Source organism: Streptomyces noursei, from assembly GCF_001646665.1.
In the GTDB taxonomy this organism is placed as follows: Bacteria; Actinomycetota; Actinomycetes; order Streptomycetales; family Streptomycetaceae; genus Streptomyces; species Streptomyces lavendulocolor.
This window is the reverse complement of sequence record NZ_LWBU01000115.1, coordinates 1-82779: the sequence shown is the minus strand read 5'-3', so window position 1 is coordinate 82779 and position 82779 is coordinate 1. Positions and strand designations below refer to the sequence as shown.

General features: G+C 73.4%; 68 protein-coding genes, 1 tRNA gene and 3 pseudogenes. 32 read left to right on the top strand and 40 right to left on the bottom strand.

Features of this window, described 5'->3' with window-relative positions; genetic code table 11:
* Window positions 1–377: 377 nt before the first annotated feature.
* Both A4V12_RS11640 and A4V12_RS34670 read right to left on the bottom strand, forming a co-directional pair.
* Window positions 378–1598 (bottom strand): zf-HC2 domain-containing protein, encoded by a 1221-nt coding sequence (locus A4V12_RS11640; RefSeq protein ID WP_064069217.1) that lies wholly within the window; start codon window positions 1596–1598, stop codon window positions 378–380.
* Window positions 1595–2172 (bottom strand): annotated as a pseudogene (locus tag A4V12_RS34670) (sigma-70 family RNA polymerase sigma factor). The gene A4V12_RS11640 and the pseudogene A4V12_RS34670 overlap by 4 nt, the downstream one beginning before the upstream one ends.
* A 219-nt stretch (window positions 2173–2391) precedes the next feature.
* Here A4V12_RS34670 and A4V12_RS11630 point away from each other — a divergent pair.
* The 3 genes from A4V12_RS11630 to A4V12_RS11620 all read left to right on the top strand — a co-directional run bounded on the left by A4V12_RS11630 (window position 2392) and on the right by A4V12_RS11620 (window position 4224).
* Window positions 2392–2766 carry an STAS domain-containing protein gene (locus A4V12_RS11630; protein ID WP_064069215.1) on the top strand — a complete coding sequence of 125 codons (375 nt, stop codon included), beginning with the start codon at window positions 2392–2394 and terminating at the stop codon, window positions 2764–2766.
* Between the two features lie 31 nt (window positions 2767–2797).
* Window positions 2798–3328 carry an EF-hand domain-containing protein gene (locus A4V12_RS11625; RefSeq protein ID WP_064069214.1) on the top strand — a complete coding sequence of 177 codons (531 nt, stop codon included), beginning with the start codon at window positions 2798–2800 and terminating at the stop codon, window positions 3326–3328.
* A gap of 416 nt (window positions 3329–3744) precedes the next feature.
* Window positions 3745–4224 carry an ATP-binding protein gene (locus tag A4V12_RS11620; RefSeq protein ID WP_064069213.1) on the top strand — a complete coding sequence of 160 codons (480 nt, stop codon included), beginning with the start codon at window positions 3745–3747 and terminating at the stop codon, window positions 4222–4224.
* A 187-nt stretch (window positions 4225–4411) separates the two neighbouring features.
* On the opposite strand, the gene A4V12_RS11615 is transcribed toward A4V12_RS11620, so the two are convergent.
* Complete coding sequence (locus tag A4V12_RS11615; RefSeq protein WP_064069212.1) at window positions 4412–5443, bottom strand: GlxA family transcriptional regulator; 1032 nt, start codon at window positions 5441–5443, stop codon at window positions 4412–4414.
* 59 nt (window positions 5444–5502) lie between these two features.
* Between A4V12_RS11615 and A4V12_RS11610 the strand changes: the two genes are divergently transcribed.
* Window positions 5503–6831 (top strand): MFS transporter, encoded by a 1329-nt coding sequence (locus tag A4V12_RS11610; protein WP_064069228.1) that lies wholly within the window; start codon window positions 5503–5505, stop codon window positions 6829–6831.
* Window positions 6832–6913: 82 nt separating this feature from the next.
* Here the strand turns inward: A4V12_RS11610 and A4V12_RS11605 are convergent, their stop codons facing one another.
* The 3 genes and pseudogenes from A4V12_RS11605 to A4V12_RS11595 form a co-directional block, all read right to left on the bottom strand.
* Complete coding sequence (locus A4V12_RS11605) at window positions 6914–7699, bottom strand: alpha/beta fold hydrolase (protein ID WP_064069211.1); 786 nt, start codon at window positions 7697–7699, stop codon at window positions 6914–6916.
* Window positions 7700–7774: 75 nt separating this feature from the next.
* A pseudogene (locus A4V12_RS38555) lies at window positions 7775–7927 on the bottom strand (PPOX class F420-dependent oxidoreductase); the annotation flags it as partial.
* Window positions 7928–7972: 45 nt separating this feature from the next.
* Window positions 7973–8380 carry a hypothetical protein gene (locus A4V12_RS11595; RefSeq protein WP_064069227.1) on the bottom strand — a complete coding sequence of 136 codons (408 nt, stop codon included), beginning with the start codon at window positions 8378–8380 and terminating at the stop codon, window positions 7973–7975.
* 84 nt (window positions 8381–8464) lie between these two features.
* Between A4V12_RS11595 and A4V12_RS11590 the strand changes: the two genes are divergently transcribed.
* Window positions 8465–9280 carry a helix-turn-helix domain-containing protein gene (locus A4V12_RS11590; RefSeq protein WP_234372145.1) on the top strand — a complete coding sequence of 272 codons (816 nt, stop codon included), beginning with the start codon at window positions 8465–8467 and terminating at the stop codon, window positions 9278–9280.
* Window positions 9277–9519, top strand: coding sequence for a DUF397 domain-containing protein (locus A4V12_RS11585; protein WP_064069209.1), 243 nt, complete (start codon window positions 9277–9279; stop codon window positions 9517–9519). The genes A4V12_RS11590 and A4V12_RS11585 overlap by 4 nt, the downstream gene beginning before the upstream one ends.
* A gap of 9 nt (window positions 9520–9528) precedes the next feature.
* Here the strand turns inward: A4V12_RS11585 and A4V12_RS11580 are convergent, their stop codons facing one another.
* The 4 genes from A4V12_RS11580 to A4V12_RS11565 form a co-directional block, all read right to left on the bottom strand.
* The gene (locus A4V12_RS11580; RefSeq protein WP_064069208.1) at window positions 9529–10194 is read right to left on the bottom strand and encodes a hypothetical protein; all 666 of its coding nucleotides are present in this window, start codon (window positions 10192–10194) and stop codon (window positions 9529–9531) included.
* Window positions 10195–10239: 45 nt separating this feature from the next.
* Window positions 10240–10560 carry a hypothetical protein gene (locus tag A4V12_RS11575; protein ID WP_064069207.1) on the bottom strand — a complete coding sequence of 107 codons (321 nt, stop codon included), beginning with the start codon at window positions 10558–10560 and terminating at the stop codon, window positions 10240–10242.
* Window positions 10561–10581: 21 nt separating this feature from the next.
* Complete coding sequence (locus A4V12_RS11570) at window positions 10582–11244, bottom strand: GOLPH3/VPS74 family protein (protein WP_064069206.1); 663 nt, start codon at window positions 11242–11244, stop codon at window positions 10582–10584.
* 67 nt (window positions 11245–11311) lie between these two features.
* A complete protein-coding gene (locus tag A4V12_RS11565; protein ID WP_064069205.1) occupies window positions 11312–12163 on the bottom strand; it encodes a helix-turn-helix transcriptional regulator in 852 nt (283 codons plus the stop codon).
* A gap of 145 nt (window positions 12164–12308) precedes the next feature.
* Here A4V12_RS11565 and A4V12_RS11560 point away from each other — a divergent pair, with 145 nt between their 5' ends.
* The gene (locus tag A4V12_RS11560) at window positions 12309–12911 is read left to right on the top strand and encodes an NADPH-dependent FMN reductase (protein ID WP_064069204.1); all 603 of its coding nucleotides are present in this window, start codon (window positions 12309–12311) and stop codon (window positions 12909–12911) included.
* Between the two features lie 33 nt (window positions 12912–12944).
* Here A4V12_RS11560 and A4V12_RS11555 read toward each other — a convergent pair whose 3' ends face one another.
* Window positions 12945–13601, bottom strand: a complete 657-nt coding sequence (locus A4V12_RS11555; protein WP_064069203.1) for a pyridoxine/pyridoxamine 5'-phosphate oxidase — start codon at window positions 13599–13601, stop codon at window positions 12945–12947.
* A gap of 156 nt (window positions 13602–13757) precedes the next feature.
* Window positions 13758–14405, bottom strand: a complete 648-nt coding sequence (locus tag A4V12_RS11550) for a TetR family transcriptional regulator (protein WP_064069202.1) — start codon at window positions 14403–14405, stop codon at window positions 13758–13760.
* Window positions 14406–14807: 402 nt separating this feature from the next.
* Between A4V12_RS11550 and A4V12_RS11545 the strand changes: the two genes are divergently transcribed.
* Together A4V12_RS11545 and A4V12_RS11540 are read left to right on the top strand one after the other, a co-directional pair.
* Window positions 14808–15590, top strand: coding sequence for a VOC family protein (locus A4V12_RS11545; protein ID WP_064069201.1), 783 nt, complete (start codon window positions 14808–14810; stop codon window positions 15588–15590).
* A gap of 136 nt (window positions 15591–15726) precedes the next feature.
* A complete protein-coding gene (locus tag A4V12_RS11540) occupies window positions 15727–18126 on the top strand; it encodes a PQQ-binding-like beta-propeller repeat protein (protein WP_064069200.1) in 2400 nt (799 codons plus the stop codon).
* 12 nt (window positions 18127–18138) lie between these two features.
* Here A4V12_RS11540 and A4V12_RS38550 read toward each other — a convergent pair whose 3' ends face one another.
* Entirely contained in the window at window positions 18139–18867 is a 729-nt protein-coding gene (locus tag A4V12_RS38550; protein WP_064069199.1) for a hypothetical protein, read from the bottom strand.
* A 216-nt stretch (window positions 18868–19083) separates the two neighbouring features.
* Between A4V12_RS38550 and A4V12_RS11530 the strand changes: the two genes are divergently transcribed.
* On the top strand, window positions 19084–19626 hold the full coding sequence (locus A4V12_RS11530) for a hypothetical protein (RefSeq protein ID WP_064069198.1): 543 nt from the start codon (window positions 19084–19086) through the stop codon (window positions 19624–19626).
* Window positions 19627–19794: 168 nt separating this feature from the next.
* Here the strand turns inward: A4V12_RS11530 and A4V12_RS11525 are convergent, their stop codons facing one another.
* Both A4V12_RS11525 and A4V12_RS11520 read right to left on the bottom strand, forming a co-directional pair.
* Complete coding sequence (locus A4V12_RS11525; protein ID WP_064069197.1) at window positions 19795–20022, bottom strand: hypothetical protein; 228 nt, start codon at window positions 20020–20022, stop codon at window positions 19795–19797.
* 173 nt (window positions 20023–20195) lie between these two features.
* Window positions 20196–23236 (bottom strand): annotated as a pseudogene (locus A4V12_RS11520) (AfsR/SARP family transcriptional regulator).
* A 245-nt stretch (window positions 23237–23481) separates the two neighbouring features.
* On the opposite strand from A4V12_RS11520, the gene A4V12_RS11515 reads away from it, so the two are divergent.
* The 5 genes from A4V12_RS11515 to A4V12_RS11495 all read left to right on the top strand — a co-directional run bounded on the left by A4V12_RS11515 (window position 23482) and on the right by A4V12_RS11495 (window position 27271).
* On the top strand, window positions 23482–23778 hold the full coding sequence (locus A4V12_RS11515; RefSeq protein ID WP_064069196.1) for a hypothetical protein: 297 nt from the start codon (window positions 23482–23484) through the stop codon (window positions 23776–23778).
* A 113-nt stretch (window positions 23779–23891) separates the two neighbouring features.
* Window positions 23892–24485: a pentapeptide repeat-containing protein gene (locus A4V12_RS11510; RefSeq protein ID WP_064069225.1), complete on the top strand. Its 594-nt coding sequence runs from the start codon at window positions 23892–23894 to the stop codon at window positions 24483–24485.
* Window positions 24486–24562: 77 nt separating this feature from the next.
* Entirely contained in the window at window positions 24563–24976 is a 414-nt protein-coding gene (locus A4V12_RS11505) for a PaaI family thioesterase (protein ID WP_064069195.1), read from the top strand.
* Between the two features lie 326 nt (window positions 24977–25302).
* Window positions 25303–26856: an APC family permease gene (locus A4V12_RS11500; RefSeq protein WP_064069194.1), complete on the top strand. Its 1554-nt coding sequence runs from the start codon at window positions 25303–25305 to the stop codon at window positions 26854–26856.
* Between the two features lie 97 nt (window positions 26857–26953).
* A complete protein-coding gene (locus A4V12_RS11495; protein WP_064069224.1) occupies window positions 26954–27271 on the top strand; it encodes a hypothetical protein in 318 nt (105 codons plus the stop codon).
* A gap of 70 nt (window positions 27272–27341) precedes the next feature.
* Here A4V12_RS11495 and A4V12_RS11490 read toward each other — a convergent pair whose 3' ends face one another.
* Genes A4V12_RS11490 through A4V12_RS11480 form a run of 3 tightly spaced genes read right to left on the bottom strand, consistent with a single transcriptional unit; the run spans window position 27342 to window position 29951 of the window.
* Window positions 27342–27671, bottom strand: a complete 330-nt coding sequence (locus tag A4V12_RS11490) for a putative quinol monooxygenase (protein WP_064069193.1) — start codon at window positions 27669–27671, stop codon at window positions 27342–27344.
* A 37-nt stretch (window positions 27672–27708) separates the two neighbouring features.
* Window positions 27709–28473: an IclR family transcriptional regulator gene (locus A4V12_RS11485; protein WP_064069192.1), complete on the bottom strand. Its 765-nt coding sequence runs from the start codon at window positions 28471–28473 to the stop codon at window positions 27709–27711.
* Window positions 28474–28493: 20 nt separating this feature from the next.
* Complete coding sequence (locus A4V12_RS11480; protein WP_064069191.1) at window positions 28494–29951, bottom strand: CehA/McbA family metallohydrolase; 1458 nt, start codon at window positions 29949–29951, stop codon at window positions 28494–28496.
* 91 nt (window positions 29952–30042) lie between these two features.
* Between A4V12_RS11480 and A4V12_RS11475 the strand changes: the two genes are divergently transcribed.
* The 4 genes from A4V12_RS11475 (at window position 30043) to A4V12_RS11460 (ending at window position 37150) form a co-directional block, all read left to right on the top strand.
* The gene (locus A4V12_RS11475; RefSeq protein ID WP_064069190.1) at window positions 30043–30870 is read left to right on the top strand and encodes a TIGR03619 family F420-dependent LLM class oxidoreductase; all 828 of its coding nucleotides are present in this window, start codon (window positions 30043–30045) and stop codon (window positions 30868–30870) included.
* A 27-nt stretch (window positions 30871–30897) separates the two neighbouring features.
* The gene (locus A4V12_RS11470; RefSeq protein ID WP_199831264.1) at window positions 30898–33477 is read left to right on the top strand and encodes a bifunctional FO biosynthesis protein CofGH; all 2580 of its coding nucleotides are present in this window, start codon (window positions 30898–30900) and stop codon (window positions 33475–33477) included.
* Window positions 33478–33496: 19 nt separating this feature from the next.
* Window positions 33497–35926 (top strand): tetratricopeptide repeat protein, encoded by a 2430-nt coding sequence (locus A4V12_RS11465; RefSeq protein WP_064069188.1) that lies wholly within the window; start codon window positions 33497–33499, stop codon window positions 35924–35926.
* Window positions 35927–36028: 102 nt separating this feature from the next.
* A complete protein-coding gene (locus tag A4V12_RS11460; protein ID WP_064069223.1) occupies window positions 36029–37150 on the top strand; it encodes an ADP-ribosylglycohydrolase family protein in 1122 nt (373 codons plus the stop codon).
* On the opposite strand, the gene A4V12_RS11455 is transcribed toward A4V12_RS11460, so the two are convergent.
* The 4 genes from A4V12_RS11455 to A4V12_RS11440 form a co-directional block, all read right to left on the bottom strand.
* A complete protein-coding gene (locus A4V12_RS11455; protein ID WP_064069187.1) occupies window positions 37135–38664 on the bottom strand; it encodes a sodium:solute symporter family protein in 1530 nt (509 codons plus the stop codon). The genes A4V12_RS11460 and A4V12_RS11455 overlap by 16 nt on opposite strands.
* Window positions 38665–39248: 584 nt before the next feature.
* Window positions 39249–39449, bottom strand: coding sequence for a DUF397 domain-containing protein (locus tag A4V12_RS11450; protein WP_064069186.1), 201 nt, complete (start codon window positions 39447–39449; stop codon window positions 39249–39251).
* A gap of 271 nt (window positions 39450–39720) precedes the next feature.
* Window positions 39721–40587, bottom strand: a complete 867-nt coding sequence (locus A4V12_RS11445) for a helix-turn-helix domain-containing protein (protein ID WP_064069185.1) — start codon at window positions 40585–40587, stop codon at window positions 39721–39723.
* Between the two features lie 301 nt (window positions 40588–40888).
* On the bottom strand, window positions 40889–41623 hold the full coding sequence (locus tag A4V12_RS11440; protein ID WP_064069184.1) for a GOLPH3/VPS74 family protein: 735 nt from the start codon (window positions 41621–41623) through the stop codon (window positions 40889–40891).
* 179 nt (window positions 41624–41802) lie between these two features.
* On the opposite strand from A4V12_RS11440, the gene A4V12_RS11435 reads away from it, so the two are divergent.
* The 3 genes from A4V12_RS11435 to A4V12_RS11425 all read left to right on the top strand — a co-directional run bounded on the left by A4V12_RS11435 (window position 41803) and on the right by A4V12_RS11425 (window position 47151).
* Window positions 41803–44253 (top strand): D-alanyl-D-alanine carboxypeptidase family protein, encoded by a 2451-nt coding sequence (locus A4V12_RS11435; protein WP_064069183.1) that lies wholly within the window; start codon window positions 41803–41805, stop codon window positions 44251–44253.
* A gap of 289 nt (window positions 44254–44542) precedes the next feature.
* A complete protein-coding gene (locus A4V12_RS11430; RefSeq protein ID WP_079136980.1) occupies window positions 44543–46432 on the top strand; it encodes an MFS transporter in 1890 nt (629 codons plus the stop codon).
* A 41-nt stretch (window positions 46433–46473) separates the two neighbouring features.
* Window positions 46474–47151, top strand: a complete 678-nt coding sequence (locus A4V12_RS11425; RefSeq protein WP_234372143.1) for an adhesin — start codon at window positions 46474–46476, stop codon at window positions 47149–47151.
* A 70-nt stretch (window positions 47152–47221) separates the two neighbouring features.
* Here A4V12_RS11425 and A4V12_RS11420 read toward each other — a convergent pair whose 3' ends face one another.
* From A4V12_RS11420 to A4V12_RS11360, 13 genes are all read right to left on the bottom strand, one after another.
* The gene (locus A4V12_RS11420) at window positions 47222–48598 is read right to left on the bottom strand and encodes a diacylglycerol/lipid kinase family protein (RefSeq protein ID WP_079136979.1); all 1377 of its coding nucleotides are present in this window, start codon (window positions 48596–48598) and stop codon (window positions 47222–47224) included.
* Window positions 48599–48705: 107 nt separating this feature from the next.
* On the bottom strand, window positions 48706–49155 hold the full coding sequence (locus A4V12_RS11415) for a DUF7144 family membrane protein (protein WP_064069182.1): 450 nt from the start codon (window positions 49153–49155) through the stop codon (window positions 48706–48708).
* A 39-nt stretch (window positions 49156–49194) separates the two neighbouring features.
* Window positions 49195–49644, bottom strand: a complete 450-nt coding sequence (locus A4V12_RS11410; protein WP_064069181.1) for an SHOCT domain-containing protein — start codon at window positions 49642–49644, stop codon at window positions 49195–49197.
* A gap of 235 nt (window positions 49645–49879) precedes the next feature.
* On the bottom strand, window positions 49880–50740 hold the full coding sequence (locus A4V12_RS11405) for a YhjD/YihY/BrkB family envelope integrity protein (RefSeq protein WP_064069180.1): 861 nt from the start codon (window positions 50738–50740) through the stop codon (window positions 49880–49882).
* A gap of 31 nt (window positions 50741–50771) precedes the next feature.
* A complete protein-coding gene (locus tag A4V12_RS11400; protein ID WP_234372142.1) occupies window positions 50772–52220 on the bottom strand; it encodes a hypothetical protein in 1449 nt (482 codons plus the stop codon).
* A gap of 19 nt (window positions 52221–52239) precedes the next feature.
* Window positions 52240–52959, bottom strand: coding sequence for an HdeD family acid-resistance protein (locus tag A4V12_RS11395; RefSeq protein ID WP_064069179.1), 720 nt, complete (start codon window positions 52957–52959; stop codon window positions 52240–52242).
* Between the two features lie 184 nt (window positions 52960–53143).
* The gene (locus A4V12_RS11390) at window positions 53144–53671 is read right to left on the bottom strand and encodes a hypothetical protein (protein ID WP_064069178.1); all 528 of its coding nucleotides are present in this window, start codon (window positions 53669–53671) and stop codon (window positions 53144–53146) included.
* 3 nt (window positions 53672–53674) lie between these two features.
* Window positions 53675–55324, bottom strand: a complete 1650-nt coding sequence (locus A4V12_RS11385) for an MFS transporter (protein ID WP_064069177.1) — start codon at window positions 55322–55324, stop codon at window positions 53675–53677.
* On the bottom strand, window positions 55321–55662 hold the full coding sequence (locus A4V12_RS11380) for a hypothetical protein (RefSeq protein ID WP_064069176.1): 342 nt from the start codon (window positions 55660–55662) through the stop codon (window positions 55321–55323). Before A4V12_RS11380 ends, A4V12_RS11385 begins: the two co-directional genes overlap by 4 nt.
* A 62-nt stretch (window positions 55663–55724) precedes the next feature.
* A complete protein-coding gene (locus tag A4V12_RS11375; protein ID WP_159028853.1) occupies window positions 55725–56381 on the bottom strand; it encodes a hypothetical protein in 657 nt (218 codons plus the stop codon).
* A 160-nt stretch (window positions 56382–56541) separates the two neighbouring features.
* The gene (locus A4V12_RS11370) at window positions 56542–57102 is read right to left on the bottom strand and encodes a cysteine hydrolase family protein (RefSeq protein ID WP_064069174.1); all 561 of its coding nucleotides are present in this window, start codon (window positions 57100–57102) and stop codon (window positions 56542–56544) included.
* A 208-nt stretch (window positions 57103–57310) separates the two neighbouring features.
* Complete coding sequence (locus A4V12_RS11365) at window positions 57311–57541, bottom strand: hypothetical protein (RefSeq protein ID WP_159028852.1); 231 nt, start codon at window positions 57539–57541, stop codon at window positions 57311–57313.
* Between the two features lie 50 nt (window positions 57542–57591).
* A tRNA-Arg gene (locus A4V12_RS11360) sits at window positions 57592–57667 on the bottom strand.
* Window positions 57668–57980: 313 nt separating this feature from the next.
* Here A4V12_RS11360 and A4V12_RS11355 point away from each other — a divergent pair.
* Entirely contained in the window at window positions 57981–61400 is a 3420-nt protein-coding gene (locus A4V12_RS11355; RefSeq protein ID WP_064069173.1) for an ATP-binding domain-containing protein, read from the top strand.
* 60 nt (window positions 61401–61460) lie between these two features.
* Here the strand turns inward: A4V12_RS11355 and nhaA are convergent, their stop codons facing one another.
* The 3 genes from nhaA to A4V12_RS11340 all read right to left on the bottom strand — a co-directional run bounded on the left by nhaA (window position 61461) and on the right by A4V12_RS11340 (window position 66404).
* Complete coding sequence (gene nhaA / locus A4V12_RS11350) at window positions 61461–62759, bottom strand: Na+/H+ antiporter NhaA (protein WP_064069172.1); 1299 nt, start codon at window positions 62757–62759, stop codon at window positions 61461–61463.
* Window positions 62760–63018: 259 nt separating this feature from the next.
* Window positions 63019–64557 carry an alanine/glycine:cation symporter family protein gene (locus tag A4V12_RS11345; protein WP_064069171.1) on the bottom strand — a complete coding sequence of 513 codons (1539 nt, stop codon included), beginning with the start codon at window positions 64555–64557 and terminating at the stop codon, window positions 63019–63021.
* Between the two features lie 785 nt (window positions 64558–65342).
* A complete protein-coding gene (locus A4V12_RS11340) occupies window positions 65343–66404 on the bottom strand; it encodes a PucR family transcriptional regulator (protein WP_064069170.1) in 1062 nt (353 codons plus the stop codon).
* Window positions 66405–66652: 248 nt separating this feature from the next.
* Here A4V12_RS11340 and A4V12_RS11335 point away from each other — a divergent pair, with 248 nt between their 5' ends.
* The 3 genes from A4V12_RS11335 to A4V12_RS11325 all read left to right on the top strand — a co-directional run bounded on the left by A4V12_RS11335 (window position 66653) and on the right by A4V12_RS11325 (window position 74287).
* Window positions 66653–67258, top strand: coding sequence for a hypothetical protein (locus A4V12_RS11335; protein ID WP_064069169.1), 606 nt, complete (start codon window positions 66653–66655; stop codon window positions 67256–67258).
* 50 nt (window positions 67259–67308) lie between these two features.
* The gene (locus A4V12_RS11330; protein ID WP_064069168.1) at window positions 67309–69357 is read left to right on the top strand and encodes an SPFH domain-containing protein; all 2049 of its coding nucleotides are present in this window, start codon (window positions 67309–67311) and stop codon (window positions 69355–69357) included.
* Window positions 69358–69448: 91 nt separating this feature from the next.
* Window positions 69449–74287 (top strand): DNA repair ATPase, encoded by a 4839-nt coding sequence (locus A4V12_RS11325; RefSeq protein WP_064069167.1) that lies wholly within the window; start codon window positions 69449–69451, stop codon window positions 74285–74287.
* Window positions 74288–74495: 208 nt separating this feature from the next.
* On the opposite strand, the gene A4V12_RS11320 is transcribed toward A4V12_RS11325, so the two are convergent.
* On the bottom strand, window positions 74496–75380 hold the full coding sequence (locus A4V12_RS11320; RefSeq protein ID WP_064069166.1) for a ScbA/BarX family gamma-butyrolactone biosynthesis protein: 885 nt from the start codon (window positions 75378–75380) through the stop codon (window positions 74496–74498).
* 163 nt (window positions 75381–75543) lie between these two features.
* Between A4V12_RS11320 and A4V12_RS11315 the strand changes: the two genes are divergently transcribed.
* The 3 genes from A4V12_RS11315 (at window position 75544) to A4V12_RS11305 (ending at window position 77938) form a co-directional block, all read left to right on the top strand.
* Complete coding sequence (locus A4V12_RS11315) at window positions 75544–76182, top strand: ScbR family autoregulator-binding transcription factor (RefSeq protein WP_064069165.1); 639 nt, start codon at window positions 75544–75546, stop codon at window positions 76180–76182.
* Window positions 76179–77096 carry an NAD(P)H-binding protein gene (locus A4V12_RS11310; RefSeq protein WP_064069164.1) on the top strand — a complete coding sequence of 306 codons (918 nt, stop codon included), beginning with the start codon at window positions 76179–76181 and terminating at the stop codon, window positions 77094–77096. Before A4V12_RS11315 ends, A4V12_RS11310 begins: the two co-directional genes overlap by 4 nt.
* Before the next feature lie 68 nt (window positions 77097–77164).
* On the top strand, window positions 77165–77938 hold the full coding sequence (locus tag A4V12_RS11305) for an SDR family NAD(P)-dependent oxidoreductase (RefSeq protein WP_234372141.1): 774 nt from the start codon (window positions 77165–77167) through the stop codon (window positions 77936–77938).
* Between the two features lie 127 nt (window positions 77939–78065).
* On the opposite strand, the gene A4V12_RS11300 is transcribed toward A4V12_RS11305, so the two are convergent.
* Window positions 78066–78692, bottom strand: a complete 627-nt coding sequence (locus A4V12_RS11300; protein ID WP_159028851.1) for a TetR family transcriptional regulator — start codon at window positions 78690–78692, stop codon at window positions 78066–78068.
* A gap of 199 nt (window positions 78693–78891) precedes the next feature.
* Here A4V12_RS11300 and A4V12_RS11295 point away from each other — a divergent pair, with 199 nt between their 5' ends.
* From A4V12_RS11295 to A4V12_RS11285, 3 genes are all read left to right on the top strand, one after another.
* Complete coding sequence (locus A4V12_RS11295; RefSeq protein ID WP_159028850.1) at window positions 78892–80061, top strand: IS701 family transposase; 1170 nt, start codon at window positions 78892–78894, stop codon at window positions 80059–80061.
* Window positions 80058–81266 carry a sensor histidine kinase gene (locus A4V12_RS11290; RefSeq protein WP_064069161.1) on the top strand — a complete coding sequence of 403 codons (1209 nt, stop codon included), beginning with the start codon at window positions 80058–80060 and terminating at the stop codon, window positions 81264–81266. Before A4V12_RS11295 ends, A4V12_RS11290 begins: the two co-directional genes overlap by 4 nt.
* On the top strand, window positions 81259–82779 hold a 1521-nt coding region (locus A4V12_RS11285), incomplete at its 3' end, for an acetyl-CoA carboxylase biotin carboxylase subunit (RefSeq protein WP_064069218.1). The genes A4V12_RS11290 and A4V12_RS11285, both read left to right, overlap by 8 nt.

Sequence of the window (82779 nt, the reverse complement as noted above, 5' to 3'; positions counted from 1 at the left end):
CACCCCCGCGCCCGCGCTCCTCCCCCCCCCCCCCCCCCCCCCCCGCCCCCCCCCCGCGGGGGGGGGGGGGGGGGCCGGGGGGCAGCGGGGGGGGGGGGGGGGGGGGGGGGGGGGGGGGGGGGGCGCGGGAAAAAAAGGGGGCGGAGGGGGCCCCCCCCCCCCCCCCCGCCGCAGGACCCGGCACCCGCCCCTGCCCACCGGCAGGAGCCGAACGGCGAAACGTCCCACCCACCGGGCAGAAGCCGACCCGACCCCCGCCCACCCGGCAGGGGCCGGACGCACCCCACCCGCACCACCGGCGCCGGCCGGACCTCACCGCCCCGCGGGCCGGCACCCCGGCCGGCCGGGGGCGCACGGGGGCGGCGCCCCCGGGGAAGCTACAGGCGGCTGAGGGAGGCCGCCGCGAAGAGGACGTCACGGATGGCTTCGCGGTCGCCGTCCTGGCCCGCCGCCGCTTCTTCGGGTGCGATGTGCCCCGCCACCAGCTGGCAGAACTCCACGCCGTCCAGGGCCACCTGCGCGACCTTGCGGTCCGGGGAGCCGATCGCGGCGGGGGAGTCCAGGGCGATGTACCAGTCGCCGCCGCCCGAGCCCTCGACCTCCAGGTGCAGCGAGCGGCCCGGCGCACCGGCCGTCACCAGGTGGCGGGCCGGGGCGGCGAGCCCCGCGCGGCGGCGCTCGGCCAGGGCGGTGGGCAGGAGGCGGGCCGCCAGGTCGATCATGCCGTGCAGGTGGGCGCCGCTGGGCGGCTCGTACGGGTAGTCGACCGCGTTCGCGATGTCGTCGGCGTGCACCCAGCACTCGAAGGCCCGGTCGAGCAGCGCGTCCCGCAGCGGCAGCGAGAAGTCGCCGTACGAGACGGACAGTTCGGCGACGCCGCGGCCGGCGAAGGACACCGTGCGGACGAGGGTGTGCGTCTGCTCGCGCCACGGTCCGCGGACCGCTCTGGTGGGCGGGTGGTGCCCGCCCTGCCAGTACGCCTCGGTGCGCTCGGTGGGGGTCTTCGGCGACAGCGAGTCGTCCAGGCCGATCGCCGTGGCGACGAGGCTGTCGACGGCCTGGAGGTGGCTGATCACCCCCGCGACGGTGGTCCGGCGGTTCATGGTCCGGTCGCGTTCGAACCACTTGAGCCGCACCGGCGCGTGCCATTCGGAGTCGCCGATGTCCCGCAGCAGGGCGTCGAGACGGGCGGTCTCCGCGTCGTACGGACCGGCCCATTCGGGCACGGGGATGCGCGCGGGGCGGCGGCCCAGGCAGTTCTCCAGCACCCGGGAGCGCAGCAGCGGGTCGAGGTCGAGGTCCCGCTCGTTGTGGAGGAGCCCGACGGCGTCCCGCAGCCGGAGGGCTTCCTCGGCGCAGGGGGCGCACTCGGTCAGGTGCTCCTCGACGGCCGAGGTCTCCTCGGGCGAGCACGCGGACAGCGCCCACGCGCCGAGCAGCGACTGGAGCACCTTGTGCGGCAGGGGCGGCGGTGCGTCCTCCGGCGCGGGCAGCGACTCGTAGTTGTCGGCGGCCCGTCTCGGGGACGGTATGCGCGGCACTCCGCCCACCTCCTCGCGGCCCTCGTCGTGGCCATCGCCGTCGAGCGGCCCGGTCACAGTGTCCGCCCGTCCAGCGGCCGGCTGTTCGCGGTGGCCAGCAGCTGGAGCCCGAGCCGCAGCCGGCGCCGCGCCTCAGCCGGCGCCGCGCCTCGTCCTCGGTGACACCCAGGTCCGCGGCGGTCTGACGGTAGTCCCGCCGCTGGAAATAGGCCAGCTCCAGCGCGGCGCGCAGGGGTGCGGGCATGGACTGGACGATGAAGTCGGCGCGGGCGGACACCGCCGCGCGGCGCACCTTCTGTTCCAGTTCCTCGGTGGAGCCGCCGCGCTCCGCGTGCGCCTTGGCCTCGGCCTGGCGCAGCCGGTGCACGGCCTGGCGGCGGGTCAGCTTCGCTATCCACGAGCGCATGGAGCCCTCGCGGCGGGGGTCGTAGGCGTCCGGGTTCTCCCAGACGTACCCGAACACCTCGCGGGTGACCTGGTCGGCGGCCGCCTCGTCGTCGAGGACGCGGTGCGCGGTGTTGTGCACGAGGGACGCGAAGCGGTCGTACAGCTCGCCGAGGGCGGCCGCCTCGCCGCGTGCCAGCCGCTGCTGCATCTTGCGGTCCCAGCGCGGTGGTGTGTCCTTCGCCATGCGGAGCCCTCCCGACCCGACTCCTCACGAATGTAATGCGCCGCACCGACAGCGCACCCGTCTTTGTGCCAAGTGCCCCTGGCCACCGGTGTCGGATGGTAAGGAAACCGTCACTACGAGTGGATCGTGTTTCATGGAGAGGACGGTGGGGCAGCAGCGGCGCAAAGGAAGCGCAGCTTCCGGTTCGGGGGCCCCGGTGGATCGGCGAAGGGTGGACGTGTGACGCTCACGGTGGACGAGGCAGAGCACGGCGCCTGGACGGTGCTGAGCATCAGGGGCGAACTGGACCTGGTCTCCTCGCCCGTCGTCCGCAGACGTGTGCACGACGCGGTCGCCGACGGCAGGCGGGACGTCGTCCTGGACCTGTCCCAGGTGCTGTTCTGCGACTCCAGCGGGGTGGGCGTGCTGATCGCGTCCCGCCGGCTGCTGCACTCCTGCCGGGGCAGGCTGCGGCTGATCCTGCCCGCCCGGGGCGCCGTCGAGGGCTCGCACGTGAACCGGGTGCTGGCGGCGCTCGGCGTACGTCGGCTGTTCGCGGTGTACGCGGACGTCGCCTCGGCCACCGGCGAGGAGGACGAGCAGCTCTCCGCGTGACGGCGCTCTTTTCGCGTCGTACCCTCCCGGCATGGACGCAGAGGAGTTGTACCAGCGCCGGATCGCCTCACGGTTCGCCGCGTTCGACCAGGACGGCAACGGCTATATCTCCCGTGAGGACTTCACGGCCGCGGCCACCCGGCTGCTCGACGAGTTCGGCACGCCGTTCCGCTCCGACAAGGGGCAGGCGCTGGCGGGCGGCGCGGAGGCCTTCTGGCAGGGCCTGGCCGGGATCGCGGACGTGGACGGCGACCAGCGGGTGTCGCGGGGCGAGTTCGTCAACGGTGCCGTGAAGCGGCTGCGCGACAACCCGGACCGGTTCGCGGAGATCGCCCGCCCCTTCGTCAGCGCCCTGCTCGCCGTCGCCGACGGGGACGGTGACGGGAAGGCGGGGACGGCGGAGGTGGAGCGGGCGCTGCGGGTGCTGGGTGTCGAGGCGCACACGGCCGCGCTCGCCGCGGAGTCGCTGGACCCGGACCGCAGCGGGCTGGTCGACGAGGAGGAGGTCGTCACGGCCTTCGCGCGGTACTTCATGACCCAGGACCCGGACGGGACACCGTAGGGCCGGTGCGCGAGCCGGCGTGGCGGTCACGCAGCGTTGATTCCGGGCCGTCGCGCCGGGCGCCCCGTCACGGCCCGGAGCCGGCTTCCGCCTCCGGTACCCTCCGTGGGGTGCGCGTGGTTCAGGGGCCGGGACGTTCCGGTGGTGTCCGTGCGGCGGCCCCGGGCCCGGGAGTGCCTGCCGTTCACGGCGTCCGGCGGCCCGGTGCGTCCCTCTGTTCGACTACTCGCAGGGTGCGTCGCACAGTATGCAGGACGCGTACTCCTTCACGCGGGAATATGCCCGAAGCGCTTGTTGCGGTGACTGTACGTCAACCATGCTGTGCCACAGGGAAATCACGTTCAGTGACGAATGTGAAGGCTGTGGTCGCTGTGAGACGCGAGGCGTTGTGTCCGCCGGTTCGGATGGTGTGAGCGGTGCAGGTGCTTCAGGTGCAGTTGGAGATCGGCCCCGATCCGGCAGAGGTCGGACGCGCCCGGAGATGGGCTCGTTCACGGCTCGCCGGTTCCGGGATAGGGGAGGACGAGCCGCTGGCCGAAACGCTGGTGCTGCTCATTTCGGAGCTCGTCACCAACGCCGTGGTGCACACCGGCTGCCCGGCCGTGCTGCGGATGCTCTTCGGTGCGGGCACCGGCACGGCTCAGCCCGGGACGGTACGGGTGGAGGTCGCCGACACCAGCGCCCGCCCGCCGCGCCCCCGGCACGCCGACGGTGACGACACCAACGGCCGGGGGCTGGAGCTGGTCGACGGGCTCGCCGACCGGTGGGGCTGGCAGCGGGAGGGTGCCGGCAAGAGCATCTGGTGCGAAGTGGACCGGTGTGCCCCGGTGGTGACGGGGGTGGTGCGTGAGCCCGGTGGGTACGCGCCGTCGTGCGCCGTCACTCATCGGGCATGACGACCGTACCCCCGGACGGGTGTTGACGGCTCGTGTCCGCCTGATCACCCCGGGAGCAGCGATTCGTGGCGAGGGGACGCCGAGGGCTTGACGCCCTCGGCGAGTGCGGGTCGCGGCTCGGCGGCGGCTCCATGCCGGAGCCCTCGGGGCCCGTGACGTCCCCGGCGCCCGCCCGGGCCCGGCGCCCCTACGGCCGGGCGGCGGCCCGGCGGGGGCGGGGAGCCGTCACGGCGGCGCCGTTCGCGCGGGCGGCGCGGAACGTGCGGCGGTAGACGGTGGGCGGCACCCCGAGCGCGGCCTGGAGGTGCTGGCGCATCGACTGGGCGGTGCCGAACCCGGCGTCGGAGGCGACCCGGTCGACCGGCAGGTCGGTGGACTCCAGCAGGTGCCGGGCGCGCTCCACCCGCTGCTGGGTGAGCCACTGGCCGGGGCTGATGCCCACCTCCTCGCGGAAGCGGCGGGTGAACGTCCGTACGCTCATGGCCTCCCGCTCCGCCATGTCCCGCAGCTGGATGGGCTCATGGAGCCGCTCCAGGGCCCAGGCGCGCGCCCGCGTCGTGGTGGCGAGCGTCGGCTCGGGCACCGGGCGCCGGACGAACTGCGCCTGGCCGCCGTCCCGGTGCGGCGGCACGACGGTGCGCCGCGCCACGTCGTTGGCCACGGCCGACCCGTGGTCCCGGCGCACGATGTGCAGGCACAGGTCGATCCCGGCGGCCACGCCGGCGGAGGTGAGGACGTCGCCGTCGTCGATGAACAGGACGTCCGCGTCGACGTCGACCGACGGGAACAGCCGCTGGAAGTGCTCGGCGGAGGCCCAGTGGGTCGTCGCCGGCCGGCCGTCGAGGAACCCGGCGGCGGCCAGCACGTACCCGCCGGTGCAGATGGAGACGAGCCGGGTGCCGGGCCGGATGTGCGCGAGCGCGGCGGCCAGCTCGTCGGTGAGCCTGCCCTCCTCGTACACCGGGCCGAGTTCGTAGGAAGCGGGCACGACGACCGTGTCGGCGGTGGCGAGCGCCTCGGGGCCGTGCTCGACCGAGATGAGGAAGTCCGCGTCCGTCCGGACCGGACCCGCGGCCACTCCGCACGTCACCGTCTCGTACAGGGGGCGGCCCCGGGAGTCCTTGGCGCGGCCGAAGATGCGGTGCGGAATGCCCAGCTCGAAGGGGAGGAGCCCGGCGAGGGCGAGGACGACGACACGGTGCGGGACGGGCCGACTCATGGCCCGATCCTAGTGCAAGGTGGCATTCGGGCCACTGGTACGGTGCCTTGCCGCTCGCGATGCTGTCCGACGTGACCCAGACGACGCCCGCCCCCGCTTCGGCCGCCCCGGCGGCACCCGGCCCGCCGCCCGCGCGACCGCCACGCGTCCACCGCGCCTGGTCCGTCGCCGCCGTGACCTTCGTGACGATCATCGGCGCGGCGGCCTTCGTGTCGCTGCCCGGTCTGCTGATCGAGCCGTTGCACGGCGAGTTCGGCTGGTCGCGCGGCACGATCGGGTTCGCCGTCTCGGTCAACCTCGCGCTGTACGGCCTCACGGCGCCGTTCGCCGCCGCCCTCATGGACCGGTTCGGCATCCGCCGGGTGGTGGCGCTCGCCCTGACGGTCGTCGCCACGGGCTCGCTGCTCACCGTGTGGATGACGGCGGCCTGGCAGCTCGTCCTCTACTGGGGCGTCCTCGTCGGGCTGGGCGGCGGCTCCATGGCGCTCGCCTTCGCGGCCACCGTGACCAACCGGTGGTTCACCGCCCGGCGCGGCCTGGTCACCGGCATCCTCACCGCCGCCGGCGCCTCGGGCCAGCTGGTCTTCCTGCCGCTGCTGTCCTGGCTGGTCACCCACCACGGCTGGCGCCCGGCGGCCGTCACGGTCGCCCTGTCCGCCCTCGCCGTCGTCCCGCTCGTGTGGCTGCTGCTGCGCGACCACCCGGCGGACGTCGGGCTCAGGCCGTACGGCGCCGACGACTTCGTACCGAAGCCCGCCCCCGTACCCGGCGCCGCCCGCCGCACGCTCTCCGTGCTGGCCTCGGCCGCCCGCACCGGCCCCTTCTGGCTCCTCGCCGGCACCTTCGCCATCTGCGGCGCCTCGACGAACGGCCTGGTCAAGACCCACTTCGTGCCCGCCGCCCACGACCACGGCATGCCGATGACGGCCGCCGCGTCGCTCCTCGCGGTGATCGGCGTCTTCGACGTCGTCGGCACCATCGCGTCCGGCTGGTTCACCGACCGCTTCGAAGCGCGGCGGCTGCTCGCCGTGTACTACGCGCTGCGCGGGATCTCACTGCTCTTCCTGCCGATACTGCTCGCGCCGTCCGTGCACCCGCCGATGGTCTTCTTCATCGTGTTCTACGGGCTGGACTGGGTCGCCACGGTGCCGCCGACGATGGCCCTGTGCCGGGAGCACTACGGCGAGGACTCCGCGATCGTCTTCGGCTGGGTCCTCGCCTCCCACCAGATCGGCGCGGCGGTCGTCGCCTTCGCGGGCGGCTGGGCGCGGGACGTCTTCGGCTCGTACGACGTGGTGTGGTACGCCTCGGGCGCGCTGTGCGCGGCGGCCGCCCTGATGGCCCTCGTCATCCGCCGCCGCAAGCCGGTGGCCGTGAAGACGGCCTGACGGCCCGGCAGGGGCGGTGGACTGGCGGGGACGGCCGGCATGTGCCGCCGTCCCCGCCCCCGTCCGGGCGCGGTGGCGACCGCTAGCGGGTGAGGAACGGGCCGAGGGCCGCGAGGAGTTCGGCCGGCGCGTCCAGGGCGATGAGGTGGCCGGCGGTGGGGAACTCGACCAGGGTGGCGCCGGGGATCGTGGAGGCGTAGCGCCGGCCGATGTCCTGGAAGTCGGCGACGTCCAGCTTGCCGACCCCGACCAGGGTGGGGACGGCGATGTCCGCGACGTCCCCGGTCGCGACGCCCTGGGAGTGCTCCCCGACGACGTCCTGGTTCACCAGCGAGGTCCGCACCGCGCCGCGCAGCCGGTCGGCGAGTCCGGCACCGACGTCCTCCCAGCCCCGGGCCGGGCCGCGCAGCCACATGTCCAGGTTGATGCGGGTGGCCTCGTCCACGTCGCCCGACGCCAGGGCCGCCGTCTCCGCCTCGTCGTACGTGATCATCTCCGCGGACCAGTCGTACCCCGGCCACGGCGCGGCGAACACCGCCAGGGAGTGCACCCGGTCGGGGTGGGTGAGGGTGAAGTCCACGGCCACCCGGCCGCCCCAGGAGGCGCCGACGAGCCGGACACGGTCGTGTCCGAGGTGGTCCAGGAGACGCCGCAGGTCGTCGGTCTCACGGAACGGGCCGGCCGGCGGCGCGGACTCGCCGAAGCCGCGCAGGTCGTACCGGATCACGGTGTACCGCTCCGCCAGTTCGGGCACGACCGCGTCCCACATGCGGTGGTCGGCGACGCCGGCGTGTACGAGGACGACGGGCGGGCCGTCGCCGGTGACGACGTAGGAAAGGTGGCCGAGTTCGTCGGCGAGTGTGAGCATCCGCAGATGGTCGCAGCCCGCCGGTGATCACGCCACCCCATAAGGCGAGGTCAACGCGGTTGCGGCCGCCCCGCCCCGGTCCGCCGTGGTGGAGATCCGCACCACGCGGGCCCCGGGATCCCAGTGGCCACTGCGCTTCATCGTGGCCGGCGTGCCGAACCGCTGGCTCCCGAGCAGGCCGGAGAGGGCTTCGTCGGACAGGACGCGTGGTGCGGGACCTTGGGTCATGTGTGCCCAACTCACCGGCGCGGCGCGCTGTTCCACGCCCCTCGGTCAGTCGGGCGGCGGGCACAACTGTGCCGTCACGATCTCGTGAAGCAGGTCCGGGTCCACGAACTCGCCCGCGGCGGGCGGGCCGCAGCGCCAGGACAGCGGATACGTGTTGCCGTCGGGTGCCGGTACGCCCACGTACTGGTCCCTCGCGCACGGCCCGAAGAACGCCGCGCCCGGCGGCCACGTGTACTCCTTGCTGCTGCCCGGCGGGATCAGGAAGTACGTCCACCGGCCGCCGGAGATCTCCCGCACCACGGGGCCCGGCCGCCCGTCGGTCGCGTCGGCGAGGTGGTGCACCACGGCCTCGCCCCGGACCCCGCGCACGCGGATGGCGTCGAAGTGAACTCCGGCGAGGCGCAGTTGCAGACCGGAGGCGGGGACCCAATCGGGGAGTCTGTTGCTCGTCATGACCACGAGCATCGCGGCGGTCGCTTAGCGTGACCAGGGGGACACGATCCACTTCGGGGCGGTGTGGGAAGGACGGTGGTGGTTGTGGGGTCGAGTGGGGAGCCCTCACCGGCGCGCAGGCACGTGGGCGAGCTGGTGAAGAAGTTCCGGAGCATGGCGGACCTGACGCAGAAGGACCTCGCGGACCGGCTGCTGATGTCGGAGTCGCTGGTGGGCGCGTACGAGCGGGCGGAACGCATCCCGACGACGGCGTTCCTGGTCGACGCGGACGCGGCGCTGGGGGCGCAGGGGGTGCTGCGGTCGTGCGTGGAGCTGATGGAGGAGGAGAAGTACTCGCCGAAGTTCCTGAACTGGAAGCGCACGGAGGCGGACGCGGCGAGCATCAGCGCGTACGAGTGCATGCTCGTCCCTGGTTTGTTGCAGACGCCCGCCTATGCACGGGCGTTGTATGAGACTCGGGTGCCGATGTATGAGCCGGACGAGATCGACCGGCACGTGCAGGCGAGACTGGAGCGGCAGGAGGTACTGGACCGCAGACCTCGGCCGATCGTCAGTTACGTGGTCGAGGAGTCGGTGTTCCAGCGGCCGATCGGTGGCGAACCGGTGCTCAAGGAGCAGCTCCTGTACCTGCTGGACTCGGTCCGTACGAGAAATCACCTGACCGTACAGGTCATGCCGACCCAGCGGGCCGTCCACGCGGGACTGAACGGATTGCTGCACCTGGTGAGCACCCGAGAAGGACGCAATCTGGGGTACACCGAGGGGCAGGGTGGGGCTACCTTGATCTCAAAACCGGAAGAGGTGAACCGGCTCAACGACCTCTTCGGTGCGCTACGGGGCCAGGCGCTCACGCCTTGGGAATCCGTGGCACTGATCGAGAGGATTGCGGCGAAGCTATGAGCCCCGACCTGGTCTGGTTCAAGAGCAGTTACAGCAACAACGAGGGCGGCGCGTGCGTCGAAGTCGCCTACGACTGGCGCAAGTCGAGCTACAGCGGCAACGAAGGTGACGCGTGCGTCGAGGTCGCCACCTGTCCCCACGCCGTCCACGTACGCGACTCCAAGGTCACCGGCGGGCCCACCTTCGCGGTGGGGGCAGACGCGTGGGCGGCGTTCGTGGCGGGGGCGGCGAGCCGCTGACGGCGGGCGTCAGCCACAGTCGTGTACCGGGCACAGGTCGACGCGGCTGACGCCCGGCAGCTTCTCCATCTCCCGCTTCAGGGCGGCCCGCCGCGCCTCGGGGAGGTCGTCGGGGAAGCGGACGTCCAGGTAGTGCGCATCCCCGTCCGCGGTCCCCGTCACGCTGGTCGCACCGAGCCGCTTCAGGTGCTCGTCGTGGTCGCCGAGTCCGGCGTAGAAGGTGTCGGGGTCGCTGACCGCGCGGTAGGTGTGCGGCTCCGCGAGGGCGGGGGCGACGGTGAAGTGCCAGTAGAAGGAGCCGAAGGCGGCGAGGAACCACGCCGCCGCCAGCCCGCCGGCCGCGCCCATGATCCTGGCGCTCACCGGCCGTACGCGCGGATCGGCGAAGGCGGCCAGGAGCAGCAGCAGCGCGGACGGCCAGAAGAGGAACATGCCGAGCAGGAACCCCGGCAGCCCCAACGCCAGGAGCCCCAGCCCCACGATCACGCCGACGCGGGTGAACGCCGAGGGGCGGCGCGGCAGGAACAGGGGCACCGCCACGGCCATGGCCATCAGGACGTGCAGCGGGAAGAGATAGCTGGTCAGCGTCCACAGGAGCACCGGCAGGGCCGCGATCACCGCCCCCGCGGCGAGCGCCCGCTGCAACCAGTGCACCCGCGTGCCCACGGCTCCCATGCCCCACCCGCCCCTGTTGAACGCGTTCAGTCGAACGCGTTCAAGCTATCCCACGGCGGGTGGGCGTTCGAGGTCCGGGTACCCCCAGTCGAGCGCGACCACGGCTCCCGGCGCGACCTCCTCGACCGCGAACTTCACGTAGCTCTCGAAATTCGGCTGCCAGAGGTGGAAGCGGGTGATGCTCAGCGGGAAGTCGGTCTCGCCCGCGACGACGGCCTTCCCGTCCTCCCAGGCGACGCCCAGGTTCACCTGGTCCTGGATGCGCTCGTCCTCCATGACCTCGTCCAGGGAGCGCACGACCTCCCGCGCCTGGGCCTCGTCCTGGAGAGCCGTGACGGTGAGAGTGAATGTGATGTTGACGGACATGGCTGAAGCGTACGAGGCGGCTCAGAGCACCACGGTGGCGGTGGTGGCGGCGGTGATGGCGACCATCGCCGCCTGCATGTTCCGGATCGCCTCGCGGACGCCGTCGCCCGCCCACTGGCCGTCGGCGATCTTCGCCATGCGGGGTGTGACCAGCTTGCGCGGGACGTCCGGGAAGGCCAGCCGGTCCAGCTTGGCGGCGTGCAGCAGGCTGACGAGCCCGGAGGTGCGGTCGTCCGGGTCCGCGCCGTGCACGACGACCGAGGTGAGCCGGGCGCGCAGTTCCCGCTCCACCGAGCCGTCCGCCTCCGGGTAGCGGCGTACCGGGAAGAGGCCGAGCATCTTGCTGCGCTCCTCCACGACGAGGCCGCGCTCGCACAGGCTCTCCACCGTCGCCGCGACTGCCTTCGACTGGTCCTTGGTCAGCCACTCGGAGACCTTGCGCCTGTTCTTGCGCCGCGTCCACTCCTCCAGCTGGGCCAGCCGCCCGTCGAGCAGCGCGGTCCCGGTGGGCGTGGTGTCGGCGACGGTCAGGCGGCCGTCCGCCACGGTGATCCGCCCGGCCATCGCCAGTTCCAGCAGGATGCCGCCCGCGACGGCCCACCCGGCCGACGAGCGTTCCCTGGCCGCTCCCGACTCGTCGTCCAGTGACAGCAGCGCGATTTCCTCGGCCAGCGTGACGGTCATGCCCTACTCCCTGATCGTGTGCGGTCATACGTCTCGACGCCGCAGCGGTCCCCGGAGTTCCGCGTCCTCACGCCGACACCGCGCGCAGGGCTCCCGGCCGGCGGCCGTCGAGGCGGTCGAGGGCGGCGGCGCAGGCCCCGTCGGCGGGGAGGTGGACGATCAGCCGCTGGTCGTCCTCGGCGGGCAGCTCCAGCGTCTCGTACGCCAGGCGCAGCGTCCCCTCCTCGGGGTGTGCGAGGCGGGTGACGCCGGTGGCCGCCGGGAGCCCCGGCAGGGTGCGCACCCGGTCGGCGAACTCCGCCCCGGCCGTGACGGTCAACTCGTCCGCGAGGGCCGCCACATGGGGGTCCGCCCGGAAGGGACCGTGCTTCAGGGCGGCGACCTGCTCGTCGGCGACCCGGTCCCAGTCGGGGAAGGCGGTACGCGCCCGGGGGTCACCGAAGAGGTACCGGGCGAGGTTCGGCGGGTTGCCGTCCAGGATGCCGAGCGGGCCGGCGAGCCGCTCGTACCCGGCCGTCCAGGCGAGGAGGTCGCCGATCCGGTTGAGCAGGACCGCCGGGGCGGGTTCCAGCCGCTCCAGCAGCGCCCGCACGGTCGGCCTGACCGTCAGCGCCGGTGCCGCCGCGCCCATGCACAGCCCACCGCCCGCGCTCTTGGTCAGGCGGTGCAGGTGGACGCGTTCGCTCGCGGTCAGCCGCAGCGCGTCCGCCAGCGCGGCCACCACCTGCGGCGAGGGGTGCCGGTCGCGGCCCTGCTCCAGGCGCGTCACGTACTCGACGCTCACCCCGGCGAGCGTGGCCAGCTCGGCCCTGCGCAGGCCCGGCGTCCGGCGCCGAGGCCCGGTGGGCAGGCCCACCTCGGCGGGGGTGACCGCCTCGCGGCGCGTGCGCAGGAAGAGCCCCAACTCGTTGTCGCTCACCCGTACGACGCTAGCAGCGGAACCCGCCGTCGATCGTGGCCCTGCCACTACCAGCCTCGGCCCGGCCTCCCGCGCGGCCCTCCGCACCGGCAGGTTGGAGGACGTGACCCGGCGAGGTCACCCCACGGACCCGAAGGAGTTCCCCATGTCCTCCCAACCCCTCCGCCTCGCGGTCGTCGTCGGCAGCGTCCGGGACGGCCGCTTCGGCCCGGTCGTCACCCGCTGGTTCGCCGAACAGGCGGAAATGCACGGCCGGTTCGACGTCGACGTGATCGACCTGGCGGACACCGAGCTGCCGCTCGCGCTGCCCGCCGTGCCCCCCGCCATGGACCCGAACCCGTCGCGCCCCGCGGGCATGGCGGACGCCGGTCGCCGGCTCGCCGAGGCGGACGCCGTGGTGGTCGTCACCCCCGACTACAACCGCAGCTTCCCCGCCTCCCTCAAGGCCTTCATCGACTGGCACCACACCGAATGGCAGGCGAAGCCCATCGCGTTCGTCGGCTACAGCGGCGCGAGCGGGGGCCTCCTCGCCATCGAGCAGCTGCGGCAGGTCTTCGGCGAGCTGGACGCGCACGCCGTCCGCGAGTACGTCAGCTTTCCCCGCTACTACCTGCTCTTCGACGCCGAAGGGAACCTCAAGGACCCCGAGGAGCCGGCGGCCGCCGCGCTGACGATGCTCGACCGGCTCGACTGGTGGGGCTCGGTCCTCCGCGACGCCCGCCACGAGCGGCCGTACGCCTCGCGGTGAGGCGGTGAGGCGGTGAGGGCGGAGGGGCGGGCCCTACGGCCAGAGCAGTTCCCGCTCCCAGCCGCCGCCGGGCACGCGCCGGTACCGCAGGCGGAGGTGGCGCCGCCGGTCGTCGCCCTGGAAGAACTCGACCTCGGACGGTTCGAGCACGTACAGCGTCCAGGTCTCCACGTCCGTGTCCGGTTCCGACCGCGCGCGTTCCCAGGCCGCCGCGCTCGCCCGCTCCAGCTCCTCCACCGAGGCGAGCACCTCGCTCTGCCGGCCCACCAGGGCGGCGGCCAGCGCGCCGGTCGACCGGGCGTGCAGGTCGGCGTACGCCTCCTCGGGCGTGCCCGTGACGACCTGGCCCCTGACCCGCACCTGGCGGCCCTGCACCGGCCAGTAGAAGCCGAGCGCCGCGTGCGGGGCGGCGGCGAGCTGACGGCCCTTGGCGCTGGTCGCGTGCGTCGCGAAGTGCCAGCCCCGGTCGTCGGCGTCGTGGAGCATCAGCGTCCGCACGTCGGGCCGCCCGTCGGCGCCGGCGGTGGCCAGCGACATGGTGTGCGGCTCCTGCTGGCCGGCCCGGGCGGCCGCCACGAACCACTCGTGGAAGAGGGGCAGGGGGTCGGCGGGCGCGGAGTCCGGGTCGAAGGCGGGCAGCTCGGTGTCCCAGACGCGCAGGGAGCGGAGGGTGTCGTGGAAGCCGGTCATCGCACCATCATCGGCGCTGCGGAGGGGCGCCGGCACACGGACGGGCGGTGTTCCGGCCGGGGCGCGGGGGCGGGGCCGGGCGGCGGAACGGGAACGCCGATGGCGGTCGACGAGGTGGACCGCCATCGGCGTGACAGGACGTGAACGGGTGGGGTGCTACTTCGACGGCTTCTTCCCGGTGATGCCGAGGTGGACCAACAGGGCGAGGTTGGGCTTGATTTCGGTCTGCTTGACGCCCCAGGTCTGGAAGCCCTTCTGGTGCGAGGCGACCGCCGCGAGCATGGCGACCAGGGAGCCGGCCATCGCCGCCGGGTTGACGTCCTTGTCGACCTTGTTCTTGGCCTGGAGCTCCTTGACCGCCTCCGTCAGGGAGGTGGTGACGGAGCCGAGGATCTTCATGCGGATCTTGTAGAACCGCTTGTCCCCTTCGGCGGCGCCCAGGTCGATCACGCGGAGGATGGCGTCGTTGCTGCGCCAGAAGTCGAGGAATCCCTCGACCAGTTCCTCCGCGGTCTGCCAGCCGGCCTTGCCGACCCAGCTGCGGCCGGCGACGAGTTCCGTCAACCCGGCGCCCTCTTTGGCCATTTCCTCCGCGATCTCGAGGACGGCGCCCTCGACGTCCGGGAAGTACTGGTAGAACGTCGCCGGGGAAGTGCCCGCCTTCCGGGCCACGTCGATGACTTTGACGTCCCGGTACGGCGAGGAGCGGAGCATCTCGCTGAGGCAGTCGAGCAGCTTCTGCCGCGTCGCCTGTCCGCGTCGACCGGCCACGCGGCCGTCGACGGTGCGTACTTGTCCTGTCATGCCGTCAGCTTACCGAGGGGTGATCTGCGCGCGATTCGGCCGACTGCAAATGGGGTGACGGCCCTCCGTGCGGGCCTCCGTCCGGCCGTCCGTCCCGTGCCCGACCCTTGTCCACGCTGGGCGGAAGCGCATTCCGTGCCACAGGGGCGCGCACCGGGGCGGTCCGGTCGGTACGGCGCTTTTCGGCCACCTCCGACGACCGTCCACCACCCCGATAGGCTTATTAACAGCCTGTGGAAAACTTTGGTGGACAACCCGCGCGGAAGCGGCCCCGCAACGGCCCCCGAGGTCTGCGTTCGATCGTGTGTTCGGTTGTCTTTTCTGCGCGGTGCGCCGCGCGCCATTAGCGTGACCGTGACGGGCACCACACGCCCCGCCCGTACACGGAAAGGGATCAGGCCCATGTCCGCATTCACAGAGGGCACGCCGTGCTGGGCGGATGCGATGCTTCCCGACCTGGAAGCCGGCAAGCGGTTCTACGGTGAACTCTTCGGCTGGACGTTCGACGACGGCGACCCGGCGTACGGCAGCTACACGAACGCCTTCAGCGACGGCAAGCGGGTCGCCGGCCTGACGCCCAAGCGGGACGGCCGCATGCCCACCGTCTGGGGCGTCTACTTCGCCACGCCCGACGTCGTCGCCACGACCCGCCGGATCAGGGAGGCGGGCGGCAAACTCGTGATGGACCCCATGCCGATCGGCCCCTTCGGCACCATGGCCCAGGCCGTCGACCCCGGCGGCGCCGTCTTCGGACTCTGGGAGGCGGGGGAGCACAACGGCTTCGAGAAGCAGGGCGAACCGTGCTCCTTCTGCTGGACCGAGGTCTACACGCGGGAGAAGGACACCGTCGACTCCTTCTACGAGACCGTCTTCGGCTTCCAGGTCCGCGACCTCGACGACGCCTCCATCGACTTCCGGGTCTGGTCGCCCGCCGGCACGCAGGCGAGCGACGAGACGGCCGTCGGCGGCCGCAGCGTGATCACCGACGCCTTCCCCGCCGAGATGCCCGCCCACTTCCTCATCTACTTCGCCGTCGAGGACTGCGACGACACCGCCGCCCTCGCCACCGGCCTCGGCGGCCGGGTCACCGAGGAACCCTTCGACACTCCTTACGGCAGGATCGCGCTGATCGCCGACAACCAGGGCGCCGTCTTCGCCGTACTGGCGGAGCCCAAGGCCGCCTGACGACCCCCGCGGGGGTGTCCGGATCGGGGTGAGACACCCCGATCCGCCCCCGGGTTCGCAACCACCGCCCCGGACAGGAAGAATCAGGGGGCATGGGGCCGTACTCTCATGGCCCTGACGGGGAGGTGGCAGGCAAGTGGAACAGCTGACGCAGCACGACCCGAGACGGATCGGCCCGTTCGAGGTGCTGGGCCGGCTCGGTGCCGGAGGCATGGGCCTGGTCTATCTCGCACGATCGGCGTCGGGGCGGCGCGTGGCGATCAAGACGGTGCGGACCGAGCTCGCCGAGGACCAGCTGTTCCGCGTCCGCTTCACGCGCGAGGTCGAGGCCGCACGGGCGGTGTCCGGCTTCTACACGGCGGCCGTGGTGGACGCCGACCCCCGGGCCGCGGTGCCGTGGCTGGCGACCGCGTACGTCCCGGCCCCCTCGCTCGAGGAAATAGTGAATGAGTGCGGGCCGCTCCCGGCCCAGGCGGTGCGCTGGCTGGCCGCCGGAATCGCCGAGGCGCTCCAGTCCATCCACGGCGCCGGCCTGGTCCACCGCGACCTGAAGCCGTCGAACGTGCTCGTCGTCGAGGACGGACCGCGCGTCATCGACTTCGGCATCGCGTCCGGCGTCTCCAACACCCGGCTGACGATGACCAACGTCGCCGTGGGCACGCCCGCCTACATGTCACCCGAACAGGCGAAGGACTCCCGCAGCGTGACCGGCGCGAGTGACGTCTTCTCGCTCGGCTCCACCCTCGTCTTCGCCGCCACCGGACACGCCCCCTACCACGGGGCCAATCCGGTCGAAACGGTCTTCATGCTGCTGCGCGAGGGCCCCGACCTGGAGGGGCTGCCCGACGAGCTGCGGCCACTGATCGAGTCGTGCATGCAGCCGGAGGCGGCACTGCGGCCCTCGCCCGCCGACCTCCAGGCGCAACTGGCGCCGCACCTGTTCTCCGGCAGCGACGACAGCGGCACGGCCTCCGCGTGGCTGCCGTCCCGGGCGACCGCGATGATCGAGACCCGCAGGGGCGGCCGGCCCAGCACCCCGCCCCCGCCCGCGCCGCCGTCCGCCCCGCCCCCCGCGCCGCCGTCCGCGCCCCCGCCCGGTCCCCGGCAGCACGACCGGGACCGGGAGGCCGCCCACCGGGGCGGCAACGGCGACCCGCGCACCGGACAGGCGGCACCCGCCGCGCCCGTACGGCTGCCCGGCGCTCCCGTACCGATCGGCCCCGGGCCGCGCGTCGCCGACACCCGCGCCGCGTTCGCGGTGGACGCCGGGCCCACGACCGGCTGGATCCGCCGCCCCGCCGGCGGCCCGCACGGCGCGGACCCGGCCCCGTCCGTCCCCGCCCCGCCGACCGGCCCGCCCGTCCCCGCCCCCACCCAGGAGCCCGCGGGCCCCGGGCACTGGCGGCCGTGGCGGTTCCGGATGTCCAACGACGTGTGGGGCACCCCGGTCGTCTCCGGCGACCTGCTGTACGTCACGTCCTTCGAGGTCCACGCGCTGGACGTGGGCACCGGCCGCCGCCAGTTCAAGACCCGTGACGTCGCCTGGTCCATGGCGGTGGCCGACGGGCGCATCCACGCCTCGGACGGGCCCTCGCTCTACGCCCTCGACGCGCTCGACGGCGGCGAGCGGTGGCGGCTGCACACCGACGCCTGGGTCTACTGCCTCCGTGTCGACCGGGGCACCGTCGTCACCGGCACGCGCGGCGGCGGCGTCCAGGCGTGGGAGGCCGCCAACGGCGCCAAGCTGTGGGAGCTGACCGGCGCCCAGACGGACTTCGAGACGCCCGAGGGCGGCCCGGTGATCCACGGCGACACCGTGTACGTGTGGCAGGACGCCCGGCTGCGCGCCCTGGACGCCCGCACGGGCACCGAGCGCTGGTCGTACCCGATCGGCGACGCCGCCTCCTGCGGCGGGGTCCCGGTGCGCGTGACGTCCGCCGAGGACGGATACGCGTACGTGTCGGCCGGCACCCGGGTGCTGTCCGTCGACATCCGGTCCGGGCACGTCCGCTGGCACTTCGAGGCCCCGGCGGTCTTCCTCTCCCCGCCCGCCTTCGCCCCCGGTCCGGCGGTCACCGGCGGCGGGGTCTACCTCGCCGACTACCTGGGCACGGTGTACGCGCTCGACGCCACGACCGGCAAGGACCGCTGGCGCATCGCCACCGAGTCGCGCCAGTCGACCGAGCCGGTGCTCGTCGCGGACGGCAACGTCCACGTCGGCAGCGGCAGCGCGGTGTACACGCTCGACGCGGTGACCGGCACCCCGAAGTGGCGGTTCCCGGCCGGCGGGCCGGTCATCGGCGCCCCGGTCGTCGCGGACGGCCGCCTGCACTTCGGCTCGGCCGACCACGTGCTGTACACGCTCGACGCGAGCGGCGGCCAGCTGCGCTGGAAGCTCACCACCGGCGGCGAGATCACCGGCTCGCTGGTCGCGCAGGCGGGCGTCGTCTACGCGTGCAGCAAGGACCGGTGCGTGTACGCGCTGGACGCGGTCAAGGGCACGGCGACGGGGCGCGGCGGGGCGGGCGGGCGCTAGCCTCGGCCGCCGCTAGCCGCGGCCGCGGTGCGGTCCGGGTGGCCCCTCGGGTCCGCCCGGGCGGTCGTCGTGGCGCCCGTCGCCGTCGTACCGCTCGTCGTAGCGGGGGTACTCGGCGGTCGGCGCGTCGCCCGCGTACGGCCGCTGCCCGTACGTGGACCGGTCGGGCTCGCCGTAGGGTTCGCCCCGGTCGCCGTAGGGCTCCGCGTACGGTTCCGCGTACGGCTCGTCGTGCCGCTCGGGCCCGCCCGCGGCGCGGCCGTGGCGGCCGTGCCGTCCGTGGCGGTGGCCGTCCGTCCCGTCCGGCTCGTAATCGTCGTGCTCCAGGGGCCTGCGCCCGCTCATCACAGCGGCGCCGAGCAGCAGGAGCAGCCCGCCGCCCAGCGCGAGGGCGACGCCCTGACCGAGGCCCGAGCCGTCCGACTCGACGCTGAGGCTGCCGGCGGCCTGTCCCTGGCGGACCATCCACAGGATGGCGAAGGCCAGCACGATCAGCCCGGCGAGGGCGATCAGCACGCGGGAGCGGAGAGCCAGGCCCACCAGCGTCACCAGCGCGGCGAAGGCGAACGGCAGCACGATCGAGGTCCAGAGGTCGGCCTCCGCCCGGCTGATGCCGCCGAACAGGTCGGCGACCCGGTAGTCGCGTCCGTGACGGCCGTCGTACCAGGCGTGGAAGGGGCTCCATACGGCGGCCGCCGCTCCGACGAGAGCGAGGATCGAGCCGATGACATTGCGGACCATCGTCGGCCTCCCTTGGGGGGATCGGGCTCTCGATCCCGACGCTACGCCGACCGGGGGAGGGGCGCCACAGGACGGCCGCGGGCGCCGTCCGGGCCACGGGCCGGGCGGGCGGGGCCACGGGCCGGGCGGGCGGGGGAGGGCCCCGTGCGCTGCTAGGGTGACGTGCGCCCGTCAAGCTTGGGCCCCACTCACTCACACTTTCAACGGGGGTTGAACGTGAAGCTCCGCCATGTCCGCGCTGTCGCCGTGTTCGGTATCGCGATCGTCGCACTCACCGGGGCGCGCGGCTCCGGCGGCGGCTGCAGCAGCAACAGCGGCAGCAGCAGCCACAGCTCCGACTCCGGTTCGGGGTCGGGTTCCGGTTACGACTCCGGCAGCAGCACCACCGGTGGCAGCAACGACAGCGGCAGCAGCAGCAGCTCCGGTGGCGTCTCCGTGCCCGGCGGCTCCAGCAGCGCCAACAAGGCCGCCCGCGACATCAAGATCGACGAGTGCCGGATGGACGACTCGGGCAAGAACCTCGTCGCCCGGATCACCGTCACCAACAGCGGCTCGCTGGACTACACGTACAACATCACCATGAAGTTCCGCGGCGACTCCACGTCCACCGCGACCACCGCGCGCGCCAACGTGACCGGTCTGACCGTCAAGGCGGGCGCCTCCCAGCAGGCCGAGGCCACGACGACGTACACCGGTACGGGCGACGGCAGCGAGTACAAGGAGTGCGTCGTCGACACCGCGTCGAAGACCGCGCTCTGACGCCACCCGCGCGGCCGGCGGCGCGATCCGCCCCCACGCACGAAGGGCACCGGACCACTAGGCCCGGTGCCCTTCGCCCTGTCCGCCCAACCCTGCGGGGCGGCCACGACCGCGGCGGCTCCCCCTCCGTGCCGCCGCGGCCGTTCCCCGATCAGAGGTGCGTTCTCGTCAGCCCGCCGGAGGGGCGGGCGTGTGGTGGTCGCCGAGCGTGGTGATGGTGTCCTGCGCCGGCGGGGCGGGCGTGTGGTGGTCGCCCATCGTGGTGATCGTGTCCTGGGCGGGCGGCGCGGGCGTGTGGTGGTCCTTCATGGTGATGAGGTCCTGGGCCGGCGGAGCCGGCGTGTGGTGGTCGCCCATCGTCGTGATGTCGGCCGGCTTCTTCGCGGACTCGCTCATGATGTTCCCCCGTGAGGTGCTGATGGAGTGTGCGTTCCTTCTGCCCGGCGACTCCCCCGATGGCCGCCGGACAGAAGGCTAGTGGACCCGCGTACCCCCCGATGCGGCGGATCGACTGCGATGCAGCATGCCGGTCCGGCATAAACGTTCGATGAACGCGCTGCTGGGGGATGTCACGCGGCGGTCAGCGGGGACAGCAGCTCACGGGCCTCCTCCGCTTCCGCGGCCGCCCCCGACTGCTCGTGCAGGGCCAGCGCCTCACGCCAGCACGCGCGCGCCCGGCCCGTCTGGCCCAGGCGGTCCAGCGCCTTGCCCAGGGTGATCAGCACACTGCCACGGATGCGGTCGCCCCCGATGCACCCTATGGCCAACGCCTGTTCCGCGTGTTGCGCCGCCCGGGCCGCCCGCTGGGCGGACAGATGGGTCTGCGCGATGCGCCAGTGCGTCGTCCCGGCCCACAGACGCTGACGGTTGGTCTCGAACCGGTGCAGGGCCTCCGCCAGTTGCTCCAGCGCCTCGGCATGACGACGGGCGTGCGTGAGGGCGACGCCCAGGGCGTACCGCGCGTTGGCCAGTCGCAGCGTGTGCCCTATCCGCTCGTAGAGTTCGACACCCTTCTGCGCCAGGGTGATGGCCTGCGAGACGCGCCCCATGGACAGGTGGATGCGCGAGAGGTTGCACATGGCGCTCGCCTCGCCCGGGAGGTTGTCGTCGACGCGGGAGCCCTCCATGGCCTTGTACAGGAACGCCTCCGCCTCCTCGTGCCGGCCCTGGTTGAAGGCGATGATCCCCCGGTCGTTGTCCGCCCAGTAGACGGGAGCCGGGTCGCCGGCGTCGGCCGCCAGCCGTGCGGCCGTCTCGGCCTCCCGGTCCGCTTCCCGGTACCGGCCGGCCACCAGGTGCACGTTCGTCATCGACGTACGGGCCCGGCCTTCCGTACGGGCGTCGCCCGACTCCCCGGCGGCCTCCAGGGCGCTCAGCGCGGCCGTCTCGTACATCTTGGAGTTCGCGCCGGACTCGGCGAGGTCCTGGGCGGCCCAGAGCAGGTCGACGGCGGCGCGCAGGCGCGGCCCGCCGGTGGCCTGGCGGGCGCAGGCGAGGAGGCAGTTGGCTTCGGTGTAGAGCCAGTCCAGCGCCGTGTGGCGGTCGGTGAAGGTCAGACCGGCGTACGTGGTCGGCTCCAGGTGGTCGACCAGGCGGTCGCCCGGGCGCTCGATGGCGTAGACGCGGGCCGCCGTCGACAGGTAGAAGTCCAGCAGGCGGGAGAGCGCCAGGTCCCGCTCCGACGGGGGCTGTTCGTCGCGGTCGGCGCATGCACGCGCGTAGAGGCGGACCAGGTCGTGGTAGCGGTAGCGGCCCGGCGCGGCCGACTCCAGGAGCGAGGTGTCGACCAGGGACTCCAGGAGGTCCTCCGCCTCGTGGAGCGGCAGGTCCAGGACGGCCGCCGCGGCGGCGAGGGACATGTCCGGGCCGTCGGCGAGGCCCAGGAGGCGGAACGCCCGCGCCTGCGCGGGCTCCAGCTGCCCGTAGCCCAGCTCGAACGTGGCCTTGACCGCGAGGTCGCCCGCCTGGAGCTCGTCGAGGCGGCGGCGCTCGTCGGCGAGCTTGGCCGCGAGCACCGTCACCGTCCAGGTGCGGCGCGCCGCCAGGCGGGACGCGGCGATGCGGATGGCCAGCGGCAGGAAGCCGCACGCGGCGACCACGTCCAGCGCCGCCTCCCGCTCCGCCTGGACCCGCTCGGCGCCCACGATCTTGGTGAAGAGCTGGAGGGCCTCCTCCGGCGACATCACGTCCAGGTCCACCAGGTGGGCCCCCGCCAGGTCGACCATCCGGACCCGGCTGGTGACCAGGGCGGCGCACCCCTCCGTACCGGGCAGCAGCGGGCGCACCTGCGCGGCGTCGCGCGCGTTGTCCAGCAGGACCAGCACCCGCCGCCCGGCGAGCGTCGACCGGTACAGCGCGGCCCGCTCGTCGAGGGTGTCGGGGATGGCCGAGTCCTGCGTGCCGAGCGCCCGCAGGAAGGCACCCAGCACGGTCTCGGGTTCCGCGGAGCGCGCGCCCGCGCCCTGGAGGTCCACGTACAGCTGTCCGTCCGGGAAGCGCGGGCGGGCCGCGTGGGCGACGTGCACGGCGAGCGTGGTCTTGCCGACCCCGCCGATGCCCGCCAGCGCGGAGACGGCCATCACCGAGCCCTCGGCCGTCGCGAGCCGGTCGCTCAGCTCCCGCACGAACGCCGCCCGCCCGGTGAAGTCCGGCACCGTGGCCGGCAGCTGGGCGGGCCGCGAGACGGCGGGGGCGGGCGACGGGTCCTCCACCGGGCGGGCCAGTTCCGCGTCGGCCCGCAGGATGCGCTGCTGGAGCCGGGCCAGCTCCGGGCGCGGATCGACGCCCAGCTCGTCCGCGAGGAGCCGGCGCGTGTCGGCGTACACGGCGAGGGCCTCCGCCTGCCGCCCGCTGCGGTAGAGCGCCAGCATCAGCAGCTCCCGCAGCCGTTCGCGCAGCGGGTGCGCGGCGGTCAGGGCCGTCAGCTCGGACACCGCCTCCGCGTGGTGACCGCACTCCAGGTCCAGGTCGAGCCGGGCCTCCAGCAGCTGGAGCCGCCACTCCTCCAGGCGGGCGCGCTGCGTCTCGGCGTACGGGCCGGGCACGGAGGCGAGGGGTTCGCCGTCCCACAGGCCGAGCGACTTGTCGATCAGCCCCGGGCCTGGTCGCGGTCGCCGCCGGCCCGTGCCTTCTCCGCCTCGGCGGCCAGTTCCTGCGCGACGTTCAGGTCGAGGGCGTCGGACCGGCCCCGGATCGCGTACCCGCCCGACTCGCTGACCAGCACGCCCGGCGGGAGGACCTTGCGCAGCCGGGAGGCGTACGTCCGTACCGCGGCGAGGGCCTGCGAGGGCGGCTCGTCGCCCCAGATGGCGTCGATCAGCTCGGCCGCCGTCGCCGTGCGCCCGTCGCGCAGCAGCAGCGCGGCCAGCAGGGCTCGCTGCTGCGGGGATCCGGACGGCAGGGCCTCGCCGTCGCGCCAGGCCCGTACGGGACCGAGCACACCGAACCGCAGGTCGTCGTGGAGGCCGTCGCCGTGCGGACCGCCGCGCGGGCCGCCGTGCTCACCGTGCGGGCCGCCGCGGGGGTCGCCCGCGCGGACGTCGCCGCCCGCCGCGGGACCCGGCTGTGGAGTGCGCTGCTCCGGCACTCGCGGCCCGTCTTCACGGTCCATAGCTCCCCCTGCCCGTACCGCTGGTTTCGCCCCCGACAGTCTGCCTTGTCGATGGCGTTTGCGTCAGCAGTGGGTGACGCTCTGCACAAGGTCGTGACACGATCTCCCGTCCACGGACCTGACGGGCCGTCAGTCCGGTGCGTGCCGGGTGCCCACCCGGACGGTCCCGCCCGGATGCGCGGGGCGCCCCGCCCGCGAACACTGGGCCTGGACGGGGGCGACCGCGATCCGGGAGAGGCGGACACATGCGCACGATGATGATGTGCCAGATGGACACGGAGAAGGCGAACGACGCGATCCGGGGCGACCGGCTCGACGCGATCCTTGGCTCCCTCATGGACCGGGTGCGCCCGGAGGCCGCCTACTTCGGGGCGATCGACGGGATGCGCACCGCGTTCGTCGTCTTCGACCTGGAGGACCCCTCGCACGTACCGGTCATCTGCGAACCGCTCTTCATGGAGCTCAACGCCAAGATCACGATGATTCCCGTGATGAACGGCGACGACGTCCGGACCGGCGTGCAGCGCTTCCTCTCCTCCTGAGGCCGCGCCCGGCCGATCGCGAGAGGCGGCCGATCGTGAGAGGCGGCCGATCGTGAGTGACGCCGGTGTCCAGTGACGGCCGGTTGTCAGTGGCGGCCGGTTCAATGGGCCGCATGGTGAACGCACGCGATCTCGTCGTCCGTGGTGAGGACTGGTACGCCCGGGAGCTCGGCCCCGGGACGACGTACACGGGCTGCACCTTCTACGACACGGACTGGACGGAGGTCGTGAACGAGGGGGCGGTCTTCGACGAGTGCGTCTTCTCCGGCGTGCGCTTCAACGCCTCGCGCCACACGGGTGCGGCGTTCACCAACTGCTCCTTCCGCAAGTGCGGCTTCTTCGACGCGCGCTTCGAGCAGTGCAAGTTCCTCGGCAGCCGCTTCGAGCAGTCGACGTTCGGGCTCCTGGAGGTGACCGGCGGCGACTGGTCGTTCACCGGCTTGCGGGGCGCCGACCTGCGGAAGGCCGGCTTCGACGGCGTCCGCCTGCGCGAGGCCGACCTGACCGCGGCCCGTCTGCAGGGGGCGAGCCTCGTCCGCTGCGACCTGTCCGGCGCGGCGCTCGGCGGCGCCGTGCTGAAGGACGCGGACCTGCGGGGCAGCGACCTGTCCTCGCTGGACCCGCTGGCGGCGGAGGTGGCGGGCGCCCGGATCGACCTGGAGCAGGCGGTGGTCGTCGCGACGGCGCTCGGCTTCCGGCTGGGCTGACCCGGCGGCCCGCGAGACGTCGGGGCGGGGGCGGGGGCGGGGGTTTCGGCGGCGGGGCGCGGCGGCAGCATCCCGGCATGACTCTCACGCTCGTCGAAGCCGACAAGATCCTCGCCGACAACTTCGCCCCCTGGGTGCTGGAGCTCGGCCTGTCCGTCGTGGAGGCGGGTGAGGCGCACGCCGTGCTGCGGCTGCCGTGGGACGGACGGCTGGCACGGGAAGGGGGCGGGCTGTCGGGGCAGGCCCTGATGGCGGCGGCCGACACGGCGACGGTGATCGCGGTGTCCTCGGCGCGGGGCGCGTTCGTGCCCATGACCACCGTGCAGCAGTCCACCAGCTTCATGCGGGCGGTGACCGGGGCCGACGTCCTCGTGGACGCGCGGATCACCAAGCTGGGCAGACGGATGGCGTTCGCCGAGATCACCATGACCGCGGAGGGCGAGACGGAGCCCGCGGCCCGGGCGTCCACGGTGTACGCGCTCCTCGGCTGAGGCCCGGTCCGGCCCCCGGCCGGCCCCCCGCCCGGTCGTGCCCGGCCCCCCCGCACGGCCACGCGCTCCACCTCGTGCGGCGGGGCGGGGGCGCCCGTACGGCCTGGCCGAAAACAGTGCGGGAAATTTTGGAAACGGGCATTTCGGTCACAGCTGCGGTTCCCGCATATCGAACGGTGCGGATTTCACCTACCAATCGGTCGGCGTCGACGCACGGCAATCTTTCTTTCCTTGCCGTAACGCCCGCTCGAACCTCTCAATGCAAGGGAAAGATCGCGGAGTTCCTTCTTCCGGATGTGGAAACCGCAGCACCTAACGTCCCTCACATGACTCAGGTGGAAGCGCGGCCCCAGGCCGGAGACACGGTAATGGGCGGCCCCGAAGGGGGCGTACGCAAGAAGGGGCTCGGCGACAACTCCGTCGGGCTGATGGGTGGCGCCGTCATCGGTGTGTCCACCGTGGCCCCCGTCTACTGCCTCACGGCCACGCTCGGCCCCACGGTCACCGAGGTCGGCCTGCAGATGCCGGCGATCTTCCTGGCCGGATTCATCCCGATGCTCCTGGTGGCCTTCGCCTACCGCGAGCTGAACCGGGCGGTCCCGGACTGCGGCACCTCCTTCACCTGGTCGGTCAAGGCCTTCGGACCCAAGGTCGGCTGGATGTGCGGCTGGGGCCTGCTGGTGGCCACGATCGTGGTCCTCTCCAACCTCGCGGGCGTCGCGACGTCCTACTTCTACCTGCTCCTCGGCGAGGTCACCGGCAGCGAGTCGGTCGCCGCCCTCGACGGCGACAAGGCCGCGCACATCCTCACCACGCTGGCCTTCATCGCCATCGCCACGGCGATCAGCTACCGCGGCATCACCGCCACCAAGTGGGTGCAGTACGCCCTGGTCGGCCTCCAGCTCACCGTGCTGGTGATCTTCGCCGTCATGGCGGTGACCAAGGCCGACGACGTGGCCGGATCGCTCGACTTCTCCTGGTCGTGGATGAACCCCTTCGGCGTCGAGTCCTTCACCGCCTTCACCGCCGGCCTGTCCCTCTCGATCTTCATCTACTGGGGCTGGGACGCCTGCCTGTCCATCAACGAGGAGAGCACCGGAAGCGCCCGGACGCCCGGCCGCGCCGCCATGCTCGCCATGGTCGTGATCGTCGCCTCGTACCTGATGATCGCCATCGCCTCCCAGATGTACGCGGGCATCGGCGACAAGGGCACCGGCCTCGGCAACCCGGACACCGCGGACAACGTCTTCGCCGTGCTCGCCGAACCGGTCATGGGCTCCGGCCTCGGGGTCCTGCTCTTCCTCGCCGTCGTCGCCTCCGCCGCCGCGAGCCTCCAGACCACCTTCATCCCGGTGGCGCGCACCGCCCTGGCCATGAGCACCTACCGGGCGATGCCGGCCTCCTTCGCCAGGATCCACCCGCGGTTCAAGACCCCCGGCCGTGCCACGGTCGTCGCCGGCGTCGCCACCGGCCTCTTCTACGCCGTGATGTCGCTGGTCAGCGAGAACGTCCTCATCGACACCATCTACGCGCTCGGCCTGATGATCTGCTTCTACTACGCGATCACCGCCTTCGCCTGTGTCTGGTTCTTCCGCCGCGAGCTGCGCCGCTCGGCGCGCGACCTCACCGTCAAGGGGATCCTCCCGGGACTCGGCGGCCTGATGCTCACCGCGGTCTTCGGCCAGACGCTGTACGACATCCGGGACCCCGCCTACGGCAGCGGCTCGTCGGTGTTCGGCATCGGCTCGGTCTTCGTGATCGGCGTCGGCCTGCTGCTCCTCGGCGTGGTCATCATGCTGGTGATGCAGCGCCGCAGCCCGGAGTTCTTCCGCGGCGAGGTCCTCACCAAGGAGACCCCGGCACTCGTGGTCGAGGACTGACGCACACCCGGCCCGGAGAGGGCGGACACCGTGGGACGGCACGGTGCCCGCCCTTTTCCGTATGCGTACGTTCCGGCGGCGGGGCAAGGTGGACGGTATGTACGACCTCAACGCCATCGCAGAGGAACACCTCGTCAACGCGCACGCCGACGAGCACGGCCGCAGCGCCAACCTGATCCTGCGCGACCCGCCCCTGCGGCAGAGCGTCATCGCGCTCACCGCCGGCACCTCGCTCGACGAGCACAACACCCCGCCCGCCGCGTCGCTCCAGGTGCTGCGGGGCGTGGTGAGGGTGACGGCCCAGTCCGGCGACGTGGAGCTGACCATGGGCGCGCTCTACCTGCTGCCGCCGGAGCGGCACGGCGTGACGGCGGTGACGGACGCGGCGGTCCTGCTCACCGCCGTCAACGACTGAGGCGCCCCGCCGGCCGGAGGCACCGCGGCCGGGGCGCCCGTGCGGCCGGGGGGCGCCCCGACGGGCGGGGTCAGCCCCGCGGGCTCAGCTCGGCCATGGCGTTCCAGCCGTCCTGGTCCGGCAGCTCGACGTTGACGATCTCCGGCGTGGCGGCGATGGCACCGGACATCGCCTCCAGCCCGGCCGCGAAGTGGTCCGAGGCGACGTGCGCCGCGCCCGCCTCCGCGTCCGCGAAGGCCTCCAGCAGCACGAACCGGTTCGGGTCCTCGACGTCGCGCGACCAGTCGAAGAAGAGGTTCCCGGGCTCGTCGCGGGTGGCACGGGTGAAGCCGTCGACCAGCGTGAGCCACTGGCCGGCGTACTCGGGGCGGACGGTGAACCTGACGGCGATGAAGATCATGCCGTCACGGTGCTCCCCGCCCGGCCCGCCGTCCAGCTCACGCGCCCGCGTTTCCGGCAGCGTCGGAAAAAGCCCGCACCGAGCCGGCCACCGCCGCCCGCACCCGGCCGTGCCGGTGGCGGAACTCCGCCGTCGGCAACGACACCGACAGCGCGTGCCGCACCTCCCCGGCGCCGGGCAGCACCATCGCCAGGCAGGTGTACGCCGGGTCCGCCTCCCCCACCGACACGGCGAACCCCTGCCCCCGCACCCGCGCCAGCTCCGCCTCGAACCGCTCCGCCGCCGTGATCGTCCGGTCGGTGAACCGGGCCATCCCGTGCTCGTCCAGATACCGCCGCCGCACCCCGCGCGGCACCTGCGCCAGCAGCGCCTTGCCGTGCGCGGTGGCATGCGCCCGCACGTCGGGCCCCGGTACGAAGGGGTGCGCCGTGTCCGTGACGGGCGCCGTGCTGTCGACCACGGTGATCCGCCCGTCCCGGTACGCGGAGAAGTACGCCTCCGCCCCGCTCTCCCGCCGCAGCCGCGCCAGCACCTCGCCCACACCCGGGGCGACCCCCACGTGCCGCTGGAACGCCCGGTGCAGCGCGGTGGCCCGGGGCCCCGGCGCGTACCCGCCGCCCTCCGCGCGCACCAGGTGCCCGCGCGCCACCAGCGGCCCCAGCAGGTGGTAGACGGTCGACGGCGAACACCCCAGCCGTCGCGCCAGCGCCCGCGCCCCGACGGGCCCGGCCGCGTCGGCCACCACGTCGAGGATGTCCAGCGCACGGTCGACGGAACGGGGGCCGGGGGTCGTGCTGCTCATGCGGACGAGCCTACGGGCCGCTACGGGGCCCCCAGGAACACCGGGTTCGTGAACGCCGCCAGCGCCCCCGGCAGGCCCGGCACCGCGGCCGGGTGGCGGACCTCGGCACGGACGTGGGCGGCGTACGCGGGCGTCGTCGTCCACGTGACCGTGCCCGTGCCGGAGGCGGGCAGGGCGACCGTGTGCAAGGTGCCCTGGTCGGTGACGAACCGGACCGTGCAGCCGGGGGCGCCCGTCACGTCGAGGCGGACGGTCACCGGCGTGCCGGCCGGGACGGGGAGCCGGTCGCCGATGCCCGCCCGGACGCCCCGGCCGCCCGTCGCGGACAGGGCGAGGCTCACGGAGGCCGACTCGGCGACGTACGACCGCCCCGCGCGCAGCCCCGCCAGGACCGCCTCGCGGGTCAGGTCGTCGGCGAGGACGACCGTCTGCGGCTCGCCCACCCGCTGCGGCTCGCGGTGCGCGTCGCTGCCGCCCACCGCCGGGACGAAGCGGCGCCCTGCGGCCAGGGTGCCGTCCCAGTCGGCCAGGGCCACCTCGTCGTCGGGCGTGTAGGGGCCGTTCCACACCTCCACCGCGTCCGCGTCACCGAAACCGAACTTCCAGGCGCAGCCCACGCACGTGGCGTGCGGGTGGGCCGGGACGACCAGGCCGCCGGCCCGGCGGATCTCGCGGGCGAAGCGCCCGAAGCGGTTGTCGCGCGCCCGGTAGCGCCAGTCGACGAACGTGCCCGGGTCGGTGCCGACCGCGACGACGTGGCCGCTGCGGGTGGTGACCTCCTCACCGGTCAGGATCAGCAGGTCGTCGCCCCACAGCCCCTCCCACGCCCGGTGCCCGGAGTGCGTGTTGTGCTCGGAGGTGTTGATGAAGTCCAGCCCGGCGGCGCGTGCGGCGGCCGCGACCTCGGCGGGGGTGCGCAGCCCGTCGGAGTGCACCGAGTGCAGGTGGCAGTCGCCCCGGTACCAGGCCCGGCCCCGGCCCCGGGCCCGGTCCGGTGGGTACACGGGCGTGCGCACGGGGCCGGACGGCCCGTACGCGAGACGGACCGTCACCGTGTACGGCAGGCCGCCGGGGGCGACGGTGTACGGGCCCAGCACGATGTGCCAGGTGCCCGCCCGGACCGGTCCCGGCAGGTAGCCGGGCGTGGCGTCGTCGGCACGGACGAAGAACTCGGTGCGGGCCCCGCCCGACCAGCCCCGGAAGCCGCGCCCGCCGAGTTCGGTGCCCCGCTCGTCGAAGACGCCGATGTCCAGGGCGTTGCCCTGGGTCCCCGGCGGCACGGCCGGCCGCTCGTACGCGTACGACACCCGGATCTCCCGCACCCCGCGCGGCACCTCGACCGGCAGGTACACGTAGTCGGGGGAACCGGGCGGCAGGGTGCCGCGCAGCACCTGCTCGGTCTCGCCGGGGGCGAAGCTCACGCCCCGCGCGGTGAAGACCCCCGCCGCGCCCGTCACGAATCCTCGTCTGCCCATCATGGGTGCCACCCTCCTCGCGGCCGGTGAATTTCCCGCCAACCCGGGGCGACCGTCTCGGATTTCGCCGCCGCACGCCATACGTTGGGCCGTCATGCGCATCGCGACGACGATTTTCCTCACGGACCAGACCATCAGCCCGGTACGGCTCGCGCGTGAACTCGAACAGCGCGGCTTCGCGGGCCTGTACCTGCCGGAGCACACCCACATCCCCGTCGAACGCACCAGCCCCTACCCGGCGGGCGGCGACCTGCCGCCCGAGTACGGCCGCACCCTCGACCCCTTCGTCGCGCTCGGCCAGGCCGCCGCCGTCACCGAGCGGCTGGAACTCGGCACCGGCATCACGCTGGTCGCCCAGCACGACCCGATCGACCTGGCCAAGCAGGTGGCCACCCTCGACCACCTCTCGGGCGGCCGGTTCACCCTCGGCGTCGGCCACGGCTGGAACCGGGAGGAGGCGGAGGACCACGGCGTCGACTGGCGCACCCGCCGGGAACGGACCCGCGACCGGATGGCGCTGATGCGCGCCCTGTGGGCCGCCGGGCCCACCGCGTACGAGGGGACGACCGCCTCGGTGCGCGCCTCCTTCGCGCACCCCAAGCCGGCCGGTGGCGCCCCCCGCACGCTGATCGGCGGCGCGGCCGGGCCCCGGCTCTTCGCCCACATCGCCGAGTACGCCGACGGCTGGCTGCCCATCGGCGGCCGGGGCCTGACCGAGACGCTGCCGGTGCTGCGGGAGACCTGGGAGAAGGCGGGCCGTGACCCGGACGCCCTCCACGTCGTGCCGTACGCCGTCCACCCCTCGGAGGGCAAGCTCGCGCACTTCGCCGGCCTCGGCATCACGGAGACCGTCGTCCAACTCCCGCCGTCCGGCGAGACGGAGGTGCTGCGGAAGCTGGACGAGTACGCGCGGTACGTGTAGGGACCCCGCACTCGTATGCTCGGGTCCATGACCGACGACCAGCCCGGACGCCCCACCGCCAATGCCATGCGACGTGCCCTGAAGCGGGCCAGGGACGGTGTGGCGCTGGACGTCACCGAGGCCGCCGTCCTGCTCCGGGCGCGGGGTGCCGACCTGGAGGACCTGGCCGCGTCGGCCGGGCGGGTGCGGGACGCGGGGCTGGCGGCGGCCGGGCGGCCCGGGGTCATCACGTACTCCAAGAGCGTGTTCGTCCCGCTCACCCGGCTGTGCCGCGACACCTGCCACTACTGCACGTTCGTGACCGTCCCCGGCAAGCTGCGGCGCGCCGGGCACGGGATGTTCATGTCGCCCGACGAGGTGCTGGACGTCGCCCGCCGGGGCGCCGCACTGGGCTGCAAGGAAGCCCTGATCACCCTGGGCGACAAGCCCGAGGACCGCTGGCCCGAGGCGCGGGAGTGGCTGGACGCGCACGGGTACGACGACACCCTCGCGTACGTGCGCGCCATGGCGATCCGCATCCTGGAGGAGACGGGGCTGCTGCCCCACCTCAACCCGGGCGTGCTGTCGTGGACCGACTTCCAGCGGCTCAAGCCCGTGGCGCCGTCCATGGGCATGATGCTGGAGACGACGGCGACCCGCCTGTGGTCCGAGCCCGGCGGCCCCCACTACGGCTCGCCCGACAAGGAACCGGCCGTGCGGCTGCGGGTGCTGGAGGACGCCGGCCGTTCGTCGGTGCCGTTCACCAGCGGGTTGCTGATCGGGATCGGCGAGACGTACGAGGAGCGGGCGGAGTCGCTGTTCGCGCTGCGCCGGGTGGCGCGGGCGTACCACGGCGTCCAGGAGCTGATCATCCAGAACTTCCGCGCCAAGCCGGACACGGCGATGCGCGGCATGCCGGACGCCGACCTGGACGACCTGGTCGCCACCGTGGCCGTCGCCCGGCACATCATGGGCCCCTCCGCGTGCCTCCAGGCCCCGCCGAACCTGGTGGACGGGGAGTACGGGCGGCTGATCGCCGCCGGGATCGACGACTGGGGCGGGGTGTCGCCCGTCACCATCGACCACGTCAACCCCGAGCGGCCCTGGCCGGCGATCGAGGCGCTGGCGGAGCGGTCGGCCGCCGCCGGGTTCGAGCTGCGGGAACGGCTCTGCGTCTACCCCGAGTTCGTGACGCGCGGCGAGCCGTGGCTCGACCCGCGCCTGCTGCCGCACGTCCGCGCCCTCGCCGACCCGGAGACGGGGCTCGCGAACCCGGACGCGGAGGTGCGCGGCCTGCCGTGGCAGGAGCCCGACGAGGGCTTCACCGCCGCCGGCCGGACCGACCTGCACCGCACCATCGACACCACGGGGCGCACCACCGACCGGCGCGACGACTTCGACGAGGTGTACGGCGACTGGGAGGCGCTGCGGGAGGCCGCCGCACCCGGCATGGTGCCGCAGCGCATCGACACCGACGTACGCGAAGCGCTCGGCGTCGCCGCCGACGACCCGACGCGGCTCACCGACGACCAGGCCCTCGCCCTGCTGCACGCGGACGGCCCGGCGCTGGACGCGCTGTGCGGGGTCGCCGACGACATCCGCCGCGACACGGTCGGCGACGACGTCACGTACGTCGTCACCCGCAACATCAACTTCACCAACGTCTGCTACACCGGCTGCCGGTTCTGCGCCTTCGCCCAGCGCCGCACCGACGCCGACGCGTACACCCTGTCCCTGGACCAGGTCGCCGACCGTGCCCAGCAGGCGTGGGACGTCGGCGCGGTCGAGGTGTGCATGCAGGGCGGCATCCACCCCGACCTGCCCGGCACCGCGTACTTCGACATCGCCCGTGCCGTGAAGGCCCGCGTCCCCGGCATGCACGTCCACGCCTTCTCGCCGATGGAGGTCGTCAACGGCGCCACCCGCACCGGCCTGTCGATCCGCGAGTGGCTGACGGCCGCCAAGGACGCCGGACTGGACTCCATCCCCGGCACCGCCGCCGAGATCCTCGACGACGAGGTCCGCTGGGTCCTCACCAAGGGGAAGCTGCCGGCCGCCACCTGGATCGAGGTGGTGAGCACCGCGCACGAGCTCGGCATCCGCTCCTCCTCGACGATGATGTACGGCCACGTCGACCAGCCCCGCCACTGGCTCGGCCACCTCCGCACCCTCGCCCGCATCCAGCAGGAGACCGGCGGGTTCACCGAGTTCGTCACCCTGCCCTTCATCCACACCAACGCCCCCGTCTACCTCGCCGGCATCGCCCGCCCCGGCCCGACCACCCGCGACAACCGGGCGGTCACGGCCATGGCCCGGGTCCTGCTGCACCCGCACATCCCCAACATCCAGACCAGCTGGGTGAAGCTGGGCGCCGAGGGAGCGGCCGAGATGCTCCGCTCCGGCGCGAACGACCTGGGCGGCACCCTCATGGAGGAGACCATCTCCCGCATGGCGGGCTCCGGTTACGGCTCGTACCGCTCGATCGAGGACCTCGTCGGCATCGCCCGGTCCGCCGGCCGTCCGGCCCGCCCCCGCACCACCCTGTACGGCGAGGTCCCCGAGGAGCGGCGCCGGACGGCGGCACGGTCCGACGGGCACCTCCCGGAACTGCTGCCCGTACTGGAGTGAGGTTTGGGAGACTGACCGCATGGCGAGGACCTCCAGATCCAGACCGTCGATGGCGCAGCTCCTCCAACAGCACCAGCAGGACGGATTCGTCGGCCGGCGGCGCGAACTGTCCGTGTTCGCCGAGAACTTCGCGCTCCCCCCGGAGGATCTCCGCCACCGGTTCGTCTTTCACGTGCGCGGCATGGCGGGCGTCGGCAAGACCACGCTGGTCCGGCGACTGGAGGAGACCGCGCGCGAGCACGGCGCGCTGACCGCGTACGTCGACGAGACCGCGCACGACGTGCCCGCCGCGATGGCCGCGATCAGCGGCTGCCTGGACCGGCAGGGGCACCCCCTCAAGGCGCTGGACCGTCAGCTCGCCGCCTACCACCGCTTCCGCCACGAGGCCGAGGCGGCCGCCCAGGCCGGCCCGGCGGACGGCCCGCCCGGCGCACCCGCCCCGTCGCCCGGCAGCCTGGCGGCCGCGCAGGCCGGGCTGATCGGCGCGGGCATGCTGCCGGTCGTCGGCGCCTTCGCGGGCGGGGTGGACCCGGCGCTCGTCGCCCGGGGCGCCGACCGGCTCCGGGCGACGCTCGGCCCCCGGGGCCGCGCGCGCGGCGACGACGCCCGGCTCGCCCTCGACCCCGTGCCGGTCCTCGGCCCGCTGTTCGTCGCCGAACTGGACCGGGTGGCCAAGGACGTCCCGTGGGTCGCCCTCTTCCTCGACACCTTCGAGCGCACCGGACCGGTCCTCGGCACCTGGCTGTGCGACCTGCTGGCGGGCGAGCGGTACGGGCCCCTGCCCGGGAACGTCGTCCTCACCCTGGCCGGGCGCGACCGGCTGGACCCGGCCTGCTGGTCGGAGTGGTCCCACGCCGTCGCGGACCTGCCGCTGGAGCCGTTCACCGAGCCCGAGACACGGCACCTGCTGACGGCGCGGGGCGTCGTCGACGAGCCGGTCGTCCAGGACGTGCTGCGGCTGTCCGGCGGGCTCCCCGTGCTGGTCTCCACCCTGGCCCGGCACCCCGGCGAGCCGAACACGGCCGGCGCCACCGCCGTGGACCGGTTCCTGAAGTGGGAGGACGACCCCGCCCGCCGGGCCGCCGCGCTCGCCTGCGCGCTGCCGCGCCGCCTGAACCAGGACGTGTTCGCGGCGGCCGTCGGGGACGGGACGGACGCGGCCGAGCTGTACGGGTGGCTGCGCACCCTGCCGTTCGTCGGCGAGCGCGACGACCACGCCCGGTACCACGACGTCGTGCGCGCCCCGATGCTGCGCCTCCAGCGGACCGGCTCCCCGCAGCGCTGGCGCGAGGCCCACACCCGGCTGGCCGACGCCTGCGCGGCGTGGGCGGCCGACGCCGGGCCGGACGTCTCCCCCCACGAGCTGTGGGAGCACGAGAACCTGCGCGCGCTGCGGCTGGAGGAGCTGTACCACCGGCTGTGCGCCGCACCCGCGACGGCGGTCGAGGACGCGCTGCGCGACGGGATCGGGGCGTGCACCGAGGGCGCGGTCCAGGCCCGCCGCTGGGCGCGGGCAGTGACCGAGGCGGGCGAGGACACCGACGACCTGCCCCTGCGCCGGCTCGGCGCCGCCTGCCTGGAGGCGCTGGACGACCCGGCCCGGTCGGTCGTCGGCGTCCTGGACCTGCTGGTGGCGCGGGTCGGCCCCGACGACCGGGCGCACGCCCTGGCCGCACGGGGCCGGGCGCTGTACGACGCGGGACGGTACGAGGACTCGCTCGCCGACTTCGACCGGGCGCTCGCGCTCGGGCCGAGCCCCCGGGCGTACACCGGGCGGGCCCTGGCCCACCGGGCGCGCGGTGACCTCGACGCGGCGCTGGCCGACCACGACCGGGCCGTCGGCCTGGCCACGCGCAAGGCGCGGCCCCTCGCCCACCGGGGCGAGACCCACCGCCGGGCGGGCCGGTACGCCGAGGCCCTCGCGGACCTGGACCGGGTGGTCGGACTGGACCCGGCATGGGTGTGGCCCCGGGCGAGCCGCGCCCAGGTCAAGCACGCCCTGGGCCGGCCGGCCGAGGCGCTGGCCGACCTGGACCTGGCACTGGGCATGGACCCGGACCACCTGTGGAGCCTGGTGCGCAGGGCGCAGGTGCGCAGGGCGCTCGGCGACACGACCGGCGCGCTGGCCGACCTGGACCGCGCGCGGGCGGTCGCCCCGGGCGACCCCTGGGTGCTCGGCGAGCGCGGTGAGGCGCTGCGGGCGGCGGGGCGCCCCGCGGACGCGGTGGCCGCGTACACCGCGGCCCTGGCCCTCGACCCGGGGTACGCCTGGGCGCTCGGCAGCCGTGCGCTCGCCCACGAGGCGCTGGGCGACACGGGCGCGGCGATGGCCGATCTCGACCGGGCGCTGGCCCTCGACCCGGGGTACGCGTGGGCCGCCGCGCAGCGCGACCGCATCGCCGGGAGCAACCAGGAACCGGAGCCGAACAGCGAGCAAAACCACACCTGACGGGCGTCCGCACCCATAACACTCCGGGCCGGGAGCGCCCCTGTTCCTTCGATTACAGTGCTGCGCGCCGGACGTGACGACGGGCGACGGGAGGGACGCGAGGTGGGTGCAGCAGCCGCGGCTGTCTGGGGGCGCGCCGAGCAGCAGGACTTCCGCGCCCGGGTGCGGGGCTGCCTGCTGGGCGCCGCCATCGGGGACGCCCTCGGGGCGGGGGTGTCGGGGCTGTCGGTGGAGGCGATCCGGGCGGCGCACGGGCCCGACGGGCTCGCCGACCTGGCCCCCGCGTACGGGCGGCGCGGTGCCGTGACGTCGGCGACCCAGCTGTCGCTGTTCACCGTCGACGGGCTGATACGCGCCCAGGTGCGCCGCGACACCGGCGCCTGGCACCCGCCCACCGACGTGCACCGGGCCCATCTGCGGTGGGCCGCCACCCAGCGCGACTGGGGACCGGACGAGCGCCGCAAGGACAACGGCTGGCTGGCCTGCGAGGAGTGGCTGTACGCCCGCCGCGACCCCGCGCGCGCCACCCTCACCGGCCTCGGCGACGAGACGCTCGGCACCGTCGACCGGCCGAAGAACCCGACCGCCCGGGACGCCGGCGCCCTGGTGCGGTCCGCCCCGTTCGGGCTGCTCGTCGGCTGGGAGCCGCAGCTGGTGTGCCAACTGGCCGTGGAGTGCGCGGTGCAGACGCACGGCCACCCCACCGCCTATCTGTCGGCCGGTGCCTTCGCCGTGGTGGTCCACGGCCTGGCGCGCGGCGAGTCCGTCGACGGCTCGGTGCAGCGGGCGCTCGCCCAGCTGGCGACCCGCCCCGGGCACGAGCCGGTCAGCGAGGCGCTGAAGCACGCTCTCGGCGCCGTCCGCCAGGGCATCCCGAGCCCCGCGAGGATCGCCTCGCTCGGTGACACCGACGGCGAACACGCCGAGGACGCCCTGGCCATCGCGGTTTACTGCACGCTCGTCGGTGAGGACGTGCGGCACGGGCTGCGCCTGGCCGTGAACCACGACGGCCCGTCGGAGACCACCGGGGCCCTCACCGGTGCGCTGCTCGGCGCCCTGCACGGCGAGACCGCCCTCCCGCCGGCCTGGCTGGCCGAGCTGGAAGGGCGGCCCACGGTCCTGGAGCTGGCGGACGACTTCGCCATGGAGATGACGCAGGGCCCGGCGCTGCACGGCCCGGCCGCCTCGGCGCCGGGCTGGCTGGCGCGCTACCCGAGGGGCTGACGGCCGGGGACGGCGGCCGCGCCCGCCGGGCTCCCGTCGTCGGAGTGGAGCTTGTCCAGCACCGCGTCCCGTTCCGGGGTGTCCTCCGGCTTGACGAAGCCGATGAGCACGTACAGGACGAGTGAGGTCGCCAGCGGCGAGACGATCTGTATCTGAAGCTCCACGCCGTCGAGGCCGTAGTTGGTCAGCCAGAACGCGAACAGCCCCGCGGCCCACGACACCAGTGCCGCCGTCGGGCCCGACCGGCGGAACGCGCGCAGCAGACCGAGCATGAAGGGGATCGCGATCGGACCCATCAGGCCGGCCACCCACTTGATGACGACGGTGATGATGTCCTTGAAGGCGGGGGAGTTGACCTGGGTGGCGATCGCCATCGACAGGGCGAGGAAGGCGACGGTGGACCAGCGGGCGGCCAGCAGCCCCGCCCGGTGCGACCAGCCCCGTGCCGCCCTGCTCATCGCCGGGGCGATGTCCCGGGTGAAGACGGCGGCGATGGCGTTGGCGTCCGAGGAGCACATCGCCATGGTGTGGGAGAAGAACCCGACGATGACCAGACCCAGCAGCCCGTGCGGCAGCAGTTGTTCGGTCATCAGCGCGTACGAGTCGGAGGCGTCCGGCTTCTCAGGCTCCACCAGCAGCGGCGCGCACCACATCGGGAAGAACAGCACCAGCGGCCACACGAACCACAGCACCGCCGACAGCCGCCCGGAACGGGTGGCCTCGCGTGCGCTGGGCGTGGCCATGTACCGCTGCGCCTGGTTCCACATGCCGCCGCTGTACTCGAAGGTCTTGATGAACAGGTAGGCGAGGAGGAAGGTCAGGGTGTACGGGCCGGCGGTCGGGGCGGTGTGGCCCTGGAGCTCGGGCCGGTCCCACACGGTCCACAGCGCGCTGACGCCGCCGAGTTTCGCCATGACGGCGACGAGCATCGCGATGCCGGCGAAGAACTGGATGATGAACTGGCCCAGTTCGGTGAGGGCGTCGGCCCACAGGCCGCCGACCGTGCAGTAGATACCGGTGATGACACCGGTGATGAGGATGCCCTGGTTGAGCGAGATGCCGGTGAACACGGACAACAGGGTGGCGATGGCGGCCCACTTGGCGCCGACGTCGACGATCTTCAGCAGCACGCCCGACCAGGCGAGGGCCTGCTGGGTGGGCAGGTTGTAACGGTTCTTCAGGTACTCCAGCGGTGAGGCCACATGGAGGCGGGAGCGCAGCCGGTTGAGCCGGGGCGCGAAGAGGTGGGCGCCGATGGCGATGCCGATGGCGATGGGGAAGGACCAGGTGACGTAGGAAGTGACGCCGTAGGTGTAGGCGATGCCCGCGTACCCGGTGAACATCACGGCGCTGTAGCCGGACATGTGGTGCGAGATGCCCGACAGCCACCACGGCATCCGGCCGCCCGCGGTGAAGAAGTCGCCGACGTCGTCGACGCGTTTGTGCGACCAGACGCCGATCGCGACCATCACACCGAAGTAGCCGATGAGCACGGCCCAGTCGAGACTGTTCATGTGCCCCCTCCAGGGGTCCGCCTTGTGAACGTCGAAGCGCCTCGTCAGTGCGTCCGGTCAGCGGCGCCCCCGTACGGGAGCGGGGACTTCGGGGATTGAACCGCCAGTTCGGGCGGCCGGTCAAGGGTTTCACGGGTCACGGATGTGAACAGCGATCAGGAAGTCGAACGTTTTTACCTCTTCTTGACCCGCGCTGCCGTTGTCGTGCCCGTGACGGCGGCCACACGATGAGCGGGCGCTTCGTCAGGTCCGTACGCCGCGAGAACACAGCGACCGCACGGGATGCGGGTCCCGTGCGGTCGGCGAAGGGAGGGGGCTCACCCCATCGTGCGTCAGGCTCCGGCCGGAGGCGGACGTCACCACCGCCCCGGCGGGCGGGCGCCTGTCGTCATGTGCCCGCGCGTCCGTGGGCCGGCCGTCCGTGGGCCGCGCGACCGTGGATCGCGCGCCTGGGGCCCGCGCCGCTCGATCGTGGATCGCGCGCCTGCGGCCCGCGCCGCTCGATCGTGGCGGCGCATGACCGAGCCCCCTCGGCCGGGACGGCGGACCAGTCGAGAGGGCTCATCGGTGACGCGTCGGCGGACTCAGAGGGCTCCCGTACCCACTTCGCGCACGAACGCGTTCCACGACTCGGGGACGAACGTGATCGACGGACCGGCGGGGACCTTGGAGTCCCGTACCGCGATCGCCGCGACGACGGGGGACTTGACCTCGACGCACGCGCCGTTCCCGCCGGAATACGAGGACTTCGTCCAAGTGTCCGTGGCGCCCTGAATGATTGCCATCTTCTCCGCTCCGGTTCTCGACAAGTGACAGCAGTGACTCGCACCGGCCCTACCTGCGGGCTGGCGTGATCGACGCTACTCGTCGGGATCTCCGCGCGGGACGGACGTTCACTCGACCGGATGGCATATTCCATGCGGTCTTCCGCTGGAAGCCGACCGGGGTGTACCGTTCCGGCTTCTTCCCCGGCGGACTGGGTAAACCCCCGGCAATCAGGACACAGTGGGCCTAGCGTAAAAAGCGCCAGGAAGGCCGCTTCCGGCCGTCAGGGCGTCATCGCGTCCCGCCCGTGTAGTCCTTGATCACCTCACCGATGAACTGCCGCGTCTGCTCCACGTTCAACGCCTGGGCGCGCAGGTGCTCGTACATCACGCTGTACCGCTGCACGTCGTTCGCCTTCTCCAGGTACAGGTCACTGGTGACGCCCTCGATGTAGACCACCGAGGAGTCGGAGGCGTCCGGGAACTCCAGGATCGCGTAATGGCCGCGGATGCCCGGGTGCGCGCCCATGTCGAACGGCAGCACCTGCACCGTGACGTGCGGCCGCTGGGACTGCTCGACCAGGTGCTCCAACTGCTCGATCATCAACTGCCGGTCGCCGACCACCCGGCGCAGCGCCGCCTCGTCGATCACCGCCCACAGACGCAGCGGCGTCTCCGCGTCACGGATGCGCTCCTGGCGCCGCGCCCGGACGTTGACGCGCTTCTCGATGTCGGCCGCCGACGACTCCGGCAGGGCGCCCGCGATCAGCGCCTCGGCGTACTGCCGGGTCTGCAGCAGCCCGGGCACCACCTGGGGCTCGTACACCCGCAGCGAGGCCGCGTCCGTCTCCAGGCCGATGTAGACGCTGTACGGGATGTCGCCGAACGCGTGCCACCAGCCCTGCTGGCGCGAGTCCTTCGCCATCTGCATCAGCGAATCGACGATACGGTGGTCCTCGACCTCGTACACCCCGCACAGGTCCCGGACGTCGCGCTGGCTGATGGAGCGGCGGCCGTTCTCGAGGCGGCTGATCTTGGACTGCGAGACCAGCAGGCGCTCCGCCACCTCCTCCGCCGTCATGCCCTTGAGCTCTCGCAGCCGGCGCAGCTCCTGGCCCAGTCTGCGTCGCCTGACGGTGGGGTTGACGTTGGACGCCACGGGAAACTGCACCTCCGGTTGCTCGGCTGCGGGAGCCGGTGTAGCTCTGCGTATCTACTGCTCAGCAGACTGCCACCAATAGGCTTTGCGCGCTGGGAAATGGCCACACGCGCCCCACCGCGTACGGACGTTCGGAACGCGCGAGCGCGCGGGGCGGCATGGTGACCGTCCCGCGCGCTGCTGCGGCTCCCGTACCGGGCCGTGGGGTCGTGGCGCCCGGTGCTCGTCTTTCGTCCTCGCCCGGGGCCGGTGGGCCCCGGTGTGTTCCGGTGCGTTCCGTGTGAAGCGTCCCGCGCGCCGCTCAGTGCGCCACGGCGCGGGCCATCGACCCGCTGCGTGACTGCGGCTGCATCGGTACGGCCGTGGCCGGGCGGCCACCACCTCCCGCGCCGGAGTTGCGGCGCGGCTGTGCGCCGACGCCGTTCTGGACGTCCATCACGGCGTGCGCCACGAGGCCGCCCATCGGGTCGTGCCTGATCAGGTCCCGGAGCCGGGAGCGCGAGGAACGCCCCTCGTTGCCGGGGTAGAGGTGCTTGCCGAGTCCGACCGCGTGGGCCAGCGCGGCGAGCGCCGCGGTCCGCGGGTCCGGCGGTACACCGGTGCGGATCGCACTGTCCAGCCGGGCTCTGATCTCCCGGCTGATCGCCGTCTCCGTCGCCTGGTAGCGCGTCGTCGGCAGCACCCCGCACATCTGGCCCTCGACGGCATGCACCATGCCGCACCGTTCCAGATGCGAGAGATACGTCTGGCGCAGCCCCAGCCGGGGCCCGCCGATCCAGTGGACGGCCCGCACCGGACTGCCACGCCTGCGCAGCAGCTCGAGCGCGGAGTCCAGTGTCGGATCTCCGGTCGGCCGTGGCATCACCACGGCGATACGATCCCCGTCAGGGGCTATCCGTCCTGCCAGAGCCAGCTCCACTAGCTGTGCTCCGGCCAGGCCGAGGTCGAGCGACTGCGGCTGCGCTGTGGTACCCGTGGCCGGGTCCAGAGCGAGCAACAGAAGCTCCTCCGGAAGTGTTCTGCGGCTCCTGCCCATCCATGCCTCCCCGCGTGGATGAATGACAGGGTGACCCCTCTCACATTGGTCTGTCGAGAGCGCCTGGGTGCTTCGGGCGGGAACCGGTAGGTATGTCGTTCTCGTCTTGCACGGGAGCCAAGCGCTCACACAGGACACTGGTACATGGTTCGGGCAGTGCGTTGATTGAAGGAGGCACGGTGGCGGGCGAGTCCCCCGACAAGTCGGAGCAGCAGAAGTCGCCGGGGGAGACGGCTTCGGGCGAGCGCGATCCGAGGCTTGCCGTACGCGGTGACACCGGGTCGCCGGCCGGGGACCCGGAGCGCTCGGTCGACCAGCCGACAGCCGTGTTCAAGGCGCCGGTCCGGAACGACCGCGAGGGCGACGCCCGCCTGCGGGACGCCGTGGCGGCGTGGATGACGAACGCGGACGAGCCGGGCAAGAACGACTCCGCGGCGCCGGAGTCCGGGTCCCGGTCCGACAGCGGTTCCGACGCCGGGGCCGAGTCCGGGGCCGGGTCCGGGGCTGCGTCCGGGGCCGGGTCCGCGTCCGGTTCCACTGACGGGCCGGTGTCGGAGTCCGGGTCCGACGGCGCGTCCGAGTCCCGGTCCGAGGCCGGGTCGGGTTCCGACGCCGCGTCCGGGTCCGGTTCCGGCGGTCCGGTGGCGTCCGAGCCTGCCACCTCCGAGCCCGCCGCCTCCGAGCCGGTGGAGCCCGAGCCCACGGAGCCCGAGCCGGTGCAGCCCGAGCCCACGAAGCCCGAGCCGGTGCAGCCCGAGCCCACGGAGCCCGAGCCCGTGGACGAGGAGCCCGTGAAGCCGGTCGCCGCCGAGTCGGCGGCAGCGGACGGCGAGGGCGAGGACGACGCGCCCGCGCGCCCCGCCGGGGCGTCCCGCGAGGCGGCCGGCGCCGCGCCCGCGCCCGCCCTCGAACCCGCCGAGAAGCCGGCCCAGGAGCCCGCCGAGGACCCCGCCGAGGACGCCCGGCCCGCCGCGCCGGAGGAGGAGCCCGCACCGGAGGGTGGCCGTACGCCCGTCGACCAGCCCACCGCCGTGTTCCGGGCCGTCCAGCGCAAGCCCGTGGACCAGCCGACCACCGCGCTGAAGGCCGTCACGCCCAAGGCGCCCCCGGCAGGAGCAGCCGGAGCGGCCGGAGCAGCCGGAGCGGCCGAGCCCGCGGCGGAGTCGCCGGCCGAGCGGACGAGCAAGTTCGTACCCCTGCGTCCCGACGACGTGCGCCCGGCCGCGAAGAAGCCCGAGGCGCCCGCCGCCTCGCCCGCGTCCGCACCCGCCTCGCCGGCCGCGGCCTCGCGGACCGCCGCCCCCGCCTCGCTCACCGAGCCCGAGCGGACCAGGCAGCAGCCCCTGCCGCCCCGCCCGCCGCTGGACATGCTCGCCGAGCTGACCAACACGCCGCCTCCGCCGGAGACCCCGGTCCGCACGGCGGTCCGGCGCGTCAAGATCTGGACCCCGCTGGTCCTCCTCCTGGCGATCGTCTTTGCGATCGTGCAGTTGGTGCGCCCGCTGCCCGCGCCCACGCTGAAGATGACCGCCGAGTCGTCGTTCGCCTTCGACGGGGGCAAGCCGTCCCTGCCGTGGCCGAACGAGGGCCAGGGCTACATGTCGGCGACCGGCCTCGGCACCGTCGACTCCTTCGGTGAGCAGAAGCCCGTACCGATCGGCTCAGTCGCGAAGGCCATGACGGCCTACGTGATTCTCAAGGAGCACCCCCTGAAGAAGGGGTCCAAGGGCGAGATGATCGAGGTCGACGCCCTGGCGGAGAAGGAGGGCGGATACGACGCGCAGAACGAGTCGACCCTCAACACCGTGAAGGCCGGCGACAAGATCAGCGAGTACGACGCGCTCGCCGCCATCATGATCCCCTCCGCCAACAACATCGCCCGGCTCCTGGCCCGCTGGGACGCCGGTTCCGAGGCCGCGTTCGTCAAGAAGATGAACGACACCGCCAAGGAACTGGGGATGAAGAACACCACGTACACCGACCCCTCGGGCCTGAACCACACCACCGTCAGCTCCGCCGAGGACCAGGTGAAGCTCGGCGAGAAGCTGGTGGAGATCCCGGCGCTGGTCGAGATCACCGCCATGCCGTCGTGGGTCGACCCGTCGGGCAAGAAGTGGCGGAACTACAACGACCTCGTGCCGTACAACGGGGCGCTGGGCATCAAGACCGGCAGCACCACCAAGGCGGGCGGCAACCTGCTCTTCGCCGCCCACAAGAAGGTCGGTGACACGGACCAGCTGATCGTCGGCGCGGTCCTCGCCCAGTACAAGACGCCCATCCTGGGCAGCGCCATCGCCGCCAGCAAGGAGGCGATGCTCGCCACGCAGGAGCTGCTGGAGAGCCGGACGGTCGTCAAGAAGGGCGATGTGGTCGGGCACGTCGACGACGGACTCGGCGGTACGACGCCGGTGGTCGCGACCAAGGACGTGAAGGTCGTGGGCTGGTCGGGCCTGACGGTCAGGCTGGAGCTGGGCAACGGCGGCCGCGCGCTGCCCCACTCGGCGCCCGCCGGTACGCAGGTCGGCGTCCTGACCGTGGGCGAGGGCGCCAGCCAGGTCCGGGTACCGGTGGCCCTGCGGAGCGCCATGGCCGAGCCGGGCCTCGGGAACAAGCTCACCCGTCTCGGCTGAAACCCTCCTGGGCGCCCCGGTTCTCCGGGGCGCCCCCGTGTTAGCGTCCGGACGTCCGGGCAACGGATGTCGCCGCGACGACGTCTTCACGGACAGCACGTGGCAAGGGCGTGGGGGACGACGCAGAGAGCAGAGAGCCGCAGTGACCACCACTGAGCCGACCAGCGCCGAGCCGGCCCGCGCGGACGGCGCCTCGACTTCGCGGGCGCGAATAAGGCCACCGGTCGGGGCGCGCGGGCTTCCCGGGGCGTCCGAGGCGGCACCCGAGGCATCCACGGCGGTGCCGGAGATGTCCGCGGCGGCACCGGAGACATCTGCGGTGGTACCCGTGGCGGCACCGGAGGCGTCCCCGGAGGCACCCGCGCCGGCCGCCGCCGTGCCCGAGGAGTACGGGCGCCCCGGCGGCCCCCCGGACGCCGGCGTCCCCGCCGGTACCGGTACCGACCCCGGCCCCGGTGCGACCGCGGCTCCCGCGTCCCGCGCGGGGTGGCTGCGCCACCCGGTCACGCTCGCGACCGGGCTCGCCGCGCTCACCCACGTCGTCTGGTTCTTCCTCTTCGCCAACAGCGGTGGCGACCTCGCCGCGCAGGACGCGTGGGCCGAGTTCGTCGGGCGGCACCCCGACTCCGCGTACAACCTCGCCTGGTACGGCGGGATGCACCCGGTGTCGTACAGCGTCGTGTCCCCGTACCTGATGTCGCTGCTCGGCGTGCGCACCACGATGATGATCGCCGGCACGGCGTCGGCCGCGCTGACCGCGCTGATCCTCGTGCGCGTCCGGGCGGTGCGCAATCCGCTCGCGTGCGCGCTCGCCGGGGTGTTCGCGTTCCTGTGCAACGCGCTGTCCGGCCGCGTCACGTTCGGCCTCGGCATGATGTTCGCGCTGGGCGCGGTGGCCGCCGTGTTCTGCTGGCCGTACCGGTGGCGCAGGAAACGGTGGGCCAAGGCCGCCGTCGCGGCGCCGCTCGCCGGGCTCGCCACCGCCGCGAGCCCGGTCGCCGGACTGTTCCTGGGCGTCGCGGCGGCGGCGCTGTTCCTCAACAAGCGGCGGCCCGGCGCGTACGCGCTCGGACTCGCGCCGGTCGCCGTCGTCGCCCTGTCGTCCTGGCTCTTCCCCTTCTCCGGTACGCAGCCGATGTCGTTCGCCTCGACGATGCTGCCGTTCGCGTTCGGGGTGCTCGTCCTCGTCCTCGTACCGCGCGACTGGCGCACGGTCCGCACCGCCGCCGCCGTGTACGCGCTCGGCACGCTCCTCACCTGGCTGATCGACTCCCAGATCGGGTCGAACGTGTCCCGGCTGCCGATGCTGTTCGCCGGTGTCGTCCTGCTGGCCGCGCTGCCGTACACCGCCCGCCGCACCCGCCGGTGGTACGCGCTGGTGCTCGCCTTCGCGGTGCTCAACGGGTGGATCGGGTTCAAGAGCGTCGACGACATCGTCCGTACCGCCCCGGACGCGTCCTGGGCGCGGGAGGCGGCCCCGCTGATCAACCAGCTCCAGCAACTGGGGGCGGAGACGGCGCGGGTGGAGGTCGTGCCGGCGCGCAGTCACCGGGAGGCGTCGGCGCTGACCCCGTACATCAACCTCGCCCGGGGCTGGAACCGCCAGGCGGACATGGAGCGCAACCCCGTCTTCTACGACGACACGCTCAACTCCGCCACCTACCGCGACTGGCTGCACCGCTGGGCCGTCCACTACGTGGTGCTGCCCAAGGGCGAGCCGGACACCGGCGCCGAGCAGGAGGCCGAGCTGGTCAAGGACGGCCAGCCGTACCTCCGCCCGGTGTGGTCCGACGCCAACTGGCGGCTGTTCGCGGTGGAGGACCCCACGCCGCTGGCCGATCCGCCGGCGACGGTGGTCCGGGCGGGCGCCGGTGAGGTGACGATCCGGGTGCGCACGGCGGGCCGGGTGCTGATCCGCGTCCCCTACTCGCCCTGGCTGGCGCTCCTCGACGAGGAGGGCAGGAAGGTCGAGCCGCCGGAGGAGACGGAGGCGTCGGTGCTCCGTGACGAGGAGCCCAGGTCCTTCGTCAACCTGCACGGTTGCCTGCTCAAGGCGGAGGAGGACCGGGAGGGCGACGAGTGGACGGAGCTGCTGGCGCCGAAGCCCGGGGTGTACCGGCTGGCCGCACCGTACAAGATCTTCCCGCGCGGCACGCCGTGCCCGGAGGAACTGCGCTGACCCTCACGGTTACCGCGAGTCGCGCTGCATAGTGGTCCGGCATGGCGAGCGTACGTACTGTCCTGGCAGCGGGCTCCGTCGTGGCCGCGGGCTGCCTGATCGCTTCGGTGCTGCTGCTGGGCGGTGACGCCCGCCCGGACACCGAACCCGTCGGCCGGCTGCCGGAGCGGAGCCTGCCGTCCCGCATCGCGCCGACGCGCCCGCCCGTGTACACGGTGTGGGCGGGGCCCGGTTGCGCGACCGACACCGGGTACCGCGAGGGCGGGCGGGTCGAGAACGGGACGGCGGGCTGGTACACGGTGCCGTCCGGCGGGTTCCGGGGCGGCGGCTGCGACGGCCGCTTCACCGCGCTGCCCATGTCCGGCAGCCCGGACCGGGACGGGACGGGCACGGCGACGTGGACCTGGCCGATCGGCGAGGACTACACCGAGTGCGCCCTCGCGGTGTACGTCCCCGAGGGCCCGAGGGACATCGATGTCGCCGGCGACCCGACGGTGTACCGGGTCCTCGCCGACCCGGACGACCCGTCGTCCACGTACGCGGCCTTCGGGGTGCTCCAGACCATCCACCGTGGCAGCCTCGTCCAGGTCGGCAAGTACCCGGTGAAGTCGCCCACCTTCGCGGTCCGCCTCACCGACCGGGGCCGCGACTGGGGCACCCGCTCCCTTGTCGGCGCCCACCACGCGGCCTCCCAACTGCGCCTCACCTGCCGGGCCTGACCCGCGGAACGCCCAGCCGCCGCGTCCGCCCCGGCTGCTCCGCGCCCCGGTCGCGGCGGTCGCCGGCTCCTCACGCACCGGCCGGGCCGGGCCCGTGGTCCGTGGGCCGGCGGCCCAGCGCGAGCCGCGTCACGCGCGGCCAGTCGGGCGCCACCCCGCCGCCGCGCGCCCGGCCCCGGCGGTGGCGCGGCACCCGGACCCTCAGGGCGCCCGGCGAGCTCCGGCACACGACGGGCGACGGCAGCACGACGTGCTCCCCGTCGATGCCGACCGGCAGGGTGTCCGCGTCGCCCTCGACGACGACCTCCCCGGCGTCCATCCGGAGCAGCGACCCGGAACGCGGCCCGCGCACCAGGCGAGCCGCCTGGGCGGCGCCGGTCACCCGCAGGCACACCACCCCGAGCAGTCCGGTGTCCAGGCGCGCCCGGCGGCCCGGGCGGGCCGCGTCGACCGCGCGCCCGTAGGGGTTGTTGCTGACGAGCAGGGCCTGGAGCCCGTCCACCCGGGTCCCGTCGGCGCGGGCACGCAGCGTGGGCGCGTCCTCGCCGGTCAGGAGCCCGGGGAGGGTGCGCAGGGTGGTGCGGGCCTTGGCGTCCCGGTAGGAGGGTTCGGTGACGATCGACGCGTACGTCCCGAACGAGGCGTTGTTGACGAAGACCCGGTCGGCGGCGTGACCGAGGTCGACGCGCAGCTCGACGGCGTCGGTGAGGGCCTCCAGGGCGGCCGCCGGGTCGTCGCGGTCCAGTCCGAGGTCCAGCGCGAAGTGGTTGCGGGTGCCCGCCGGGACGACCACGAACGGCAGGTCGTGGCGTGCCGCGACCTCGGCCACCAGTGCCTGGGTGCCGTCACCGCCCGCCACCCCCAGCAGGTCGGCCCCTTCGGCGACGGCGCGGCGGGCCAGTTCGACCACGTCCTGGCCGCCGTCGAGGAGCGTCACCCGGCAGCCCGCCGCCCGGGCCTTCTCCACCAGCCCGAAGCGGTCGACCTTGCCCCCGCCGGAGCGCGGGTTCATCACGATCCAGGGTGCGTGCGGCGCCTCGGTCACCGTCTCCGTCCGCGCGGTGCCGCCGGGGTCCAGGGCCGTACGGGCCGTCGTGACGGCCAGGGCCCACAGGGCCAGGGACACCAGCGCCGGCCACAGCATGCCGTACGCGGCGAACAGTGCGAGGACGGCGACGGGGGCCGCCACCGACAGGACCGCGCCGAGGGCGCGCAGCGGACCGGAGTGCGCCAGCACCCACCACACGCCCACGGCGGCGAGCGCCAGGCCCGCGACGCCGGCCGCCAGCCACAGCACGCTGCGCAGACCGGCGGCGACGAGCGGCACGAGCACGGAGGCCAGCAGGGCGAGCAGCGCGAGCCGCGCCCGTCCGGCACGGGGCGCGTGCCCGCTCGCGGTCCGCGCCCGGCGCCCCGCCGTTCCCCCATCACCTTCACGTCGGCCCACAGGTCGGCCCTCTCTCCCTGCTCACGCACCCGGCCCCCGCGCCCCCGCCCCCGCGCCCCCGCCCCCGAGCCCCGCCCCGGGCCCTCCGCCTTCCGCCTCCCGCCGGATCACTCGCGCGGCGGGCCCTCCTCCTCGTACGGGCCGAAGAGGCTGTCGCCCCGGACCACGCACAGGGCCCAGATGACGAGTCCCGAGAGGGCGATCATCACCATCGACCACACCGGGTAGTACGGCAGCGAGAGGAAGTTGGAGATGATGACCAGACCGGCGACGACCACCCCGGCGACGCGCGCCCAGGTGGAGATCCGGAGCAGTCCGAGGCCCACGACCATGGCGATCGCGCCCAGGACGAGGTGGATCCAGCCCCAGGTGGTCAGGTCGAAGGCGAACACGTAGTCCGGCGTCGTGACGAAGATGTCGTCCTCGGCGAGGGCCATGATGCTCCGGAAGACGGCGAGCACGCCGGCGACGAAGAGCATGACGGCGGCGAAGGCGGTCAGGCCGGTCGCCCAGTCCTGCCTGGCCGCGTGGGCCGGCCGGGTGTGCATGGCGGTCATGTCGTGCCACCTTTCGAGCAGAGAGGGGAGCGAGCGGCCTCAGTGGCCGGTGCGGTCCGGCTGCTGCGGACCGTGGCCCGCCAGGACCAGTTCCTTCGCCCTGCGGAACTCCTCGTCCGTGATGTCGCCCCGCTCGCGGATTTGCGAGAGCTTCGCCAGCTCGTCCGCGCTGCTGGGCCGGGCGCCGGTCGCGGTGTCCCTGATGTAGGACTTGAACTCCTCCTGCTGCGCGCGGGCCTGCGCGGCCTCCCTGCGTCCCATGTTCTTGCCCCGTGCGATCACGTAGACGAACACGCCCAGGAAGGGCAGCACGATGCAGAAGATCAGCCAGCCGGCCTTCGCCCAGCCGCTCATGGCGTCGTCACGGAAGATGTCCGCGATGATCCTGAAGAGCAGGACGAACCACAGGACCCACAGGAAGAACACGAGCATCGTCCAGAAGGCACTCAGCAGGGGGAAGTCGTACGCCAGATAGGTCTCCGCGCTCATGTCGGTCCTCCGTCCGGGAGACGCCCGCGGCCGTCTCCGTGCCGCTGCGGCAGCGTCCTCGTGCCGCCCTGCCAGCGTGCCCCCCCGCCGCCGCGGGCGTCCTCACCCCCTGAGGGTGAGCGGGTGCGGCAGGTGAACCCCGCCGGGGTGCGCCGCCGGCCGTGTCGCCGGCCGCGCTGCCGGCCCGCGTTCCGGCCGTGCTCCAGGGCCGTGCTCCCGGCCTCGTTCCGGCGTCTCAGCCGGGCCCCTCCCGGCGGACGCGTGCGGCGAGGCTCCGGTACCAGGAGGTGGAGGCGACGTACTCGCCGGCGGCGAGGCCCGAGACGGCCACCAGGAAGACGGCGATCAGCCAGGAGAGGAACGTGAACACGGGGCCCAGCGGGCCGAACTCGTCCAGGCTGCGCTCCATGGCCGTGGGCACCAGCAGGCGGGCGGCCCGGCTCAGCAGGACCGTGCCGGCGCCGGCCAGCAGCGCTCCCGGCAGCAGGCTCCGCCAGCCGATCCGGCCGCCCAGCAGCAGGTGCTGCGACCACCACCACAGCAGCGTCGCCGAGAGCAGGGACAGCACCAGCCCGGTCACCGGGCCGCCGCCGAACCCGCTGCGCAGCGGCGCCTGGAGCATGAGGAAGGCCAGCCAGACCACGAGCCAGAGCAGCCAGCGCCAGATCGCGGCCCGCACCGGTGCGCGCGGCACGTGCCAGCACCGCTCGCACACCGCCTGGAGGGCCCTGCTGAACGCCGTGGCCGACAGGAGCGTCACCACCACCCCCACGGCCCCGGCGGTGTTGCGGGGGGTCCCGGTCGCGTCGAAGACCCGGCGCATCTCGTCGAGGGTGTCGCCCCGCATCCCCAGGACCGCGCGGAGGGAGTCGGCCAGCAGGTCCTGCATCCACCCGGGCGCGAACGCCGCGACGGTCATCAGCAGCGGCAGCGCGGTGAGGAACGCCTGCGCGGCCAGCCGCACGGAGCCCTCCACGATGTTGAGCGCCGACAGCCGGGACAGCAGCCGGGCCGCGGTGCCCGACCGCAGCCCCGCGGCGAACCGCCCGGCGGCTCGCTCGCGGGGCCCGCGCCCGGCACGGGGTTTCCCGGCCATGGCTCACGGTGCCGCACTCACGGTGCCGCACTCACGGTGCCGCACTCACGGTGCCGCCGGGTCCGCTACCCGGTCCGGTACTCGGTCCGGTGCCCGGTCCGCCGCCCGGCCGGGAGCCCGGCCCGGTGCCCGGATCGGTCTCCGGTTCGGGGTCCCCGCCGGGTACCCGCGACGCCGCGGCGAGGATCGCCAGGAGGAGGACGACGACCAGGGCGACACCGAGGACGAGGGCCACCGCCGCGACCGTGGGGTGGTTCCACAGCAGCAGGACCAGGGCCGCCGCCGCGATGACGACACCGGTGGTCCACCCGCGGTGGTCCGCCAGCCAGCGACCCGTCCGCCCGGTGTTCGCCCCGGCACGCCCGAGCGCCCGGCCGGCGGCCCCGGTGCCCAGATCCGCCGCCCCGCGTACGGCACGGGCCGGGCGCCCGTGCCCGTACAGGTACGCGACCAGTGCCGTGACCACCGCGACGACCAGCAGCGTCCGCGCACTGTCGCGCAGGAACCGGAGGAACGTGTCGAAGATCGCCGCGGCCGCGTCGGCCGGCAGCGCCTCGGGCGGCACCGAGTCCAGATAGACCCGGCGCACCACGGCCAGCGCGACCAGCAGCACCACCATCATCACGCCCACACCCGCCGCGGTGATCATCAGCATCACCCGGTGCGCGGGAGCCGTCCACACCGCCAGCGCGGCGAGCACGACGGTCAGTACGGGCAGCCAGACGCCGAGGACGTCCAGCAGCCGCATGGCGTCCTGGGCCTTGCCCAGTTCCTCCGACTGGAACAGCGTGACCGTACGGTCGGTGTCCGGGATGGCGGACGCCTTCTCGAAGCCCGCGGCGACGAGCCGCTCCCGGGCCTGGTCGACGACCTCGCCCACGTCCAGCACGACCGCTCCGTCCTCGGCGCGCAGCGCACCCCGGCCGTCCCCGGTCAGCATGGTCACCACGGCGGCGTGCGACCGCCGGTTGGCGCCCTCCCAGGCCTGCTGGAAGCGGTCACTGGTGATCACTCCGCTGATCGTGCGGTCCACGACGGTCCTCACCGCGTTCTGCAGCGGGGCGGTCAGGGCACCGGCGCCCTCCACGACACGGGGTGGTGCCCCGGCGTCCGTGAGCGCCGCGGCGAGGGCGTCCGTCACCGCCTTCACGTCCACCTGCGCCACCACGCGGTCCGTGAGCCGGTTGATCACGGCCTCCTGCACGGGTGGCTCGGACGCCAGCGGCGCGACGGTCTCCACGTACCGGTCGGTGTCGGAGACCGTGTCCTGGACCCAGGCCGCGACGACGGCCAGCGGCGCGAGCAGCAGGGTCAGCAGGAGCAGCACCGACGAGCCCGCCCTGCGCACCCGCCGGTGGCGCGTGGAGGCGTGACGGCGCAACCGTTCGTACTCGGCGCGCTCGCCGGCGGTCAGGGTGTGGGGCGGGTTCCCGGCTCCGCCGGGGCCGGTGGTCGGTCCGGGGTCGGTGGTCGGCTTCATGCGGTCTCCTCGGCCGGTGTCACACGTGTCGGGTCGCCGGGGTGGGCGGGTGCGGCCCGGATGCGCGCGTCCTCGTGAGCGCGGACCGCCACGCCAGGGCGGCCACGGCCTCGGCCAGGCCGAGCAGGACGAGCCACAGGCCGAGCAGCCGGGTCAGGGCACGGGCGGATTCGGTCGGTACGGCCAGGACGACGACGCCGGCCACGATGCCGAGCACCGCGACGCCCAGGACGACACCGCGGTGCGGGAGGTTCTCGGTGGTGAGGGCCGCGTACAGGGTGAGGATGCCGGACACCAGCCAGACGGCCCCGACCACCAGCGAGAGCGCGGCGATCGTCTGCAGCGGGTTGCGCAGGCACAGCACCCCGGCCAGGACGTACAGCACGGCCAGCAGGAGCCCCGGCAGCCGGTCGTGGCCCTTGCGGGAGAAGGCGGCCACGAACCGGAAGGCACCGTTCACCAGTAGGTACAGGCCGATGAGGACGGCCAGCACGTGCAGCGTCGCCTCCGGCCAGACCAGCACGAGCACACCCGGCACCAGCGTCGCCACGGCGGAGCCCAGGAGCCAGGGCCAGGAGCCGCCGAGCCGCGCGAGCGCGTAGACGCCGGCGGTGTCGCCGGAGGGGCCGCCGGGGCCGCCGGGGTCACCGAGGGGCCCGCCTCCGGTCCCGCCGGGCGCCGTCGCGCCGGGCCGGTGTTCCCGCCCGGTACGTGATTCCGGACCATATGGCGCGGTCATGGCTTCTCCTCGGGTGGACGAACACCCGCGGCCCGCACGGGGGAAGGTGCGCGGTGCCGGAGGCGTACGTACGGGATCCGACCGTTCCAGCGTCACGCCCGTCACGGGCGCCGTGGTCACCTCCTGCGGGTGATCCGCGGGCCGCGCGCGGGGCGCCCGCCGCCCGCCGGGCCCTTGGCCGTCGTCAGTGCGTAAGAACGATCTTCAAGGCGACGATCAGCAGGCCGAGCAGGAGATTCACCGAGGCGGTGACGGCCATCAACCGCCGGGTGGCGCCGGCGCGGCGTGCCGCCGCCACCGACCACCCCACCTGGCCGACCACGGCGACAGCGAGCGCCAGCCAGAGGGCACCGAGCACGTCGAGGCCGAAGAGCGGACTGAGGGCCACCGCGGCGGCCGGCGGCACGGCGGCCTTGACGATCGGCCACTCCTCGCGGCACACGCGCAGCACGACCCGGCGGTCCGGCGCCTGCCGCGCGAGCCGCGCCCCGAACAGCTGGGCGTGCACGTGCGCGACCCAGAACACCAGGCCGGTGAGCAACAGCAGCAGCACCAGCTCGACGCGCGGGAAGTCGCCCAGGCTGCCGGCGCCGATCACCACGGAGGCGGCCAGCATCGACCCGTAGACACCGCCCGTGTAGTCCGCGTGGGCACGGCGCTCGGCGCGGCGTTCCCGGCGCCGATCGGTGGCACCCGTCCTCGTCGTGGACACCGCTCACTCCTCCCGGGCTCCGGCCCGACCGCCGGGGTCCGCACCCGCCGTACCGGCGCCGTCCGGACCCCGCGGCCGTCCGCGTCCCGGGGCGGCCGGAAGGTGCGGGGTGACCAGGAAACCGGCGAGCGCGACGCCGCCGGTGGCCAGGATCGCCGCCTTCAGACCGTCCAGCTGCGCGGCGGCGTAGGAGTCCGCGACCGCGTCGACCTCGGCCGGCGGGAGCCCCGCGCGGGTGGCCGCCGCACGCACCTGGTCGGTGGGGACGAAGGTGACCCCGGCCTCCAGGGCGACACCGACCTGCGCCCGGGTCTGTTCGGACAACCGGGCGTCGTCCTCGACCTGCGTGGTGAAGGCGTGGGCGAGCGCGCCGATGAGGATCGACCCGATGAGCGCGGTGCCAAGGGCCGATCCGAGGTTCTGCGCGGTGAACTGGAGCCCCCCGGCCTCGCTGCGCTCCTCCTCGCCGACGCTCGTCTGCACCACGTTGCCCAGCTGCGAGGCGAGCAGGCCGACCCCCACGCCCAGCAGGCCCATCGCTCCGGCGAACTGCGCGTCGTCGATGACCGGGTCCACGGTGGCCAGTAGCCACACCACGGCCGCCGTCACGGTCGCCAGCGCCAGCCGGACCACCCTGCGCGGCCCCCACACCCGCCCCAGCGACGAGGCGCCCAGCGAGGTCAACAGCATGGTGGCGGACACCGGGAGCAGGCGCAGACCCGTCTCGAAGGCGTCGAAGCCCTGCACGACCTGGAGGTAGAGGGGGATGGCGAAGAACAGTCCCAGCAGGATGAGGTTCTGGTTCAGCAGGGTCATCAGGCCGGACCGCAGCGCCGGCCTGCGCAGCAGGGAGAGGTGCACGAGGGGGTCGAGGCCCCGGGCCTCCCGGTGCCGCTCCCAGGACCGGAAGACGGCCAGGACGGCGACCCCGGCGCCCACGACGAAGAGGGTCGGGGCGAAGCCCAGGACGGTGAAGGGCGGGTTGCGGGGCTGTACCCATCCCCAGGTGCTGCTCTGCAGTACACCGAGCACGCCCAGCGCCAGCCCGGTGGCGGAGAGCACCGCGCCGACCACGTCGAGCCGGGGGCGCGAGCCGGCCGGGGCGGGCGTCGGGATCACCCGGCGGCACAGCAGGATGGCGAGGACCACCACGACCTCGCCGGCGAACACCAGCCGCCAGGACAGGTACGTCGTCACCCAGCCGCCCAGCAGCGGCCCGACCGCGATCCCGGCGCCGGCGAGCCCGCCGATGACCGCGTACGCCACGGCCCGGTCCCGCCCGCGGTAGGACTCGGCGACCAGCGCCGCCATCGCCGGCAGCACCATGGCGGCCCCGAGCCCCTCGATGACCGACCAGCCCAGCGCCAGGACCCACAGGGAGGGCGAGGCGGCGGTCAGGGCCGACCCGACGGCGTAGACGACGAGCCCGAGGAGGAACATCCGGCGCCGTCCCAGGATGTCCCCGAACCGGCCACCGATGATCATGAACGCGGCCATGACCAGCGCGTACAGGGTGATGACGGCCTGGATCGCGGTGACTTCCGTGTCGAAGTCCTCGACCAGCTGGCTGATGGACACGTTCATGACGGAGGTGTCGAGAACCATCAGGAACTGTGCCGCGCCCAGGGCGATCAGTGCCCGCCAGTGCTTCACACGCCCACCTCGTCCCGTCGGCCGGAGACGGCGGGCGCGCCACGAGCCGGAAGCCCGGCCGGCACACGCCCCGCCGTACCTCCACTGGAACCGACGCTCGGGGCTCCCGCCTCACCCGTACCGGGGGAAGGGCCGGTACGGAGGGCGTCGCCCCGTACCGGTCCTTCCTCGGCGTCCGCGTCCGCGTCCGCGTCCGGGACCGTGACCTTGGCGCAGGTGCTGGTGACCTTGGCGTTGCGGGTCTGTTCGACCGGGTCCTGGTGCTCGACCGGGCGAGCGGCCCCCCGTCCCGGCGGAAGGGGGGTGCCGGCACAGCGGCGGTTCGTGCCGGCCGCCACGACGCCCCGCCCTGCGGGCGGACGGCGCCCGGCGGGGGCGGTCGCGTCGGCGGTCCAGCGGATCAGGCGTCGGGGTTCACGCCCCCGACGGTCTTCTTCAGCCGGTCGATCTGGAGCTTGGCGAGGTCGTTGTAGTTCGGCTTCTCCACGAACGTGCCGTCGCCGTTCACCACGGCGACGACGCTGCCGACCCGCATCATGACCACGGTGTCGCCGTCGGAGTCCTCGAAGGCCTCGGTCTCCTCGGCGCCCGCGGTGATCTGCACCGCCTTGGCCTTCTGCCCGTCCTTCTCGGCCTTGCCGCGCTCCTCGGCGACCATGGCCTTGTACGTGGCTCTGGCGTCGTCCGGGCTCTGGAAGGCCAGGAGGCCGAAGACGACCTCACCGTCGTACTCGGAGCTGTCGCCCCGGCCGCTGTCGTCCGTGTCGAAGTCGGTGCCGCCCATGCTCAGCAGCCCGCCGCAGTTGGACTCGGTCGATTCGGCGCACGCCTCGACGGCCTCGTCGCCGACCTCGACCTCGATGTCGTCGCCCTCGAAGCCCTTGGGGGCGCTCGCCTTGCTGGGGAGGGCGGTACGGACCATGTCCGGCGTCAGCGTGACCGGGGGCCTGTCGCCGTCCCCGCGGAAGGCGTCCAGACCGTCGTCCGAACCACCACACGCCGTCAGTGCGGCCATCAGCACCACTCCGGCCAGTGTCCCCCGTGCCGTCTTGCTCAACGTCAACCCCTCAAGATCATTGCTATTTGACGTGGACACTTAAGCGCATGAGGGCTGAGCGCACCAAATGCGAGCCGCTCATTGCCTGTTGCCGGCGAGGGGAAGCCGGCCGGGCGGGAGCCTCTCCGGCCGTCGCCTTCGACCGGTACGTCGGTCCCGGCTACGCAGACACCGTCGTCTTGAGCCAGTCGTCGACCGTGAGGACATCCGCCCACAGGGGGAACAGCCGCTCGACGAGGACCCGATGGACCTCGGGGTCGGTGTCCAGGCAGGCGTCGGAGAGGACGGTGAGACCGAAGTCCAGGTCGTTGGCGTGGCACAGGGTGGACAGCACCACGGCGCTGGTGGCGATACCGGTGAGCACGAGGCTGTCGATACCGCGTGCCCTCAGCACCACGTCGAGATCGCTGCCCGAGAACGCGCTCGCCCGCCTCTTGGTGACCACCACGTCGCCCGGCCGGGGCGCGACCTCGGGGTGGATCTCGGTGCCCGGGGCGCCTTCGACATGGAGGCCGGCCCGTGCGACGGCGGCGAGAGCTCTGTTACGGGTGCCGACCTCCGGGAAGCCGGGACGTAACGCGATCACCACGTAGATCACGGGGATGCCGGCCGCCCGGGCCCCGTCGATCGCCCTGCGCAGGCGCGGCAGGTACCCGGAGCCGTCGTCGGTGATGTCCACGATCGCCTGCTGGACGTCCATCACGAGAAGGGCGCTGCTCATGTCGTCTCCGAAGTCGGTACGGCGTCGAACCGATCTGAACTCCCCGCCACCCCGGGCGGCTTGGTGTCTCCGCCGGGCAGGGTAGGACGGAGTCCGGCGCTCAGTCGACGGTTCGAGCGGCAGCGCACCGGTGGCCTGCACATGCCGCCCCGCACCGGGCCGTCCTCACGCATCGCTCAGGCGCTGCCGGGCGCTGAGCAGCGCGTGGTCAGACCTGTCCGAGGTCGATCTCCACCGGGAACGGGGCCGCTACCTTGAGGACGCCGGTGAACACGTCTCCGTCCCGGTAGGTCTGCGTAGCGGGGTCGAGAACGTAGGTGTACACGAGAGGAACGCCCGTCGCGGCCTGCTCGATCCGCCAGTAGAAGCCGATGCCTGCCTTGGCGTACTGGTCGACCTTCACGATCCGGTCGGTGGTCTCCGAGCCTGAAGACACCACCTCCGCCACCAGCAAGGCCCCGGACCATGATCGGTCCGGGGCCTTTTGGCTGGTGCCCCCGGCAGGATTCGAACCTGCGACACCCGCTTTAGGAGAGCGGTGCTCTATCCCCTGAGCTACGGAGGCGGGATCGGCGGGCGCCTGTGCGGGACGTTCACGGCGTGAGCCTTGGTCCCGGACACGTCGGCCCACTGGTCCAGCGGCGTGCCGGTGGTCTGGCGCGCCGCCCGTCAGTGTAGCGGGTGGGCATGTGCGGGCGGGGGGGTTACCCCGCCCGGCGTCGCGGGGGACAGGTGCGTGCCTGGCGGGACCCCTGCCGAGGGGTTTCGCCGAGTTGTCGTACTCACCGTTCGTCACCATGCGCTTTCTGGTAGTTGTTTCCGTGGGGTACGGGCACATGCCCGTGGCGGTGTTCCCCGGCACCGCAGGGAGGACGCACATGAGCACCACCACTCGGGACGAGGTCCTCGCCGGCGAGCAGCGGGCGGTGGATCACGCGTACGACTGCTACACCGCGAAGCTGGCCGAACTGAGCGGCACCTCGGCCGCCACCGCCTCGGCGAGCGGCAAGGACGGGATCGCCAACCGGGCCGAGGCGGAGGCGCGCGCCGAGGCCTACGGAGGGCTCGGCGACGAGGCGCTGGTGTTCGCCCGCGTCGACGCGCCGGAGGACCCGGGCGGGGATCCCCGCCCCTGGTACATCGGGCGTCGCGGCGTTCACGACGCCTCGCACGAGCCGGTGGTCCTGCTGTGGACCAGCCCCCTGGCGAAGAAGTGGATCGAAACCCGCCCCGGGAGTCCGGGCGAGGTGGTCCTGCGACGGCAACTGCGCTGTGTGCAGCGGGTCGTCGAGGGCTACTTCGACGAGATCTCCCCGCCCGCGCCCGAGCCGGCTTCCGTCCCCGAGCCCGCTCCCGTGCCCTCGGCCGCACCGGGGACCGCCGCCGTACCGCCGCCCCGCAAGGCCGCCGACGACCGTGCGGCGGAAGGAGAGGACGCGGCCGCCGGCCCGGACCGCACGCCGGCCCCCACGCCCGGCGATGTCGTACGACACCAGCGGCGGAAGGCGCTCCAGCCCGACGACTTCCTGCTGCGGGAGCTCCAGCGGTCGCGCGGCGGCCGGATGCGGGACATCGTCGAGACCATCCGCCGCGACCAGATGGAGCTGGTCACCGGCTCGCCCGCGGACATCCTCGTCGTGCAGGGCGGCCCCGGCACCGGCAAGTCGGCGGTCGGTCTCCACCGGGTGACCTGGCTCGTCAACAACGAGCACTTCAAGGCCCAGGACATCCTCGTCATCGGCCCCCACCAGCGGTTCCTCGACTACGTCGGCCAGGTCCTCCCCACCCTCGGCACCCGGGACGTCAACGCCGTCCAGCTGGACCGTCTGTGGGAGGGCGAGATCCTCGGTACCGACTCCCCGAAGGCGCGGCTCGTGAAGTCGGACGACCGCATGGCGGCCGTGCTGCGGCGCCGTGTCGGGAGCGACTACCGCCCTGAGGCTCTCGACGCCCTCACCGCCGTCCCCTCGTTCGAGGGCGACGAACCCGGGATCGTCGTCAACGCCGGCAGTACGACCCTCCGCGTGCCGAAGTCCGAGGTCCTCGCCCTCCTGGACCAGGCCCACGCCGGTGACGGGCCCTTCCGCGAGCGGCGCGACCGTTTCCGCGGCCTCTTCGTCGACCGGCTCCTCCAGGAGCTCGCCGACGTCGCGCCGCGCCGCGGGCAGGCCGGCACGATCCGCCGCGACCTGGAGCGCAACCGCCGGGTCGAGCGCCTCGTCGAACGCGTCTGGCCGTCCCCCGGGCCCCGGGAGGCTTTGCGCAGCCTCTACGACTCGGCCGACCTTCTGCGCCGGTGCGCCGACGGCATTCTCGACGAGGACGAGCAGGCGGCTCTGCTGCGGCCCCGCGCCGCCAGCGCCGACGCCGACCCGTGGACCCTCGACGACCACGTCTGCCTCGAGGAGCTCGGCGTGCTGATCAGCGGCGACACCCCGCCGCGATACGGCCACATCGTCGTCGACGAGGCCCAGGACCTCACTCCCATGCAGGCCCGCTCCCTGCGACGGCGCTGTGCCGCGGGCGGCTCCATGACCGTCCTGGGCGACCTCGCTCAGGCGACGGGCGCCCACATCCCGACGAGCTGGGACCTGCTCGGCGCACTCCTCTCCGACCACGGCGACTGGAGCGTGGCCCGGCTCGACACCAGCTACCGCGTCCCCGCCGAGATCATGGACTTCGTCGCCCCTCTCGCACGGACGGTCGCTCCCGCCCTGCCGTACCCGAAGGCCGTCCGGGAAGCGGGAGCGGACGCCGTACGGACCGTGGCGACCGAGCCGTGGAAGCTGCTGGACGACACCGTCGCCCACGTGGCCCGGCTGGTGGACACCAGCGACGGCAGCACCCCCCGGTCCGTGGCCGTCATCGTTCCCGACGACTCGGACTGGCTCGACGCGATCAGCCGCAGGGTCGGCGAGGGGGGCGACATCGGTGAGCGGGGCCGCGAGGCCGTCTCCGTGCTGGCCGCCGCTCAGGTCAAGGGCATGGAGTACGACCACGTCCTGGTCGTCGAGCCCACCACGATCGCCGACCGCGGCCCCGCGGGGCTGCGCCAGTTGTACGTGGCCCTCACCCGCAGCACCCAGAGCCTGACCGTCCTGCACACCGCCCCGCTGCCGGAAGCGCTCACCCGCGCCGCGGACGACCGGCCCCCGGTGGTGCCGGATGCCCGGACGGAGGGCGACGGGGGCGGAAGCGTTCCCCGGATCGGTACCGACGTCCGGGTCGAGGTCGTGGACCGGGCGCCGGGCGGTCGCTACAAGGTCAGGCCGTTGGCGCCGGTGATCGACCGGCCGCTCGTCCTCACCGTCCGCCACGGGTCGGTTCCCCCGCTGCGGGGCGAGAAGCTGGACTGCTGGGTGTTCGCCAACGAGACGACCCAGACGGTGCTCACCGCCGACCAGCGCGGCCGGTCGCCCGTCTCGGAGCGGATGGCGGGGCGCTACCTCGCCGCACTGGACGTTCTCGCGGAGCTGACCGGGAGCGACGGTGACGTTCCCGACGCCCGCGGCCGTCTGTCCGAACTCCAGGGCATGGCCAACCGCGTTCTCCGGCGGGACCAGGCCGACTGGGTCGACGTGCTTCATCTGTTCGGCGACCCGGACAGACAACGGCTCGGAGTCCTTCGGGACCTCGCCGCCACGACCAACCGCGCGCTCAAGGAGGGCACGTTCGACGTGGGCCGGCTCGTGGAGGATCTGGCGGCTTCCGGCTGGTCGGACCTCCTCGCCGAAGCGGGGCGGGAGCTCCGGGCGCGCTTCGGTCCGGCGCTGGACCCGAACCCTCACGGCCCGGTCCCCGGCGCCCCGACGCAACCCGACCAGAAGGAAGACGTACGGATGACCACTGCGGACACGGCCGAGACACCGGCTGCGACCACCAAGGACGGCTTCCTTCGCGAACTGGAGACGGCCGCCGGCGCCGACCGCGCGTGCAAGAAGCACGAAGCGGTCCGGCACGCCCTGAAGGCGTCACTCCTCTGGGCGGACCTCCAGCCGACCGACTCGGCGATCGTCGACGTCAGCTGCGTCACCCGGCATGGTCTCTTCCTCTACGAGGCGCTGGGCGCGGGCCGCTCCACCTATGCGGACCTGCGATCGGGCGCGACCCGCCTGCTGGAGATCAACCACACGCTGCCCACGCCGGCCGACAGCCTGTACCTCGTTCTCTCCGAGCCGCCCGCGGAGGACTGGTCGGCGGACACGATCCGCGACGTCTTCCGGGTCGACGTCATCTGGCGCGGTCCGACCGGCTGGGGCGGCGAGACCGCGGACACCGCGTTCGGCCTCTCCCCGTGAGCGACGAACGGGAACCTTGGGCCGGTTCACCCGCGCAGGAGGTGATGCCACGGCCCGCCGTCAGTGCTCGGCCGCGTCGGCTCGCTGGTAGATGTCGGGGATGCCGTCGTGGTCGTCGTCGCGGGTCTCCTCCTCGTACAGGCGCCGGTAGACGCCGTTGCGGCGCCTGATGAGGAGGGCCGCCAGGGCGGCGGCGATGAGGGAGCCGACGAGGACCGCGGCCTTGACGTGTTCGGTGGTGGCCGGGTCGTGGAAGGCCAGTTCGCCGATCAGCAGGGCCACGGTGAAGCCGATGCCGGCCAGTACGGCGAGGGCGAAGACGTCCGCCCAGGCCAGGTCCGGATTGAGCCGGGCGCGGGTGAAGCGCGCGGCCAGATACGTACCGGCGAAGATGCCCAGCGTCTTGCCCACGACGAGGCCGACGACCACCCCGAGGGGCTCGGGCCGGGTGAACACCTCGCCGAGGGACGCGGCCGAGACGCCGACGCCGGCGGCGAAGAGGGCGAACAGCGGCACCGCGACGCCCGCGGAGAAGGGGTGCAGCAGGTGGGAGGTGCGCTCGGCGGGGGAGGCGGTCTCGCCCTTGTCGCGGGTGGTCCGGAGGATCAGGCCCATGGCGACGCCGGCGACGGTGGCGTGGACGCCGCCGTTGTACATCAGCGCCCAGGTGACGACGCCGAGGGGGACGTACCACCACCAGCCGCGCACCCGGAACCGCTGGAGGGCGTAGAAGACGGCCAGGCAGGCCAGGGCTCCGCCGAGCGCGGCGAAGTTCAGGTCGCTGGTGAAGAACACCGCGATGATGAGGATGGCGCCGAGGTCGTCGACGACGGCGAGGGTGAGCAGGAAGGCGCGGAGCGCGGCGGGCAGGTGGGTGCTGAGGACCGCCAGGACCGCGAGGGCGAAGGCGATGTCGGTGGCCATCGGTACGGCCCAGCCCTCCAGGCCGCCTCCGCCGGCCATGACCGTGGCGGAGTAGAGGGCGGCGGGCACGACCATGCCGCAGAGCGCGGCGACGACCGGCAGGGCCGCCGTGGCGGGCGTGCGGAGCTCTCCGACGACCAGTTCGCGCTTGAGCTCGATGCCGGCGACCAGGAAGAAGACGGCCAGCAGTCCGTCGGCGGTCCAGTGCTCCACGGAGAGGTCGAGTCCGAGCGCCGGTATGCCGAAGTGGAAGTCGCGTATCTGCTCGTAGACGCCGCTCCACGGGGTGTTCGCCCACACGAGCGCGACCACGGCTGCCGAGAGCAGCACCAGCCCGCCGACCGTCTCGGTCCGCAGTGCCTGGGCCACGGCGTTGCGCTCCGGGAGGGGGAGCAGGCCGAGGAAGGGAGAACGCTCGCGGGGGGCGGCAGCCATGGACGGGGCCTCCAGGAGATCGGCTTGAGGGCATACGAGCCCGAGGACGCCGACCAGACTTCCCGGCACACCGCGCGTCGTGAACGAGCCGCCGGAGAGGCGGCGTGACGCGTTGCCTCCACCCTAACCGCCTGCCGGATGACCCGCCATACCCCGTTTCACCTGCTGGAATGCGGTCTGCGGACATGGTGAGCGGGCCCGTCCACACCAAGGCGCGAGGTGTGTACGGGCCCGCTCGGGAGCCGGGCCGCGGGGGCGGTCAGACGGTGGTCTTCACCGACTCCTGGTCTTCGTCGTCCTCGGTGATCTCACCGGCGTCGCGGGCGCGGACGAACTCGAGGAAGGAGTTCAGCTCGCGCTTGACGACCGGGGCGAGGAGGTACAGGCCGATGATGTTGATGACGGCGAGCATGAAGAGCACCGCGTCGGCCATGTCGATGAGGGTCTGGAGCGTCAGCAGGGAGCCCGCGACCGCGAACAGGGTGTAGAAGACCTTGAAGGTCAGCTCACTGGTCCGGCTGCGGCCGAAGAGGTGCGTCCAGGCCTTCATGCAGTAGTAGCCCCAGGTCAGCACCGTGGAGATGGCGAACAGCATCACCGCGAGGGTGAGGATGTACGGGAACCAGGGCAGCACGGTGGCGAAGGCGTCCGAGGTGATGGTGACACCGCCGATGGACTCACCGCCCTGACGGAGCTCGACATAGCTGGCCGGGTTGGCGATGACGATGGTCAGCGCGGTCATCGTGCAGATGACGACGGTGTCGATGAACGGCTCCAGCAGGGCGACCAGGCCCTCGCTGGCGGGGTGCTTGGTCTTGACCGCGGAGTGGGCGATCGGGGCGGAGCCGAGACCGGCCTCGTTGGAGAACGCGGCCCGCTTGAAGCCGATGATCAGCGCGCCGAGGACACCGCCGGCGACGCCCTGGGGGTTGAAGGCGCCTTCGATGATGGTGGTGACGGCGGCCGGGACGGCGCTGACGTGGACCAGGATGACGACCAGGCAGGCGGCGATGTAGATGCCGGCCATGGCGGGGACGAGCTTGCTGGTCACGTTGGCGATCGAGCGGATGCCGCCGAGCAGCACGATGCCGACGAGTGCGGCGATCAGGATGCCGAAGAACAGGGCGCCGGCGGAGGAGCCCATGAGGCCGTCCTCGCCGCCGGTGACGGAGACGAGCTGCGCGTAGGACTGGTTGACCTGGAACAGGTTGCCGCCGAAGAGGCCGAAGAACAGCACGAAGAAGGAGGCCAGGACCGCGAGGACCTTGCCGAAGGTCTTGCCGTTCTTGCCGAAGCGCTCGGCCAGGCCCTTGGGCAGGTAGTGCATCGGTCCGCCGGAGACGGTGCCGTCGGCGTGCACCTCGCGGTACTTCACGCCCAGGGTGACCTCGACGAACTTGGTGGCCATGCCGAGCAGGCCGCAGAGGATCATCCAGAAGGTGGCGCCGGGGCCACCGATGGAGACGGCGACGGCCACACCGGCGATGTTGCCGAGGCCCACGGTGCCGGAGACGGCTGCGGTCAGCGCCTGGAAGTGGTTGACCTCACCGGCCGACCCCTTCTCGTCGTACTTCCCTCTCACCACGTCGACGGCGAGCTTGAACTTGCGGACCTGGACCAGCCCGAACCAACCGGTGAAGACCAGGCCGGCGACGACGAGCCAGGCGACGATGAGGGGCAGTTCCGTACCGCCCACGGGGACGGAGTAGAAGACGATTTCCCCGAGCCAGGTTGCTATGGGCTCGAAGAATCCGCTGACGGCTTCGTCGACGGACGTGGTGATGGAGTCGAGTGACACGGTGGTTACCTCGATGGCGCAGTACCGGCGCAAGGGAGGATGCGCCGGGAAGATGTGCGGTCTTTGAGCGAACGCCGTTGTCCGATCGGCGACCCTGGGCTCGCGCACCGCGGACTCGGTACGTGATCACCCTGGTCGTGCTGCCGGTGCGTGCCGGCCGCTCCGCGGTGTGGCGAGGGGTGGTGCCGTATGCGGAGTTGCGTAGTTCTACCACGGCCTTTACGCACTCTTTAGTGGCGCAGATCACATAACCGTCAGTAATTTTCGAAAGTGCCAGCGAGCGAAACCGGACCGTTATGTGGATGGCCTGATCCGGTCATCGGACGCGGGTCGATCGGGTGCTCGGGTGAGGTCGCGACGTGCGGCCGTCCGGTCGCCGGGTGCGGGTCGACTCCCGGGCGCTTGCCGCGGCCGGACGGCAAGGGTGGGGTGCGTTCACCCCTCCGGGAGCCGGTCGGAGAGGCTTCCTTGCCGGGGGTCGGCAACATATCGGCCTTTTCGCTGCCGGGGAGAGGCAGTGCGGCGGGATACCCGTGACGGTCACCATGAGGCGTCGAAACGGCACGCGCCTAGGTCGTGGCGTGCGGGACGGCGACAGCCCCTGCGTGCGGCGTCCCTGTGGACGTCGGCGGACGGTGTCATGCCGCCTGTCGACGCGGCCGGAAATCGATGGATGCGGACAGCCTTTTTGTCCTGTTCGCGGTCATGACTTTCCGTGATCGGCGAGCGGTCCTCGCACCGTTCCGCACCCGACGTCGAGCTGTGCCGCCGACCGCGGGGCCCGCTCAGAGATCCTGCGCCGGCCAGTCCAGGAGCCGGGCGCCGACGACCGCGGTCTGGAGCGTGTAGCGGTCGACCGGGTTGCCCGGGTCGGCGCCCGTCAGACGGTGGATCCGCTCCAGCCGGTACGTCATCGCCCGCACGCTCAGCGACAGCTGCCGGGCCGCCTCGGCCGCCACGCAGCCGGTGTCGAAGTACGCGGTGAGGGTGTCGATCAGCGGCTGGGCGCCGCCGCGGGCCTGCCTCAGCGGGCCGAGCACCGTGCGCACCAGGTCGGCCATGGCCTGCCGGTCGCGGGTGAGCACCGGGTACACGAGGAGGTCGGCGGCGCGCAGCACCGGGTCCTCCAGGTTCATGCGCTCCGCCAGGTCCAGGGCGTTGAGCGCCTCCTCGTAGGAGTGGACGACCCCACCGACTCCGGGATGGGCCCGGCCGATGGCCACCCGGCCCCCGTCGGTCGCGGCGTGCGCCTGCTTGGCGAAGAAGCTCAGGACGTCGGCCTGATCGCCCGGCGCGATGCAGATGAGCCGGCCGTTCTTCGTGGTCAGCAGGATGCGGCGGTCCCCGAACCGAGCAGCGAGGGACGACTCCACGCTGCGGGTGACGGAGTAGCCGTCGTCGTACGGCTCCGCTCCCTGCGCCACCGCGACCGCGTGGGCGTGCGACAGCAGCAGCCCGAAGCGCTCGGCCCGCTCGGCGAGGCGGCCGACGTCACTGCGCCCGTGGAGCAGGTCGTCGATGAACTCGCGCCGGGCCGCCTCCTGCTGCCGGATCGCGAGGCGCTGCGCCCGCTCGTGACCCTCGGCGAAGGCGTCCACCGCCTGCTCCACCGCGGACAGCAGGTGGTCGGCGGCGGTGCCACGCAGGTCCGCCCGTACGTCCTGGGCGGCGGCGAGGTGGGCGCGCACCAGGAGGCGGAGCCCGATGCCGGCCTCGGCGGCCCGCTCGCCCTGCCCGCGCAGCGCTTCGAGCTCGTCCCGGTTCAGCCGCCGGCCGGTGGCGCAGACCCCGACCAGTATCCGGGCGTACCCCTCCAGATACCGCTCGACTCCGCCCTGCTCGGCCATGGCCCCTCCCTGATTCCTGACGCGTCCCGCACGGTCCCGCACGGCTTCCCGGCGCGTGGGCGTCAAGGGTGACACGGCTCGGCCGGGGGACCGCCACCGGCATCAAGGGTGCGTAAATCTTGCCGGACGACGGCAATGCGCACCGGCGTGCCGCCCTGTCAGCATGACCGGACCGGGGCCGGTGCACCAGACCGATGCCGTAACCCGGAAATCATCGTGCCGCGCCGGCGACGCAAGGGGGACGCATCATGGACGAGTTCTGGCAGGCCGCCACCACGTTCCCCACGGTGCTGTTCACCGCGGCTCTCGTGGTGGTCGCCGGTTTCTGGCTGCTGGTACCGGTGGGCGCGGCCGGCACGGACAGCTTCGACGCGGACGTCGACGCCGGCGCGCTGGGCCTGGGCGGCGTGCCCGTCTCGGTGTCGGCGTCACTGCTGATCGCCCTGTCCTGGTTCGGCTGCCTGACCGGGTCCGTGCTCCTCGCCCGTGCGGGGTGGCCGTCCGCCCTGGTCCATCTGCTCGGCGCCGCTCTGCTGTGCGCCTCGCTCCTCGGCTCGTGGCGTCTGACCCGGGCGCTCGTGCGCCCCCTGGCCAAGCTCTTCCCCGACGAACCCGGGCCGTCCCTGCACGACTTCGTCGGGTCGACCTGCACCATCCGCACCGGGCGGGTGGACGCGGACTTCGGCCAGGCCGAGGTCGCCGCGCGGGACGGCTCCACCGCCGTCGTCCAGGTCCGCCAGAACGACGGCGGTCCGCTGGCACTCGGCAGCACGGGACTGCTGTACGCGTACGACGACGCCGGCGCGTTCTTCTGGGTCACGCCCTTCGACAAGGCGCTGGACCCCCGCGGCTGACCCGCCGCCCCTCCCGCTTCAACTCCCACCCTTCTATCGGGGGATTCCTCATGGATGCCATCTCCTGGGGCATCGGCGTGCTCGTCGCCGTCGTCCTGCTCATCGCCGTCGCCATGCTGTTCGTGATCAGCCGGCTGTTCCGCAAAGTGGAGCAGGGCAAAGCGCTGATCGTGTCGAAGATGCGGAAGGTCGACGTCACGTTCACCGGACAGGTCGTCCTGCCGGTTCTGCACAAAGCCGAGGTCATGGACATCTCGGTGAAGACCATCGACATCTCTCGCACCGGCCGGGACGGTCTCATCTGCCGCGACAACATCCGCGCCGACATCCGCATCTCGTTCTTCGTCCGCGTCAACAAGACCGTCGAGGACGTCATCAAGGTCGCCCAGGCGATCGGCACGGCCCGCGCCAGCGACCAGGCCACGCTGCAGGAACTGTTCAACGCCAAGTTCTCCGAGGCGCTGAAGACGGTCGGCAAGCAGCTGGACTTCACCGATCTCTACACCAAGCGCGACGAGTTCCGGGACCGGATCATCCAGGTCATCGGCACCGATCTGAACGGCTACAGCCTGGAGGACGCGGCGATCGACCATCTGGAGCAGACGCCGCTCGCCCAGCTGGACGCCTCCAACATCCTCGACGCCCAGGGGATCCGGAAGATCACCGAGCTGACGGCCGTCGAGCACGTGCGTACCAACGAGTTCCGGCGCACGGAGGAGAAGGAGATCACCCGGCAGAACGTCGACGCCCGCGAAGCCATTCTGGAGCTGGAGCGCCGGCAGGCCGACGCCGAGATCAAGCAGAAGCGGGAGATCGACACCGTACGGGCCCGTGAGGAGGCCGAGACCGCCCGGGTGGTCGAGGAGGAGCGGCTGCGCGCACAGGGCGCGTTCCTCAGGACCGAGGAGCAGCTGGGCATCCAGCGCGAGAACCAGGCCCGTGAGGTGGCCGTCGCGCAGAAGAACCGTGAGCGGGTCATCGCCGTCGAGAACGAGCGCATCGAGAAGGACCGCCTGCTCGAAGTGATCGCGAGGGAGCGGGAGACCGGACTGACCCGGATCTCCGCCGAGAAGGAGCTCGAGGCAGAGCGCCGCGAGATCGCCGAGGTGATCCGTGAGCGGGTCGCGGTGGACCGCACGGTGGCCGAGCAGGAGGAGTCCATCAAGAAGCTCCGCGCGGTCGAGGAGGCCGAGCGCAAGCGGCAGGCCGTCGTCATCGCCGCCGAAGCCGAGGCGCAGGAGCAGCTGGTCAAGGACATCAAGGCCGCCGAAGCCGCCGAGCAGGCCGCCGTCCACCGGGCGGCCGAGGAGCTGACGCTGGCCGAGGCCCGTCACAAGGCCGCCGACATGGACGCCCGGGCGAAGGTCCGCCTCGCCGAGGGCATCCAGGCCGAGGCCGCCGCCGAGGGCCTGGCCGCCGTCCAGGTGCGGGAGAAGGAGGCCGACGCCATCGAGAAGGCCGGCCGCGCGGAGGCCGGAGCGACCGAGGCCCGGCTGCGTGCCGAGGCGGCCGGTACCCGTGAGATGGCACTGGCCGAGGCCACCGCCGTCGGAGAGAAGCTCAAGGCCGAGGCGGCGGGCCTCACGGAGAAGGCCGCCGCGATGGCCGCCCTGGACGAGGCGTCCCGCACGCACGAGGAGTACCGGCTGCGGCTGGAGGCGGAGAAGGACATCCGCCTGGCCGGGCTGGACGTCCAGCGCCAGGTCGCCGAGGCGCAGGCCGCGGTGCTCGCCACCGGGCTGGAGAACGCCGACATCAACATCGTCGGGGGCGAGTCGGCCTTCTTCGACCGGATCGTCGGGGCCATCTCCCTCGGTAAGAGCGTCGACGGGTTCATGGACGGCTCGCAGACCGCCCGGGCGCTGGCCGGGCCGTGGCTGGACGGCTCCGCCTCCTTCACCGAGGACGTCACGAAGGTGCTCGGGTCGGTGTCCACCGCCGACGTACAGAACCTGACCGTGTCCGCCCTGCTGATGAAGCTGATGCCGGCCGGGTCGGGCCGGCTGGACGAGCTGATCGGCAAGGCGCGGCAGCTGGGCCTGGCCGACATGCCGGTGGCCGAGCTCGCGGGCCTGAACGGCGCCGCCACCAAGAGCTGACCGGTCAAGGTCCCGAAGACCTCCGGAGCTGCCGCGCGGGGGGCGGCAGCTCCGGACCCTTTCCACCACGCACACGAGGGAGCGGGAGAGCATGGACACGACGGGGATGGACGCCGGTACGTACGAGGTACTGCGCGACCGCCTCGACGCGCGGGCCGGCGAACTGGCCCGCCGCGCCGAGGCCCTGAACAACGCCCGCGTCGCCGCGTTCGGCGCCACCGGACTCGCCCTCACCGCCACCGGCCACCTCCGCACGGAACGGGACCTCGTGGCGCGGGACGTCGTCGCGGTCGGCGACGTGCTGCTCGCCGGGTACGAGGCGGCGTCGCCGGAGGACGTCTTCGCCCTCCACGACCGCGACCTGAACCGGCTCCCGGACGACGCGGTGCCCGGCCTGCTCGACGACCCCGCCTTCGTCACCGAGTTCGACGCGCTCCACCGCTACTACCGGGGCGCGCGACTGCTGCGGCTGCGGCAGGTGGACGGCAAGCTGCTCGCCGTGTTCCGCACCGGGGCCCAGGCCGAGGACATCCGTGTCCTGCGTTGGTCCCTCGCCCCCTCCGGCGAGGTGCGGTTCCTCGACGCCCGCGGCGAGCGCGACCACGTCCTCCCCGACCCGTACGACTTCACGTGGACCGAGACCACCCGGGACGACCACGTCCTCGGGCGGCACCCGCACATCGCCGTCGCCGGCGGCACGGTCTGCGTCTCGACGGTCGGCGGCACGCTCACCGTGAAGACCGAGAACGACACCGAGACCGGCGAGGGCGTCCACAGCGAGCCGGTCGAGGAGCCCCTGCAGTCACTGGCGGACGCGGAGGTGGCGTACGCGGTCGTCGGCGTCCTGATCCTGCTGCGCGTCCGCCCCTACAAGGAGGAGACCTGGCGCCACCTGGTCTTCCACACGCTCACCAGGTCCGTGGTCCGGCTGGACGGCATCGGCCAGTCGTGCCGCCGCCTCCCCGACGACCAGGGCATCGTCTTCCCCGGCGGCTACTGCCTGGCCACCGGCACGGTGAAGACCTTCGACACCGACACCTCCGGCCTGGAGTTCGAACGGGCCGTCCGCTCGCCCAACGGCGAGGACGTGCTGTACGTGTTCCACGCCGGCGCCGAGGGGCGCACCCTCCTGCTGCCGTACAACCTCATCCGCAAGGAGATCGCCACCCCGATCGCGTGCCGTGGTCACGCGCTCCTCGACGACGGCACGCTCGCCGCACCGCGCGCCGAGTCCGGTGAGCCCGCACGCGTCCACCCGGTGCGGCTGTGGCGGACGCCGTACGTGTCCGGGGCCGTCCCCGAGGGCGACGGGCCGCTCGCCCGCATCGGCAACGCCGACCTGGTACACGGCATCGCCGACTGCCTGGCCATCGCCCGGCAGGTCGCCGAGACCACCGCCACCGGCGAGATGTACGCCGCGCTCGTCGCCGCCTGCACCCGGACGGCCGACCGCTTTCCCTGGCTGGGCGACGCGGAGACGGGCGACCTGCGCGCACCGCTGGAGGAGGTCCGGGCGACAGCGGAGCAGGTACTGCGCGAGTTCGAGACCGTGACCGTGCTCCGCGCACAGGCCGCCGAGGCCCTCACCCGCGCCGGGGAGGACCTCCGGCGGCTGGTGCGGCGGGTCCGCGGTGAGGCACCGGCCACGGCCGAGGAGTGGATCGAGCGCATCACCGAACTGCGCCGTGCGCAGGGCCGCCTGGCGACGCTCAAGGAGATGCGGTACGCGGACACCGCGGCCGTCGACGCGCTCGCCGAGGAGGCCGGTACGCACATCGGCGCGACCGCTCGGCGGGCGGTCGCCTTCCTCCGGCGCGACGACGCCTTCACCGGCCGGCACGCGGAGGTGGAACGGCTCACCGCCGACGCCGGGGCGATCACCACGGCCGCCGAAGCGGCCACGGTCACCGAGCGGTTGGACGCCCAGGTCCACCGCCTCCGGACCCTCACCGAGGTGGTCGCCGGCCTGGACATCGGGGACGCGACCGTCCGTACGGCCATTCTCGAGCGGATCGCCGAGGTGCTGAGTGGCCTGAACCGCGTACGCGCTCTGCTCGCCGCCCGGCGCCGTGAACTCCTCGACCAGGAGGGACGGGCGGCGTTCGCGACCGAGTTCGCCCTCCTCGCCCAGTCCGTCACCGGTGCCCTGGCCGCGGCCGACACCCCGGAGGCATGTGACGCGCAGCTCGCCCGGCTGCTGCTCCAGCTGGACGACCTGGAGTCACGCTTCGCCGACCACGACGGCTTCCTCACGGAGATCGCCGACAAGCGCGCCGAGGTCCATGACGCCTTCGCAGGCCGCAAGCAGGCACTCCAGGACGCCCGCGCCCGGCGCGCCGAACGCCTCGCCGCCTCGGCCTCCCGCGTCCTGGAGACGATCGCCCGCCGGGCGGCCGGCCTGGACAGCCTCGACGAGATCAACACCTGCTTCGCCTCCGACCCGATGGTGGACAAGGTCCGCCGCACCGCCGCCGAACTGCGCGACCTCGGCGACCAGGCGCGGGCCGACGAGCTGGAGGGCCGGTTGGGGGCCGCCCGCCAGGAGGCGGGGCGTGCCCTGCGGGACCGCGCCGAGCTGTACGCGGACGGCGGCGACACCATCCGGCTGGGCAGCCACCGCTTCGCCGTCAACACCAGGCCGCCGGAGCTCACGCTCGTACCGCACCCGGACGGCGGCCTGGCCTTCGCACTGACCGGCACCGACTACCGCCGTCCGGTCACCGACCCAGGCTTCGCCGACACCCGCCCCTACTGGGAGCAGGTCCTGCCGTCCGAGAACGCCGGCGTCTACCGCGCCGAACACCTCGCCGCGCGGCTGCTGTCCGAGCACGGCGCCGGGTCGTTGGCCGGAGCCGACCTGCCCTGCCTGACCAGGCGGGCGGCCGAGGCCGCCTACGACGAGGGCTACGAGCGGGGCGTCCACGATCACGACGCGGCCGCCATCCTTTCCGTACTGCTCCCGCTGTACGAGCGGGCCGGGCTGCTGCGGTACCCGGCCGCCGACAGGGCCGCCGCCCAACTCTTCTGGGCCCACGGGACGACCGCCGCTGCCCGGGAGGCGTGGACGCGTGCGGCCGTGTCGCTCGTCCGGGCCAGGGAGACCTTCGGCACGGGGCCGGCCCTGGAAGCGCTGTGCGGCGAGCTGGCGGAGGCCGGGGCCCTGACCGGTCGCGCGGCCGAGTACCTCGTCGAGGAGCTGGCGGCCGGCGGCTCCTTCACGACCGGCCCGTCCGCCCGCACCCTGCTGGAGAAGTTCCACCGGGCGGTGGGCTCCTCGCCGTACGCCGAGGACGTCCGCACCCTCCTCGACGACGGGGACGCGACGGCCGCGCGGCGCCTGGTGGAGGGCTGGCTCCTGGCGTACGCGGCCTCCTGCGGCGAGGACGTGGACGCCGGCGACCTCGCCGAAGCGGTGGCGACCGAGGTCTGCCCGGACCTGTCCCGCCACGACGGGGACTGCCCGCTGACCGCCCGTGTGGAGGGACTGCTCGGCACGCACCCGAGGATCGACCGGGGCGTTCTCCACCTCCGCCTCGACGAATACCTGGCCAGGACAGGTGACTTCGCCCACCGGGTGGTTCCGGGGTTCCGCGCCTACCAGCAGCGCAGGAACGCGCTCATGGCCGCCGAGCGACGGCGACTGCGCCTGGACGAGTACCGGCCGCGCGTCATGTCCTCGTTCGTGCGGGGCCGCCTCGTCGACGAGGTGTACCTGCCGCTGATCGGCGACAACCTCGCCAAGCAGATCGGCACCACGGGTGCCGACAGACGCGCCGACACCGGCGGACTGCTGCTGCTCCTCTCGCCGCCGGGGTACGGCAAGACGACCCTCATGGAGTACGTCGCCGACCGCCTCGGGCTGCTGCTGGTCAAGGTCGACGGACCCGCCCTCGGCCACGACGTGACCTCCCTCGACCCGGAGGCGGCACCGAACGCCGAGGCCCGCCGCGAACTGGAGAAGATCCACTTCGCGCTGGCGGCGGGCAACAACGTCCTGCTGTACCTGGACGACATCCAGCACACCTCGCCCGAGCTGCTCCAGAAATTCGTGCCGCTGTGCGACGCCACCCGCACTCTGGACGGCCGCGACCTGCGCGGCAAGCGCTTCGCCGTCTGCATGGCCGGCAACCCCTACACCGAGTCCGGACAGCGCTTCCGCGTACCCGACATGCTCGCCAACCGTGCCGACGTCTGGAACCTCGGCGACGTCCTGACGGGCAAGGAGAACGCCTTCGCCCTAAGCTTCATCGAGAACGCGCTGACCTCCCACCCGGTCCTCGCCCCGCTCGCCGGACGGGAGCGCGCCGACCTGGAGCTGCTGCTGGACATGGCCGCCGGGGACGCCACCGCCCGCCGCGACCGGCTCGCCCACCCCTACGCGCCCGCCGAGCTGGAGCCGGTCCTGGCCGTGCTGCGCCACCTGCTCAAGGCCCGGGAAACGGTCCTCGCGGTCAACGCCGCCCACATCGCCTCCGCCGGCCAGGACGACAGCGGCCGCATGGAGCCGCCGTTCCGGCTCCAGGGCTCGTACCGCAACATGAACAAGATCACCGCACGGGTCTCCCCGGCCATGAACGACGGCGAACTGGCCGCCGTCGTCGACGACCATTACGCGGCCGAGGCCCAGACCCTCACCAGCGGCGCCGAGGCCAATCTGCTCAAGCTGGCCGCGCTGCGCGGCACGCTCACCGAGGAACAGCGGGTGCGGTGGGAGGCCGTGACCTCCGCGTACGTCCGCTCCCAGGCACTGGGCGGCGCCGGTGACGACGCCCTCGGTCGGGCGGTGGCCGCCCTCGGCCTGCTCGCCGACCGGGTGGCGGCCTTCGAGGGTGCGATCACCCGGGCCGCGGGCGCCGGCCGGCCACCGGGCGGCCCGTCCCGCCGTGAGGCGGACCGGACCGCCGGTGACGCCGGGGCCGTGGCAGGGTGAGCCGCTGATCCCGTGGGAGGGTGTCGGCGGCCGGCCTTCCGGCGGGCGTCGCCGGGCAGGGGTGACGGAGGGCGGCCGGGGGCGCCGGCGCCGTGGCGGGCGGCCCGGGGTGGGCCGGGCCCGGGGTGAGCCAGGCCCGGGGTGAGCCAGGCCCGGTATGGGTGGGCCCGGGGGTGGGGAGGCAGGTCGGCGGTGTCTCCCCGGGTGGTCAGGCCGTTTCTTCGAGGGTGACGAGGGCTCTGAAGCGCTCGTCCTCCTCCTGGCGCATCACCACGAGGACCCGGGCGCGGCCGGTCGCGTCGTGGGGGACCGGGTGGGCTTCGACGAGGCACGGGGAGTCGAGTTCGACGTAGCGGTGGAAGACCACGTCCATGGCCGCCGCCACGACCGTGCCCGGGCGGGAGAGGGCCTGGGCGGCCTGGCGGGCGGCTTCCATGAGGAGCATGCCCGGGGCGTGGTCGACGGGGTGGTCGAAGAAGAGCGGGTGGTGGACGTCGACGCGCAGGTCCCAGCGGCGCGGTGCGGGGGTGGGGGAGAGGACGACGTCGTGGAAGGTGTTCGCGCCCACCTCCCGCGGAGGCGCGGGCGGCGCGAGGGGGAGGGCCTTGTCCATCATCGTGCGGGCGTCGCCGCGGCCCAGGCGCAGGCGCTGGTAGACCGCCGGGGCCTGGACGGTGAACCGGGTGCGCGCGGTGCCGAGGTGGATGCCGGCCCGCCGGACGATGATGAGCAGTTCGAGCGCGGCGGCTCTGGAGCCGCGGCGCACCACGTCCTTGCAGGTGACTTCGAGGTTCAGTGCGGTGGGGTGGCCCGGGTCCGCGGCGAGGGCCGGGACGGCGGCGCTGTAGCGGAAGTCCTCCCACAGCAGGTGGTGCCCCAGGGGTACTGCGAAGGCGTGGTGGCACAGCAGCGGGAACGTCTGGCGGACGGTCTCCACCAGCAGCATGGGATCGTCGTGCCCTTCGCGCTCCGGGAAGAGCGCGTGGGCGCGGGTCCAGTCGGCGGTGACGTCGAAGGTGTCGTCGGCCGTCTGTTCGTAGCCGGTCAGGAAGACCTGGTCGGGGTCGTCCTTGTGAACGAGGTGCTGAGGCACCGAAGTGAGCGGTGCTTGGTGGCTGGCGGTCGTGGACAACGCGAATTCCCCCCTGGGATGCGCATGGCGACGAAACGGTGTCCTGCATAGGGCTGGCGCGCCGGGCAATGGGCAGTAATATAGAGGGCGTTCTTTTTTATGTCGAGAGAGTGAGGGTGAACGCATGGGGCAGCCGAAGCAGGAACGGGCTGTTCAGACCCGTTTGGCGCTCATGCGAGCCGCCGCCGAGGTCTTCGACGAGCACGGCTACGCGGGCGCCGGCATCAACAAGATCCTCAAGCGGGCCGGGCTGACCGCGGGCGCCCTGTACTTCCACTTCGGGTCGAAGGAGGGCCTCGCCGAAGCCGTCATGAACGCGCAGCAGGACACCATCGAGCCGCTGCTGGAGTCCCGGGGGCTCCAGCGCCTGGTCGACATCACCCTGGTGTGGGCCCACCAGCTCGGCGTGGACCCGCTGCTGCGGGCGGGCGTGGAACTGTCGCTCGGGCACGAGGGCTTCGCGGACGGAGCGCCCTTCGAGAGCTGGCGCGAGCTGATGGCCGGGTACCTGCGCGAGGCGCGGGACCTCGGGGAGCTGCGCGAGGGCGTGGACCCGGAGGTCGTCGCCCGGTTCGTGGTGGGCGCCTGCACCGGCGTACAGCTGTACTCGCGGCAGGTGGACAGCCGCGCGAGCCTGCCGCAGCGCGTGAAGGAGATGTGGGACTGCCTGCTCCCCGGCATCGCGGCCCCCGGCACCGCCCAGGACTTCGACGCCGGCGTCGCCCGTGGCGAGCGGCTCAGCCGGATGGGGGCGCGGGCGTGACGCGGGACGCCGGCGCCCGGCCGGTCGTCGCCGTCACCGGGGCCACCGGGACCGTCGGACGGCTCGTCGCGCACGGGCTCGCCGCAGGCGGCGGGGCGGAGGTGCGGCTCCTGGTGCGCGATCCGGACAAGGCCGTACGGGCCGGCCTGCCGGGGCGGGCCGTCGCCGCCGACTTCGGCGAGGCGGGGCCGCTGCGGGAGGCGCTGCGGGGCGCGGACGCCGTGTTCGTCGTGACCGGCGACCCGCTCCGCCCCGACCACGACGAGAACGTCCTCGCCGCCGCCCGCGCCGCCGGGGTGCGCCGCGTGGTCAAGCTGTCCGCCCTCGCCGTCCTCGACGCGGGCGCCCAGGACCCGCTCACGCGCTGGCAGCGCGACAACGAGGAGCGGCTGCGGGCCTCCGGGCTCGACTGGACGCTGCTGCGGCCGCGGGCGTTCATGTCCAACGCGCTCGGCTGGGCCGGCTCCGTACGCCGGGAAGGCGTCGTCCGGGGGCTGTACGGATCGGGGCGCAACGCCTGCGTCGACCCGCGCGACGTCGCCGACGCGGCCGTACGGGCGCTCCTCGACCCGGCGTGCGCCGGGCGGAGCTACGCCCTCACCGGGCCCGAGCCGCTGTCCCCCCGGGAGCAGACCGACCTGCTGGGCGAAGTCCTCGGCAGGCGGCTGGAGTTCGTCGAGCTGACGGAGGAGCAGGCCGTGGAGCGGTGGCGCGCCCGCTGGCCCGAACACCTCGTCCAGGTCCTCCTGGAGGGCGCCCGGCGGCAGCGGGACGGCGCCAAGGCGGCGGTCGCGGACGGCGTCCACGAGGCCACCGGGCGGCCCGCGCGCGGCTTCGCCGACTGGGCGCGGGCGCACGCGGAGGCGTTCGGCGGCGCGCCCGTGGCGGCGCCGGGCGCTGGTGACTCCATGTGACGGAGGGGCCGCCCGACGTGATGTGGATCATGTTTCCACCGTCGCGCCTCTGGAGTTGAATGCCTTTCATGATCATTGACCGGGGGATGCTGAACGGCCGTACTGTCCTGATCACCGGGGCCTCCAGCGGGATCGGGGCCGCCGCCGCGCGGCTGTTCGCGGAGGAGGGCGCCGCGCTCGTGCTGATGGCCCGCAGGGGGGACGCCCTCGCCGAGGTGGCCGCGCCGCTCGCCGAGGCCGGGGCCCGTGTGGCCGTCGCGGCCGGTGACGTGACGCGTCCGGCGGACGTGGAGCGTGCGGTCGCCACGGCGGTCGACACCTTCGGCTCGCTGGACGCGGCGTTCAACAACGCCGGGTGGGGGACCGGCGGGACGGTGCTGCACGAGCTGGACGAGGACGTGTACGACCGTGTGATGGACCTGAACGTGCGGGGTGTCTGGAACTGCCTGCGCCACCAGATACCCGCGATGCTCAAGGCCGGGTCGGGCGGGGCCATCGTCAACACCTCCAGCACCGCCGGGATCGTGGCCACCGGCGCCGTGGCCCCCTACGTCGCGGCCAAGCACGCGGTACTGGGGCTGACCAAGGCCGCCGCCATGGAGTACGGGGAGTCCGGCATCCGGGTCAACGCCCTGGTCGTCGGCAGCACGCGTACCGAGCTGATGGACGAACTGCTCCAGGACGTACCGGAGCTGGAGGCCAGTTTCACCGCACGTGCCATACAGAAGCGCATGGCCCACCCGAGGGAGGTGGCCCAGGCGGCGGCCTGGCTGTGCAGCGACCGTTCCTCCTTCCTCACGGGCGCCGCGATGCCCGTGGACGGCGGGTGGAGCGCGATCTAGTCGCCGGGGGGAAAGGGCGGAGGGGGGAAGGGCGGAGGGGGGAAGGGCGGGGCGGTCGGTCGCGGTGGGCCGCGGTGGCCGCGGGCGTCCCGCGGTGGGGGCCGGGATCGCGGCCGGGCGCCGGCCGTCAGGAGGCGGAGTGGCTGGGGGCGCGGGTGCCGATGCCGTCCATCACCAGGTCCCACAGGTGGGCGAGTTCCGCCGCGCCGTCGGTGCGGGGACGGGTGAGCAGGGCGGCGGCCGCGCCGTGGACCAGGTGGGTCGCCAGGCGGACCAGCGTCTCGGCGCGGACCCCCGGGGCCAGCAGGCCGTGCCGCTCCGCCTCGTCCAGGAGCAGCCGCACCTGGGGGACCCACGCCTCGTCCCACACCGGCAGGGTGTGGGTCAGTGACTGGGCGGCCCGTACGCGGCTGTCGTGGGCCAGCAGGTCGACCAGCCCGCAGGTGACCGCGACGACACCGGCCAGCGGGTCCGGCGCGGCGCGCCGGGCGCGCTCCACCGCGTGCCGGGTCACCGCGACGCCCGCCTCCTTGACCGCCGCCGCCAGGTCGTTCTTCTTGGCGAAGTGGAAGGTGAGCGCGCCCATGGAGATGCCCGCGCTCCGGCAGATGTCCTGCAATGAGGTGCCCGTGTAGCCGTCCCGGGCGAACGCGTCAGCCGCGGCCCGGACCAGCCGTTCACGGGTCAGCAGGGCCCGCTCCTGCTTGACCACGTCGTCACCCTCTCTTCTTCGCCGGTCTTCTCTTACGTCCACGCGACTTCGCACGCTACTGGGCTTCTGCTCGGCGGGAGTTGGGCCGAAGCCGCATCCGCGACGTCCTTGGCAAGTCCGTGTCCGGGTGGCGAGATGCCGAAGTCGCATCCGGCCGAACATGCACGCTTCAAAAACATAGAGAGAGTTCGTTATGGTTTTCCTCGTTCACCGATACGGCCTGCCGACGAGGGGAGCTGACATGACCGACCGCCCGGACACGACCGCGCGGGAGCCCATGGCGCACGGGGCGGCCCACGAACTGACCCACCGTCTCTTCCACCGCCTGCCGCGCGCCGACCAGCGCCGGTGGGCCGGTGCGTACCTGACGGGACTGCTGACCACACCGGGCAAGAAGTCGGTACGGAAGATGGGGTGGGCGGTGTGCTCCTCGTACACCGCCTCGCAGTCCCTGCACCAGGCGGTCAACGAGAGCACCTGGTCGTGGACCGACGTCCGCGCGGAGCTGACGTCCTGGTGCCGCGAGCGCACGGAGGTACGCGGCTGGGCGCTCGGCCGCGTCACGCTGCCCAAGCGCGGCCGGTACTCCGCCGGGGTGCACCGCCGCTTCGACCCCGCCGCCGGGCGCACCCTCAACTGCCAGCTCGGCATCGGGCTGTTCCTGCTGACCGGGCGGGGCGCGGCCGTCCCGGTGGACTGGCGGCTGCACCTGCCCGACGAGTGGCTCGACGACACGGCGCTGCGGCGCCGGGCGAGGATCCCCGACACCGTACGGGCCGGCTCGCCCGGCCGCCTGATGGTGGAGCTGGCCGCGGCGGCCGGCGGCAGCGGTGCCCCGGTGGTGGCCGACGCCGAGACCGTCGCGGAGGCGGCCGAGCTGATCGGCGGGCTCACCGCGCTCGGGACCGACTGGGCCGTCTCGGTACCCGCCGCGACCCCGGTCCTGGCCGGGCCGTCCACCGCCGGCCGGCGCCCCGCGACCGGGCCCGCCGGCGGTGTCGCGGTGACCGCCGGGACCCTGGCCCGGCAACTGCGCGGACCGGCGCGGGCACCGGGCACCGGAGCGCCGGACGCTCCGGTCGTGCTGCCCGCCCTCGTGCGCACGCCCGAGGCGGACCGGCCCCTGCGGCTGGTCGCCGCCCGGACGCCCGGCGCACGGTCCCCCGAACGCCTCTGGCTCACCACCCTGCACGGCCGGCACCTCGCCGAAGCCGCCGGGCTCTTCCGCGCCCCGGCGGTCGACCCGGCCACCCTGACGGGCCTCGACGACTGCGGGCTGCGGGACTTCGAGGGCCGCTCCTACCCGGGCTGGCACCGCCACATGACGCTCGTGTCGGCGGCGTACGGCCACCGGGCGCTCGGCGCGGACGCCGTGCGGCACGCGGAGCGGCTGGAGGTGCGGGCCGCGTGAGCGGGACGTCGATCACCGCGACCCTGGTGGAGCGGGCGGCCGGCTCCGGGGCCCCCGTGGGCCGGGGCCCCTTCGACCGCTTCGCCTCCGCCCTGACGGAGGGCCTCAGCCGCGCCGCCGTGACCGCCCCGGCGGTACGCGGGACGCCGGCCGTACGCGGGACGCCGGCGGTACGCGGTGCCGGGGCCGTGCTCGGCAGGTGGCAGGCCGAGGAGACGCTGCGACTGTTCCGGGACGCGCTGGAGGAGCATCTGGACGCCCCGCCCGAGGGTCCGCCGGGCGGCGCCGACGAGGAGCGCGACGCCCTCCTGGGCCTTGCCCGCCGCGCCGTACGGCGGCTCACCGGCGAGCGGGACACCGCACCGGGCACACCGGCGGGCACGCCCCGCGCCCCGAGCCTGGCGCCCGACCGGCTGCTGGCGGCCTCGCTGCTGCTGGCCGAGTGCGCCGTCCGCAGCGGCGCCGGGGCCGGTGCCGTGCTGCCCGGCGTCCGCGAGGTCTTCACCGCCGCCGCGCTCGGCACGGCGGAGACCCGGGACCTGTGGCAGGAGCGGCGGGCCCTCGCCCGGGACGTCCACGACCGGATCGGCGGCCCGCTGACCGCCGCGCTCCACGCCCTCGAAGCGCTGGGCGCGCCCGACGCACCCGAATCCCCGTCCGGCAGCGCACCGGCCGCCGCCGCTGCCGTGCGGGCCGCCCTGGCAAGGGCCGCGCGCGGGGCCGGCGAGATCGTCGCCGGGCTGCACCGGAACACCCCCGTGCCCGGCCTGCGCCGAGCGGTCGAGGACGTACGCGCCGTCGGCGAGGCCCGGGGCGTGACCGTGGAGTGGTCGATGACCGGCGACGAGACGGGGCTCCCGGAGCTGTTCCGCCGCGAACTCGCCCTCGTCCTGCGGGAGGCCCTGCTCAACGCCATCGTCCACGCCTCGGCGCACCGGGTCGTCGTCACCACCCGCGTCACCCGCCGCTGGGCCCACACCCACGTACAGGACGACGGCGCCGGCTTCGACGTGGCCCACACCCTCGCCTCCCGGCCCGCCCACGGGCTGCGGGCGATGTCCGAGCGCATGGAGTCGGTCGGCGGCCGGCTCGCCGTCCGCAGCGCGCCCGGGAGCGGGACGCGCGTCGACATCCACCTGCCGCGCTACCGGCCGGTGCCACGAACCCCCCATCAGGTTGCTGAGAAGCGGAGTTGCCATGCATAAAGTGCTCATCGCCAACCGTGGCGAAATCGCTGTCCGTGTCGCCCGTGCTTGCCGGGACGCCGGGATCGGGAGCGTGGCGGTCTACGCCGATCCGGATCGGGACGCCCTGCACGTCCGTGCGGCGGACGAGGCGTTCGCCCTGGGCGGTGACACCCCGGCCGCCAGTTATCTGGACATGGCCAAGGTGCTGCAGGCCGCGGCGGACTCGGGGGCGGACGGGGTCCACCCGGGGTACGGATTCCTGTCGGAGAACGCGGAGTTCGCCCAGGCGGTGATCGACGCGGGTCTGACGTGGATCGGTCCGCCGCCGCAGGCCATCCGGGATCTGGGTGACAAGGTCGCCGCCCGGCACATCGCCCAGCGGGCCGGTGCTCCGCTGGTGGCCGGCACTCCCGACCCGGTGGCCGGGGCGGAGGAGGTCGTGGCGTTCGCCGAGGAGCACGGCCTGCCGATCGCGATCAAGGCCGCTTTCGGTGGTGGCGGGCGTGGTCTGAAGGTCGCCCGCACCCTGGAGGAGGTCCCCGAGCTGTACGACTCCGCCGTCCGTGAGGCGGTCGCGGCCTTCGGCCGGGGCGAGTGCTTCGTGGAGCGCTACCTCGACAAGCCCCGCCATGTGGAGACGCAGTGCCTGGCCGACAAGCACGGCAACGTCGTGGTCGTCTCCACGCGTGACTGCTCGCTGCAGCGCCGGCACCAGAAGCTGGTCGAGGAGGCGCCCGCGCCGTTTTTGTCCGCCGAGCAGAACGCGCAGCTGTACGCCGCGTCGAAGGCGATCCTGAAGGAGGCCGGCTACGTGGGGGCCGGCACGGTGGAGTTCCTCGTCGGGATGGACGGCACGATCTCCTTCCTGGAGGTCAACACCCGGTTGCAGGTCGAGCACCCGGTCACCGAGGAGGTGACCGGCATCGACCTGGTGCGGGAGATGTTCCGTATCGCCGACGGCGAGGAGCTGGGCTACGACGACCCGCCGGTGCGCGGTCACTCCTTCGAGTTCCGTATCAACGGTGAGGACCCGGGCCGCAACTTCCTGCCCGCGCCCGGCACGGTCACCACCTTCGCGCCGCCGTCGGGTCCGGGTGTGCGGCTGGACGCCGGTGTGGAGTCGGGCAGTGTGATCGGCCCGGCGTGGGACTCGCTGCTGGCCAAGCTGGTGGTCACCGGTGCGACGCGTGAGCAGGCGTTGCAGCGTGCGGCGCGTGCGCTGGAGGAGTTCCAGGTCGAGGGCATGGCCACCGCGATCCCCTTCCACCGTGCGGTGGTGGCCGACCCGGCGTTCACCGCCGATCCGTTCCGGGTCCACACCCGGTGGATCGAGACGGAGTTCGTCAACGACATCAAGCCCTTCACCGCTCCGGCCGACACCGACACCGACGACGAGCCCGGCCGGGAGACCGTCGTCGTCGAGGTCGGCGGCAAGCGCCTGGAGGTCTCCCTGCCGTCCTCCCTGGGCATGAGCCTGGCCCGCACCGGCCTCGCCGCCGGCGCCAAGCCCAAACGACGCGCCGCCAAGAAG

Coding starts and splice junctions, on each gene's coding strand:
- A4V12_RS11625 (WP_064069214.1), top strand. CDS start 2,798: ATGGACGCAGAGGAGTTGTACCAGCGCCGGATCGCCTCACGGTTCGCC.
- A4V12_RS11615 (WP_064069212.1), bottom strand. CDS start 5,443: ATGAGTCGGCCCGTCCCGCACCGTGTCGTCGTCCTCGCCCTCGCCGGG.
- A4V12_RS11610 (WP_064069228.1), top strand. CDS start 5,503: ATGCTGTCCGACGTGACCCAGACGACGCCCGCCCCCGCTTCGGCCGCC.
- A4V12_RS11605 (WP_064069211.1), bottom strand. CDS start 7,699: ATGCTCACACTCGCCGACGAACTCGGCCACCTTTCCTACGTCGTCACC.
- A4V12_RS11595 (WP_064069227.1), bottom strand. CDS start 8,380: ATGACGAGCAACAGACTCCCCGATTGGGTCCCCGCCTCCGGTCTGCAA.
- A4V12_RS11585 (WP_064069209.1), top strand. CDS start 9,277: ATGAGCCCCGACCTGGTCTGGTTCAAGAGCAGTTACAGCAACAACGAG.
- A4V12_RS11580 (WP_064069208.1), bottom strand. CDS start 10,194: ATGGGAGCCGTGGGCACGCGGGTGCACTGGTTGCAGCGGGCGCTCGCC.
- A4V12_RS11575 (WP_064069207.1), bottom strand. CDS start 10,560: ATGTCCGTCAACATCACATTCACTCTCACCGTCACGGCTCTCCAGGAC.
- A4V12_RS11570 (WP_064069206.1), bottom strand. CDS start 11,244: ATGACCGTCACGCTGGCCGAGGAAATCGCGCTGCTGTCACTGGACGAC.
- A4V12_RS11560 (WP_064069204.1), top strand. CDS start 12,309: ATGTCCTCCCAACCCCTCCGCCTCGCGGTCGTCGTCGGCAGCGTCCGG.
- A4V12_RS11555 (WP_064069203.1), bottom strand. CDS start 13,601: ATGACCGGCTTCCACGACACCCTCCGCTCCCTGCGCGTCTGGGACACC.
- A4V12_RS11550 (WP_064069202.1), bottom strand. CDS start 14,405: ATGACAGGACAAGTACGCACCGTCGACGGCCGCGTGGCCGGTCGACGC.
- A4V12_RS11545 (WP_064069201.1), top strand. CDS start 14,808: ATGTCCGCATTCACAGAGGGCACGCCGTGCTGGGCGGATGCGATGCTT.
- A4V12_RS38550 (WP_064069199.1), bottom strand. CDS start 18,867: ATGGTCCGCAATGTCATCGGCTCGATCCTCGCTCTCGTCGGAGCGGCG.
- A4V12_RS11525 (WP_064069197.1), bottom strand. CDS start 20,022: ATGAGCGAGTCCGCGAAGAAGCCGGCCGACATCACGACGATGGGCGAC.
- A4V12_RS11515 (WP_064069196.1), top strand. CDS start 23,482: ATGCGCACGATGATGATGTGCCAGATGGACACGGAGAAGGCGAACGAC.
- A4V12_RS11510 (WP_064069225.1), top strand. CDS start 23,892: ATGGTGAACGCACGCGATCTCGTCGTCCGTGGTGAGGACTGGTACGCC.
- A4V12_RS11505 (WP_064069195.1), top strand. CDS start 24,563: ATGACTCTCACGCTCGTCGAAGCCGACAAGATCCTCGCCGACAACTTC.
- A4V12_RS11500 (WP_064069194.1), top strand. CDS start 25,303: ATGACTCAGGTGGAAGCGCGGCCCCAGGCCGGAGACACGGTAATGGGC.
- A4V12_RS11495 (WP_064069224.1), top strand. CDS start 26,954: ATGTACGACCTCAACGCCATCGCAGAGGAACACCTCGTCAACGCGCAC.
- A4V12_RS11490 (WP_064069193.1), bottom strand. CDS start 27,671: ATGATCTTCATCGCCGTCAGGTTCACCGTCCGCCCCGAGTACGCCGGC.
- A4V12_RS11485 (WP_064069192.1), bottom strand. CDS start 28,473: ATGAGCAGCACGACCCCCGGCCCCCGTTCCGTCGACCGTGCGCTGGAC.
- A4V12_RS11480 (WP_064069191.1), bottom strand. CDS start 29,951: ATGATGGGCAGACGAGGATTCGTGACGGGCGCGGCGGGGGTCTTCACC.
- A4V12_RS11475 (WP_064069190.1), top strand. CDS start 30,043: ATGCGCATCGCGACGACGATTTTCCTCACGGACCAGACCATCAGCCCG.
- A4V12_RS11470 (WP_199831264.1), top strand. CDS start 30,898: ATGACCGACGACCAGCCCGGACGCCCCACCGCCAATGCCATGCGACGT.
- A4V12_RS11465 (WP_064069188.1), top strand. CDS start 33,497: ATGGCGAGGACCTCCAGATCCAGACCGTCGATGGCGCAGCTCCTCCAA.
- A4V12_RS11455 (WP_064069187.1), bottom strand. CDS start 38,664: ATGAACAGTCTCGACTGGGCCGTGCTCATCGGCTACTTCGGTGTGATG.
- A4V12_RS11450 (WP_064069186.1), bottom strand. CDS start 39,449: ATGGCAATCATTCAGGGCGCCACGGACACTTGGACGAAGTCCTCGTAT.
- A4V12_RS11440 (WP_064069184.1), bottom strand. CDS start 41,623: ATGGGCAGGAGCCGCAGAACACTTCCGGAGGAGCTTCTGTTGCTCGCT.
- A4V12_RS11430 (WP_079136980.1), top strand. CDS start 44,543: ATGTCCGCGGCGGCACCGGAGACATCTGCGGTGGTACCCGTGGCGGCA.
- A4V12_RS11425 (WP_234372143.1), top strand. CDS start 46,474: ATGGCGAGCGTACGTACTGTCCTGGCAGCGGGCTCCGTCGTGGCCGCG.
- A4V12_RS11415 (WP_064069182.1), bottom strand. CDS start 49,155: ATGACCGCCATGCACACCCGGCCGGCCCACGCGGCCAGGCAGGACTGG.
- A4V12_RS11410 (WP_064069181.1), bottom strand. CDS start 49,644: ATGAGCGCGGAGACCTATCTGGCGTACGACTTCCCCCTGCTGAGTGCC.
- A4V12_RS11405 (WP_064069180.1), bottom strand. CDS start 50,740: ATGGCCGGGAAACCCCGTGCCGGGCGCGGGCCCCGCGAGCGAGCCGCC.
- A4V12_RS11400 (WP_234372142.1), bottom strand. CDS start 52,220: ATGAAGCCGACCACCGACCCCGGACCGACCACCGGCCCCGGCGGAGCC.
- A4V12_RS11395 (WP_064069179.1), bottom strand. CDS start 52,959: ATGACCGCGCCATATGGTCCGGAATCACGTACCGGGCGGGAACACCGG.
- A4V12_RS11370 (WP_064069174.1), bottom strand. CDS start 57,102: ATGAGCAGCGCCCTTCTCGTGATGGACGTCCAGCAGGCGATCGTGGAC.
- A4V12_RS11355 (WP_064069173.1), top strand. CDS start 57,981: ATGAGCACCACCACTCGGGACGAGGTCCTCGCCGGCGAGCAGCGGGCG.
- nhaA (WP_064069172.1), bottom strand. CDS start 62,759: ATGGCTGCCGCCCCCCGCGAGCGTTCTCCCTTCCTCGGCCTGCTCCCC.
- A4V12_RS11340 (WP_064069170.1), bottom strand. CDS start 66,404: ATGGCCGAGCAGGGCGGAGTCGAGCGGTATCTGGAGGGGTACGCCCGG.
- A4V12_RS11335 (WP_064069169.1), top strand. CDS start 66,653: ATGGACGAGTTCTGGCAGGCCGCCACCACGTTCCCCACGGTGCTGTTC.
- A4V12_RS11330 (WP_064069168.1), top strand. CDS start 67,309: ATGGATGCCATCTCCTGGGGCATCGGCGTGCTCGTCGCCGTCGTCCTG.
- A4V12_RS11325 (WP_064069167.1), top strand. CDS start 69,449: ATGGACACGACGGGGATGGACGCCGGTACGTACGAGGTACTGCGCGAC.
- A4V12_RS11315 (WP_064069165.1), top strand. CDS start 75,544: ATGGGGCAGCCGAAGCAGGAACGGGCTGTTCAGACCCGTTTGGCGCTC.
- A4V12_RS11305 (WP_234372141.1), top strand. CDS start 77,165: ATGATCATTGACCGGGGGATGCTGAACGGCCGTACTGTCCTGATCACC.
- A4V12_RS11295 (WP_159028850.1), top strand. CDS start 78,892: ATGACCGACCGCCCGGACACGACCGCGCGGGAGCCCATGGCGCACGGG.